Origin of the sequence: Pseudoalteromonas luteoviolacea NCIMB 1944 (assembly GCF_001625565.1) — a bacterium.
Taxonomy (GTDB): Bacteria; Pseudomonadota; Gammaproteobacteria; order Enterobacterales; family Alteromonadaceae; genus Pseudoalteromonas; species Pseudoalteromonas luteoviolacea_F.
This window is the reverse complement of the sequence record NZ_AUXS01000018.1, coordinates 1-115,343: the sequence shown is the minus strand read 5'-3', so window position 1 is coordinate 115,343 and position 115,343 is coordinate 1. Positions and strand designations below refer to the sequence as shown.

Below are 115,343 nucleotides of genomic sequence, written 5' to 3'. Positions count from 1 at the left end.
GAGCTGATTTTTAATTGGTAGCTATTAGGATGAAAGTTGAAGTTAAACGTGGAAAGTAAAAAAATAGAGTTAATGGCATTAATGTATGCCACAGTCAATGATATGCGTGAAGCGGACTGGCTAAGTGATCCTCAATATGGTAGCCCAACTACTTTGGCAGAAGAAGGTGCTTTATATGATAAGTATCAGGAGCTACTTAGCGAGTTAATAAAGTTAAACCCTGACTATATTAACGAGGATATCCATATAGTTAATCAATATGGTGAAAGTTTGTCTTTTGCGCAGGCTCAAGAGGTGATAAATATTAAAATTAACGCTTTTGATAGCGGTAATAAAAAGCGTCGGCAGATACAGGCGAAGATGCATGAACAGCAGCGATTGGAACAAGATGCCATTAAAGCCAAGCGATTGGAAGAAGATGAAATTAAACATCAACAGCAGCAACTAGCAGAATTAAAGCAATCGCTTGCGCCATGGCGATGTGTTACACCAAAGAGCGCTGTAAATGAATCACCATCTCAAAAGCATCAGCGTTTGCAATCGCTGGCTGAGCGATATGGCTTTAAGTCTTACCTAGATAGCTTTCGTGAAGTGTATCAAGCGTTGCAACTTGGTACGCCACTGGTTGAGTTGAAGCGATATACAGTGATCCCTGAAGAAGACGGCGAACTGTATTCCCTACTTTGTATTGTTGAAGATTTTGCGATTTATCAAGGGACGGAGCGAAATATTGCTGCTGGTTCGAAATTCACCCGGCTGATTGCATTAGAGTGTGAAGCAGCACAGGTGTACGAACGCTATAGCACACTGCCCAGAGGGTTCTTTTCATTGCAAGGAAAAAAACGCTTTGCAGTTAAATTGGCGACGGACTTGGCATTTCAATTAGTTGAGGCTGAGCAGGAGGTATTAATATATAAACATCTTGGAGTCGCGAAGTAAATTCTCAACCATATCTTGTTGCAAAGAGAATATTTTTCTCTCGTTTGTACGTTACCATATTTTGTCCTTGTTAACATTGTAGGGACGTGGTAGCGTGCCCCCTCCTTTGAACTGCTACAGGTAGTTCTAGTCTATTGAAATATATAAATAAAAATATTTATTTTTATCGCGTTAAAATTTAATTGAGGTGTATATGAAGTTATCAGAGAGAAGGGATTCTTTGCGCATTGTCGTAAGTAGTGTGGTGTTTTCTACTGTATTGTCGGCATGTGGCAACAATGACACTGTTGATGTGGTGCATGTCCAGGCTAAGCCGGAACAAGAACCTGTGGTCAATCAAGCTGTGGTCGTTGGAGCTGGTTTGTCTGGTTTAACCGCAGCATATGAATTAGAAAGCATAGGCTACTCTGTCACAATACTCGAAGCTAAGGACAGGATAGGTGGTCGTATAGGTACATACGATATGGGACAGCAGCACGGCGAAATGGGAGGTGAGTTTATAGATGGTCCAACCGTTCACCAAGAGGTCCATCGTTATGCCAGCTTATTTAATGTTGAGCTTGCCGACACCGGTTATTGGGGGGAAATCGAAAGTGGTGCTTATTATGTTGACGGAAAGTTAGTCAGTTACACCGACTTTGAAAATAACTTTGATACTCAAATTGTTAATGATTACAACCGTTTTTATGAAGAACTGAGTTTGCTTGCCGATGCTGTGCCTGATGCAGATGATCCTGCACTGCTCGAAAAAGCTAAGGTATATGATTTAACCACGGTACAGAGCTGGATTGATGGTTTGCAACTTCACCCAGAAGCAAAACTGCTCGCGGAGCAATATGTCAGGGGGGATTTTGATGAACCTAGTGACCTTTCTTTGTTGCACTTAGCCCAGTACGTCAAAGTGTATGAGCAGGTATCTGATGACGATGTTGAAAGTCATCGTTTTTTAAAAGGTGGCAGAGCTATGGCGCAAGCATTTGCGGATAATATCGAAGGGGATATTCACCTTAATCAGGCGGTTGTGAAAATTCAAGAACAAGGTGAGCGAGTTACAATTGATACGGTATCAGGCGCCAGCTATGAAGCCGACGTTGTGGTGGTAACCGTGCCTTTGCCAGTGTTAAACAAAATTGACTTTTCACCACGATTGCCTCAAGCAATGAGTGACGCAGCAAAAAACATTAATTATGGTTCACATTCAAAAGTATTGCTGCAGTACAGTAAACGATTTTGGTTAGAGCAAAATCTCGGTGGAGATACCGCTGTTGCTGGTGGTTTGCCAACAGGCTGGACGTGGGAAACGACCGAACGTCAAGGAGGTGAAGGGGGGATTTTAATCACTTATACATCTGGAGACTATAGTCAGATACAAAAAGATTGGACAGATCAACAAATCATAGCAGCAAGACTCGATGAGTTATCCATTATGTACCCGGGTTCTGGGCAATATTTGGTTGATTCAAAGGTACAAAATTGGGTTGCTGAAGAGTGGACTCAAGGTGGTTTTATCGCTTATGGACCAGGGCAAATAACTAAATACTGGAAGTTATTTCAACAACCTGTAGGTCGTATCTATTTTGCGGGTGAGCACACTGACACGCTTTATTTAGGGTTTATGGAAGGTGCGGTTCGTAGCGGTATTCGTGTATCTCAGCAAATTGAAGCACACATGCTTAAATAGTATCGATTGACCAATATGAAACATCAAAACAAGGTCATATAGACCTTGTTTTGATGTAAGCAATTTAAGCGGCGGTCGCTTTCTCGCAAATAGCTGGTAGATTATTCAGCAATTTGGTGACCATTTGTGCTGTTGCACGCTCTGCTGATTCAACAAATTCGCTGTCGCCGTTAGCCCAATTTGTTTTCGAGTGAAACCCTCGAACATAGAATTTATTCGGTGCTTGGCCATTAACTGTGTAGTCAACTGTCGATACAGCCATCCCATTAATGTTCATCGATTCGTTGTAAGTGTAAAGCTTGTTTAGCTTTGGTGTAAGTTCAATTGTGATATCTCGACGATGAGTCGGCAACAGTGGTGATAGCACATCTTTATGTACATTATCTAACCAGGCTTGAACGCCTGTTGCATTCACTGACCAACTTATCGCTTCTTTGTTATCACGAGCATCCGAGATTGGGTTAATGACATACTGACAATTTGATTCGGCTAGGCGTTGAGCAATTGTTTGGTGCTGCTGTTTAGTTTTTTTAGATAGCTTACCCACTTTCATCTCGACATCAGTAACAGCCATGGAATTAAAGGAGAGTATTGCAGCTGAAATTAAAATAGTTGAACGTTTTTTCATCATTATGCTTTACACCCTTTACTTAGTTTTTTGCCGAGCAGTTCATTGTGTAAGTTGATTAATGAACCATCGTTATCTCTTATTTGAACTCGGTTGCCTTCTTGAGCGGTAATAACACCTCTACTTTTATAATCACCAAGTACGTTGTATCTGGTGTATCTAGTTCCTGTAATACATGCTTCTTGATTGGCGACTTTGATATCTGCCTCAAGCATTTTTCTGATTTCAGAAAGCGCATTGTTAACAGTTGCTCTGTATAACTGTGAGTTGTTGTCTTTCCATAATCGGATTGAGTCAAGGTTACCTGTACCAATAGGATCTGAGATGAAAGTGAAAGAGTTTCGATAAGCTGGTTTAGAAACTTTTGCTTTTCCCGCTGTGTATAATGTGGCTGTTGTTTCAAATAAAACAACTTTGAAGTTGTCGAAAAATTGATAATGAGTGAACAAGTAAAGTGCAGCCTCACCTTCTTTTAAGGATGCTATTTGTGCTTTAATCTCTTTGTCGTTGAGATATTTTGACTCAGCAGTTTCTTTGGTGTCTGAGGCGTTAAATTCAGAGATTAAAACTGGGTTGAATTCTTCGACGATCAGTTTACGGAAATTTAGATCAAGCGTATCATTTAATAATGGTGCGGCAACACTGAATGCACCCATGGCTCTATCATCGTTAATTGATGAGTCAATAGCTGCTGCGATCAAGCCCCCACCTAACGCTCCAGAAGCATTTGAAAGATTAACCGCAGGTCTAACTTCGTCCTGAAGTACAAGGTTATATGTACTAGTTTGTTGTGCTGCATTTCGTGTTTCTTGTGTCATAGGAACGTACTTCATTCCTGAACACCCCTGTAATATTGCTATGACAGAGCTTATAAGTAGTGCTTTTTTCATAAGTGTTGCGTTTTTTGGTATTAAACCGCGCATCATAAAGTTTAAAAAATGTGTAGTAAAGCTGATTTGTTACAGTTTGTAAATGAACAATTCGCGCACTAGTTTATAAATAAAACCCATCACAGAAATCTATCGGTTTACTTGTGGCTTCATGAACTTTTTTTAACCTGTTTGTGTAGCGGGTTTATGGATACTTGTAAAATGGATGATTATTTTAATAATTTAAAAATATTATTTTACACTGTTTTTTGAAATATTAAATTTATCAAGTTGGCTTTTATTAGTGATGGTGAATGTTAATTGCTTTGTTTTGGCCTTTTAATCTCTGCCTTATATTGAAGGTGGTAGCTATTCAATACTTGGCCTCAAATCAAAAAATATGCTTATTAATATTGTTTTTCACAAAAGGTAATATGTTTCTTTAAGTTTCTTTTTCAGGTAATCTTCGGCTCGATTTTTAATATGGATTATATGCATGAATAAAATAACCCCGTTAGCTTTGTTACCATTGATTTTTACTTCTGCACACTCAATCGCTAATTCTCCACTTGATCCTATCACGAGTATTGATGGTTACTCGGTACAGTCAATTCAGTATGAATATGAGTCTATGTTTGATGGTGGTCATGCGGTCACAACTAGACCAATCATTTATGAACCTAGTGAGCACGTCAGTATCTTTGATATGAAGGTTTATGACGTTCCGGTTTCGTCAACATTGCAGCTCAGCTACCCAGTTTCTGAAAGAAAGATCTGTCAGCCAATTAGTGGCTTTGGAACGCTTACATGTAAAACTGGACCTATTGCCCATGCAAATATTATAAAATCAAAAGATGGTATATTTGATAAACCGGTATACTTTGTCTCTGGCCTGAGTGTAACTGCTAGCGGGATCAATAGCAGCGTTTATGAACTGGAGAAGTATTGGTCGACTTTCAAACTTAAGGATGTCTTCAAGCCTCTACTTGATGCAGGAAAAGACATCGTTTTTATCGGTTATGATACTGACACTGTGTATATAGAACTCTCAGTTGGACAGCTAATCCACTATGTTGAAACTCAGCATAAACAAGGTGATTATCACAGCACGATGATAGGTTACAGTTACGGTGGTGTTTTGGGCCGTAAAACGCTTAATCGTTTTGATGATTCAACATATCAGCACGGATTTGAAAACTATATTTCTATCGATGCTCCACATAAAGGTGCAATAATTCCGCCTTCTTTCATAGATACAGTTGCACGCATCAAAGGCCGTCTAGACGACGTAAATGAGTTGTGTAGTACTACTTTAAATATGGCTTGTAACGTGGACCAAGAAAGAGACGAAATGGGGGCTTTGCTGACCGACATGACGGATGGGGTTGCTAAAAACCTCTTGGTTACTGGTGACAACGCCAATGCTTACTTTAATGAACTCGATAGACAAGGTTTGCCGTCAACTTATAACGTGGCGTTCTCAAATGGTAGTTACACCGGAACCAGTCAAGGGCTACCACTAGGCACTGAAATGGCGAAGTTTGAAAATGACTACATAGCATATGGAACAACAGAATATACACTGAAGATACAAGATTTAAAGTCGTCTTCAACTTCACCAAATTATAAGGCGCCTTTCTACTATCGTAACTATGTATTAGAAAATGCACCAGGCTCCTATGCCATTGATGGAAATATGGTAAATTCGTTCCTAAGAAAGCCTGACGGTACAGTAAAAGACAATGTCACTATCTTGCATACTAATTTACTGAGTTCGAATAAAGCACCGACTTTCATTACTACTGACAGTGCATTGGCGTTAGATGTAAGCGATGCCGATGTGGCATTTGATCTACATAGCGTAGCAACGCCTTTTGATAGAATTTATGCAGTCGATGGAAAAAACCTGTCACATACTGACTTTACCTATCACAAAAGCTCTTTGCTTTATCAGATAAATAAGAAAGAGATTGATACGGCTATTACAGTCATAGCTTCTTCTGTCCTTTTAAAGTAATTGTATAACGACTCTATGCGTATTGTAACATGAGGTTGTAATACGCATTTTAAGGAATGACTAGATAAATATTTTATTTATCCGTTTTTATAGTTATTGATGATTTTTGGCTCTCACCCTATTGGCGACCTATTCCATCTCATTTTGCTATCCTGAATTAGGCCTAATGATGTTCAAAACAAGTATTGAGATTATCGCTATTTCGCAAGTAAGGGTAGAATTGAGCAGGTTACCTATTCGTACTATATCTTGCCTATAAACTCAAGGCTTGATATCTGCACTACACTGTATTTAGTTAGCTTTCCGGTGGAATATAATTATATAAACTCAATAATTTAAAGGTGTTAATTTTTCTATTGATATTATGTTTATAACGAGATTACGCCTGATGAGATGTGATTAAAATCTGACAGGTTAATCAATTCCTGATTTTTAAAAGAAGCTTTAAATTTAACCATTCCTGGTTGTTATAATGTATCAAAACCTGTGTTTTTCAACTATTTTTAAATAGTAAGTTAAGAGTTTTTTTAAATCCTTGTTATTTTCATGACTTTTATTCGTTTTTCATATTCAAGAGTTTGAAATGCCGTTTTTCGGTAAATACTCTGGCTGACAATCAAGTAAATAAATATGGAAAGAATAATGAAAAAATATACAATGAACTCGCTAGCAGCGGCAGTTATTTGTGCATTGAGTGGCTATGCTCAAGCACATTCGCATGCTGCAAACACGCCTACAGATAACGTAACCATCGATCCTGTACAAGTACAGAAGCTTAAAAAAGATGCTGAATTACATAGAAATTTAACAGCTGATTTTAGTGCTCCATTGGTTGTTGATAATACCGCTGACGCATCACAGACCCGAGAGTGGCACGGTCCAGTAACAACACGTAAAGTGCTTACCATTTTGATGGAATTTGCCGACGTTCCTCATAATACGATAAAGCCAGAAAATATACCTAGTAGACATTACTATGAAAACTATACGCCTGAGCATTATTATGAGATGACCTTTTCGAAAAATGGTTACGAAGGTCCAAGAGGCGAAACACTACCAAGTATGCGTGAATACTTCCTAGATCAAAGTGGCGGTTCTTTTGACGTGGAAGGTGGTGTATTTGGTTGGTATAAAGCAAAATTTGATCATCCTTATTATAAACAGGACACTCATGCACTGATAAAAGAAGCTGTTTATAATGTATTAGCAGACGAAAACTTTAATTTGAGCGATTATGACCTTGATAATGATGGTCAAATTGACCATTTAAGCATTATTCACTCAACATTAGGTGAAGAATCTGAGCCACGTGCACTGCGTCCAGATCCAAACAGCCCGTTTAATAACTATATTTGGTCTCACCGTCACTCAATTAATCAAGATGTGTTTAATGAATCAGTGGGTAAAACAGCGCGTATTGGCAGCTATGTTATCCAGCCAATTGATGCAACGATTGGTCTTCTAGCACACGAATTAGGTCATGATCTAGGCTTACCTGACGAGTATGACACTGTGTATTCAGAAGATAAACATGGTGGCGTTGGTGAAACTGTTTCTGCGTACTCTTCTATGGCTTCAGGTAGCTGGGGTGGTGTGATCAGAGGCACAAAACCGACGGGTTATAGTCCATATGCAAAATTGTTCTTACAAAATAAGTACGGCGGTAACTGGATCCAGTCTCAGGAAATCAATGCTGCTGAGCTAACAGAAAAAGGTGTGACGGTTAAGTTTTCTCAAGCTGGTACGAAAGGTTTGAATAACGACTTGGTTAAAATTGACCTGCCAGAGCAAACGAAAAAGATCTATGAGCCACTACATGCCAATGCATTTGACCTAACAAGTTATAGTGCTATCTCTTTTGCACAATCAGTGAAAGGCACCGAAGCTGCGACTTTAAGCTTTAGCTTAAACTCAACGCAATCTATTAATAGTGCTTTTGGTTTGAGACTACTGGTGGATATTCCGAGCGCAGGTATTTCAGGTGCTTTAGCACCGGCAAATGCAGCTGATTTAAAAATGGCATCTGATGGTAGAAAGATTCTTACTACAGGCTCTACTTGGACAACGGTTAATTACGATATTGCATTTTTGGCGCAGTTTGATGACGTAACTTTTACCGTTGAAAACTATGCAATTGGTGGTGAATCAACCTATGTCGCGGTTGATAACATTGTCGTGTCAGATGGAGACAATGTACTCAATGAAATCACTTCAAATACGCCTGAAAAAGTTAGCTTTGTAAACAGCGCATCGCTGTCTGATGGTACAATTCAATATACACCGTACTATCTGTTAGAGTGGCGTCAGCATGTTGGGTTCGATGCGAGCTTGAAAGAGGCAGGAATGGAAGAAGGCCTGTTAGTTTGGTATGTTGACCCATCTTATGTAATTGAATTCTTTGATGTACCAAGTGCTGATAACCTAGTGGGTGCACACCCAGGTGAAGGTTGGATTGGTATTGTCGATGCAGACAGAAATCCAATTCTAGAGTATGTGACTGAATACAGCAGCACAGGTCAGTGGGTAACGGATCGCAGCGTAACACCACTAAATAGCCGCAGGCAGATCAAAGATGCAGCATTTAACACTGTGCCGCAATTAGGTGATGCAGGGCGAACAACTCGCACCGATTTGGCCAATGGTGGCTATCTTGAAACGGTATGGAGAGACCAATTCACAAATGCAAATCCTCGCTTTGCAGATTGGGATGACTATACAAACTACATTCGCCCAGCAACAGGTAAAAAGCTGCCGAAGTTAGGTCTTATGTTTGAAGTCGTTGATCAATCAGCTGACGGTGCGACTGCAGACGTAAAAATTTCTAAAATGTGGTAAGTCTTTTTAAACAATTACGTTGTGCTTGAGCCTGGCAATTGCTGGGCTTTTTTCATTCTACAGTTTTAAAATTTAACTGACTTTGCAACGGAGTAACTCCGAGCTATCGCCCTATTCTTTGCACTTACCTCTCTTAAAATTTCCATAATATACGCTAAAAATACTCTATGCTTAGTCTAACGTATTCATTTAGTTGCGACATCGCGTTGGTATGGCGCAAAGCGGGGAGAGGATGTTTCAAACAAGGTCTGCAAGATTCGTTGGTCTTATACTAATCAGTGCGCCTTTTTATTGGTTACCTGCGGTGTGCCAAGGAGCACAAGAGGTTGAAAAAATCTCCGTGACCGGCACTAGAATAAAGCGCTCAATACAAGCCGATAGCCCATCACCAATATCCAGCATTGATGCAAAAGCACTCTCCTATATTGGTGCTAATGATGTGAGAGACTTGATTGAAACCCTGTCATTTAACGCGGGGGCGCAGAACAACTCTGATAATTTGACACAAAACTTTACGGTCGGCACCTCAAATGTAAACCTCAGAGGGCTGGGCGTATCTTCTACTTTGGTGTTGTTGAATGGCCGGCGTCAAGTGACATCTGCTGTGGTTACGGATCAAGGAGCCAGCTTTGTCGACACCGCATCTCTGATCCCCACTTTGGCAATAAAGAGAGTTGAAATATTAAAAGATGGCGCATCGGCTATTTACGGCTCAGATGCGGTTGCGGGGGTTGTAAACTTTATTAGTAGAGATGATTTAATAGGCAGTGAGCTTCAATATGAGTATCGACAACGCTTAAGTGAAGGCAGTCAAGATGAAACTAAAATAGACTTTGCTTATGGTGTCGAGATTGGCAACACTGGGCATCTGCTGGTCGCAGCAAGCTATTTAGAAAGGACCAGCTTAGTGCTTGGAGAAGTTGATTGGGTCCAACCGGCATTTAGCAGTTTTGGCAATCCTGGTAGTTTTGTACTCCCTTCTCTTGCCAATGGACTAAATCCAACGGGTCTCACAGTTGCTGACCCGAATTGTGAGCAAAATGGAGGTGTTGAGTCCGAAGGAAGTAATGGCAATACATTTTGTTTGTTTGATTTTGCACCGCAAATCACAGCAGTGCCGAATGAAGACAGGTTACAGCTGTACATGCATGCAAAATGGGAGTTAAACGATGGTGTTGAGCCATGGTTTGAAGCGGGTTTTGCAGATAATGATATTTCTCGAGAAGTTTCACCTAGTTTTCCGGTGCTAAATGCGCCGTCTGTGCTTTCGTCACATCCAAATAACCCCTACAACGAAGATATATTTTTTAGAGGGCGACCATTTGGCGTTGGCAAACCAACCGAACGGAATTTTTATGAGCACCGTACTTCACGGGTCGCATTTGGTGTAGACGGATCTATAGGGTCGAACAAATACTGGCAAGTTTCCTATGTGAGTGCGCAAAATGATGCATTTTTAAATCCCAGAGATGTCATAGCTGACAACTTTCAATCTGCTTTATTGGGGTTTGGTGGGGTGAATTGTGACAGCCGAGGTGCTTCAATTGCAGGCACCGGTTCTTGTCTATATTTTAATCCTTTTTCCCCTCAAGATAGCGTGAATGAACAATTACGCAGTTACATCATTGGCGACTATATTGGTAACGTGAAATCGACGTTACGTGTTTTTGAAGGCGTCTTTGCGTTTGATGAACTGTTTGCAATCGGTGATGACTACAGCGCATTGGCGATTGGTATTCAATATAGAAAAGAATCAATGACCTCAGTCTATGACTCTTTGACGCAACAAGACAGATTTGCGTTTTTAATCGGCAATCAAAACGTATCTGGAGAGCGCAATGTTAAAGCGCTGTTTTCTGAATTGCGACTCCCGCTTTTGGCTCAGTTTGAGCTTGGAGTGGCCATTCGATATGAAGATTATGGAGATTTAGGAGGTGACACCACAGATCCGAAACTGTCTGTGCTTTGGCATTTATCTCCAGATTTGTCGTTGAGATGTTCATACAGCACATCCTTTAGAGCGCCCTCAGTTCATCAATTAAAAGGCATTCAAACCAATTTTGCCAATATTACCGATCCCAGAGATGGTTCGACGACGTTTGGCGGTAATCGAACTGTAGGTGATACGAACTTGGTGCCAGAAACTTCAGAAGCGTTTAATTTTGGCATTTCATATGCATTCGATACATTAGATATAGATGTAGATTACTGGCGTTTTTCGTTTGAAGAAGTGTTAACTCGAGAAAGCCATCAAGCGGTTGTCAATGCGTTTCCAGATGACCCTAATCGGGTAGTGCGCACCTCCGCAGGCACAATTTCAATTGTGAATACGCGGTTTATCAATGCTGAAGCGATTGATACGTCAGGTGTGGATCTGACAGCCATGTATCATTTTGATATGCACTTTGGACGGGTAACCCCACAGCTTTCAGCGTCTTATTTGTTGGAGTATGACTTAATGGATGAAAGCGGCACTGTTACGGATGGTCTGGGTAAGTTGAATCGCAACACAGTCGGAAATCCGGCTCCAAGACTCAAAGGTAGCATGGGCATCAATTGGACCATGAACGGCCATAATGCAAATGTGTTTTTTCGCCATGTGGCCAGTTACGAAAATGACGTAAGTCTAGAGAAAATAAACTCTTTTAATACGATAGATTTACAGTATGAAATGGAACTCAATGAGTCTTCTATTTTGGCAGTTAGTGGGGCGATCACCGCTGGTGTAGTAAATATAACGGATAAAGCCCCGCCTTTTGTAAATATTGCAGGTAGTTATGACCCCAGAACAGGTGATCCGAGAGGACGCAGAGCGTATTTAAAGTTTAAGGTGCGCTTTTGAATTGTATGGTTGGTTGGTGGTATATGGCAGGTCATCTTTCCAATAAACGTAAATATGGGCATATTCGACTTATTGTCATGGTCGTCATGTCTGTGATCTTGCTAGTTCATAGTAGGGAGGGGAATACGCGGACTTTGCGTTTTGTCACACTTGAGTACCCGCCATACCAGTATTTAGAAGAGAACAATGCTAAAGGCATTGGAGTTAATATGGTTAACGAAGTATTTAACCGAATGGACAAGCCCTTTGTGATTGAATTTTTACCTTGGGGACGAGCGCTCAGAGAAGTTCAGGCTGCACGTGCCGATGGCATTTTTACTATTTATTTTTCCGAGGAACGTCAGAAAACCATGCTGTTTTCACAACAGGTATTGATAAACCAATCGGTATCAATATTCAGTAATCGTGATAGTGATCTAAATCTGACTGGCGATATCAATGAATTGAGGCAGCTAAGAGTAGGGCTGGTTAGAAATGTAAGCTACGGTAAAGAAATAGACTCGGCTATAGCGCAAGGCGTGATCAACAAAGTGGTGGAAACCACTTCTGGCACTCAGAGCTTTAAACTCTTGCTGGCTGACAGAGTAGACGTTGTAATTAGTAACCAGCTCGGAGGATTTGACATACTTCGCCGACTAAACATTCAGCAATTGGTTCAATTGCACAGTGAGTATGAGTTTGTGATCCCCAGTTATTTCGCGTTTCCTAAAACATGGCGTGGTGAAAAGCTTAAACAGCAGTTCGACGCCACGCTGCAAAAAATGAAAAGTGATGGGACGTATAAAGCGGTATTAGCGCAATCTTTACTATGTAGTGGTAATGACTGTAAAGACTAGTCAGGGAAAAGTGGCCCTAAAATAGGCCACTCAGTTTTATGCTATATCAAGCACCTAGGCTAGTTAGCGCTTAAACCTCGACGTTTAAGCAAGGCGTCTGTCGTCGGCTCTTGACCTCTAAATGCTTTGTAAGACTCCATGAGTGGTCTTGAATTACCAACCTCAAGAATATTTTGACGATAGCGTTTGCCTATTTCTCTGTCCAGCCCGCCCTGAGATTGAACATATGCAAATGCGTCTGCCGCTAAAATCTCGCTCCACATATATGCATAATATCCCGCAGAATAGCCGCCGCCCATTGAGTGGGAAAAGTACGCAGATTTATAACGAGGCTGAATATGAGGTAAGTATAGGCCATGTTTCTTAAGCACTTTCTGTTCAAATGCTTCTAAATCTGTGATTTTATCCTCCGGCTTCAGGGCGTGCCATTCCATATCAACGACCGCTGCAGCGACGTACTCCAAAGTGTCAAATCCTTGGTTAAAGCTTCTTGAGTTCACTAACTTGTCTAATAACTCTTGTGGTATCGCGGCATTTGTTTGGTAGTGTTTTGCATAGTTGGCGATAACTTTTGGATGAATTGCCCAATCCTCCTCAAAAGTAGATGGAAACTCCACGAAATCTCTAGATACGGCAGTGCCTGCCAGCGAAGGGTAATTGACGTCAGACAACATACCATGAATACCGTGGCCTAATTCATGGAAAATGGTGGTCACCTCGCCATAACTCAGTAGCGTAGGCTGGCCATTCGGTGCTTTAGCAATGTTCATAACATTGACCACAACTGGTGTTTGACCAAGCAAGTGAGACTGGTCGACAAATGAATTCATCCAAGCGCCACCGCGCTTGCCTTGGCGTGCAAAGTAATCGGCATAAAAGATAGCCAAGCTAGTTCCGTCATGGTCGAACACTTCATACGCTGTGACATCAGGATGATATACAGGTAAGTCTGGGCGAGGTTTAAACTCAATACCATATAGCGCTTTCATGGTGAAAAACACACCGTCTTCGAGCACGCGGTTAAATTCAAAGTATGGCCTGACAGTGCTTTCATCCAGCGCATATTTGTCTTGGCGGACTAACTCCGCGTAAAAAGCCCAGTCCCACGGCTGCACGGTAAAGTCGCCGCCTCTTTGGACTACTTTTTCCTCAATAGCTTGTGTTTCTTGCGCTGCATTTTCCATCAGTTGTTCAGTCATACCTGAGAACATTTTGAATACAGCTTCAGGTGTTTTTGCCATTTGTGCCGACAGGCCATATTCAGCCCAGCTATCAAAGCCAAGGATATTTGCGCGCTCAGCGCGGTTTTGTGCGAGACGACTTACAATCTCTGTATTACTGGTCTCACCAGAGCGAGCTCTATTTGCAGAGGCTAGCCAAATTCGCTCTCGTAAAGCGCGATTTTCAAGCTGTGCAAGAATGGGCTGGCGTGTGGTATTGGTAATACTGATTAGGTACTTACCTGTGTGTCCTGCGTTTTCAGCTGCTGCCGACATCGCGTCTATTTGTTTGTCATTTAGGCCCTTAAGTTGTGCTTTATCTTCAACCAAAACAGCAATATTTTGAGTTTCTTTTAGCAGGTTTTGACTAAATTGGGTGGTTAGTTGAGAGTGCTCTTTGTTGAGTATTCTGATCTGTGACTTTTGATCTGCATTAAGCTTGGCACCTGCGCGGACAAATCGTTTGTAATATACCTCAGTGAGCCTGAGCGATTCCGCATCAAGTTTGAGCGTATCACGTTGCTGATAGATGTCTTGTACTCGACTGAAAAGTTTCTCATTTAGGTAAATGTTGTCGTAGTGCTGCGCCATCAGAGGGGCAAATTTTTGCTGTAGAGTTCTACGTGTAGGCGTTGAATCGGTCGCACTGATATTTGAAAAGTAGGCACTAACACGGGTTAGCTGCGCGCCACTTTTTTCTAGAGCGACAATTGTATTTTCAAATGTGACCGTTTTTTTGGCTGTTATTTCGTCAACTTCCGCGAGCTGTTGTGCAAAGCCAAGTTCAAATGCTGGAGCAATATGTTTGTCCTTGATGGCTGAGAAGTCAGGTGCTTGATATTGCAATGAACTGGGGCTGAGCAGTGGGTTTGTCAAGTCGACCTGCGCTGTTGTTTGTAGCTTTGATATTGCTGATTGTGGTGCGACATTTTGGCTATTGCAAGCCCCGAGCAACAGCACTGAGCTGATTGCAGCAGCGATTGATTTTCTTATCATGGTGTGTTTCCGAGATAGTAAGACTTTGGATATTTAATGCAAAAATTACGGTTTAATTGGTAAAGCATTTTGATAAAAACAGGTTGGGATTGGCTTCTATCAAGGTGCTTTGCGCGTACTTTTATACAAGCTACCCGCAAGATTGAATTTGTTTGATATGTTATATTGTAACAAAATAAATGCAATTATTATTCTTGTTTATTTACTAATAAATTTTTAAGTTTTTGATTTTTAATTGATAAAATGGTTTTTCTTTCAAGGTTGATGATTTTATTGCAATAGCGAGCTAAAAGATTTTTTTAAGACATGATTGAAAAAACACATGGAAAAAGCTTGCAAATTACCTGTTTGTGATATGTTATATTATAACAAAATTTAGATGGGACAATTATGTTTAAACTTTCACCACTGATGCTTGGCTTGATAGCGCCTTTATCAGTACAAGCGTATGCTCAAAATATTAGCGGCCAAGTTCAAGACGAGCAGGGTAAAGCAATTGCAAATGCGACGATTTCAGTTATGGGTTCGCAAAGAACAACTCAAACTGATAGTCAGGGTAAGTTTGTTTTACAAACAAATATAAGCGGTGATGTGGAGCTTCATATCACCGCGGCTGGATTTGCGCACCAAAACAAGCTTATTGCAGCATCAGATACAGGTTTAAACGCCATTGTCGTGACATTAAATTCTTCAGCTATTGAAGTGTTAGACGTTAAAGCATCACCATTTCATGCGTCGATGATGGAGTCATCTATGCCGGTAAGTGTGTTATCCGGAGATAAATTGCGCGAGCAGCAGGCTGCGACTTTGGGTGATACCTTATCTAAACAAGTGGGAGTCCACACCAGTTTCCATGCAAAAGTGGCAAGCACACCTGTTATTCGGGGGTTAAGTGGTCCTCGTGTTTTGATCACACAAAATAGTTTAGATGTCAGTGATGCTTCTCGTGTTGGCCCAGATCATTCAGTTGCTTCAGAGACTTCAACCGCTCAACAGGTGGAAGTACTTAGAGGTCCTGCAACACTTTTTTACGGCAGTGGTGCGATTGGCGGGGTTGTCAACGTGGTGGACGAGCGTGTCCCAACGCGCAGCGATACATTTGGTGAGGTACTGATTGAGCATGCGACAGGTGATGAGCAGAAGCTAGCGAGTTTAAATCTAAACACTGGTACAGAACAATTTGCGTTTCATGTTGACGGTTACCTGAGAGACTCAGAAGACTATGACATTCCAGTACCTGCTGAAAAAGGGGCTGATGAAACGCATTCTGGTGATTATAAAGTTGAAAATAGTGCAGAAGAGTCTTCGGGCGGGACGATTGGTACTTCTTATTTATTTGAACAAGGTTATATTGGCATCTCTTACGGAAAAATGACCAGAGAATACGGGATACCAGGCCATAGTCACGGCGACGAAGCGCCGACAGTTTATGCTGATTTAGACCAAGACAGATGGCAGATGATTGGTAAATACAGCTTCGATCATCAATGGCTAAGCGAAGCAAATTTTCGAGCTGCGTATACTGACTACGAGCATGCAGAGATAGAGCATGGTGAAGTAGGTACTATTTTTGCGAATGAAAGCCAAGAAGTACGTTTGGATTTGATGCATCAGCCGATTGCGCAATGGCGTGGTGGTGTCAGCGTACATTACAAACGCAGCGACTTCTCTGCACAAGGTGCTGAAGCATTTACACCGCCTTCAGTGAGCGAAACATTTGCGGTTGCGCTGATGGAAGAACGTCATTTTTCAGACGTGTTAGTGCAACTCGGTGCACGGGTAGAGCGTGTCACAATTGATGCTCCAAGGGTTGTATTGTCGAGTGGTGATTTGCAAGGTGACGACCACGACCACGACCACGACCACGACCACGACCATGACCATGACCACGACCACGACCACGACCATGACCATGAAGGCGAGCAGGCAATCGCTCAGCGTATTTTTGCAGTAGATCACGAGTTTACACCAATAAGTTTGTCGGCCGGTGCTGTTTGGGATTATCAACCGGGTTACAACATAGGTATTTCCGTGTCTCGTTCAGAGCGCGCACCAGCAGCGTCTGAGCTTTTTTCATTCGGTCCGCACATTGGAACAGGTACTTATGAAGTTGGCGCATTGTTTAGACAAAAGGCGGATAGTCTATCGTTTGAATTAAACCCCGCAGACATAGAGTTGGAACGCGCGCACAATATAGATTTAACTTGGCGAAAGCTAGATGGCGACTTTGGTTTTGTACTGAACGCTTTTTATAACCAGATTGACAACTATTACTATCAAGTTAACACCGGCCTAATGGCGGATGATGGACATGACCACCACCATGATCATGGTGAACACGACGAGCATGGAGATGAACATGATCACACAGATCATGAAGAGCATGGTTTACCTGTTTATGTGTTTAAAACTGATGACGTGATCACACATGGATTTGAAGCGGAGTTTGCTTGGCAGGCAACTGAGTCATTACATGCTACTTTGTTTGCTGATTTGGTACGTGCGCGTTTAAACGATGGTGGTAATTTGCCTATGGTTTCACCAGTTCGCTTTGGTACAAAGCTGACGTATAACTTAGAGCAATTCACGTTAAATCTTGATGTTGTGCGTTATCAAAAGCAATCCCATATCGCGGCTCATGAGACCGAAACGCCAGGTTACACCCTAGTTGATGCCAGCATCAACTATGATTTCGCAGCCCTAGGGCAGGACTGGGTATTGTATCTAAAAGGTCATAATCTGACGGATACAGAAGCACGCGTACATACGTCATTCTTAAAAGATAAGGCACCTATGCCGGGCAGAAGCTTTGCGCTTGGGTTTAGAGGGTATTTCTAACTTTTTGTCACTGTAGTCAAAGGGGCTTAGGCCCCTTTTTTTGTCCAGCTATTCAAAACGCTTAAAGCAACCGCAATGCAGAAATGAACAAGCGCGAAAGGCGTTTGTATATTCAGTGACTTTCATTGGAAATAAACTGAATCTCGGGACTTTCAATTGTAAACATTTGCCCATCATCCAATTCGATCTCAATATAAAATGTCATAGGAAACTGCGCCTTTGGTGGCGTATTTAATATGAGGTCAGTTCGAAGACCAAGGGGTGTTAAAGGCGCGTTATTTGCTGTTTCAATATAGGTATTTAATGTGGTGTAAATACGCTTTTCCTCTTTATAGGAAAAGTATTTATTCGGAAAAGTTGCGAAAGTCACAGAGAAGAGCTGATTTAAATTACTGCCGGCCAAAAAGTCTTCGTTGAAGTCATATGCAGAGGTTATTTTGATAGACTTTATACTTTCCTTGGTGGTTTTTATCTCAGGGGAACGGGCATAGGCTTTACTGATAATCGCAGGCCACATGGAGCTGGAAAAAGAGGATGCAATAACAACAGTTTCAGTTACCGTATCCAATCCGAAAATTAAGTTTTGGTGTGCAATTGGCGTGTTTGCTTGATAAGGGGAAGCTCGCTTTATTATATGCGTATCGATTTTCTGGTCGACCTCGCGATTGAAGAGGTACAAATCAATGCCCTTAGTGATCTGTTGAGTTTTCTGCTTTTCAGGTGGTTCAGGAAGGGGAGTAACACTCGACTCAGAGCCACAGCCTAAAAGCGTTACTACTAATATCAATAAACCTATGGCGCGTAAATACAGCATGCTAAATCCTTTTTCGACTGGTTTTAAAACATGGAGTATTCCATAAAGGGGAAGAAAGTATTGTTACTTATTGTTACTGGGGAGTTTGAAAAGTTTCGAGCTTGCGATAAGTGGGTTGTTCAGCTTTGTGCTGGCTGAACAACCCTGAGGTGTTAAATTTGAGTAGCAAATTGCGTTTCACTGAGTGCTTGCTCAGACTCTACTTCGCCTCTGTGATCTGTCGCGAGCTTTTCGTAAAGTAACGGCAGGACAATCAATGTAAAGAAAGTACCAATCAGCATGCCTGCAACCAAAATAATACCTATGCTGTTTCTAGCTTCGGCACCTGCTCCCGTCACCAGTACTAGAGGGAAATGACCCAGTACAGTAGCGCCAGTAGTCATCAAGATTGGACGAAGGCGGGTTGCAGCAGCACCTTTTACGGCGTCAAACTTGTTCTTTCCTTCAAGCTGCAAATGATTGGCAAATTCAACGATTAAAATACCATTTTTTGCGATTAACCCTATCAAGGTGATAAGGCCAATTTGGCTGTAAATATTTACGGTGGTGAGCGATAAAAATGGCAGCATAAGCGCACCTGATAATGCAAGCGGTGCGCAGCCTAAAAGCACCACAAGCGGATCTCTGAAGCTGTTAAATTGGATAGCAAGTAAGAAGTAAACCACAATCATGGCTACCAATAACACACCCACCATGGTGTTACCCTCTTTGCGAAGTTGCCTAGATTCTCCCGCATAATCAATTGAATAATGAGCAGGCAATATCTCTTTGGCAAATTCTTCAATGCTGCTGAGCCCTTGTTCCTTTGTGATGTGAGGCAATACTCCCGCCAAAATTCTAAATGAACCTTGTTGGTTAAAGGACCCGAGTACTCTTGGGCTTGTGAAAGTTCTCAATGTCGCAAAAGCTGATACAGGGATCAATGTGCCTTGATCTGTCCTGACCTGCATATTGAGTATATTTTCAGGGTTATAGCGCTCATCATCGCCAACAATTGGGATCACGCGATAGGCTTTACCATCTTTATTAAAGTAGTTGGCGAAGTTGTTCGACATCAATACGCTGAGTTGGTTATTGACATCCGCAAGATTTAACCCTAAATCAGCCACAAGTAAACGATCTATTTCCAACTCAGCTTGCGGTAAATCAATTTTCAGATCTGTATTCACAAACATAAACTGGCCACTGGCATTGGCTTTGGCAATGATCTGGTCGGCGTACTGTTTCATCGTTTGTGCATCGTCACCAGAGCGCAATACAACTTCGACATCAAACTGACCTGCTGTAGGTAAAGATGCTGGCAAAATAGGGAACAAACTCAAGCCTGTCACACTGCCAAGGCGCCCATATAGGTCAAATAGTAAGTCGTGAACAGAGTTCTCGCGTTCTTCAAATGGCGCAAGTTCTACACCACCGAAACCAGCGGCAGCTGTGACTATTTGCCAAGTAAATTGGCCGCCTTCAGTCGCATTCATGACCCGTGCTGTGTCATTCATTTTTTCTGCTGTATAGACCTGAGAAGATTCTGGTGGTGCCTCAATAACGACCTGAACACTGCTTTGATCCTCAATCGGGGCAAGCTCTTTTTGCGACAATAAATAAAATGGCACTGACAATAATGAAAACACAATAGCAACAAAAAATATCTGAGGTCGCCACTTAAACAAGGTATCTAGGCTACGAAAATAAAATGCTTGCAGCCTGTCAAAATAGCTATTTACAGCTCGTGTAAGTTTGCCTTCTTTTCCGCCTTCAGGGTTTACATACGCACTCATGATTGGCGAGAGTGTAATCGCAACCAGTCCTGAAATCAGTACGGCAATCGCCAAGGTAAAAGCAAACTCTCGGAATAAAAATCCAGTTAAACCAGTTAGGAACCCTATTGGAGCATATACTGCGGCGAGGGTCAGTGTCATTGCAATGACAGGCACAAGCAATTGTCTTGAGCTGATCAGTGCTGCCTGCAATCTCGGTTTGCCTTCTCGCATGTGACGGGCAACGTTTTCAACCACCACAATGGCATCATCTACAACTAGACCGACTGACAGCACAATGGCCAAAATCGTTAGTAGATTCAATGAAAAGCCCATCATGTAGATCACCGCGACGGCACCTAAAATAGAAATTGGAATAGTGATCAAAGGCACCATGGCGGTTCTAAAAGAGCCCATCATTGCTACAACAACGATACCTACGAGAAGAACAGTTTCGGCAAGTGTGGTGAAAATTTCTTTGATGGAATCACGCATGTACAGCGTACCGTCATAACCAATCGATATTTTCATATCATTTGGTAGGATCTGGTTGATTTCGTTGAGTTTTTTATAAAGCGCATCACCGATGTTAATTTCGTTGGCACCGGGCAGCGCCCAAACAGCGAGAAATACAGTGTCGTGATAATCAAGTCGCGCTGTGACCATACCTTGCGCTTCGCCGATTTCAATGTCTGCGATATCCCTAAGCTTTAACTGCGCACTGGCAGTTTCTTTCACGACAAGGTTTTCAAAATCAGCTGCGCTCTTCAGGCTGGTGTTTGCCATTAAATCGATACGTTGACGGTTATTTTCCGTGTATCCAATGGTCGCAATGGTATTGTTTGCTTGCAGCGCTGCAAAAACGTCGCTGGCACTTAGGTCGTAAATGGCCAATTTATCGCTGTCTAACCAAATACGCATAGCCGGGTTTCGTCCACCTTCTAGGGTGACTTTTTGCACACCAGGAATATCCGACATAGATGGCACAACATTGCGAACTAAGTAATCACTTACTTCATTTCTGGGCAGGCCTTGTGACTCTACATCAAGGTAAAAAACGGCATAAGGGCTATCTGCGCGAACAATTTGAATAGCGGGATCTTCTGCGCCGGTTGGTAGTTCAAATTTAATTTGGTTGAGCCGGGTTGTAAGTTCAGCCAGTGCGTCGGTTGTACTGTGGTTAAGATCTAGCCAAGCCGTCACTTTACTCATACCTGAGGTTGTGACAGAGTCAACATAATCGACACCTGGTACAGTCGATGCCACACGTTCGATAGGTTCTGTGACATAGCCTTTTACAACATCTGCAGCAGCACCTGTATAAACGGTATTGATCACCAAGGAGGCACTCTCAATTTTTGGGTATTGCTGTACAGAGATCTGCTTAGCGGCGTTAACACCAGCCAATATGATCAGCAATGAGAGCACAATTGCCAATACAGGTCGATTGACAAAAATGTCCATTACCGATGGTTTATTTTCGTGTAATGAACTCATTGCTGTGCTCCACTCTGATTATCTAATGATGCCGTTTGCTCCGTATAGACCAACAGATTTTCACTGAGTTTAAATGCTCCTTCGCTGGCAATAAACTCACCACCAGAAAGCCCAGTCAGAACGATCTGGTTGTCTTGTACCTTGTCACCTAACGTCACTTTAACTGGTTTCGCTCGCCAATTCTGCTGTTCGTCTTTTTCGAGTTGATAGACAAATTCGCCAAAATGACTACGCGTAATGGCGTTAGTTGGAACTAATACAGCTTTGATGGTGTTGGCAGGGACTGTGACCATCGTCATTTGATTGTGATTAAATCGATTATCAGAATTCGGTAGCAGCGCGCGGTAACTTTGCTGGCGAGAGTCAGAATCAATGCTGGGTTTTTTGGCAATGATTTTCGCATGGAAATCTCTGAACTCAGCGCTGTTTGAATCTGTCAGCGAAATGCTTACTTGGCTGCCAATGTGTGGTTGTGCCAATGTTTGAGGAACATGGAAGTCCACCCATATTGCATTGTCGCTACCAATCATTGTAGTAATCTGGCTATTTACATCTAAAAACTGACCGACCTGATATTGGTCAAGGCCTGTTTGACCAGTAAATGGGGCACGGATGGTTTTTTTCGCGATCAAGGCTTGCAGGTTTTGCACCTCAGCTTCGCCAATACTGACATCGGCTTCTGCTTTATCAACTTCGTCCGGGCTGATCCGTTTTTGTTTCAACAATTTTACAACACGTGCATAGGTCGATTTGGCTAATTTGACGCGTGCCTTAGCGGCTTTTAAATTTGCTTCGTCAATACTGGTGTCAAGTTTCAACAGTACTTGCTCAAACTCTACAGTGTCACCCGGGTTAAAGCCAACATAGGTAATTTGTCCCGAATATTCATTACTGATAGTCATGTTTTTTCGCGCTTGTAGCTGACCAACCACTTTGATATTACTGGTATGCTCAATCGCTTTTGCATAGGTGCTTTTTACCGATGCTGATGGTTCAGGAAATGATTCACCAAAGGCAATTTGAGCTTGTATTTGACTAAACTTGATAAAGCCCAAACTGGCAATCACAACGAGGACAATAAAGGTAGCTGCGAGCCAACGTTTAATATTCATAATTACTCCTATCTGTGATTAACGCAGGTCTAGCGCAATCAGTTGTTGTTCAATATGTTTAAGTGAGGCGTCATTTATAGGCTGTCGCCACGGGTAGCTATTGATTAGACGTACCGAGCTTCTGATAATTGGGTGGTTAAGAGGTAATGGTGCTAGCAATGAATCCGTTCCTTCTATAATCTGTTTTGTCTGTTGCACACGTTGTACTTGTTCATACCCGACCGTCATCGCCCATCCGCTGATGATGATTTCTTCGATCGCTTCAGATAAGTTCGGTACATCTTCAAGTTCGCCAGCATTAATCGCTTCCACCAATGCTAATTTAAACGAAGACTCACAACGAGACTGTGCTTCAATAATTTTACCGGTCCAATAAGTAGAACCTTTTTTGATGACAGCTTCATTGGTTGCGTAGGTTTGAAGTGCATAATCAAATTCGAACAGTTGTAACTTTAGCGGTGAAATAAGGCTGATCGCGATAATCTTTTCGGGCGCACTGAGTTCAAGAGCAAGAACCTGGTCAAATATATTGGAGAGATGTGTAAAAGATTCATTGGCAAGGGCAAGCACGATATCTTCCTTACTTTGTACAAACTTGTATACCGAGCCCATTGAAAGCCCCGCAATGCGCGCTATCTTGGCCATGGTAAAGTCTGTGATCGAAGCTTCATTGATGCATTGCTCTGCAGCGGCAAGGATCATTTTTCGCTGAGTTTGTTGATCATATTTAGGTGCTGGTGCCATCTTATTACTCCATAGGTGACCAGTTTTGATTTTCATTCGAATGATGTTCGAATGTCGTTATTTTAACTCTCAAAAACCTGATGTCAATCGAACTAGACTATTTAATATTTAAGCTTATCTCCCCCTGAGAATATTTAAATGGGGTTCACTAGAGCACCTAGAAGGTCGACTATGAAAGATTTAGCCTGAGGTGGGCTGTTAAAGTTTGAACAGTTTTTATTAGTAGTTCATTGAAAATGTATAAGCTAATTTCTTTTTATGTTGTTGCGCACCAAGCCGTGTTGCCAGGCTTGATAGCATTGAATTTGGCGGTTGTTGGTGTGTTAACTTGAAGGCGCCATTTTGCTCTTTTTAAGTTGTCGTTTTTATTCAATCTCGAATATAAAAACTTCATTAAAATTGTTTTCATTGAGTTGTAGTTGAGGACGGTTTTTTTGGTTCAAGACTACGAAATTTAAGCAATAGAAGTAGGATTGAAGCGATGTTAAACATCAGAGAAATTACTCAGCCAAGCGAACTCCGCGTTTTAAAAACGGCATACTTTAACGCATCTACAAGCCCCCTAGATGGTATGTGGCACTTTGGATTTGTTCCAATGGCGCAGCACTTCGGCTTTTATGAAGGTGAAAACTTGGTTGGCTATTGTTGTATCAATAGTGAAAAGTACCTTTTACAGTTTTATTTGTCAGAATTAGCCAATACATTGCCTAGCGATCTATTTACGTCAATTATTAACGGTGAAAGTGCTGCTATAGGCGAAGTTAAAGGTGCTTTTGCCAGTACCGCGGAGCCGCAATATTTATCGTTATGCATGGATGGCTCAGCAGCACATTCGGTCAATGCACTTATGTACCAGTTTTGTGAAGATAAAGCTGTGAGAGAAGTAAATGAGATAGATCTCAATTTAGCAGACGATGGCCAGTTAAGCTTGCTAGTCGATTTTGCTTTTGAAGCGATAGATGCGCCGAAAGAGTGGCTCACAAGTTACTATACGCGTTTAATCAGCCGTAACGAGTTGTGGTATTGGGTCAGAAATGGAAGCGTGGTCGCGACAGGCGAGTGCCGATTATTTGATGAGTACCAAACACAATTTGCAGACGTTGGAATGATTGTATCGACAGAACATAGACGACAAGGTTTAGCAACTCGGGTACTAAAACAATTGGTAATGATTGCCAAGAAAAAAGGGCTGAAAGCTGTTTGTTCTACAGAAAGTAGTAATATAGGGGCACAAAAAGCAATTTATAAAGCGGGCTTTACTGCATTGAATAGAATTGTGCAGTTTGATTTTTCCAATCGTTAATTATTTGCTTCCAACCGCCTTGTGTATTTTAGGATAAAAGGCTTTGGGGCAGTGTCATCAACTGCTATAAATGAGTATTCCATTTTAGCGTCAGAGAGCATTATGATCCAGTGGTTACAATTCCCTCAGTGTTCTGTTGTGTCTACTTTTGTTGAGTGTTATTGGCTGATTGAGAAGGGGGAACAAGCGCAAGGTGTTCAATTTCCTAAGCTAAACCCCGACCCTAGTGGTCACTTAATTATGTCTCCCGCGGACCAACCTTATTCTTACAATTTTGGCGGCAATATAGAATGTGGTGTCGGGAGCCATATTCTATTTCCCCATTTACAATCCTTACAGTTAGATCACTCTTGCTCTTTTATTCATCTCGGTATTAAGTTTAAAGTCGGCGCGTTCTATGCCATAAAAATACCTGGTTTCGGCCACCCAACACTGGACCAAGTTGCTGCAATTGATTTACAGGCTCTGCTGGTAATGAGTGAATTAGAAGTGATTGATTTGCTATCACTCGCTCGAGCGAGCAATACTTTGTGTCGTGATAAACTTGATAGCGTGTTAGCGCGTTGGCTTACTCAATTTCATCAAGACAGGTACAGTGAATTAACATCCAAAGCTTTGAAAGTAATCAACATAGAGCCCATTGCTCGGCTAGGTGAGCAATTACATTGCAGTCAAAGAACATTAGAGAGAGCATTCAGCAAAACGACCGGATTTACACTGAAGCAATGCCAGTCAATGAATAGGCTTGAAGCAATGCTCGAATACTTATATTCACGCAACAAAGAGGAGATTGATTGGGCTGAGGTTGCATGTCGATTCGGCTTTAGTGATCAACCTCATTTGATTCGTTATCTTAAATCCCAGCTCGGTTTTACGCCTGCCAAATATGCCACTGACAGAGGCCTAACAATTGATGCATATGGTGGCATATCAAATTATTTGCATGAGTCCAATTGATGTATGGTAATGCACTTATTCCCTCCTAAGACGAAGCAACAAAAAACGATATCACGTTTATAGATATCGCTTTTAAATTTCCATTATTCAAATCTAAGTCTCAGCCCTTTCAAGGACGAGTTTATTAAATATTTCACACTGCCATTCGTATTATTAACAAAGAACAAAAGGTATCAATGATGGCTGTTGGCAATTATCGCAAAACAAAAGTGTTAGAGAGTGAATATTTATCACCGAATATGAAACGGGTTGTATTAACGGGACCTGATTTAGCAAGTTTTCCTAGTGGCTTTGAAGGAGGCTATGTGAAGCTGCTTTTTACCAAGCAGGGTAGAGCACTGCGTGAAGAAGAGGCATTTGAGCAGTTAAGCCGTCAAAATATCATGATGCGTACATACACAGTGCGTGGATTTGATAAGGCAACACAGCAACTCACCCTCGATTTTGCACTGCATTCTAATGAAGGCAGCATGGCACCTGCTTCAGATTGGGCTAGGGAAGCGCAAGCAGGAGATGAGATGATCGTTGGCGGTCCTGGGAGCACGATGGGAGTCGATAGCAGTGCAGATTGGTTTTTATTTATTGGCGATATGACGGCGATACCCGCCATAAGTTGTTATTTAGAGCGATTACCAAAAACTGCCAAGGGAACTGTGGTGCTAGAAGTGACGCAACAAGAAGATATTTTGGATCTCACCAAACCCGGTGGTGTTGATGTGATCTGGAAGGTCAATGGTACGCCAGGTAGAAACAGCCAATTGTTGGACACCGTTCAAGCTCTGGATTGGCATCAAGGCCGCGTTTTTGTTTGGTGTGCCTGTGAGTTTGATACTATGAAGACACTGCGTCGTTGGTTTAAGCGAACAAAAGGCATTGAGAAAGAGCAGATGTATGTGAGCAGCTATTGGAAATATGATTGTACAGAAGACGAACATAAAGTTGAAAAAAGAGTGGATTCACAGCTCTCAGACTGATCCCAATGGAATAGGAAAGTTGAGCGCAAAGCAATCAAGGCTGTACTTTCTTTTTGTCTCTTTAAACCTAATTGGTACATTGTGTGATTAAGTCTTAATTTGATCTGTCAGATTCGATTAACAGGGCTCAATCAAACCTGATAGTCGTGTATGTGCCAAAAGCGGACCTTAATGCGTAACTTGTTTCTGCCCCAAAACATGTTTAGTCGAATGCCTCAAAGAATAGCGGCCATTAGAAAATATTTTTAAAGCATTGAGCTTATGCCCAGTTGTTTTGTGATTTTTCTATAGTCAAGAAAACGACCCATTGGGTCGTTTTTATCCTTTCCATAATTTCTACAATGATATAAAAAATATCTTTAGCAACAAGTTAGTTATTGTGATAGAACCAGTACAATGATAAAAATGGCCCATGGTTTGGTAGAAAAACGGTCCAATGGGTCGATATTAAATTGTTAGGTGTAAATGGAAGTTCAATTGTGAATTCAAATTTCGATAAATATATTTCTAATCTTGTTACCAACAAAGCGAAATTTCCTGAACAGCTCTTTGAATTCGCAACGGATCTTGAACGTTACAAGTTAAATCACCCCAAGTCGCTTCATGATAGTTGGGTTTCATCTTTAACTATTGCCGAGAATCGCAATAAACAGCGTCCTTTTGATGCTTCGTTATCAATCATTTTAAGCCTAATCGGGCAACAACATGATCGCGACATTGTTTTAATCTATAACAATGTTAAATCCTACAAACTAATCGGTCATGAAAATGAATTTAATTACAATGATACTTTTCATGGTGATGTTGTAACTCACGAAGTATCGTTGGAAAATGGGCTATACAAACATATTATTGAATTACGCTCTGGCTCTATATTCAAAGTGTATTTTACAGATTTCAAAGTTACAGAGTGCGTTTACACATAACAAACGCATCAACGCATGGGCTAATAAAGCTTGGCTTAGTTCGTGCCTCACTAATTATAGCCAAGCTTTATTAGCCCATTATGTGGGCGTTATAAGCCACAGGTAGAACATGCGTAACCTTCTAGTTTTGTTGTTATTATTCAGCAGCGCTTCTTTTAGTAGCGAGGGTGTTTTTGAGCGATGGACTGCAAAAGGAAAAGAGTGTTTTTTTAAGTTTCAAATACCACCTAGCGTAAATTGGGATGGGGAATCTGAATTACCTATTTCTATTAAGGGCATTAATACCGCTTTCAAAAATTGGACTAATGCTAACTTAAGCAGTGGCGAAGAAGCGCATGTTACAAATTACAATTTAGCATCTGTTTTTTCAGAAGAAGCTACAACCAATTACTGGGTTTATAAAGTTGGCTATGTTGTTTTTAATAATGGTTCGCCTACACAAAACTTTAATCGTAAGGTAGTAATTGACCTTTCTGGTAAAGTAATCACCCCAGTATGTGGCTTATAACAAATTAATTAAACAATGGACGCAAAACAGCAGGCTTGCGCTCATTCTTCGCTAAGTTTAGCCTGCTATTTTCTGCCGTTTATTAAGGCGTTATATTTTTAAGGGATTACACATGAAGTATACTATACTGGCATTGTTGGGGCTTTCTAATATTGCTTATTCATCTCCTGATTTTCCTATCGGCAATTGGGAGGCTGTAAGCCGATCTGATCAAGCTATTTATGGGAGCTTTACTTTTACGAAAGAAAAGGTCTATTGGGGCTTGTCGCCTGATGCTCCGCCCTGTAGTGCCAATTATTCAGTTAAAGTAACGAGTCCTGAAAACTGGGATATAAAGTTCTCAAATAAAAAATGTGATTATGATGAGATGAATAATAGCAGTCATAGTAGAAGGCTTGTCGGAATAAATTTACGTATCGACGCTAGCCTTAACAGTAAATATGATAAGAACAGTATAAGGGCGTGGGTGTCTACAAAGTCTGAGGGGTGGAAATCTACTGGGGAGGGTATGTATCAACTTTATAAGTGGAGTTTCTACGAAAAAATAAAAATATAACAAGTGCCTAAAAGCAGGCTTGCGCTCACTCTTCGCTTAGTTTAGCCTGCAATTCTTCGCCGTTTATTAAGGTGTTATAAGCCGTAATCCAGTATGGAGTATACCTGTGATTCTTGTAAAGAGTTATGGTGGAGTTGGCTAACCACTATTGGTCGTATACTGCCTTGTACTTTAACCAAGGCGTGTTGGTTGGAGCGCAATATAACCGACAGTTGCTCCCTATGATATGGAGTAATCTCATCGAACTTGCAGCCACAAAACCTACCATGGAAGTAGGTAGTGCTGAAGTTAGTTTACTTCACCAAGCAATTTCGGATTCATATTTTGCTGAACTCGAACATAAGTATGACTTGCTGGACTACGATACATTCCGAGTTTCAGAAGATGAAGTTGAGCTAAGGCTATCAGGGTTTGCGATAGGTGATACGCTGTCGTTAAAGGAGATTGTACCTATCATGGCCTGTTATGATGAGCGCACAGATGTGCAACGCTTTATTGATGAACAAGCAGAGCAGTTACCTGTCTTTTACGACCACTTGGGTAATACGGGCCTAATCACCGGGTGCAGTCAAATTATTAATCTATGGGATGACCGAAATTTTAAGTCGTTGTTTTTAATTGAGCAGGCTAACTTTAAAAGCGCCAAGTTACATTTTTCTAAGGCCAATTCAAGTGCTCTGTCTGGCTGGTCTTTTTATAATGTGAAGTACCTCAATGGTATATCGGCACATTCGGAATTGGTAATTAAAGACAGTAAAGATGGTATATACGAAGTCCAAATTGGCGGTTGGTTTGGACACTTTAGCACGGATCAAGAGTTCGCGTATGAAGGCGTTTTTTACCTTCAGTAGCTAAGTAAAGGACCTTCCACTGTCCGACGATAATATGCCGCTCACTTTCAAATGCTGTGGTGAGCGACAACAGCCTTTGCCTGAAGGTTGTAAATTTGTATCGCAGACCATTTTTAGACAAACCAAATTGGTTTGTAAAGCGTAATTTTAACGCTGCGCCACTTGAGAACATGAGAAGTGATAGATGAATTTGCTAACTGCATTGTTTCAATTGGGATAGATTAAATTCTAAAAAGCGAGCTTAGCTTGAGGGCGCTTCAAATATTGTATAAACGCAGAGGTGTTAAGTTTTGTTAACCTCCAATTCTCTCATATAGTTTGGCTAAGAAAACGACTGCCCCACCATCAGTTTTTAGCCTTAATGTATTGATATATATACTTACTTTCTTAGTCATAGAAAAGTTGGTGACAAATCAAGTAAACGTCAAGTCAATTGTTCCACAGTAGATATGCTGCAATCAAAACGTTGATTAATAAAACTGAGGAGTTACCTATGGGAAGCGTTAAACCACTGTGGGCAGGTGCTATGTTCATGGCATTTACTATGACCGACTTTGCTGCGGCAATGGAACGTGATGGGCCAATGGTTGGGCCCTATCTAGGCCAGAAACAACCTGGTTCGGAGCCAAAAGTATTTGCTCCGGGAAGTGTGTCCGCGAAACAGCGTGATACAAATCCATTTTTTTCTCCAGACATGTCGGAATTTTACTTTACGAGGAAAGACCCCGATGTAAACAAGTGGTCGCTTATTGTATTCAAACAAATAGATGGTCATTGGCATGAGTCGACAGTGGGGCCGCGTATTTGGCGGCCATTACTTGCACCTGATGGCAAAACGATGCACATGGGTAAATATGTGATGACGAGAGCAGGAGCGGGATGGTCCCAACATCGAGTATTGGATCCTATGTTTGATAGAGAAGATTGGGGTATTATGAGGCTAACAGCTGCTGCTGATGGCACTTACGTGTTAGACGATTATAAAAGCGGTGACGTTCTGAGAATATCATCTTTGGTGAATGGAAAACGAACTAAACCAGAGAGATTGGGCCCACAAATTAATACAGGCAAATACAATGCACACCCTTTTATTGCTCCGGATGGATCTTATTTAATTTGGGATGGTGTTCGTGAAACGGGCTACGGTAACTCTGATTTGTATATAAGCTTCCGTGATAAACAAGGTCGTTGGGGCAAAGCCATCAACCTAGGTGATAAGGTAAACACCAGCGCAAGAGAGGCTTCTGCCAGCGTGACTCCTGATGGGAAGTTCTTATTTTTCAATCGTGCTACCAAAGATAATGACAGCGACATTTTTTGGGTTGACGCCAAAGTGATAGAAGATTTAAGGCCAAGTAATAGTTAGATTATTAGGTAATATGCACAAGCAGGGCATGCTACTGAGTACTTATTGCAATAGATAAGAAAAAGCTGGTACGCTCAATGGCTAGTACAAAGTATATTTAGTTACGCTCATACTTCGTTTATAGAGATTTAAATCATATTCCATCATAAACGATGCCAAAATAAAAACAGGGGTTATATGAAATATATTTTACTAGCCTTGAGCTTTATAGCGCTCAATGCACATGCCATTATTATTCGTCATGATGTAAAAGATACTAATTATTTAGCAAAACCTGATGACTTTCCAGCACTTGCAACGTTTTACATAGATGGTGCTCATGGCATCCTGTTTTCATCAAAATGGATTATAACCGCGGCACACACAACATTTTGTTTAACCTCTGGCACCAAGATAAAAATGAGCAAAGGCAGTGCCACAGTCAAAAGGTTGCATATTCACCCTAATCACACCCCAGGCATTAGTCATGATATCGCTTTGGTAGAGCTTTTGGAGGACGCCGCGCATGTGCCTCCTGCCACCTTGTATACCAGAAATGACGAATCAGGGCTGCCAATCTGGTTTATTGGCATAGGTGGTACAGGTAATGGTAATACAGGGATCACCACTGATAACTATGAAAATAAAGGCGTGCTCAGAAAAGCTCAAAATCGTGTAGAGGAAGCGAAAGGCCCGATTTTAACGTTTAAATTTGATAAAGATGAAGATGCTTTACCACTTGAAGGAATATCGGGCGGTGGTGATAGTGGCGGGCCTGCCTTTATTAAAACTGAGCGCGGATATCAGTTATTAGGTATAAGCTCTCGGTATGGTGGCGGACCATCTGAGAAGTATGGCAGCTTTGAGGTGTACTCACGTGTTTCATATTTTGTCCCTTGGATTAGGGAGGTGATGAACAAGCCAGACAAAGCAGTTAGCTCTGGTGTGAGTCTCGATAAATTGAAGTACCTGCCGGGAGGCCTTAAGCCGTCAGATCTCCCTGCTTTGTGTCCAGATATATTGTTTAGCCATAACGAGCTGAGCAAATAACAGATGTCAAAGTAGGCAGCTAACCGTTGCCTACTTGTCTATCTTGTTCAAGTGTTACAAGGTGCTCTACTACTGCAATTTTTGAATATGCATCTGCGGGTGTTTTTGCATCACTTTGTTTAGTGTATCGTGCTGGTTGTCGTCAATTTCAACATGCAAAACTAGCGGGTGCCTTTCTCCTTGTGTGAAATCCCGACACATCATGTAATATCGCATTAAGTCTGAACCCACCATGCCACACACCCATATGCTAAAAAGCGCGAGTACAACAGTCCCTACGACGGCAGCAGTTGGTGGTATAAGGATCCAAGTTACTGCGAAATACGCGCTTACTATGATTGCAATTAACACAACTAGCTCTGATTTTAAAATCCCAACAATATGGTTGGTTAGGCAATCATGTAATGGGTGCGCTTTGTTATCACACAGTGCGCTGACGTCTTCGGTATCTAGGTGTAAGGCTTCCAGCTCATCTTGTGTCTCACGAAACGCAGTGTAATCGTGGCCTTTGATAATGTAGTGATTCATACAACCTCCCAACATTCAGTGTGTACAACTATACGTTAAGGAAAGCCTCTTGGTTTACTTGCCCTAAAACTCCAATAAAATCTTCGCTAATAGGCTGATAACTATAATTTTATTGATTGGTTGTCACGGAGAGGGCATATGACCATATTTACAGGGTGTAATATTAAACAATTGGCAATATTATTTAGTTTGATTTCTTTTATTATTAGGCGGGCTTTGTGTATTCTAATATTTTAAATGTTGATTAATTTTGGTTGTTTTTAATTGTGTGAGAGTTTAATAGATTGCATTGATTTGCAAAAGTGTTTTATCGTAATGCTTTGTAATGTTTAAGTCTGGTTTTTATCTCTAAGCTAATTTACCGAAACGTTAAATTAATTAAGTTAAAAGGAGATGAAAATGAAGTTACGTAAATTAGCTGGTAGTAGTTTAATCGGAGCAGCTGCGCTCATTATGCAATTTTCAAGTGTTGCAGGAGAATCTAACGTTAATACGAACGAAGTTCAAAGTAACGTAGATTATTACCAAAATGTCGGAAAATATGTGACGAAAGTTGGTGAGTTGTCGCCACATGACAGACAAGAAATACAAGCTTCGTACTGGGAGCGAATGAATGGCAATGGATCAGGATGGTACGCAACAAATGGTGGGATCCGTGCTGTATATGGTGCGGGAGGCAGTGATAGAAGCGTGGAGCAGTTTCTTGCAGATACTTATGGTTCAGTACCGTGGTACTGGGCTACTACTGCAACGGTAAAAGTACAAATGGATGGTAATGGTTCAAAAGCATACCGTTGCCCGAGTAATCACTTGGTGACTGAGCTTTATTATGCTGATAGCGGCGATGACAGTGTTGAGGCATTAAGGTGTAAAGCGATGAGGTCGCATTCAACGGGATCAGAAACCACTGTCCGAGTACCTTATACAGGTGTTGCGTATTGCCCGAGTGGTTATTACTTAACAGGTATGCGCTATAAAGATTATGGTGATGATTATGTCGAAGAAATCATTTGCTCAAAAGTTTATTAATTAAAAATTTAATCTTATGGTTTTAAACTGCAAGTGTGATTAATTTCACACTTGCAAATTTAAATTGATTTTTATTTTTTTACGTGTTTTTTAACTGTATTATTTTTGATATTTCATATAGCTCTTTTATTAAGTTTTCCTGAGTTACTTTCGTATATTCTCTTTCCAAATAAATAAGGTCTCCAACCACATAAGCCAATTTTGCAGCCTCTAACATGGCAATATCGTTTTGGTCATTACCCATGCATAGGGTATTTTTCATATCCAGGCCAGCGCGCAATAGCGCATTTAACTTATTACTGTATTTGGGGACGACATCAAAACTATTGCATCCATTGTGGTGATAAAAATCATAATCACTGAGCGTGGTATTGAGATACGCTTTAACTTCTAAGTGCCGATTTTCTTCTAGTACCAACAGTTTGACGATGGGTTCTAACCTGAGTGATTGGTTACAATATGGGTTTCTACCCAACTTTTTAACTTCTTGATGAAAGCGATGTGGAGTGTCTGAGATAGCATATTCCTCGATGCCATCGTATAGGTATGGAATTTCGTTTTGATCAAGCCAGTTCAAAACTTCGATAACTTCTCGTTTATTGAAGTTTAAAGTGTCGTAAACGACTTTGTTTTTGCTAATCATCGCGCCATTGCAACCAATGATATGATGGTGCCAAAAGTGTTTTGGCAGTACTGGCAAGGTATCTCTTAGCGGACGCGCCGTGGCAAAGTGTATCGTCGCACCTTGTCGCTCAATTGCCTGTAACGCTTCGGCTACTGCATCCTGCATAGGCTGACCTTTAAAAATTAGAGTCCCATCTAGATCAAATACGACATTCATTATTTTACGTCTCATAATTTAAGTTGCGTTTACTTTGCCAAAAATTCGCGATATAAATTTAGCTATTGGCTCAAAATTATTAGGTATTAGCTCATTAGTAAAAGCAAACCCGCGCCCGTTCGATTTACCATCAATGAATCTGTTCGTGTTAAGCATATTCAAAACAGTCCATTGCTGTTTGAATGGCATCAACATGATTGTTTTGAATTAATCTTAACATTGGGAGCAAAAGGCAAGCGTTTTTTGGCCGGTGATGTTCATTATTTTGAGGCGGTTGATCTCGCCTTAATTTTACCAGGTGAACCGCATACTTGGGACAATGCAGATCAATTAGCTCCTGTTGGTGATGTGGTTGTCGTACTTTGGCCAAAGGATTTATTTTCAGTTGAGATCAGTGAATTTGAGGTGATCCAAGCTTGGCTGACTGGATTGGAAGCTGGCATCGTGTTTTCAAAGGCAGTAACAGCCAAAGTGATGCCTTTAATGCTGAGCATGAACAGTGCTCAAGCACTAAAAAAGCTCACGATACTTGCCGATGTACTGTCAGAACTCATGCAAGTGCACATATCTCAAAGTCCTATTTCAAGTGCACCACGTCGCAATATAGCAAGGATAGAACCAGTGCTGGACGTCATAAAAAGTAACTTGGCTTGTATACCAAGTCTTACCGAGTGTGCTGTATTGGCTAATCTCAGTGTAGCCACACTCAAACGCTTGTTTACAGACAGCCTTGGTATGAGCTATTCACAGTATTGTGACCAACTGAGAATAAAGCGAGCGAGGCATTTACTTGCGACAACACACCAGCCGATAGGAGTTATTGCGCAGCAATGTGGTTTTAATAGCGCTGCATATTTTAATCAGGTTTTTAAAAAACATGAACGTCTTACCCCGAGTGAATTTCGAAAGCAGTTTACATGGCGAAAGCGCCGATAGCATGATTATGCTCGTGTGCATACCCTTATGGGTATGCACACAATCTCAAATTACAGTGTTTTTAAGTACTCTATCAGCGCCATTTTCTCTTCGTGGCTGAATTCCCTGCCTATTTTTCCCGGTACACTAGTATCGTTTGTAAAGGCATGGCCAGTATTGTGATTACCAGCTTGACGTGTATCGAGAACGAAATACCCACCTTGGTAATCATCGACTTGATTGGCTGGCGGTAGATCATTTCGATGATTTAAAGCTTCGATATGCTTGCCTTGAGTTATGCCAACGTTGACAGGGTCAAATTCGAGGCGGCCAAGTTCAACAAAAGTCGGCCTTTGTGAGGGATTCGACAGTAAGCTATACAAGTTTGGGACTGAACCATTATGAAGATAGGGCGCTGTCGCCCAAATACCATTAAGTGGCCGTGCCTTGTAACCGCCACTATGCCTTAAACAATTGGGCCTGCCGCCCTCAAGCTGCTTTTGAGTATCGTATGGAGTGTAGTTTTGCTTAAACCACTGTTGGTTGGTCTCTTCTACAACCGCGCCGAGTGCGAGTGCAAAATTACTGGTTGCGCTGTCTTGCACATTGATAAACTGTAAATCAGAACGCATGTCTGGGGTTTTTTGATATTTACCAACCGCAACACACAAATCTGTATTGAGTCCCAGCTCTTTGGTATTGACAGTACGATTTTTGAGAACTAGCGCTTGAGCAGGATCGGTTCCAATCTTTTCGAGTGAGTAGAGGTGAAGACTTAGGTATTTTTGAGCTGTAGACTTAACTTTACCGTTTTCTTCGTAGCTGATCTCGTGCCAATTTTTCTTCCAAAAATCGGGGCTATCCATTGGTTGTAAATGACATTGCTGGCAATTCTGCTTGTACAATTCCTTCCCTGCTATTACTAAAGCGGGCTTAAGTTTAGGCAAGCTGTTTGGCCATTTTGGAGCGCGAAGACCATTTATCTCTCCTAGTTGGTCTGATCCACCGTTATAGTTACGTAAAGGGTACTCACCTGCCAGCCACTCTTCGATATCGTAAAGGGTATCTATAGGAATTGAGCTAGAAAAAGTGGCAGGTTGTTGCATGATATTCTCGGGTACCTGCATGTCGACATATGCTGCGACTCCAAGCGCTTCGCCTGCATTTCTGATTAAAGGCTGCATAATTGACCCATCGTATTGTACCCAATTAAACCAAGAGGTAGTCCAAATATGCGGGTAGTTTACTGGTGCTTCTATTGGATTATAGTTGTCAGGCCTATCCATGTTGTCTGCAAACACTTTATTTCCAATGCGATTTAACGCATCAAGTCGAGTGAAGCCCTCGGTAACATTGATAGTATCCTGACTCTTGGCAAGCTTGCTGACTGTATCGGTTAGCGCACTTTTAAGCTTTGCTTTGCTAACAACATTGTAGTTACTGCCTAATACTTTCTTTGCAAAACGCTCAAAGCGGCTGTCGAATGGTGCTAACTTACTCGACAAGACGGTTTGGCCTATGGCAGCTCCCAGAGATTTAGTTAGCAAGCCCAGATCGGTCATTGCTGGCCCACCATCAACAACGTAGCGAATATCGTTATAGGTAAATTGTCCGGTGTGGCAAGCTGTGCAAGTAAAGCCAACCGCAGTAGCTGAGCGATCTAAACCAGGCATAGGAATACTGGCTGTTTTTGCCAGTCCTAAGGGCAATTGTAATTTGGTGCTGTCCAACTCTGTTGAAGGATTTAGATTTATAAAACCAAGCCGGTAAATGTATTCAGATAAAAAGGCCTTTTCTTGGCCAAAAAGAATAAACCAAGGAGTATTTTTCGGCGCTTCAAGGGCTACCAACCACTCATAAGGAATGGGCAGCGTCGCTGTTCCCTGGGATGCATGGTAAGGCCACTCATCATTGTAGTTTTCGATACTAGGCCAACCTGATTGATTAATGAACTTAGTTTCTAAGTGCTCATATTTAGGGAGTTTTGGTGGTGTTAAACCATAGTTGAGTTCGCTTAGAGCCGTTACGGTGCGAAACATGACAACTAAAATAGCGATAGCAATTAACGTGGATACAATCCAAGGCCATTTCTTTCGAAGCCAGCCAAGTATTAACGGGTAATCTCTGGACATAATATTCTCTGACGGTATTTGAATGTTGTTAATATTTTTGCATAACTTGTTAATTGCAAAAATTACATGGGATTACACTAGGACTGTGAAAGCGAAAAGCTGTGATAAAAAGGTGATTGATAAACAGTGATTTAGGTGAGCAGTTGATTTAAAAGACGTACTTGGGTGTTAAATCAAGTCTGCGAGGTTGTTGGGGTGAGGAGTCATTTATCAAACTTTGTGCGTGAATGTTGGCTCACAAACCTAACAGGGTAAACCTTGCAAAGGACTATTTGTACAGATTTTGTTGCCCATTGGTGTTTTTAAGTTTCAAAGCCTCTTAACAAGAACGCAGCTAACCTAAAAGGCGCAGGGCATATCTGCTGTACAATGATGTTGGGACCGATATTGGCTGTATTTCTTTTACTTTGAACATTTGTTCTATAAAAATTCATTTTTAATTTCATTTTTTTAACTAAGCTTAATCCTTAAGGTTTAATTTAAGGGGGTTCTTATGGACACATCTTCGTTTGATCCGCAAAAAGTAATGGACTTAGTCACTGAGCATGTCGTTAATTTCGCACCGAAACTGGCGCTTGCAATTATTACCTTGATAGTGGGTCTTTGGCTTATTTCGCTTGTTGGTAACGCAATAGACTACTTACTAGAAAAGAAAGACTTCAATATCTCATTGAGAAAATGGCTCAGTAGTGTCGCTACTGTGTTACTCAAAGCGTGTTTGTTTATATCAGTGATCTCTATGTTAGGTGTTAAAACGACTTCATTTATTGCCATTTTGGGCGCGGCGGGGCTTGCTGTGGGCTTAGCACTACAAGGAAGCCTTTCCAATTTTGCCGGTGGTGTATTGATACTCATTTTTAAACCCTTTCAGGTTGGTGACTATATTGTTGCGCAGGGTGAAGAGGGGGTGGTTGAGGCTATTGATGTATTTTGCACTTTTTTAGTCACTTTAGACAATCGCCGTATTATTCTACCTAACGGGCCTTTAGCAAGTGAGCAAGTTAACAATGTGACACATGAACCCATTCGACGAGTCGATTTGTCTGTTGGGATCAGTTACAACAACAGTGTTGATGAAGCTGAGCGCGCTATATTGGAGATGGCGAAGTGTGACGAGAGAATACTTAATGAGCCAGCCCCCTTTGTTGGTGTGGTGGGGTATGGCGACAATTCAATTGATTTGACGATATGGGTTTGGTGCAAAACTGACGATTACTGGGATGTGTATTTTGCTACCAATAGAGCCATCAAACCAGCGCTAGACAAAGCCAATATTTCCATTCCTTTCCCTCAAAGAGATGTACATATTATTGATAAAAGTGCCTAGAACAAAAAGATAACATAGTGGGAACGCACTGTTCCCACTACACTGTGCATTTAAAAGTTATATCTAACAGTTACAAAATGATTCTCGTATACATCTACGTTTCGGTAAGTTGCGCTGATAGTAAAGTCATTAGTAATGTCATAAGCTAATTCAAATTGATAGACAAGTTCATTCTTATCGTCGGCTTCTTTAATGCGTTGATAACCAAGACCTGCGCTGGCTCTAAGGTTATCTAAAAGAGCAATGTGGTAATTTGCTTCGATACCGTAAGTGCTTGAATGGTATTGCGAGCCGTAGCTCCATTGATCATGCAAAGGTGAGCGTTCTTCTCCATGAGTTTCTGAAAAATCAATCGTTTGCTCTATAAAAGTATCATTATCCATATTAATGCGGCCAATTGAGCCAACAAATTCTAACAATGCATTGTTTTCTAAGGGAATAATATAGGCTGTGTTTATATTCCACTGTGCAATGTCATTGTTAAATTCCAGATGTGTTGAATAAGTTCCATTGCTATATTTTTCGACACTAGATTTAGCCATATCTTTTGAAGTATCTAAATATTGCGCAGAGATAACCCAGTTTTCGCTAAGCTGTTTGCTCGCTTCTACTGTAAATCCATTTAAGCTGACATCGCCATCTTCTTCTTTAAGCTTAAATTTGGCGTAGCCTGCGCCAACGTAATCAAAATTAAATGTGTCGCTAGCAAATGTTGCTGTTGAAATTAGAGCACTTGATAATGCTAAGGCAAGTAATTTCATTTCCTTCCTTATAGGTGTTGTTTGAATCGGAACGAATCATACTGTTTATTACGCCTATGTAAAGCGCTAACGATAAAGTTAAAAAGTTTATTATTATTTTTATTATTCAATGGCCTATCGTTAATTTTATATTCATAAAACTGCTTATTTATTTGCCAGCTAAGTAACCCCTATAAACTGACTTATTTATGAAAAGTCTCGCTTTTATACTGTAGTTAGACCAAAAAACATATGTCGAAGGACTAAATTGAGACTCGGATGGCCGATTTTGCAGCGAAAGCGATTAGCACTAGAGGTCAACAAGGTACGGTTTGTGCACTTGGCAAAATGCATGGTCAAGTTGGTGACCGGGTTATAGGTACAATGGGAAATAAATAAGCCAGTATCGGAAAATATTCTTTAAATCATGATTATATTATGCGCTTCAACATCTCTGGTGCATGTCTCAAGGACTGAGTCAATTGAGGCAATAATAGTCATAGCGTCAGAGAGCTATATTGATAATTGCGTCTAGATGACAGGGTAAAAAATGAAACTAGAGAATGTTGTTTTTGAAGACATTGAAATAGGCCAGAGTGCAATGCGTATTCGGCAGGTGCAATTGAGTGATATCCAAGACTTAAGCATACTGTCTGAAGAGGAAAGTCTTGATAATTTGGCAAAAGAATATGCTAGCAATATGGCTTTCCAGGGGGCTGTCGTACAGGGAGCTTGGACTGCTGCGCAGATCACCGCGGTAATAAGCGCTCAACTTCCGGGGCCTGGAGCGGTTTACCTCTCACAAGATCTAAAATTTGCTTTACCTGTTGTAGTAGGAGATGTAATCACCACAAAAGTAACTGTAATTGACAAAGATTTTCAACATGGTTCATTGATCATCGATTGCCAATGTAGCAATCAAAGAAAAGAAGAGGTTGTGTTTGGCATTGCAACGGTTCTCGCTCCTACTGAAAAGGTCTGTATTGAAATAAGCTCCACCAAGCAAAAAGAACTAAATAGCGCGTGTTAACTCATTTTTGAGGGTATTTTTAAATTTAAAAGTAAGTAGATTAATGAGGTTTTTACAATAAAAGTCAGCAATGTGAAGCCGTTGTATTATATTTTTAGAACTGTATACCAAAGGTATGGATATACCAGTAGGTTGATATGTTTGCACAGCTTAAAATATCGAGTCGGCTTGGTTTAGGTTTTTGTGTGTTATTGCTTTTGTTTAGTTGTGCAGTTTTAGTGTCTGTTCAGGCACTTAATACTGCAGCTGATGGGTTTAAAGAGTACCGTTCATTAGCAAGAAACACCAATAACGCAGGGCGCGTTCAAGCAAATTTACTTACGATTAGAATCGCTGCGCTTCATTATATCAATACAGGCAGCCAGACAGCTCTGCAAGAAGAGCGCACACGAATGGCAACGCTGAATGAACTATTGGCGAATGCTCACCATGATGCAACTAGCAATGAACAAATACAAACTTTCATAGATGTGGAAAATCTCGCAACACAATACGCCAATACGTTTTCGAAAGTTGAAGAAAAAATTGCACAGCGCAATGAAATTGTACACAACAGCTTGAACAAAATGGGGCCTTTGATGGAGCAAGATTTGTCTCGGGTATTACTTAGCGCGCGCCAAGACAATGACATGGAGGCCGCATTTTACGCGTCTTTGGCACTTCGAAGTTTATTGTTAGTGAGGCTACACGTGATCAAATTTTTGGATAGCAATGACAGTGAGGATGTTGAGCAAGTTAACAGAGAGTACAGCGTATTTTTAGGAAACCTCAAAGAATTAGATGAACAGTTGCAAAATGAGATACGGCGGCGACATTTTGTCAACGTGCGCAGTCTTGCACCTAGGTATATGAACCGCTTTACAGAACTCGTTGATGTTATTAATAAACGTAATGCCCTCAAAAGAGAGCGATTAGATGTTATAGGCCAACAAGCAGCACGTAAAATTGAATCTTTAAAATTGAATATTAAAGATAAGCAGGATGAATTAGGACCGATACTACAAAAAGACAACAGGGTATCTCAAAACTTTGTGATCTGGGTAAGTGTGTTTAGTCTTTTAGCTGCAATTTTATTGGCTGTTATTATTTCTCGTTCTATCACGGGGCCGATAAATGAGGCTGTTTCCATTGCAAATGCGTTGGCACAAGGCCATTTGCACTTCAAGAGAAAAGTAACCGGTAATAGCGAGACTGCCAGGTTAATACGTGCGTTAAAAGGCATGGCTAAGCAGTTTAAAACAGTCGTATTCGAGGTGAAGCAAAGTGCAACGGCACTCGAGCAATTCTCCTCGTTAGTTATTCGCACAGCAAAAGAAATGGAGTCCACTGCGATGTCTCAAGAGCAAAGTGTCGCGGACACAAAGCAAGCCGTGACCTCTATTAGCGAATCAATCAAAGCGAATAGTGAATATGCGCTTGCCACGGAGCAGGTCGCAATTAATACGACACAGGAAGCAAACGATGGGGGACAAAAGGTGAAAACAACGATAAACGCAATGAAGACCATTGCCGAGCAAGTGAAGATCATCGATGAGATTGCCTATCAAACAAATTTACTCGCTTTGAACGCGACTATTGAAGCGTCTCGCGCAGGAGTGCACGGTAAAGGGTTTGCTGTTGTAGCAAGTGAAGTCCGTAAACTGGCTGAGCGCTGTCAAAATGCATCGGAGCGAATTGGCAAAACCGCTGTCAATAGCGTTAGCTTAGCTGAAAATGCAGGTAAACAGTTGGAGACCATCATCCCCGCAGCCAATAAAACATCTCATTTTGTGCAAAACATTATGTCTATTTCGAAGCAGCAAGAAACGGGGCTCAATCAAATTAATCAAACTGTTGAAGCTGTTGATGCAACAACAAAGCGTTCGACGCAGGCCAGTAACGACTTGTCTAATTCAGTCAAAGAGGTTGTTGAATTGTCTATGAGGCTGCGTACATCCGCGTCATTTTTTAAATTATCATAATAAATCAAAGCGGCTAAAGGCAGCGTGCTTTGCAGCAACGCTACCAACTTCAGTTATTTCTGTGCACTCAATGCAACTATTTTGCTCGTGTTGCTATTACGGTCATTCACAGTAATAAACAGTTCGCCTGATGGTGCGGTGATAACGTCCCTAATTCGACCAAGTCCTTTCAGAATTATCTCATCTTCAATAACTTGGTTGTCCTTGATTCTTATTCGATGCAGTTGTTTTTTTGCAAGGCTGCCAACAAAAAGGTCTCCCTGCCAGTGTTTAAACTGACTCCCTGTATAAAAGTTCATGCCTGCAACAGCAATGGAAGGCGTCCATTGGTGAACGGGCAATTGCATACCCGGTAGTTCCGTATGAGGTGTAATAGGCGAGCCGTCATAGTTCATACCAAATGTAGTCTTTGGCCATCCGTAGTTTACGCCCTTGCTGATCAAGTTGAGTTCATCACCTCCTCTAGGACCATGCTCAGTTGACCAAATTTGGTTGGTTTTAGGGTGTTTAACTAAACCTTGTGGGTTGCGGTTACCATAGGTCCAGATTGTTTTGAGACTATCTTTTTTGTTGTAAAAAGGATTGTCTTTTGGAATTCGACCATCTTTATAAATACGGTGAACTTTACCATTTTGGGTTGTCAGATCTTGCGCATCATCCTGATGACCTTCGTCTCCGTTGGTAAAATAGAGGTATTCTCTATCAATGGCAAAACGCGAACCAAAGTGCCAGCCACGGTTTTTATGTGTGTGTTTTGGCGCTTCAAATAAGGTTTGTTGTTCTGCCCATTGGCCGTTTTTTATTTTTCCGCGAACAATGGCTGTGATCCCGATGTCACGCCCCGCCTTGTTTTGGCCGGTTTTTTTACTGTAGGACAGATATATCCAGCCGTTTTTTTCATAATCAGGGTCAGGAAGCACATCGAGCATGCCACCTTGTCCGCGATGCCAGACTGTGGGCGTATTTTTGATTTGTGTGCGATTGCCTTTGGCGTCAACACGCCATAATTCGCCTTGGCGAAGTGTATATATCAAGCTTCCATCAGGTAAAAAGTCCATAGCCCAAATAATACCTTTGCTTGAAAGTACTTCTCGAGTATAAACATTGTGACGGTTTGTTTTGAATTGTTTGCTTAAAGTGGGCGCTTTTAGTTTTGCGGTGTCGGCATTATAACTTGTTTCACGAATATACACGACTAAGGTTCGAATAGCTTGCTCAGACAAGGTATGCCCAAAAGCAGGCATTCCGCGATCGAGTAGACCATTTTTTATGGCGTTTGCTAAAGCTTTATCCGAGCCATCAGTAAGCCACTGCGTATCGAGCAGCGAGCCTGCCATAGCCCCTTGTAACTGAGCACCGTGGCAAGATGCACAGTTATTTTTAAATATGTCCTCGACATTTTCCTTAGCCGAGGCTTGATGAGTTACGACGCTTAGCGCCGTCAAGATACTTGCTACAGAGTTGATAGTTTTCATTTTTATACGCGCGTTTTTTACTCACAACCAAAAGAGTATAAAGGGAAAGTGAAAATATAGTACGTTTTATTCGATGAGTCGGCGGTAAATTTGTAACGTTAAATAACAGTAGAGAATACGTTTATTACCTATATTGAGACTAAGAGGATTGTCTGGTAGTGTAACGTGAAGGTTAAAAAGTAAACAAAAGGAAATTAAAAATGAAACTTAAATTGAAAAAAAGAAACTTCAAACAACTTACACAGCTTAATAACGAGCTCGAAAAACAAAACACACCAAATGTGGCAGGTGGCCGTGCTCACTCAGATTTTGGTTGTGATATTACTGGCAAAAAATGTCCTGCGACTTTGACTTGCCGCGCTTGTGGCTCACGTCGTTGCTAGTATTGCGAAAGACGCCATATTGGCGTCTTCATCTGATCAGTTTCTAAAAATCTGATACACGCATTAACGTATCTCGGGCTGCCGAAAACTTCTCTGGGTGCGCATCTCGTAGCCTTGTTAATGAATCCAGTGTCATAACTTGTGCACTGCCATCGTATGCATTCTCGGTTCCAAACAGCAATGTACTTTCAAATGGTGGCAAGTTGAAATTGAGACCATGCAATTTTGCAATGCAATCAGTATTTGGTTGTTGCCATATATTGTTCAGAAAGCTTTGCATTACATCAACTCCGCAGTTATTGCCTGTATTTGTATCAGCAGGGGATTCAAAGATCACGGCATGTGGGATTTGTGGGAATTCAACGTAACGCTGGTTTATGTTGGTAAAAGTCCGCATAAAGTCGTGAGCGTAACTATGCGGCGTTTGTGGATCTAAATCACCATTGAGCATGAGTGTCGGGATGTAATGGTGAACGTCAGTATAGGTAAACTGACTACGATATTTGTTTCCCCATACCGCCTTTTGAATATAGCGGCTGTACAGCAGTGCTTTAGGAATACAAGATACCGCATCTTTGCAGTAGTTGAGGCGCGCCTCAAGGGATCTATGTTCTTGGCTTATCTCGTTGTGAACAATGAGGCTGGACAATACCTGAGAGAAGTCGTTTTTTGGTTTGGGCTGCAACTCGAGTAGTTTACGACCAGTACCTTCAAAAATAAATTGATGTAGGTTATCAAGGGCAATAACATCGTCACTATTACACCTCGCTAGTCGATAATAAGTCGGCATCAGCGCGCCTTCTACAGAGCGCATCATGAGTAATGTGGATAGCGCTTGCAATGAATCTTGATTGAACTTGGTTTGCGGACAGTGGGAATTTGAATAAACCTTATTTAACAATGTTTTGACCGTATGCTCTGAATCATTGCCAAGTTTGCTTTGACACAAGGGATCAGCGTTACAGTATTCAGCCAATCCGCTAAATATATAATTAAAGTTCTCATCCCAGAGATCCAAGCTAAACCCTTTCGATGGTACGATGGAATCTAAAATAATCGCTTGGGCACCCTGCGGTGCTACTTGAGTAAAGCGTTGCGCCCAAAGCGTTCCATATGATGCGCCATAAACGTAGCTAGGCAACCAGTTTGTTGCTCGGCTTTTGTCGATAGAGTAGGCTAAGTCTTGTGCAGCACCTGTGGTATTAAAGTGAAATAAATCGTCACCCCATTTCTGATGGAGTGCGTCATAACACGACTGTTGATATTGTTGGTAGTCGCCACCAGGCTTGTTTGGACACTCTAAATGTGTTGACCAGCCCACACCGCGGTGTTCAAGGATGTATAAATCATAATCTTGTGTGTATTGGGCAAGTGTTGTGTCGTAGTGCTGGGCGTAAAAGCTTGCGGAATAACCAGGCCCACCTTGTAAAAACCAAATTTGGCCTTTGGGTTGGTTACTTTTTGCTGGATATTTTGAGACCAAAATATCTATTTGTTTGTCATTTGGTTTGTCCCAGTTAACTGGGACTTTCGCGAAGGAACAGAGATTGCGCTTATCTGGGGTGGTAAAAGAGCTGGGGCATTCGCCCCAATTAAAATTCACATAACGATTATACTCGGAGGCGTTTGAGTGTGCAGCAGCCTGTGAGTATCCAAATACCGATAAGCACAAAAGTGCCAATTTTACCTTATACATGTGTCATCCTTTTATTTTCTATAAAGAGAGTTTCGATTGACGTTGAAATAAACTCGATGCATATATAAATGTATATTTTTTGTGAAAATAACACTGGAGCTTAATTAACTTGCACTAGCATGACCGAAGTGGTGTAACGAGTTCTTTGAAGCAGGAGCTAGGCCCTTAACGTTTGATGATTTTAAAAGTTATATTGTTCAGATACTTGGTTTAACAGCCATAGGAAGAAAACGGCGCTCGATTAGAGCTCGATAATGGTTGCGAATAACTCTAATAGGCTAACTGAGTATCAAATTTAAAATTTTAGTTATTTGAGCTGGGCTGGCGATGAGCTCATAAAAATGTACTTAGTCTTAAATATTACTTTTTCTTTACCCTATTACTTACACACTCTTCTATGCTCGCGGTATAAGACATAGCATGTCAAATATTAGTCATCTGACATGGATAAATGCTCAAGAATAAATAAATTAATAATATTAGCGATTTCAAACATTAAAGTTATTTTTTCGTTGACTTTAGGTGATTGGGATACCTAATATGGGTCCTTGTTGAGGCTTAGTGCCACAGCAAAATCTGGGCAATAAAAATAATAACAAGCCCTTAATATCAAGTAGCCTTCAGTATGAGGATGCTTGGCGTCCCAACTAAGAAGAAGAATAAGGGACAAACCAACTTGACCAGTATGGCAACTCCAAGGCGGGGTTGCCATAGTTTTTCTTGTTGGCTGTTCATTTTACTAGTGATCTTTCCCAAAGTTTCTCCATCCACGTCTATTTTTACCTAGCAAAACTGACATATTTACATGCTTGAATAACTACACTGTTTGTTTTTTCGGGCAATGATCGTGGACGCACTCAACCTTAAGCCAGTGATCTTGACACATTCAAATAAATTAGAGAATGCTTATGAACTTGTAGATGACTTTCCTTATGAGCATAACGGTAAAGTTCGTTGGGTACCCAAGTTTTTCCAATATGATGGCGCAAGTATTCCTACTCTGGCCTATCACATGGTAGGGACCCCGTTTAATCCTAGATATATGAAAGCGGCGTTAGTCCACGATTGGCTTTATCATACCCATGAGATAGAGAGAGCAGCAGCAGATGAGCTATTTTATTCCATGTTGTGTGAATCTGGTGTCGGTGACGCTAAAGCTAAAATAATGCGCTTGGCGGTAGAATTATTTGGCAGGTGGTATTGGCATAACGACGATGCAGACCAAGCTTATAAAAAAGAGCTAGAAGAGTTGATACGACAAGACGGCAGGAACCCGAGCGTATATGGATTGTAGTGATTCAGTCAGATCAGCACTCAATTTAGTGTGCTGACCAAGAGATTGCAATAAATTGAGAGGCTTAGCTAGTCATTTACTTTGTTTGGGTTTACTTGTTTTAAATGTAAAAACACTAAACCAATAATACCCGTCATGGCCATACCTGATAAAATAAATGGATCCATGGCAATGTGCTCATGAAATTTAAAAGTACCTGCTGAGATTTTCTTCCAGCCCATAAAGTGCTGATTTGCAGCAACCACCGCACCAAAAAAACCAATAACAAGCGCTGCGTATTTGGAGATCCAGTGAGATGCACTGGGAAGGATCAACAGTAACCCTAAAAGACCAATGGCAGTCCGTTGTGTTCTACAATAAGGGCAAACATAGACGACGCCAGTTAGTTCAACAGTCCAAGCGACAATGCTGATCAAAATCGCTGCCAAAGCGACAAATTTGCTGTATTTGATATATGTTTCTAGTTGCAAAGGTGCCATTTAAATACCTATAAATAAAAATGAAAGTCGTAAATAGCGTTACATTGTAACATTAGTATGGGGGGCGTGGTAATTTTTCTATCTTATGCTTGTTACTTTGCAATATAAAATTCCGATCAATCTTAAACTTTTCTTAAAATCAGAGCTTCGAAGTATTTGATGCGAATCTTTTGTGAGGATTAAGTCATCTGGCTAAGATGCTGCTTGTATTCAATATGCGCTTGATAAGTAGGACGTTGACCTCGCTATGAGGTCGGTTTCTTTGTATAAGGTCAGAGATATATCTGACCTTAACAGCCATCGAATTAGTTATTATTTATATAGCAAATCACTAATTCGTCTTTAGGGTTATCTCTTGTGTCTTCTACTAAATATTTTGCTTCAATGCTATTTTGGCATCTACACATATCATAGTGGCTAGTTAGGTAGGGGCGGCCATATTCATCTTTGTCTGTTTTTGTAATGCTACAAGTTGGTTCTCTCCAACGGTCATCCCAGCCACTTTTACCAAAAGCAACAATTTTAATCTTATTTGATAATAGTTTAGCGTTTAACTCTTCACTATTTGCTGAAGCGTTGAATGCACACAATGCCATAAGACAGGTAATTAGTTTTTTCATTATTCATCCTTAATAGTTTGTTATATAGAGCTTGTGCTCTATTGGTGGGGTATTCTATTCTCAAAGAATGTATTGGCAAGCTTTTTTTTATTTTTCTGGGCGAGCTTTACTCGTCCCATATTGTTATGTTTATAACTCAGACTCTCTGAATGTTATTGATGTGAATTATAATTAAGGAGGGGGCTAACAATAGAAAAACACTGCGTGACCTACAAGGAGCCTTTAAGTCTAGTGATATTGTGTCTTGTAGGTTTGCGGAGATCGTGATTGCGCAGAATGGGTTTGTTGTGATCTTGTTTAGAGATCCCAGGTATGCTCAAGGAAAAACGGTTGCTCATGGGTGAGGCAACTCTTTGTTGTGGTTATTAGGGCATGCAGATGATACACCGAGCGACGAAGGTACATATTGTTAATTGTACTAGGGTAAAGTTTTTAATTACATAAAAACAATGGCTTAAGGGTAGTTTTTGTGAATGAAGAAGAAGGTGACAAAGACCAGAAAATGTTTACTATAAATCAGCGTTCGCCCATGATGAATCAGTTAGGTGATTTGTCCGGGCTTGATGTGTAGACTAAATTGTTCGCACGTGTAATACTTTGTAATAGTTGAGCTACAAGGACTTTTATATAGTTATTAGCGTTAAATAACTTGCAATAAAGATGTGCTATGGACCATAAATTGATCGAACAAATTGAATACGAAGAACGCGATACTGAAGCGCGTAAGTATACCGAATCAAAAAAGCACTATATCAATGCGACTTTGCTTTTGGATGAAGATGTATCATCTGTAGAAGATCGGACGAGGCTTTTAACCCAGTTAAATTTATATCGCCATTCCGCTTCTATCGAGATAGAAGAGGTCGCTGAGGGCGTATTTAATATGCGCTTTGCCTTACTAAACTGAATGAGACATTCAGCTGTTTGAGTGTATAGAGTTTGTTGCCAATAAAAGGTAATGACTGAGGTTATATTGCTTGGAATAGGGTATAACGACGTACATTACTAGCTACCTTTCCTCGACCTAAGTCTAGAAGCTGGTTAAGTATACTAAAGTGTAAATTGATTATTTACATTTTAGGTATTTGGCTTTAGATTAATACTTAAACAATAACAATTAAAAATACATCCAGCAGCTATCATATTCAAAATTGTTAAACAACTGTGATATCGGTGTGAAGCCTCTTTAATGCCAATATCAGCGCTCTGATGTGGAAAATTTTGTCGATCATTATCGAGCTGAATATTGAGGACGGCGGCTGCATGAGTAGGGAATTACGATGCAAGATGGTCAATACAGTATTTACTATAAAGATAAACTAGACGCGTCATGCGGCAAGCTTCGAGCTGACGTTGAGGCGAACTATATTTTACGTATCAAACAAGTAGAACCTGGTTATTTGCAAATAGCATTTATGAAGGGCTTCGAGCAATTCCTCATTGCCAGTTGTCACCCTACTATTGAAATTCCCTCACTGCCGATTCAAGGTGATGAAAAAGTTGAATTTACGGTTATAAATGATGCCCAATATGGCATGTGTATATCGCAAAATAGCCTACCGGACAAAGATCTTCTGCATATCTTGGATATCGCATCTAAAGCTGGTGGGTGTTCAACAGAGAGCGTGTTTCAGCTAATACAGACACACATTATCAGAGATCTCTCTATCATTCTTTTACAAGAACTAGAAAATAAGCACGAACTTAAGGAAGGCGAGCGGATACTGGAGAAAAACTCAAACCGAGTAAAACTTCGTAAGGTAGAGTTGAGCGACACCGGTGTTAGCGTATCAACATTAGACATGAAACGGATATTAGACGATGCTTTAGGTGATCACTTCGATTCATTGTTAGAAGATCAATGGTCAGCAATTCGAAGCGAAAAAAGCTATCAAAATACTGGGATTCATTTTACTTGCCATGAATTGGATAAACAGGGTGAATTAAGCTGCTATGAGCAGGTTTTTCACACTAGTACGCCATCACAAGATAAGCAAATTGCCAGAAAAATCATAAAAATTGACTGAATAAACATCTTCACTTTTTATTTTTTGTGATTCATTTACAATTCTCCTTAACTTATTGAGTCAAGGAGATAAAACATGTGGCTAACAAGTGGAACAATAGAAGGTGAAGTTGTATTACTAGAGCCTATTGCGCGTTCACACTGTGAAGATCTCATTGCCGCCGTAAATGATGGACAAAATTGGCGACTTTGGTATGCGTCAGTACCTTCCCCTGAAGATATGCATGCTTATGTTGATAAAGCACTAGCTGGTATGGAACTTGGCGAAATAGCCTACGTAGTCAAAACCAAACATGACAATAAAATAGTGGGCACTACTCGATTCTATGATGTCAAAGAAAACCATCGAAGGGCGTCGATTGGCTATACTTGGTACTCGAATTCGGTCAGAAGAACTGCTGTTAATACAGAATGTAAATACTTACTGATGTCTCATCTTTTTGACACATGCAATGCGATGTCATTAGAGTTTAAAACCCACTTTTTTAATCAGGCTTCTCGAGCCGCCATAGAAAGACTGGGTGCTAAATTAGACGGCGTACTAAGGAGTCATCAGATTATGTCAGATGGTTCAATTCGAGACACCGCTGTTTATTCAATACTCGCCCACGAATGGCCAGCCGTTAAAAATAACCTACTGGCAAAATTAGGAAAATATTAAGCCGATATGAGCAGTTAGTTGTTTATATCGACTAACTGCAACCTTAGATTTTTGCTTAGTCCCTAGCTGTACGTTTTACCCGCCTCAACCCTTACCAACCAACTCTAAATTCTGGATTACTGCCAGTCAATGTAAACACGAGCCAAGTTAACATTGTCAAAGTGGCTGACATAAAAAATAACCTCACCGATTAAAGGTGGTTATCAAGCAGTGGGCTTGTCTCTTTTTGAAGATTAAGAGGATTTTTGGGGTACACTTGAGTGCCAAATAAACAAATAAACTTGCGTTTTTATCAAAAATGCTATTGACATAATATGTCACAGCGTGCAAACCTAAGTACGTAACTCATACAAACAAACAGGCTTTATTAGCTAAATAAATGCCAATTTGACATAAGGAATCTGTTACATGGAATTAAATGAGCTTTCTATTAAACTCTCGCAATATGAAACTGAAGGTGCCAGTTTTGAGTCGTTTTTTATCAACAATGTTGGACAAGAAGTCCTACAGGTAATCGTTGATGGAAACGATGAGCTTCCTATTTTTGTAACACGTACAGAAGAGCAAGTATTGTGTATTTGTTACTTGTTTACAGAGCAAGAAATAAGTGCTGACAAACACGCAGAGCTAAACGATACGTTATTACGCTTGAACGTGCCCATGCCCCTTAGTGCATTCGCTAAAATTGACAACAAATACGCAATTTTTGGCGCGCTTTCTACCAACTCTACCTTAGAACAATTAGGCCATGAAATTGTCACCTTGTCTGCCAATTCAATTGATGCTTTGGACGCGATAAGTGATTATTTGACTGAATAACAAGGAGTATTGAATATGAGTATTTTAAAGAAGTTGTTTACTGCGGTAAAAGGCGGTGTGAATGAAGTGGGTGAAGGTATTGTAGATGCGAATGCTATTCGAATTTTTGAACAAGAGATCAGAGATGCACAGGATGCTTTGAGTGAGGCCAAGCGTAGTCTAACAGAAGTGATGGCCAAAGAAATACAAACCTCACGTGCTATTAAAGCGTTAGAAGATGATATCGCCAAGCATGAAACCTATGCAACACAGGCACTGGATAAGGATGAAGAGTCACTCGCTCTTGAAATCGCGGGAAAAATTGCCGAGCTTGAACAAGAAAAATCAGAGCAGCAACAAATACTCAATACATTTTCTGCTAATGTCGCAAAGTTAAAAGAGCAAATTAAACAAGCAGAAAAAACCATCGTTGAAAACCAGCGTCAATTAAGCATGGTTAAAACAACAGAAAGTGTGCAAAAAGCTACGATGGCCGTCAACGATACAATGACTTCTGGTGACTCAGCAATGGCATCAGCAAAACAGTCATTGGAGCGCATAAAACAGCGCCAAATGGACAGGCAAGATCAGTTAGACGCTGCGCAGCAACTCGCTGATGAAAGTAACGATAAATCTCTACATGACAAGATGCGTGAAGCGGGTATCGGGGAAGATGCTAGCAAAGGTGCCGACGTCCTAGCCCGAATTCGCGCAAAACAAAATAAGTAACACGGATGAGTGATAATAAACATACTTGGCAAAAGCAAGAGAAGGCGGTTCGAGCAACGCAACTTGCTTTTGACCTCAGCTCTGAAGTGCAAAAATTTATTAAAAAAAGTGCAATTGACGAAGAGTTGACACCGTCTGACATGATAAGGCGCATTTTAGGATTGGAAGTTAAATCAAAAAAGACCCGTCAGAGGTTAAGTTTCAATCTAAGTGATGAAGAGATTGCACTTTTAGCACATCGTTTTGAGATCCCTGATGCTGACAAGCGTGTAGTAAAGCAAAAAGTCGCCGATTTACTGATTCAACACGTAAAAGATGCTAATGGTTAAACCTTAAAGCGCACTTGCGGTTGAATGGCCCTTAATGCATAGGAATATTTAATATTATGGACTTTCTCAATACTATTTTTACTTTCCCAACAGTGGTTTTCACCACCTTGTTACTCATCGTCATCGGCTTTTGGTTAATCGCACTGCTTGGATTTGCAGACATTGATATGCTTGAAGGAGATGTTGAGATAGAGGCTGATGGTGGTGGTGACTCCATTATGCAAATGGGCTTTGGTGGTGTACCTCTGACTATATCAATTAGCTTAGTTGTACTGCTCAGTTGGATAGCAAGTTTTTATGCGCATCAACTGTTTGCATACGCACTTGGCGATGGAGTTATGTTCTACCTTTTAGGTGGCGCGATGATGCTGGGATGTTTTGTTGTATCGATCCCGTTAACAGCCATGTTAGTTAGGCCTTTAAGACGCTTTTTTGACAGCAAAGAAACCGCCTCTAAGAATGATTTTATCGGTTTGGAGTGCGTGATTGCGACAAGTAAAGTGAATACACAATTTGGTCAAGCAAAAGTGCAATTTCAAGGAACAGAGCAGCTAATAGAAGTGCGTTCAGAGGACGAGGGCATGTTTTCCTTAGGTGATACAGGCTTATTGATTGAGCATGATGTGGCTAAAAATAGCTATCTCATTGTCGAGAAGCCTTGGTAGTACCTCATCAAGAACACAATACATCATTAACAATTAACACATAAACAACGGCCAAGATAACTTAGTTTTATATGGCACAAAATCGCTGTGGCAGCTCTACTTGAAAACAACATTAAGCCATGGCTTGGAATAATCATATTAGTTAGGAACACACATGGAATTTTTAGATAATCTCGGACCTATTTTAACAATCGTTGGCGTATCTATCGGTGTTATATTTGCGATTATTTTAATCATCGGTAAGTTTTATCGAAAAGTGGATCAAGGGCATGCGCTCATAATTAACAAAATGAAGAATGAGCCGGACGTAACCACAACAGGTGGGATAGTTTACCCCGTCATTCATAAAATGGAAGTTATGGATATCTCAACCAAGCGCATGGTTTTAGAGCGCAGAGAAAACAGTGGCCTTATCTGTAAGGATAATATTCGTGCCGATATCGCCATTACTTTTTATATCCGTGTAAATGAAAATAAGCAGGACATCTTGCGCGTTGCTAAACAAGTTGGCTGTGCCCGCGCGTCACAACCTGAAACACTACAAGAGTTATTTGAAGCTAAGTTCTCAGAAGCCCTTAAAACTGTGGGTAAACAAATGAATTTTGAAGAACTGTTTACTCATCGCAACCAGTTTAGAGATGCAATTAAAGAAGTGATTGGTCAAGATTTATCAGGTTACACGCTCGAAGACGTGGCGATTGACTACCTTGAGCAAACATCAATTCACAAGCTAGATGAAAACAACATATTAGATGCTGAAGGTATTCGACGTATCACGGAGAAAACCGCAGAGCAGAATGTGCAAACGAACCAGCTAAAGTGTGATGAACAAGCGCAGATTGAGATCCAAAATCAAGCAGCACTTGAAAAATCTTTAGAGATTGAACGCCAAAAAGAAGATGCAAAAGCGAAGCAACAACGCGAAATCGAAACTGTGCGAGCTAGAGAAACCGCAGAAGCTGAACGGGTAAAACAAGAAGAGCGTATGAAGGCGGAAGATGCTCGCTTAAAAGCGGATGAAGCCATTGAAATTGCAGAACAAAACAAACAGCGTGAAATAGATATTGCCGAGCAAAACCGTCTGCGCGTGCTTGCCATTGAAGAAGAAAAAGTATCGCGCTCTCGTGAAATTGAAGTGATTGAACGGGAGAAAGAAACTGAAATCATGCGCATCAATAAAGAAAAAGCATTGGAAGTGGAGCGCAAAGAAATCGCAGAAGTACAGCGAGATCGCGTTGCGGTAGAAAAAACCGTTGCCGAAGAGCAGGAACGCATTAAAGATGTTCAAACGCTAGCAGCCGCGGAACGTGAAAAAGAAGCGATTGTGATCAAGGCCAAAGCGGAAGCAGAAGAAGCGCTGGTGAAGGATATTGAAGCAGCTAAAGCACAGGAGCAAGCGTCAGAATTTAAAGCACGCGAGCTAGAAAAAATGGCGGAAGCCGAGCTGCGTATAGCGAATCAAACTGCGGAGTCGAAAAAGGTATTAGCAGAAGCTGAGCGCGCTGAAAAAGCAGCAGCTGGCCTTGCTGAAGCGGAAGTGATCAAAGCCAAAGCGCAAGCGAATGCGCAACAGGGTGAAACAGAAGCGCAAGTACTACAGCAAAAACTGGCAGCTGAAGCGCAAGGTAAACGTGATATCGGATTTGCTGAGGCAGAAGTGCAATCTGCGATGGCTGAGGCAATTGAAAAGCAAGGGGAAGCAGAAGCATCGACACTTGAGCGTCGTATGTCAGCTGAAGCAAAAGGTCTTGAAGAAAAGCTTGAAGCACTCAATGCGATGGACCAGTCAGCAAGAGATTACGAAAGCTTTACGCTTCAACTTAATCAGCAAAAAGAGCTTACGTTGGCCAAGCTGGATACAGAAAAAGACATTGCCGCGCATCAATCTGAAATTCTGGCTAAGACGCTGGGCAATGCAGACATTAACATCATGGGGGGCGACGGCCAGTTCTTCAACCAATTTATGAAAGCGATCACGCTCGGAAAATCTATTGATGGATTAGTGGGAGAAAGCGATACGGTTCAAACTTTGTTTAAAGATCATCTAAACGGCGACAGAAATATCATGGATGATCTTAAAGGAGTGCTAAGTGGTGCAAACGCATCGTCAGAGACCATGAAAAACGTAGCTATGAGCAAGTTTTTCAGCCAGTTAGGCAATAGTAGTGATGCTGAGAAGCAACAGCTTTTAAACTTGTTAGGCAGTACGCTTAACGGCAATGCAAAACAAGTAGAGTCAAACGAGCAAAGCTAACAGCGTTATTACAAGACTATGAATGCACGCAGGTCGGGCGTGCATTCAGCGTACCTTTCTATTTACCCTCCATGAACCACAGGACAGTAGACTATGGCGGACTCTGAAAATAATGTCGCACTAGAGCAGGGATCATATGATCTGATCAAGCGTCGTTTGAGTAACTCTGGTGCTCAGTTACGCAAAGACATCGATTTACTAAATCAAAACCGAATAGAGACCTTTGGCAGTACTGAAATTAAAGTCAAAGGGCGTGCTAGGGTAAGAACTGAACATAATTGCATACCACGAGATATTGTACTGATCGGCGACAAGCTGATATTTGCCTACAATGTGTTTTTAGGACTCAAAAAAAACACACAGGTAGGTGATGTATTTACCGTACAAAAGCTCGTAAACCAAGATGATCATTACGAAGTAGAACCTTACCCAAACGAAACAAAGTTCTTAACCAATGAGCGGTTCTTAAGAGATTTTGACGAACTCTATACCTATTACAAAGAATCAAAACTGCAACACTTATTTCAACAAAACGGCAAGCTTTATGCGTTGTTTCAAATAGGCGATAAACTGTCCGATGTTCGCGTGTTTCGCTGGGAAATCGCGGCAGACAATACCTTAGATTATATTGATAATCGTGGTGAACGCGATTTAAATCGTGACCAAGATTATGACTTTGAATGGATTAAAACTGATCGTAGTGACCATGTAGAGGGGCGCCATCCCCATGTTAATATTCTCGACAAGGTATTTGTAGAGGCGGTCGGTGGCGACCTTACTATTAAGGTTGAAAATAACACCGAAAGTGGCGAAGGGATATACGCAGAACCTGTCGATGACAAAAACCAGTCGTTGGCGGATTGCAGCGTTGAATATGCCCAGCTAGGCGAAATTATTCTACTTAAGGTGCTGCCTTATAGAGAAAAGGTATGGCGCTACTTTATTTTCAACTGTGTAACTGAAAACGTGGTCCGCCAAGATGCAATTGCGGATGCATGTGTTCAACTACCCGATGATCACGGTATCATATTCCCAGGCGGTTATTATTTGCAATCAGGGCAAACTCGCTCTTTTGAAGACCACATTGACAACCTCGAATTCCACAAACAAATTAAATCCCCCAATGGTGAAGATGTTTTATACGTCTTTTATGAACCAAGTGAAGGGCGCTATGCGCTATTTGCTTATAACCTGATCGAAAAGAACCTCCAAAACCCAATATATTGTCATGGATATGGGGTATACAACGATGGACTCACCATCACCTTTAAAGCTGAAAAAGAAGAAGCTCAGCGAGTCCACCCAATTCAAGTGTGGGACAGTCCGTTTTGTTCGGCAGAATTTGCAGCGAATGCACCAACACCAACCAGCATGTTGGGTAAAATTGGCAATCCAGATCTGGTACGTGGTATTTCAGATTTATACAGTGTTTGCAAAGCGATCAGTGAGCAAAACCCAAATATCTCTCACTATGAAAGTCTTATATCGCTAACGCGCAGCATTTTAGATCGCTACCATTGGCTAAATGAGCCGGACTTTTCCCCTCTTAATGCTCAACTGCACGAAATATTTGAAACCTCTGAGCAAGTGTTGGACGAATTTGAAAAAGTCAGTCAAATTCAGGAAACTGCGAAAAAAGCTTTAGTGGATATTAACGCTGAATTTAAGTCGGCAACCAAAGATATTCGACCGGACGCTTTTAAACTCACAACCGAGTTTGTCACAGGCTTAGAGTCACTTAAGCTTTTAAAAGGTAAAATCATCAGCCTTGAAGAAGTAAAGTATATTGACGTCGAAGGGCTTACCGCATTACAAGCCCAGCTAGATGAATTGTTCTTAAACTTGAGTCAAGCAACAGCACAATTTTTGCAAAAAGATACAGCGCTAGCACCTTATCAAAGCAAGTTAAATGAGTTGACAGCGCTGAGTGAAAAAAGCGAGAGCGTTAGTGAACTCAACGGTTTTTTGAAAGAGCTGGATACACTCGGAAGTGAACTGGACTTGCTCAATCATACGATGCTTGATCTGGAAATTGACGATAGTCGGATCAGAACGCAAATTCTTGAAGATGTCAGTGGCGTGTATGGTTTGGTTAATCGCGCTAAAGCCAGCATTGAAATTCGCCGTAAAAGTTTGGGCAGTGTTGAAGCGAAAGCGGAATTTGCGGCGCGTTTTAAACTCTTTAGCCAAAGTATCACCAGCAGTTTAAATAATGCTCGTACACCAGAGCAATGCGATGAGCAGCTATCAAGATTACTTATTCAGCTTGAAGAGCTTGAATCTCAGTTTAGCGAGTATGACGAATATCTTGCGGAGATCATGGCCAAACGCGATGATGTATACGAAAGTTTTGAGGCGCATAAGCAGCAGCTGATAGAAGAGAGGCAGCGCAGAGCACTCAATCTAGCCAATGCCGCAGAGCGCATTTTACAAGGAGTGACTAGGCGTTCGCAAAACTTCTCCGAAATAGATGAAATCAACAGCTATTTTGCGTCAGATCCGATGATAAGTAAGCTGCGGGGGCTGACCCAAGAACTCAAAGAGCTTGGTGATGGGATCAAGGCGGATGATATTCAAGCTAAGCTCAAAGCATGCAAAGACCAAGGTGTCCGTTCACTGCGAGACAAGCAGGATATCTATAGCGATGGTGGCAATTCGGTCAAAATCGGCAAACACAGTTTTGGTGTCAACAAGCAGCTGTTAGATCTCACCTTGCTACCTCGTGATGAGGATCTGATGTTTCATCTCACTGGCACTGAGTACTTTGAGCCAGTACAAGAGCAAAGTATTCGTGACACGCTTTTGTCATATCGACCTTATTGGCAACAAAATGTAGTTTCTGAAAATACCGATATTTACCGTGGTGAATTCTTAGCTGCACAGGTGTTGAGTGCGGCAAATGACCCGTTAAATGCTCTGACGCATAGCCAGCTTGAACAAGCGATTGCCGACGAAACATTGCTCTTATTGGTGCAAAAGTTTGCAGAGCCGAGATACCAAGAGGGCTATGAAAAAGGCATTCATGATCATGATGCGACCTTAATACTGCAAAATTTACTGGCTCAAAAGCAGGCACTTGGTTTATTGATTTATCCAACGTCAGCGCGTGTTGTTGCGCAATTATTTGCAAGTCAATGCGATACTCGAATTTTGGTTCAGTGGTCTGAGCAAGCTAAGCAAGCACAATTAATGGAAACGGTATTGGGAGATACGCGCTTCAAGGCCCAATTAGCAGGGCAATTAAGTGATGAAATAACAGGGTTTGCGCAATCTAGTTTAAGTCGCTATTTACCATATGTATCAGCTTTATCGGGACAATTGAGCGCAGAGTATTTAATTAAAGAGCTCGCGCAAAGCAAAAAAGAGCTCAGCTTTGTGATGTCTAGCAAAGTCAAAAAAGTTGCTGAGCAGTTCAATAGTATGGCGAGAAGTAAAGGTTTTTCGGCGTCTTTGCAAGATACGCTAGGCGCCCTTGAACATCTACAAGACAAAGCCATCATGATGGTTAGTTGGTTGAATGCTTATGGGCAACAGCAAAATGATGAAGTAAGTGCTGATTTACTGATTGATTCGGCAAACGTTGTATTATTGCAGCAGCTGAATCAGACGCAATTTGAACCTCAAGATGTCACGGTTTCAAATCAGGTGACTGGATTGCTAGGTCAACATACCCGTATCAATGAGCAAACTTTAACGCTTGACTACGCTGAGTTCTTTGCTCGGACGCAGACGTATTTGTCTACACATGTAAGTGGATTTAGTCATTATCACGAGATCAAATCGGAGATCTTGGCAGAGCAAAAAGAGCGATTACAATTGGATGAGTTTAAGCCTAAACCCTTGAGTTCCTTTGTTCGAAACCAGTTGATTGATAAAGTCTACTTTCCAATTATTGGTGACAACCTTGCAAAGCAAATAGGCGCGTCAGGCAATAACAAACGCACAGACTTAATGGGGATGTTACTGCTAATTTCTCCCCCAGGTTATGGTAAAACGACTTTAATTGAATATGTCGCAAATCGCTTGGGTCTAACCTTTGTGAAAGTGAATTGTCCGTCAATTGGCCATGATCAGGTGTCTTTAGATCCCGGGCAAGCGATGAATGCAACCGCTGCAAAAGAGATCGAAAAAATCAACCAGAGCTTCGAAATGGGCAACAACGTGATGTTGTATTTGGATGATATTCAACATACCAATCCAGAGTTTTTGCAAAAGTTTATTTCCCTCTGTGACGGATCAAGGCGAATTGATGGGGTATGGAACGGCCGCAGTAAAACCTACGATTTAAGAGGCAAAAAATTTGCAGTTGTAATGGCCGGTAACCCATATACTGAATCGGGTGAGAGCTTTAAAATACCAGACATGTTGGCCAACCGTGCCGATATATACAATTTGGGTGATACCTTATCTGGGTGTGAGCAAGAGTTTGCGATGAGCTTCATTGAAAACGCCTTGACTTCCAATGCAGTGCTTGCGCCATTAGCCAATCGCAATATGCAAGACCTGTATAAATTGGTCCGCATTGCCGAGGGAGAAGATATCTCACTGAATGAACTTGAGCACAATTATTCTCAAGCTCAAGCAAATGAAATTGTTTCCGTGTTGCAAAAGCTGATCCAGATCCGAAACACTGTATTAAAAGTGAATGCTCAATATATTGCGTCGGCTGCACAAGATGATGACTATCGTGTTGAGCCGCCATTTAAGTTACAAGGTAGCTATCGCAATATGAACAAAATGGCAGAGAAAGTTGTTGCGGCGATGAATGATGAGGAATTAGAAAACCTTATTCAAGATCATTACCGAGGAGAGGCGCAAACCCTAAGTAAAGGCAGTGAGGAAAACTTACTTAAACTGGCGCAACTTCGCAACACGCTTTGTGAGCAAGAAGCCAAACGTTGGCAGCAAATTTTAGATGACTATGCGCTACTCAATAGAGCAAATGATGCAGGTAGTCCTGTTTTACTCGCGGTTGAGCAGCTAGGTGAGTTGAATGAGTCGTTAACCAGTATCGCGTCGAAACTAGACAAAGACCAGCTGAGCCACAATTACTCAGCGCTATTAGAGAAGTTAAACGGCGCAGTTGGTGAGCAAGATACAAATGGCAGTCTACAAGCGCTTGCAAAGGTGATTGAGCACAGTGCACAACAGTCTCCGCTCACTTCATCATTTGCACAACTCTCAGCGCAGTTAGCAGAGCAACATCAGCAGAAACTAACGCAAAGCGACATGCATAATGCACGTGATGCAGATACAAATGAAGCGCTGACAAGCAAAGTAAGCCAAGCCATAAACCAATTGACCGAGTCTTTAAATAATGAACATCTGCAAAGATCTGAACAGGTTCAGCTAGCTACTATAAATGCCGATAACTCGCTTAAATCTCAACAAGATTTGAAAACTGCGTTATCAGAAGAGTTGCAGCAAGTTACAGAAGCTCTGAACCGCCAGCGTGATAGCCATATGCGCTCCACAGAGCACAGCACGCAACTACAACTCGAAGCGATGTCAGATCAACGTACCGAGCTTACTAAACTGGCTTTAGAACTGGCCAACGTAAACAATGCGCTGACTCAGCAAAACTTAACTCAAGAAGAGTTTGTAGCGCAACAAGCAACTAGGCAGCAGGCTTTGGCTGAAGGGCTTACACAGAAATTGACAGATTTAGCAGAGTCAATTAAGGAGCAAAGATCAGCAGAGCACAATAGTAAACAGTCAGCGCTGCTTGCAGATATTAACAGCGCCTTGAAAGCGATTGCAGACAAGCCTGATACTGCTGGTGCACTTGCGGATCTGAATCTCAATATTCAACAAGGGCAAAGTAGCTTAGCTCATCAGTTGAGCACAGCGATTGAAGCAGGGCAGAGCCAAGTTATCGCGCAATTCAGTGCTAAAAATAATACTGAGCAATGCACGACACCCAGTGAAGAGGTCGCACTCGCTTTGAGTGAGTTAGTAAGCAGCACTTTACCTGAATTGATGAAGCATGCTGAAAAATCGAGTGATATTGATCCAAACTTGGGTCGAAAAGTTGATGTTATTTTAGAGCGTCTGGCACGCATTGAAAGCCTGCCAGCAAAAGCTCAGGGGTCATCACAAAATAGCGATAATCCATATATGCTATAAACTTGCTTAATTACCACACCTTTTAAAAGCGATGCTATTAAGCATCGCTTTTAATTTCTTGATAAACACGGTTAGAGAAACAAAGTTTCACTACTTTATTGCTGAGTGCTTGAGTAGTTAACAAAGCAACAAGCGCCGCATTGGAATGGAGTGGATTTCTACATGGATATCCATCAGTTAGACATATCACTCATGATGAGAAAATGAAATGACGCGGATATAGATAATATGAGCTTGATAGGTAAGATTATTTAATTGCTTTTTACTTTATTTAATTTTTATATTTAGGTTTTACCTAAATGGAATCTTAAAATTAAGAAAGGGTTTATGGGTGGTTGAATTAGTCCGCGTTAAATTCTTATCTAAAATATAAAAAATTCAACTTATATTTTCTACACTTTGAAAGTGGGTGCAATCCCGTTTTGGAATACTGTGAGGTAAATATCCAGATCAAAGTCGCTACTTAAATACGACTTCGCGTTATTGATGGTGTTTTTTGAACAAATATATCATATAGGGCGTTTACAATTAACGCCCTTTACTTTTCATATAAGCTTACTAGATTTCTCCAACCGCTTCGCAGGTCACGACACCTTTTCTGTATGCTGGTGGGTAAGTAACTCTAAAACATTGAGTGACGCGTACATTACGTACATTGGGGTAGCGACGTTTCAAATTGAGTATTGCTCCCCCTCTGGCGGTGTCATAATTTAAATGTTCTGCTCCACCCCAAGCACTTACTGTAGTAGCTGAATGTGCGGAATAACTAGTGATTGCAACGACCACACTTACAATCGTAGAAAGCATCATTTTTTTCATTTTCACTGTCCTTGTTTGTCTATTATTTGTTCAGCTGTAACTATACTGCAACTATGTTTAAGGTCAATATAGACCTTAGTATTTAACGAATGTCATTTACCTATACAGTATTGAGTATGTTTTTTTGAGATAAAGCCATACATTATTATTTTATTTTTTGAAATTACTATATTTTTTCTTGGCTAGATTCTTGTCTTTCCTTTTGCATTTTTTATTATATAAAATAATGCTAAAGCAATTTCTATATAGCCTGTTAGAGTCCTATGAATATTTTTTTATTTAATAAATTGCATCAGACTTACATAGACATTAACAATGTCTAAAAGGCGTGTAAATCGTGGTCTGTATGATAATTATAATTGACGTCTATATACGAATGTGAAGGTTGTAGGTATTGTAATTCGTTTATGTGCGAGCCTAAAACACTTTTAAAATTTAATGCTTACCCTACATTGAAGCACTTGTAATTCCTAACTATACTCGTAATTTGCCAATAGAATATTGATTGTTCTGATCATAAAGGGAATGATATATGCGTATTTTTAACAATCTTAAACTCCGCTGGAAGTTGCTTTCAATTGCTTTAATCCCCTTGGTGTTTATGGTTGCATTGGCAATAGATAAAGTATTTGAAAGTCAGCAGCTTGAGCGAGAAAATGCCAAGCTATTACTGCTGACCCAGTTATCTGTACTGGCCAATGAATTTGTCCATGAAATGCAAAAAGAGCGCGGAGCAACTGCCGGGTTTTTGGGTAGTAAAGGCGCTAAGTTCTCTGACGTGTTACCCAAGCAAAGAGAAGACACGGACAAAGCTGCCAGCCGTTTAAGCAATTTTTTAAAAGAGTTTAATGTAAATCAGTTTGATAGTGAATTCGCCACTCAACTAAACAGTGCACTTGCAATGAAAAAGCAACTGGGAGGTGTGCGTGAACAGATCAGCAGTTTCTCTATATCGACAAGCGAGGCTATTGGCTATTACACGCGATCTAATGGTGCTTTTTTGTCAACGATAACTTTTTTGGCAAAATTGAGTACACAAAGCGATATTGTGAATGCGGCGACCGCTTACCGTAACTTTTTAAACAGTAAAGAGCGAGCTGGTGTTGAGCGTGCGGTGTTTACCGCCGTTTTTGCAGAAAACAGGTTTAAGCCAGGGCAGTATGAGAAGCTTAGAAACTTGATCACGGTTCAGGATACTTACATGGAAGTGTTTTTAAGTCTGGCTTCGCAAGACAATAAAGGATTTTACCTCGCTACTATGGAGAATGAAGCAGTGACTGAAACGCAAAAGATGCGTGATGCTGCATTTGCCAAAGTGAATGAGGGTAATTTTGGCATAGATGCGGCTTACTGGTTTAAGATGCAAACAGCGAAGATAAATTTGTTGAAAACGGTTTCAGATAAGTTGTCTGGCAACCTTGCCACGCTGTCAAACAAGTCATTGGATCAAGCTAGCCAAGATGTTTATTTTGCTGTTGTACTTATGGTTGTGTCTCTATCGCTGACACTGGGTTTTGTATTTTTTGTACTGCAACGGATCACATCCCCCATCAATAACGCTGTGAATATTGCTCAAGAGATTTCGAAAGGAAATTTAGAAAATAAAATCAATGCGGACACCAAAGATGAATCTGGTCAATTACTTGAAGCGTTGGGTGGTATGCAGTCTAGCTTGCTTAAGTCGCGACGAGAGCTGCAAGAAAGAATGGAGTTAGAGCGTACTCAAGCTGCTGAAAATAACCGACTGAAGCAGGCATTAGATAATGTTTCAGCGAATGTGATGGTTGCCGATGAGCGAAATACCATTATTTACCAAAACAATGCCTCAAAGGCCCTATTTACAGAAAGCCAAACTGCAATTGAAGAATCACTCTCTGGCTTTAATGCGGAACATATTATCGGATCGGATGCGAGCAAATTGCATCCCTCTCCGACGGCGTTGTCACAACAGTTGAGTAACTTGAGTCAAACGTTCAGCGAAGAGCTTAAATTGGGTCGAAAGTCCCTGATGTTGACTCTCAATCCCGTGATAAGCGAAGAGCAAAAAAAACTCGGGGTTGTATTAGAGTGGCAAGATCTTACTCAACAACGAGATGCTGAATCCCAGATCCAAAAAGTAATTAAAGCGGCAGCCAGAGGCGAGCTAAATACGCGTATTGATAGCGCTCATTTTGATGGGTTTATGAAAGTGCTTGCCGAGGGGATTAATGAGCTGTTAGAGGCTATAGTTGGCCCTTTGAAAAAAACCGCAGAAGCTGTACACCTCATCTCTAAAGGCGATGTGCCCGCATTGATAAAAGAGCAATATCAGGGAGATTTTGCGTTACTTAAAAACAATTTGAATACCTGTATTGAAGTTGTTGGCTTGTTGATAAAAGATGTAAACGGCTTGGCAAATGCAGCTGTGGCTGGTGACTTGAAAAAACGAGTAGACCTGACTCAGCACAATGGAGACTTCCGGAAAATTGTTACTGGTGTCAATGACATGATGGATGCGATGGTCGGGCCATTGACGAAAGCGGCCAACGTCGTAGAAGCCATATCACGCGGGGATATTCCCGGGCACATTACCGAGCAATATAATGGTGACTTTGAATTGCTCAAGAAAAACCTCAACACCTGTATTGATGCGGTGGGTCAATTGATTGATGATGCAAATTCGCTTGCAGACGCGGCGAGCAATGGCGATTTGGCAGCCAGAGCAGACACCTCAAAACATCAGGGCGATTTTCAAGAGATCATTACTGGCGTGAATACCTTGTTAGAGGCTGTTGTTGCACCGATGGATGAGTGTAAGTCGGTCATGACGCAGGTAGCAAAGGGGGATTTATCGCAGCAAATGGGCGATGTCTACGCTGGTGACTTTGCTTTACTGAGTCAGTCAATCAATACAAGCCTAAACAGGCTCTCTTCAGTAGTCGAACAAGTAATGGCAAGTGCAAATCAAACGGATAACTCTTCGAATGATTTGTCCAGTGCGGTGGTAAACTTGAGTCAAAGAACTGAGCAACAGGCAACGGCGCTAGAAAAAACTCGTTCTCTGATGGGAGAGCTTACTGAGTCTGTAGTCAGTAGCGCTGACAAAGCACAAAATGCAAATCAACTCTCAGCTGATACCCAAATGCAGGCTGAAAGCGGCTTCAAAGTTGTTGGTGATGCCGTAGATAGTATGAATGAAATTAACCAAGCCAGTGAACGGATCACTGACATCATAGGTGTGATTGATGAAATTGCTTTCCAAACCAATTTATTAGCACTTAATGCAGCGGTTGAAGCCGCGAGAGCGGGCAAACAAGGTAAGGGGTTTGCTGTGGTTGCAGGGGAAGTAAGAGCCCTAGCGCAGCGCTCTGCAACAGCAGCTAAAGAAATAAAAGAGTTGATCCGTGCTAACGTAGATAAGATTTCTGTAGGGACGCAGTTAGTTAATCAATCAGGAGATACACTGAGCCAAATTGTTAATGCGGCACAGAGCGCCAGCGAAATGATAGCTGAAATTGCAACTATTTCCGACCAGCAAAACAGCGCGATCAAGCAAGTTAATCAGGCGATTTTACAAATGGAAGAAATGACGCAGCAAAATGCCGCGATGGCTGAGGAAGCGTCTGCGACCGCCGTATCAATGTCTGAACAAGCTGGAGAAATGAAGCGAAAACTAAGTGGTTTTACAACCAAAGTAAATGAAGTGACTGCACAAAACCTAATTAGTCACACGCACTGATTTGGGGCCGTAATTTCGATGGACAAGGAATTCAATCACAGCAGGCTAGGTTAGTGCCCGCAAACAGCTGGCACAATTGTCAGCGGTTGTTTTTTGAGGTTTAAACCTGCCGACAGTTGCGGTGTTAATTGAAGGTATATTTAAATGCATTTTCAATAGGTTTGGCTTGCCAAGTGTTCGGCTCAAAGTGAGGCTTGCGGTTTAGCAGCTGGCCTCACAGTAAAGTTTACACAAGCCCTTCAGACAATGCTTTATGCACTGAACCACCTGATGAGATTGCTCAGTGTTTTTTGAAAGAGGCTCATAGGCTTAATGATGAATCTATCAAAAACTAGCTCCTCAGGAGATTTTTGAGCTTTGAGCACGCTGTTAAGAGCATAGAGGTGGTTGGCATGTAATTCTAATGGGGCCTCATCAGGTTGGAAAGTAGAGCCAATTGGGTAATAGAGTTTTGGTTTGTTTTTCATTTCAATATGGGCACCCAATATTGCTTTGACTTCATGGCTTTTTGCAAATTTAGCGAGTTTATCAATACTGTTCTTATAGGATGCCCAATCTTTAATATAGATATAGCCAGGGTATAAGGTGTCACCCGTGAGAAGCCATTTGTTCTTTTCATCATATAAACTGATGCTTTCTTCTTGGTGGCCAGGTGTTGGTAGCACGGTTATCTGCCTATCACCTAAATCTATGGTTTTTTCACCATTTGGCCATTCGTCAAATTCAAAAAATGTGTGTAATGCTTGCTTTTCAGGATTGACTACAGTCACATTTTTCTGTCCCGAAAATGACCAGTCTCCTTGGAAATGATCGCTATGCCCATGAGAGTGGAGCACTAAAAGCTGTTTGCTTGAAAGATGTTTTTTACCTAACAGCTTTTCTAATTCTTGATACAAGTTGTAGGAAGAGTCTTGATCAAGCGCACCCGTATCTAGTACCAATACGGATTTCGTTCCAGCCAAAACGTAAATAAATGGGGCTTCGAAAGTTAAGCATTTATTTTGTCTGATTATAAAAGTACTTTCATCATGTTGATAAATATCGTGAGGTGCTTGCTGTGAGAGTGAGCAGTTTTTTGCGCCATGGTGCCAGTTAGGTTTACTTAGCACTGAACTTGTGAGCAGATCATTGCTCATTGGTTTGGCATCAACAAAGTGTGCTCCATGTGTGGAACACCCGGTTATCAAGAAAAGTATAACAAATGCGTAAGCTTTCATATTTGCTCCCTATGACAGAGAATTGCGATTTTTATAAATCTTCGCTTTCATCGGTTGTGTAATTCATTTAGTCGCTGTAAAAGAGGTTTGTCTATCAATGCTTGCTCAGCTAAACGTACTTTTGCCACAATGTCGCATTCTATCTGTTGATTTAACTCATTGAATACTTGAGACATGTTTTTTGTAAGAGGCTTTAATTTGACTGCTTCTTGTTTCCCCAGATCTGTTAAGTGAATCATTTTTGCTCGTTTGTCCATAGGGTTGGGTTTACGGCAAACCAAACCGAGACTTTCAAGTGTGTTGATTCTTTGCGTAGCCATTTGATGTGTTACCTCTAATGCTGACGCAAGTTCAGCTACTGTAACACCATGGTTTTGTTCAAGAAAATAGATGCTGGAAATAGCGGTACTAGGGGTGGTAACACCATAGCTTTCAGTAATTTTAGTCCCTTGCTCGCTGATTAAGTCTGACAATCGCCGGCAAAAGTGAGCCAAAAACGCATTGTCCAAGTTGTCAAAATAAGAACTCATTAAAGTACACTCAATTTATACAAGTGCTTGTACAATAACACGAGCATGAAATTATACAAGTACTTGTATAGATTGTTCGGATTTAAAGCAAGGTTTGTAATTGGCTGGGTGTCGGTTGGCTGGAGTACTTTGGTTGAAGTTCGCTGTTTGTCAGTTCAATGATTGATGTAAGTAGCCAAGGGGAATGACTTGAATCGTTATTTAATTCTCTCTCTAAATTTTTAAATAAGTCAGTGGCTTTTAGCTAGGAAAATTAAGTTATTAATAAACTTACACCATTATTGTTTTTTGGTGGCTTTATTTTACTTGTTATGTATAGTTTTTATAAAAATAACAACTGGCTCTAGCAGATGAAAGTCTATTTTATTTTCGCATTTCTTTTCTTTAATATTATAAACTTTGAGGCTCGAAGCCATGAGTTAAAATTAAAAAGTGACATTTTTTACGATGGTAAACCGCAAAAGGCAGCTATGGAGGCGCTTGCAGAGAGGTTGTTAAAAGTCAATAAGATCCAAAAGTTAGATGCAACGTCTTACTTTATTTTAAAACTAGCATCTAAAAGTGGGCTAGAGAGCAAAGCTGATATACAGAGTTTAGTCGAGAAAGCATCAACCGATACCAATGACAACAAAACCAAACTAGTCCCTTATTTATTGGCCATAAAAGCGCTAAAGAAGAATGCGGATACCAATCTTTCCCTCGCTAAAGCGCTAAAAATGGAGTTTCGGACTTCGTTTAAAACCCTCGATGATTTAAGTGCGAGTAAGGTAATTAATAGCTTTGTTCGTGACTTAAATAAGTCAGAAACAGCATATACCCGTGAGCTGAATAAACATAAAGGCAAAGACTTTATTTCTGTAGATGATGCTTCGGAGTTGGTGCTGGTTTACCAAGAATATCAGAATACATTACTTTGGGAGCCGGTAATTGACACACTGATAGCCGAAGACGACAACGCACGATATGTGATAGACAAGAAACTGCTTGTCAAAACACCAGAAGGCGCTCAAATTGCTGCCATGTATTATCGTCCGAAAGATAAAAAAAAGCCGATCCCAGCATTACTTCGTCACACGATTTACGTTAAGCCTAAGTGGGACATCTCTATTATAAGAGAGTCGGCCGCAAGAGGTTATATTGGGGCAGTTTCCTATACTCGTGGTAAAGCACATAGCCCAGAGGAAATTGTGCCATATTTGTATGAAGGTAGAGACGTTACTGCGGTGATTAATTGGCTCAGTGCCCAGTCTTGGAATGATGGCCAAGTAGGTATGTTTGGTGGTAGCTACGACGGATTTACACAGTGGGCAGCAGCCAAGTATATGCCTAAGGCATTGAAGACCATAGTGCCCTATGTAGCTGGTAGTCCAGGCAATAGTTTACCAATGGAAAATAACATATTTTTGCTAGTCAATTACGCTTGGCCATTCTACACCACCAATAATAAAACGCTTGATCATGTGGTTTATCGCGACAATGACAGGTGGCGATCGTTAAATGACAAATGGTATCAAAGTGGTCGCTCTTTCCGTGAGGTTGATAAGGTAGATGGCCAGCCTAACCCTTGGTTTCAGAGTTGGTTAGAACATCCTAGTTTTGATCAATATTGGCAAAGCCAGATCCCGTATAAACAAGATTTCGCCAAAGTAAATATCCCTGTATTTAGTATTGCTGGTTATTTTGATGATGGGCAGCGTGCTTCAATAAATTATATGAATGATCATTACAAATATAATCCACAAGCGCAGCACTACCTTTTGATTGGGCCTTATGACCATTTTGGTGCACAACGAGCAACGAAGAAAGCAATTTTGCGAGATTATACGATTGACCCAATTGCGCATTTCGATACGTTAGAGATTACTTATCAGTGGATGGATCACATATTTCGTGGCGCAAACAAACCAGCATTACTCAAAGATAGAGTTAACTACCAAGTAATGGGCAGCAATAAGTGGAAACATGCACCGTCTTTAAAAAAGGTTAGCAATGAAGAGCTTACACTCTACTTAAGTGAGGTAAAAGAAGGTAACAAATATGTTTTATCGCAGAAAAAACCCTCAAAGCCTGCGTATTTAACGCAACGAGTAGACTATGCGGATCGTACCACGATAAATAATGACTATTATCCGTATCCAATCGTAGACAAAAAGCCTGAAATGACCACGGGCTATGTATTTATGAGTGAACCTTTTGAGCAACCTATTGAAGTATCAGGAACTTTTTTTGGCAAAATAGATGCCACCATTAATAAGCGAGACATGGACTTTGGGGTTACTTTATATGAGGTTATGCCCGATGGGCGGCTGTTTCACTTGTCTTACTACTTGGGCCGCGCAAGTTACGCAAAAGACATGACGAAAAGAATATTACTAGAATCAGGTAAAGTTGAAACTCTGCCATTTACACGCACAGGGATGACAAGTCGAATGCTTAGTAGAGGAAGTCGATTATTGGTGACTCTTGATATCAATAAAAACGCCTATGCTCAAATAAACTATGGAACAGGAAAAAACGTTAGTGACGAAAATATTAGTGATGCAAAAGAACCTTTAAAAGTTTATTGGCATAATTCTAGTTATATTAAAGTGCCAATAGTTAGGTGAATAGTAAATTATATTTAAAGTGAGGTTGCAGATTTTTTCACTACTCCTCAATGGAATAAAAGGAAAGCTTTTAATTTTACTTCAATTTAACGCGGTTTATGTTCTAGGTTTTTCTATTGTTGGAATAAAATAATTGGCTGTTTCTTTCTTATTTTAAGTGTTTTATGATTTTGTTATAATCTTCTTAGTGTCATGATCTAAGCTAGGAAGTATGTAATGAAGCCAAAACTTTTTGTATTAAAGATGCCATTTGAAGATGGGCCGAACAAATCATGGATATGTTCTCACTGCGCCATGATAGAAGGGGCCTTACTGGTGAATAAACATTGGGAGTCGAAAGTAGACTTGCATCGCCTTGATTTCCCAAAGCCTCGAAAGATGCTCGTTGAGTTATTAGGTGAAGATAAACAGTGGCTACCAGTATTGGTGCTCCCAGATGGTGAGGCCATAACAGATCCCATAGAGATAATTAACTATCTTGCAAAAAAGTATGGCGGCGCAGCAGCACACCCATAACAATCGCATAAGCCGGCTACAACTTTGAGCTCAAAACTGAGCTTATATCTCAATCACGGATAGACTCGATTGAACCAAAGGTACAGTATTTAATTTGCGCATGGCTGTTATATTTAGTTTGTATTTATAAAAGGATTTTTTGATGGAGTATAATAGCCCACTTGGAAGTACCAAAGAAAATAAATTAATATCGTTATTGCAATTACCAAAAGGCTCAAGAGTTTTGGAGATAGGATGTGGCAATGGTCGATTTTTACATAAGATCCTCGAAACATATGAAAGCTGTGTTGTCGGTGTAGATATAGATGCTGCGTTGATCCAACAGGCGAATGACTTTGCAACAGGTCGCTTCAATACTCAAAGGTTTCAGTTTGTGTGTGAAGACATTACAAACTTGGAGAGTTCAGATTGTAATTATGATTTACTTGTATGTAACGGAGCCTCCCACGCCTTTGGTAATGATTCCGATGCACTCAGTACAATGGCTCGGTTTATAAAACCAAGTGGAAGATTGCTGTTGGGTGAGTGTTTTTGGATGCAGCGACCAGATGAAGCCTATCTAAACTTTTTGGGCGTGCCTGAAAATTTCTATCAATCGCATCTTGATACCATAAAAACGGCACAAGCGCATGGTTTACAAGCTTTGTATGCGACGACTTGCAGTATGGAGGAGTGGGACAATTTTGAGTGGGGCCGAGTAATGCAAGCGCAAGCAGCTCTTAAGTCTTGTCCAAATGATGTAAGTATCAAAGCAAAGATTGAACAGTTAAATACTTGGATGGATGCGTATCTTAGGTGGGGAAGAGAAACCTTGGGGTATGGCTTTTATTTATTTGAGAAGGCGTCATAACTTTAACTCTGTCATTTGATGCCTTATAAAATAGCCACCTTTCGATAAATATAATAGCTTATTTTGCTACCTCACTTAGTATATTGCTACTAACGAGTAGAGAACGTGGCAATTTTCCGAGCTCGAACATGCGACTTCTTTATTTTCCAATTGACTACTTTGCTGGTGAATTGGTAGTCAGATTGTATATGTATACTAGTTTAGAAGACTGTGAGAGCGCAGTAGCGGAATGCTTCTCAACTAAAAAATGGTGAGAGTGTATTGTTAAAGTCGAGATATGCTAAATTACCATTAATCAGCTAGAAGAGCATTGGCTGATAACTCGATTTTGCAAGCTGAGTTTAGCTGAGCAGATATAATTTCACTTCGGTATTATTGTAATATAATGGATTTTTCATCTCATCTGCGTTATTTTTGATTGCATATACTCTATATTAAAGACATAGATGTGATTTCTTCGGTTTTTTTACCTAAGGGATGAAGTTGAAAGCTTATTTTGTGTCAATCAAATTTACTGCTAGGTATGTTGCATTACTTACGTACATTGTCGGTTTGTTCTTTAGTGTGGGTGTTTATGCCGCAAATAGCATCGAAGGTGTACGACTGTGGTCCGCACCAGAAAGTACTAGAGTCGTTTTTGACTTAAAAGAAAAGCCTGATTACAAGTACTTTAGTTTAAAATCACCAAACAGATTAGTGATCGACTTTAGTGATAGTGACTCGCAAGTTAACTTTAAAAAGCTGCTAAAGAATGATCAACGAATAAAAAAAATCCGTACAAGCAGCCCTAAAAACAAGCACACCAAGCGTATTGTATTGGAGTTAGAAAGCACCTTTAAATTGGTGGTTTTCCCCCTCGCTCCTACAGGACAATATGGTCACCGTCTTGTTGTTGAATTACATGACCCTAAAAAACCAAAAAGAGTTATAAAACCAAAACAACCAGAAGAAAATAGAGATGTTGTTATTGCCATAGTGGCGGGGCATGGCGGAGATGATCCAGGATCAATTGGATACAGCGGAAGCTATGAAAAGCACGTCACATTGGCAATTGCCAAAAAACTCGCAGCTTTGCTTAATAAAAAGCAAGGTATTAAAGCCGTGTTAATAAGGACTGGAGATTATTTTGTACGCCACGATAAAAAGCCTCGGATGGCGCGTCAAAACCGGGCTGATCTGCTGATATCAATTCATGCTGATGCATTCACCTCCGCACAGCCAAATGGCGCTTCTGTTTTGGTGCAATCAGCCCGAAGAGCCAACTCTGAGTTTACTAAAGTGATTGCAAATCGAGAAAAAGAGTCTCAATTGCTTGGGGGGGCCGGTGAAACGATTAAAAATACTCAAGATGATAACTTAGCCGTTATTTTGGCTGATATGACGAAAGAGTTTACGACAAAAAGTAGCTATGAGTTCGCAACGTTTGTGCTCAAAGAAATGAAAAAGGTTACTAAGTTGCATAAACGCAAACCTGTAGGGTTAAGTCTGGCAGTATTGACCGCCCCCGATATTCCGTCAGTTTTAATCGAAACAGGGTTTATTTCTAACCCTAAAGACGAAAAAAACTTAAATGACCCTGCTCATCAGCAAAAACTGGCCAAGTCGATTACTCGCGCGATTGAAAACTATTTTAATCGTTACCCGCCAAAGGGCACTTTGATTGCAGCTAATAGTGCGCGCTCTCACAAAGTGAGTCGTGGCGAGTCTCTGTCGTTAATCGCACAGCGGTATCAGGTCTCTTTATCAAACTTAAAGAGGGCAAATGGATTGAGCTCTAACGTAATTAGAGTTGGCCAAATTTTGACGATCCCAAAATCAGCGCATTGATACACAGTGATATATTTTGTAGTATTTTCTTTAATATGATGGATTAAACACGTGATAGGTGAGGATATATGAAATTAGCATACCGACTACTGATCGCTTTTATATTATTGGTTGCTGCACTGAGTGCTTATAGCTATGGCAACGCAAATGGGGTGTTCGCATTTGTCATTTTAGGGGTTGTTTTTGAGGCGGCATTTTGGCTTCGATTATTCCCTAAAAAGGCCAAGAAGTCCGTTCCTTAAAATCCGCTTTGGGAATTAGCTTTATCTGCCTAACTGCCCAGAGGGTCTAGCAAGCTTTTTTGCCGCATTTGGATGTCGATATGTTTTTGGCATCAAAATCTGCTTTGGGGTGATACTCAATTAAGTTGCCATTTTTGTCGAGTTCATATTCACAACAGGCGTGAAAGACACTGTGCAATTCGGTACGCGCTTTTTGAACCTGTGACTTGAGTGTTGAGTAACTGAGTTCTAACTCTTGCGCAAGCTGCTTTTGCGATTTACCTTCCAACTCCACTTCATCTAGCAAGTGAGCGCTTTTTTCAGGCAAGGCTTGAATAAAAGGTTTGATGCATTTGGCCAGTTCAATTTTTACATTGCGCTGCTCAGATTCATACCACAGAGGCTGTGACTCAATTTGTTTCGCCAAGCCATTTTTTCGGTAGTAATCGATGACGGTATGATGCGCTATTTGAAATAACCAAGCTTTGATACTGCTTGGCTTGTTTAAGCTGTTCATCGCCAAGTGTGTTTTTAGAAGCACGTCTTGAAGTAAGTCGTCTACGTCCGCTGGGTTAGCGACTTTGCTGTGAAGAAAAGCTTTCAAGCTACTTCTATATTCATTCCAAATTTGCTCTGTGGTCATAGTTATCCTCATATTAACTGCAGTCAATGACTGCAGTTATACTAGCTTAGCAGCACGATGCCTTTTGTGTTCGAGGCGAAGACGGTTCAGATTCAACTATGTCAGCCAACGCAGTGGTCAGTGCAGCTTGTTGCTGTTGTTGATCCTTTCGTTCACTGTAGCGATCGACGAAAAACGGTTTGTTGTCTCTAGTGAGAAAAGTAAAGCGCATAAGCTCTTCCATAACATCGACCACTCTATCTCGAAAACCACTCGCTTTCATAGAGCCGTCTTCATTGAATTCATTGTAAGCTTTGGCAATGGACGATTGGTTCGGAATTGTGAGCATACGCATCCAACGTCCTAAAATACGCATATTATTGACCGCGTTAAAGCTTTGTGAACCGCCACTCACTTGCATGACCGCGAGTACTTTACCCTGTGTAGGTCTCACCGCCCCCATGGACAGTGGGATCCAGTCAATTTGGTTTTTTAGCACAGCGGACATATTTCCATGCAGCTCGGGAGATGTCCATACTTGTGCCTCAGACCAGTTCACTAAGTCTCTGAGTTCTTTTACTTTAGGGTGTTGTGCGCTGTCACCATTGTCAAATAAAGGCAAACCCTCGGGGTTAAAAAATTTCACATCTGCACCCATGTAGGTAAGTATATTGCCCGCTTCAATCGCTGCTTTCTTACTGATTGAATTAGCCCTTAGTGAGCCGTACAACATCAATACCCTTGGACTATGAAGACTGGGTTGTGTTTCAGGTGTTTGCAAGTTAAATGTTTGGGTCTCTAGGTATTTCATCTACGCCTCCTAAAATTAATTACACACGTAAGACGGGCAAAGAGAAAAAAAGACGACGATGGGTCAAAACTTTTTGATATTTTTTAATTTGGCTGTGCATCCTTAATAAAATGTGAGCAAAGAACTTCAATAAATTTAAAAGAGTGATATTGTGTTTTGTGATCTAGCAAGTCTTAAGTGGCGTAACAATTTAAAAAATATCAGAGTATAAAAGATGCAAGAACTGACAATCTTCTACGATGGAACCTGCCCTCTGTGTGTTAAGGAAATGGCGGCTTTGACTAAACGAGATAAATCGAATCGTATTTTAATTGTGGATATTTATAGCGAAGAATTTGAGCGTTATCCGGACATCGATCCAAACAAAGCGAATTCAATTTTGCACGCCTTGGATATGAACGGCAATTTGTTGCTTGGGTTAGATGTGACATACCATGCATGGCGCCTAGTTGGTATGGGGTGGATGTACGCCCCTTTACGCTGGCCTGTGGTTAAGCCCCTTGCTGATAAATTGTATTTGGCTTTTGCCAGTAATCGCTATCGAATTTCCTACTTATTGACGGGTAAATCGAGGTGCGATAGTGGTGTATGTCGGCGATAAAGCAACGGCTGTTGGAATAGTCAAATAATAAACCGTGTTATTGTCGTTTAAGCGTTTGATGATCGATAGGCTGACTGGGATGGTTCCAATTACCTTTTGCGCAGGGGCATAGGCGGCATAATAATCTACTTTGTGTACTATATTGTTTTATATCTATATGATTATTATTTATATATTTTGATTTAAGAAAAAAGTCACAGCTAACCCAAAGCCACCATGCTTTAATTTCATGACCTGTTTTTACTCAAAATGTGCCCATGAAAAATAAAGTACATTCTACACTCATAGCGTTGGTCGTCACCTTCATACTGCAAGGGTGTGCCACCGACTTATCAGATGGCAGCCCTCAAGCGCAAGCGATGCTTAAATGGCAGTTAGGGAAAATGTTGCCAACACCATTACAGGAAGTTTACCCAGCAGTGTTTAAAGGAAAAATTTATGTTGCAGGGGCTTTTGAACAGACTTCCTCTAACATGGCTACTTTGGCACACCTAGCCGCTTCGAATAATACCTATGTGTTTGACGATGCGCGTCAAGCGTGGCTGAGCGGCCCGTTGTTGCCTCAATCACGACATCATCTAGGGTTGATATCCAGCGGCGATGAGCTATATGCCATTGGCGGGTTTGATGCCACCAAAGCTAATGCATGGCAAGTGAAGTCATCTGTTTATGTTATGCGGGACGAAGGCGAAGCTTGGCAAGTCGGCCCCGAACTACCAATCCCCATGGGTGAATCCGTGTATGGGGCGCTTAACGGCCAGATCCATGTTGCTGGAGGGCGCACTATGGTGGACGGTAAATTGACTGATACCGATGCGCATTGGGTGTTAAAAAAGGGGCACTGGTCTCGTGCTGCGCCGTTACCAATTGCCAGTAATTCGGCTACGTCTGTAGTCATAAATGAGCAGTGGTATGTGATGGGGGGAAGAATAAACTCTCTCGATTTTAAAAATCTCGACAATCTTTGGCGATACGATCCTAAGGAAGACCGCTGGCAGAGTTTAGCGCCCATGCCACAGCCAAGTGCAGGATTGGCGAGCGCTGTAATTAATGGTCAGATTTATGTTTTTGGTGGTGAAGAGTACACCTATGTCAAAAACGGCCAGGGAAAGCGAGAAATGAAAACCCGCACATTTGACCAGATCTTCCGATATGATCCGGCCACACAGCGCTGGGCTACAGAGTCGCTAACTATGACATCGACACGTCATGGTTTGGGAGCGGTGAGCCTAGGTAATCAAATATACTTGCTTGGCGGCGCTATCAAAGCAGGTGCGACGGGGACGTCCGCTATTGTGGAGCGCCTCACTTTTTAGTTTTCAACACTTGCAGCCTATGGCTGCTGGTGGATCTGTTCAGTTAACTCTTGAATTAGGCCTGCTCTGTCAGTGTGAACTCGTGACACCAACTGGTTGGGGATATTTGTTTCAGGTGCATGTTTGGCACTCCACATAATCATTTCTAGCATGATAGGCAGCATATCAACCCCAGCTTCGGTTAGCCGATATACTTTTTTTCTTTTGTCTTGTTCATCTTTCTGCTTATGTATCAGCCCCTCTTTTTCTAATTTTTCTAGCCGACTTGAGAGAATATTTGTCGCCATTTTTTCATCAGAATTTTGTAGCTCTGAGTAGCTGTGTTTGCCGAAAAACATAAGGTCTCTAATGATCAACAAACTCCACTTGTCTCCCACATGGTCAAGAACATTAGAAATAGGGCAATCAGAACGTTTGGTCATGATAGGTCTCTTTGATAAATTTTGGTCCATGATAATTTACTTGCATTTTGCAATCAAATAATTTAACTTGCATTTTAAAAGTTAAATGTGAGTGGCGCTTTTATATGTGCCACACGTAAATTGAGAGCAAATGATGAACAGCCCAAAAATAAACACAGACGCGCTAATTAGCCTACATTGGAATGAGCAAGAGACAAAAAACGCCAAAATTGTCGCAGAATTTGTACAATTACTGATGAACGATCACAGTTTTGAAAAGGTGATGACGCGTTTTGGTCAAGGTCCTTATAAGCAGCATAATCGCAACATGGCTGATGGCATTTCCGGAGTAATCGAAACACTGCGCGACTTTGTTAAACAGGCTCCTGAATTTAGCTATGAAATTAAACGTATGTTTGTTGACGGTGAGCAAGTAATTATTCACTCACATGCGACCTTGAAAGCGAAACATCGTGGCGATGATACAAAAGGCATGAATATTATAGACACTTGGACTGTGAGAGACGGTAAGCTCATTGAACATTGGGATGCAATTCAAGCTCTGGATGTTTCGATGCGTTTATATAACTTATTTATGGGTGGTAAAATAAAAAACAGCAATGGGGTGTTTTAATACCAAGCGGGCATTGTTGGGGAGCGCAGCAGATTAAGGGAAGCAACTGGTGCGCAACAACAGGTGGTTAGTTAATGTGGTTTGGTAAAATAGCCGAGTCACTTATCTTGAGTTGTTGGCAAGCCTGCCCGTAACCAAGCGCGTATTTTAATGTTGGGAATACCCGATATGCACTAATGCTGAATCCAAGCGTGATCAAGCCTGACTGGCCCCAGAGTTTAACGATACGTTCTCTAAGCAAATCAGCACCAGAGTCATGGGTTAAAACCAAATCTGTAAAGCGCATGGCAAGTGCCACTTCTTCAGAAACTTTGTCTTTTTGATTGCTGACGATGTATGTAATGGTTGTTTCATCTACGCCAGCTTCAAGTGCCATGTCAATAGCCAGCTGAATACAGGGGCCACAATCTTCACTGATCAGTGTGCGAATGCGTGCGGCAAACAGTGGAGCCACAGGGACATGGGCCCGATGTGAAGACATGGTTGTAAAGCCCCAGTATTTTAAAAAGGCAGGCAGATCCGCCGCAATGATGTCCTCCATGTAGCGCACATCGTATTGGTATTGGCTCTTCATGGCGAGTATTTGTTTATTAAGTAAATATTTAATCATGACTATCCCTTAACTTATTTCGGAGTGAGAATGGTTCGGTTGCAGCTGATTTGTGCTGTTGCGAGATTTCAGTGGGATCAGAAAAACGACTGTGCTCAGTGCAAATAAGGCAATACAGGTATAGAGCATTGAAGCGTAATTACCGGGTTCAATTAAAAGGGCGGCGAGCATTGGTCCAGACGCCATACCAACAGAAGCTGTGAGTGAGGCAATAGTTGAAAGGCGACCGCTTGGATCTATATCGGCAGCGGTAGCGAATAAATACGATTGCACAGCGGGCCAAGTAAAAAACACCAAAGCTAAGGCCACTATGTACATGGCGTGCGATAGAGCAGGTTGCAATAGCATGATGCAAGCAGTTGCACATAGTAATGTTCCTGAAATTATGAGTGATTGCCTTTTAAGGAATCGCGATTTGAACATAGGCAACATAGCACCAATTAAACCTAATAAGCCGGTAATTGCGATATCGGTGTTGACTTGTTGTTGTCCAAAGTTGGCATGAATTCCTATTACGCCTACATAGGTATATAGCGCACTTGCAGCGTTAATATAAAGCAAGATTGTGAGCATCAAACGAACGGAGTGAGCAATTGATTTTATAGTTACTTGCAAGTGCGTGACCGCAACTATTGGGAACATATTGGATGAGATAAACAAGGTCATTAGTAATCCCACCAATACGATAGCTGCCATAATATGGAATACCGCAAAGTGATTGGTGATAGATTCAAGTAATGGCAAGCAATACATCACCAAGGCACCTACTATAAATTGGGTGAACAGTAAAAAGCCAAATGCGCGATCGCTGTTACCTAATTTTGCCAGCATAGAAAACGACACGCCCACGGCGAGACCGCCGGCCAATCCTGAGAAAAACCGGGTTACCAACATGGCATTCAAACCGTGGATGTTTGGGGTTGTAAGTTCTAATATCAACAGAGGTATAAAAGAAGCTAGGAGTAACGGCTTCCAAGGTAAACGGCGAACAACAAAAATAGCTGTGGCTGTACCAAATAAAGCGCCGTACCCATTGAGTGAGACAATTTGTCCCGCTTCAGACTCCGAATAGCCGATGTTGCCAGCAAGGGCATTGACCAAGCCAGGCAAAAAATTAATGTATGACAGCCCAGACATGGTAATAAAAGCGAACACAATATATATCCAAATACTGTGTTGGCAAGGTTGTTGTGGGGTTGTGTTTTTCAAAGTTAAGTCTCCAAACTCGTCTGAAAGTGTGCTTCAAACAGTCTATGGTGGGAGAGAACCGTGAAAAATAACCATGTAACCCATACACCTGTGAATATAATTCACGAATCTTTGCTGTTATAGTAAAAAGTAGGAACCTGTTAAATGCGAAGAACATGGATAAACTTAGAGCATTGGAGTTGTTTATAGCCACGTGTGATAGTGGCAGCTTTGCCGCAGCCGCAACGATGTGTAATACCGACCCATCGACAGTGAGCAAAGCCATCAGCCGCTTGGAATCGCAGTTACACGTGACGCTTTTGCAGCGCTCTACTAGGCAACTCAGTATTACACAGGCTGGAAATCAGTATTTATCAACGGCTCGCAAATTACTGCAAGACTTATCGGCATGTGAAGGTGAGCTTAGACATCTGAACGACTCACCGAGCGGGGTGTTGAAAATCAATTCTGCTGTTTGTTATGGGCACTTGTATTTGCGTCCAATCTTAGCTGCATTTTGCGAAAAGTATCCGGCCATTCAACTAGAGCTCCAAATCAACGATTTACACACGGATGTGATTGAAAGTGGGGTCGATATTGCGATCCGCACTGGGTATATTAAAGACAGCCGTTTGGTTGCCAAACGGCTCAGCCCAATGGACTTTTTTGTCTGCGCTTCGCCAAAATACCTGCAGCAACATGGGACCCCATGTTGCCAGCATGACTTTAACGCACACCAGTGGATTGGTTTTCGAATCAAAGAGACTCAACAACTTCAGCCAATATATTTGCCTGATGAGCAAGGTGAGTATCAATTATGTGATCTCGAATCTAGTCACATTACTGACGATGGTGAAATGATGGTATCAATGTGTGAAGATGGCTTAGGGTTTGCTCAATTACCTCACTTTCTTGCTAAAAGTGGACTTGAGAGCGGTAAACTGATCTCAATTTACCCTTACTTTAGGCCACCACAAGTTGATAATGGGGTTTTTGCCATTTACCCCAAACGCACCTATTTACCCACTAAAGTGCGCGTATTTATAGAGTTTTTAACCGAGGCCTTAGCGCAAAAAGGTGAAAGCGCATATCAAACATGGGCGGAGCATACTGTTGACCATCAAGTGAACGCTTAACCTCGTTTAATTGGGAGCGATATTGCGGCCCTTGCGCTATTTAGGTTTATATCTCATTCAGTAAGTAGTGAGCGGTATAAAGCGGTGACCAATTTTTGTAAGCGAATACCGCTCACGCTTTTATCAGTCTTGCTTGGGGAGTGGAAAAACTCGGTGACATATGCGAAAGAAAGCTGTGCATCCGGATCTGCAAAACCGATAGCCCCGCCCATCCCCATATGCCCAAAGGCATTTTCATTAGGCCCCATTGGACAAAATTCAGGTGAATTGAGCATCACACCTGCCCCCATGCGCCAGTGTTTCTTTGTCACTAATTCTGTACCCGCGAAGCTCAGCTGAGTTAAGCGCTGAACTTGTGATTTAGGGAGCAAAGTTTGACCGTTTAACGTCCCATTGCCAGCTAGAAAAGCAAACAGTTTAGCGAGGCCAAACGCCGATGCATGTCCAGTAACAGCTGGTATTTCGCTGTTGTGCCACTGTGATGAATTGGGGTGATAATGCTCTCCACAGGGTTTAAAGTACTGACATTTCCAATGTGGAATACGTGGCAACCAGTGAGACATAAACTTTAAGTTATTACTTGAAAATGCGCTGGATTTTACAATATCTCGGTGTCGATATGATGAGTTCCTAGTTAAGGAGCAGTCAATATCAAAGGGCTGTGCAATTTCTTGTTCAAAAAAAACACTCGGCATACGGCCATCAACGCGGTGTATGATTTCTCCTAAAATATGCCCAAAAGTCAGCGCATGGTAAACAAGCTGTCTGCCGACGGAGAATATGGGTTTAGTATTCTCAATGTTGTGGATAGACGCTTGCCAATTAAAAATGTCGCCAGGCTTTCCTGTTTTGTGGCAAGGAATACCAGCACTGTGATCTAACACTGACGAAATCGTGATATGAGCTTTACTATTTGTTGCAAATTCAGGCCAGTAACGACAAACAGGTGCGTTTAAAACAATTTTATTATCGGCTGCCAGTTTGTGGATACAAATGGCCAACATTGCCTTTGAACACGACATGACACTGACCCTGTGGTCGGCTAGCCATGGCGGAGATTGTGATTCATTACTGGCAAATAAGTTAACAACTGCTTGTCCCTTATGAAATACACAAATGGCTGCGCCTGTTTCATTGTATTGAGAAAAATTACTCAAAAATGCTTGGTATAGAGGCGCATACTGGGCGTTATATGTGCCTTTAATTTGTCGTTCTTGAATTTCGTCTTGGTCATGTGGCGATTTTAAACAGTCCATAATAGTCAGTTTATATCTTGAGATAGATACCTAATATTGAATACAAGTAGACTTTAAATTGATACGGCAGGACTAGCGCTACAGGGAGTTTAATGGTCACTCAAAGGAGTATTGAAATTGAAAACTGATGACAATGACATTGTGGAGGTGTCTCTTGAGCAATTTGCCTCAAATCTTGATACAGCTAATTGTGGAGCGGGCAAGTGGTCTCAGGCATGTGACTATCGTTTTGCCCTATCAGAGCAATTAGGGCACGGTGAGAGTTTTGGTTTTTCATTCTCTGATGGAAGTGCGTTTCAAATTAATGAACTCAACTTCGAAAAGAGTACCAAGCTAAATGCACACAGTGGGGTTGTATGTGGGGCGTTTTTTGTTTTAGAGGGACATATAACGATCTCATTGGCGGGTGGTCGTGAAGCGAGGGTCCCAAAGGGACACGTCGGGTTATTTTTTATCGAGAAGGCTTATTGTACTTTTCTGTATAAGGCTGGGTTTAACAAAATCGTCAATTATACTCTAAGCCCAGCCCTGATGAGCTCGCTGATGGCACAATATGATTGTGAGACACATGAAGCACCCAACTTATTGTATGAGAAGCTGATCTGTTTACCTATGACGCAGCAAATTAAATGCGCGGTGGAGCAAATATATGCCTGTCAGTTTCCAAGTCAGAGTTTGAAATTGTTGATCCACGCAAAAATGATGGAATTGATAGCGTTGCTGCTGGAGCACAATCACACCTATCACAATTGTCTAAATACGATAAAAAAGGTTGATTTGATTGCACTTGAGCATGCGGCTGCGTATTTAAAGTCGCATATGCAATCACCGCCAAGTATTGGTGCGCTAGCAAAAATTGTAGGGATCAATGATCATAAGCTCAAAAGCCAATTTAAGTTGGTATTTGGGCAAACCTTGTATGGCTATCTTGCTGAAGCGAGACTTTTTCAGGCGATGGAACTGTTAGAGAATAGCGATATGCCGATAGTACAAATCGCTAGGCAGGTTGGTTATAAACATGCTGGGCACTTTGCGAAAAACTTTAAAGCGTGTTTTGGGACGTCACCTAGCGAATACAGAAAGCGATTGAAATTGGGGCTTTAGACTTGGGAAAGTATAGGCCTTCTTAATTTTATGTTTGAAACAATGTGATCTGAATTGTGTTGTTCTACGTTTATTTAAGCGAAGGGTTTTTAGCGCTTTACACGCATTTGGAGTAGACCCCTTCGCCACGTCTTTGGAGCGCACATTTTTGTGCGCTTTCATTCATTTTGGCCCCTCGACACCTAAATTGTCATGCAAGTTAATGACGAAAATAATTAGAAATGAGAAACTCTATAGTCAAAGGGTTTGATTTAAGCAATGGTATCTTTGCGTTCTGCATTGTAGTAGAAGTTTGATTGCATAAAAAAAGAACAAAGGTTAAGACGTGGAAAATATTAAAGTAATTGCAATGTCAGAAAGTACCGAAGCCATAGAGCAAGTCGCTCGCTGGTACTTTTCACAATGGGATAGTAAAGATCCCAAGGCAACACTGACAGACGTTGTCGATAAAATATCTTGTACCAAGCGAAGAGCTGGTTTTGTTGTCTATTGCCATGACAAACTTGTTGGGGCAGCGGAAATAACATTTAGCGGCGATACTTGTTGGCTAGACGGCGTGTATGTCGATGAAAGTGCTCGGGGCAAAGGGATCGCTGAAGTATTGGTCTCCCATGCAAAATTAAAAGCATCCGAGCTTGGCTGGAAAAATTTATACTTAAAATGCGAGCCGCATCTCGTAGCACTTTACAACAAATATGGTTTTGAGGTTGTGGCAAACAAAGACGGCAAGCTCGTCATGGTAACTCAAATTGCAAGCTGACCATGGTCAGCTTGCGTGGTATTAATCTCTTGTCGGTTGGGTAGCAGTCTGCGCATAGTCGATTTGCGTTATTTCTGATTGGACTGCCTGTTCTCTGTCTCTGATATTTTTCTGAACAGCTACTGCGGCGTATAAGCTCATTAGGTAAGCAATGCCATAAAACCCTTTTTCACTGAGCAACAAATTTGCGTTATACAGTCCGACCATTAATAGCAAAATTGCTGCGCCAGTCGAGATTAAGCTGAGTAATTGATAGATACTTGATGTTGAAATATTTTCTTGCTTATCTCGAATACTTTTTTGCAGTGAAATGGCACTAAACAGGCCATACAATAGGATAACCAAATAGTACCCTTTTTCATTTAGCTGCATTTGGGCATTAAACAGGCCAATGCAGTAGGTGACGATGCCAATGGCCAATACAATGATAGAAGCAATATTAAATGCTTTGCTCGAGCTTTGTTGTGATTGATGATTGTCCATAATTAAATCTCCTCAGATGACTGTTTTGGAGTAATAACGGTGGAATGCGCCAGCAAATCGTATTGCTCCAAATAGTCACGAATACTTGTAAACGTGGCGATACGGACACGTCCGCTGTGATCTTTTCTGTAGATCTCGTCTTTAAATACGGAACCAAAAAACAGCTTGAAGCGGCTCACAGACAGAGGTTGCGCGTTAAAATAAGCTTTGGTGTTTGCTTTGAGCTGCGCCATATCTGAAGTCTTATATAGCGCGGCGTTTATCACATTGAGCGTGTACTCAGTACAATTTTGTCTTTGGTTGTTGTATGGGTTTGCTATGAGCGAATACTTTGGATTGTGAAGCTGCTCAGCAACACCACTGCTAATTGCTTCAAGTATTCGCTTTTGCACACTCAATTTCGGTATGGCAATACCCGCTTTAAGCTCTTTAACTGACCAAAAAAAGTCGGTTGGATAGTCAGTCACCAATTCGCTTTTGGCAGGATCATTTGCCTGTTGATATAGGTTGTGGATAGCGTATCCGTACCTCTTTTCTCCATTGTTTGTGGTGATTTGAGAGTAGACGGCAAGGGCCACATGGGTAAATTCGACGCCTTCAGGTAGTGTACTACTCGGCTGACCGACCCGACCAATAATAAATACATGGGCACGATGTGCAGCGCTATATTTCTCAACTTGCTTCGCGAATTGCGCAATTTCACTTGGTTCAAAATAATGTTCACTGGAGCGCTCACTGCCAGCTATAGCACTTATGCTTTGCAAAGCGATGGTTAAGTAGATTGCATATCGTTTGATGCCCATGTTTACTCTCCTTCTAATTTTGCTGAAGGTGGCGGTCCTGCAATGATAACGTCATCACTAATTGGTAGTGGTTTTGAACTTTTTGAGTCAAGTGCTGCGCTTGCAATACCGGCACTGGCCATGCCTCCACTTAGCATCACAGTGCCAGTAATTATCATAGGTACAGCAACTACAGCGGTTGAAACGGCTGCGCCTGTTACCAAGCTATCGCCCACAGTTAATACGCTGTATTTACTAGCTTGGCTTGTATGATGGCTGGCGTTTGACGCATTGTCTGACGCGACACTTACTGGTGTAAAAATGAAAGAAGCCAGTGTGGCGGCGGTAATTGAAACTGTTTTAAATTTTTGTCCTAGCATCTGAAAACACTCCGTATTGCTTTGTTGCTATCTAAATTAGCAAACTGGACGGACTTGTATACTTTCTTATACTTTGTATTAATAGAATATACTTTAAGTATTAAAATCTAACACTATGAGCCAGATCCCACTTGTTTCTAACACCGTAAAGCAGCTTCTTAAACAGCAAAAATTGACTTATAAAGATGTCGCCAATCACCTTGGACAAAGCGAAGCCACCATCAAAAGAATGTTCGCAAACGAGCTATTCTCATTACAAAAGTTGGAAAGTGTCTGCGAACTTTTAGATGTAACACTCTGTGATTTATTTGTTTTATCTCAATCACAACAGTCACAGATCAGCCAATTGACCGTCCAACAAGAACAGGAGTTGATAGACAATCCAAAATTGTTTTTGGTTGCCGTATGTGTTCGGGATGGCTGGGAATTTGAAGATATCATCATCAAGTATCAAATAGAGGCGCTCGAATGTGTCCGTTTATTGGCGCATCTTGACCGCTTAAAGATGATCCAATTATTGCCAAACAATCGATACAAGTTACTCATTGCCCAAGACTTTAGCTGGATACCTGGCGGTCCTTTAGAGTCTTATATTGAACAACACGTATTGGGAAAGTTTCTACAAGGGGAGTTTAATCAAGAAGACAGCTACCGATTTTATCTGAGAGGTAGTTATAGTGACGCGACGATAGCGACCATAAAACGTAGGTTGCAGCAGTTGACTAAGGAGATTGCACAGTTAAATGAGCAAGATATAAAACTACCCCTGAGCAAACGCAGAGGTGTTGGGTTATTACTAGCGATGCGGCCATGGCAGTTAGGTCAATTCAAGAGTATGTTGCGAGACTCAGACGACTAAAGAGCAAAAATTGGTGGGTTTAAGTTGATTAAAATGCAATTACGAAATACCTTATAAAGGTACTTTGTGATAGTTTGGCTACATAAATTATTCCTGCGACATTATTTATACTTAATTCGTATGCATTTTTTACATTGCTAGTCGTTGTTATTAGGGTGTTAAAATCAAGATTGATTAATTTTTTCTAATTATTTAGTATTGTATTTCTTGGCTCTCAAAGCAGAACAAAAATTAATAATGATGCCACCGAAATTGGTGGTTTGACGGGTCTTACATGGAACAAAATAGCTCTTTCGCTCAATCCGCAAGTTGTTTAAAACAAGCTGTACCTTTTATGGTTAAGTACCAAATACCGTTATCGCCTATGAACTATGCGATTTGGTATTGCTATGTTTTGGGAAAAGAGCCTGATCTCAATCGAAAATTAGAGGAGATCCTTGCGCAGCATGGTACTTGTCCGTCGGATCAGGCTAAGGCGCTGTTTGATGAGTTCTTAAGTGAACAAGACCTTGCTCTGTTCCACGAGATGTCAGACCTAGTAAAGGGCACACTTAACAATGTTGAACAAGAGATCAATAACACATTGAATTGCTCGGAAGAGTTTTCAGCTGTTTTGTCTGAGTGTCATGTCGGCTTACATCAACTGAAAAAGCAAAATACTACTGCTGGGCCGGAAATCTATAATGATGTACTGAATTATGTTTCTAAACTGACCCAAGAATCTATTGTTATGCAGCACAATGCCCTGTGTTTTCAGAAAAAACTTGAAGTTGCATATAGTGAGATAAAGCAACTGCAAGATACCTTAACGGATGCGCAGGAAAAAGCGAGCACTGACAAGTTAACTGGCTTACTCAATCGAGGAAAGTTTGACGACGATATTATCAAGTTTTGTGATGAAAGTAGCCAGTTACAAAAGGTGCTGATCTTTATTGATATTGATCACTTCAAACAATTCAACGATGAATTTGGTCATCAACGCGGCGATGATGTTTTGAGAAAAGTAGCGCAAAAACTTCAATTGCACAGTGAAGCCGAAGGTGAAGCATATCGTTACGGTGGTGAAGAGTTTTGTATTTTAATTTCCTTTTCTAGTATTAGTGAAGCTGTCGGGTTTTCTAACCGAATTCGTGAGGACATCGCCAAACTGTCACTGAAAGACAAAGAAACAGGCGAGGTTTTAAAACATATTACCGCCAGTTTTGGTATTGCATTATTCGGCAAGACAATGACTTGGCACAGCTTGGTCGAATGCGCGGACAAAGCGTTGTATCTTGCTAAATCCCATGGTCGCAATCGTGTAGAGGTAGCTGGTTAAGCTACTTCTAAAATTATCTTTTTGAAACGCCAGACTCCAACCCGCCAATTTTTCTAGGCGTCATACATATTATCACCACCTGTTTTAGACTTTATCATTATTCTATTCTTTGCTATTAAAATAGTAGACATAAAATTCGTAACCTGACTTTCCTATATTATGCCTTCATGTGCTTCCCGAGAGTGTGAACGAGTTGAAATATTGGGTGATATTGCTTCTCAACCTAGGTATTTTTGATGGTCTGCAGTGTAATAACTAACAAGTTATTTTTTCATCTTTTTTTAACCTTATCATCACGTTTGTTTCAATTTTAACCACTAATATATTTGGCTTAAAGATTAATGAATTGCCCTTTTTTTGATCTTTAAAGTTAAAAATTTGAAAATAAATTGCATTTTAAATTTGATTTTTGAGTTTTTACTTGGTAATCCTTGTATAACGAAACACGAAGTCGTTGGGGTGTGTTTGCGTTATTAATATAATAAAAGTGGAGCGTACGTCAGTGAATTTAATCAAGCGAATTTTGCTTAGCAGTTTTGTGTTAACGTTGGTGGGTACAAGTGTCGGTGCCAACGCGAAAGCCTATAAAACTGTGCTAGTACATGGTTTTCAATCTCAACAGTTGACAGCCATGGATCCGAGAAAAATCGACAGTGATGGTGAAGCATACTGGGCTGAATATTGGGGAGGCCTAGCCGACGAACGCATCGATTGGCCGTCTTATGAGCGTGTAGAAGGCAAAATTGCAAGTGATTACTTGTGGCCAAAATTACGCACTATGTCGGAACAAGGTGTTTGTCAGCCAGGCTGTATCTTCTTGACACATTCAACAGGTGACTTGATCACTCGATACATCATAGATAACCAAGCGAACTGGCTAGAAAATGCAGGGCTTGAGCCACTAAATATTGTTGCTACTTTCGATGTTGCGGGTGCGGGCGGCGGCAGTGAATTAGCGGACCTAGCTGTGAATGTTGCCAATGGTTTAGCAAACCCAGTTGTAGAAGCCGCTGTTAGAGCTTGGCTTGGACGTTCTGTAGGTCAAACGCTAGGCGTCTTAAACGATTTAAAAGTGAACAATGCGCGTCAAATTGCGAGTTTTCCGGGAGATCGCACACCTAGACTCAGATTTGTTGCAGACGGAGACTTGTACTTCAATGCTACGAAGCTATTTTTACCGGGTATTGATGACAGTGTTGTAGCGGCTCATTCTGCATGTGGTGCTAACCAAGTTGCGGCATTTGACAGTTGTAGTGTACATGTTGGAATGGACGGAAAGCTAACCAGTCAAGATGACGGCGTCAGACACTTTTTACCTTATCACTATCCGATGTTAATGAGTGACAATTATGATCATTACTCAGTGATATTGAATCAGGCAAAAGGTAAAGTCACAACTGCCAATACTTCAATTAATGTAGCGCCAAACAAAAGCGTGGCATTTTCTACTTATGAAGAAGAAAAAGGCTTTTGGCTATGGAAGAAGAAGTACAGGTATGTAAGACAATCTGACAACACCAGTATGTCAGCGCTACTCTTTGCTGCAATTCCAGAGTAGGCATTATGAAGAAAATTGTTGCCGTTGTAACAAGTGCCCTGTTGGCACTTGTTATTTGGCGAATACTGGCGCCAAATAACAGCACTCAGCCGATGCAATCAGTCAGTGAGCCAAAAGCAGTAATAGATGTTCAAATACAACAACCTGATGTAGCCTCGATAAACAAAGAGCCAGCCACAAGTGCAGTCGAAATGTCTCCATTTCAACTTACCAGCACACAAAAAGCAGCAAAAGTCATCGCTTCTAATTACCGAGAAACGTTACGTTATGCACCTTATTCTCAACCCTTAAGCATTCACGATATTGATCGTTTGGAACCCAATCGTTTTGTTCCTGTCACGGTTCCGAATTCTGATCTGAGCGGGACGATTGCATTGGCGCTCAACAAATACAGATTTACATATCCAGAGCCTATTGAATTGCAGCTGACCGGAGAGGGTATTTCTCGGGCGAAGGTGATTGTAAGTTTGGTTGATGAAAAAAACAAAATACTGTTTGAGAAGGGATTGAGTGTCTCGCAGGGACAAGCCAATACCAAATTGCCAGCCAAAGAAGCTTTTAATGGTGATATACAATTGAAAGTGATCGCAGATGTGGGGGGAGATCCCATTACTATTGTGGCACAGGCAAAGTATGTACAGCCGAGTGCAAAACTTGTCGGGTTAAAATACATGGATGTGCAAGGTAGTGACTTAATCATTGCTTTAGAGCTAGAAGTGGAGGATGCGGGTATCTATCGAGTGCGAGCCAACTTATTTGATGGTGGAACGCCTTTGGCGCATTTGGTGACAAAGTCAAAGCTGGCTAATGGAAAACAGGAAATCGCGCTAAAAGCCCATCAATCTGTATTGCCTGATCTAAGCAATGACCTCAAACTGATGACTTTTATTGTTGAACGCATGTCGTCAGTACCAGGGGAGCGAACCCGTTATGGTGAAAGTTTAATCACAGAAATTTCATTGCACGCAGCTGATTTGTCAGATTTAAAAAGAGAGCCATACAAACCCAGCGACAAGGAGCGCGCTAGTTTGCAATTTTTAGAGGGGATGGCGCAGCAAACCCCTCTATAACTTAGTTTGACACTGTCTTAATCAGTATTAAACCTGCCTACAAGTTCATTGAGGTTGTTAGCGAATATAACCAGCTGTTTTGCGCCATCGTACAAGGTGTCAGCGGATTGACTCACTTGCTTGATTGACTGGTTAACGCCTTCAATTTGAGTACGACTGTCGCTTGAGTAAGCACCTTGTTGCTCCGCTTGTTGCGATATATTGGCGATAATGGGTTTGACCCTCGATATCGAATCTGCAATTTCTTCAAAAGCCTGATGAGCTTGCTCAGACTGTTCGATGGCTGATTTGGACTCCTCAACGCTTAAAGTCATATGTTTAGACACCGCTCTGGTTTTTTCAGTGAGCTTTGTGAGTACTTTTTCAATGTCTTTCGTCGCGTCATGAGAGCGCTGGGCCAAAGTACGTACTTCATCAGCAACTACTGCAAAGCCTCGCCCTTGCTCACCGGCACGAGCAGCCTCAATGGCGGCATTGAGCGCCAGTAAGTTGGTCTGTTCGGCAATCGTTCTAATGACTTCGAGAATATTGGTAATATTGTTGCTCTGATCTTCAAGCTCGCTCATTGCTTGAGCTGAGCTACCCAGTGAATCGTTTAACGTGGCAACTTGTTTAACCGTGCTTTGAATGAGCTCATTGCCCTGCTGAGCATGTGAATCGGTATTGGATATTTCACTCAGTGCCTGGGTACAATTGTCATTGACCGTCATGGCCATATTTTCCATGGCATGGGTGTGCTCAGCTGTCTGTTGAGAGGTGCTGGCTTGGTGATGGCACTGTCCCCGAATTTCATCAATACTGCCGTGAGATTGCTGAGCCTGCTCATTCAAATTACTGGCATTGTTCTTAATATCAATAACCAGCGCATTGATCGAATTTAAAAATTGGTTGAACCATGAAGCAAGCTCGCTGATCTCATCATTGCCAATTATTTGCAGTCGTTTTGACAAGTTACCTTCACCTTGTGCTATTTCCTTGAGCCCCTCTGAAACCATTTCAATGGGGTAGACGATTTTATTGGCAAGTACAATCGCAATGACGATGAACAGCACCAACATAATTAGTGCGATAACACTGATATTGTAAGACATTGCGTAGGCTGAAGAGAGAATTTCGTCTTCATCCATCAAAGCAACGAAGGTCCAATTTAATGTTTTAGAATAATATGATTTAGCCATCATCTGTGTTTCGGCGTCTTCGATGGCGACAAGTGCATCCTTATGTGAACTGCTCATATTTTTGATGGCTTGGTATTTAGGTGATGACAGGTCAGCGACATTTTTGAAGTTGCTATCTGGGTTCTTCGGATCGGCCAGTATCGTGCCATTACCGTCCAACAACATTAGATATCCGGTATCTCCTAGCTGAATACTACTTACAATATCGGTTAATGTTGCCAGCGTGACGTCCAGTGATTGTACGCCGACAAGTGCACCGTCGCGTTTAATCGCCGTGGCAACCGATACCATAGCTTGTCCTGTGACGCCCTGATAAGGCTCAGTAATGACGACCTTGTCTGACGCTTGGCTTACTTCTTGATACCAAGGGCGTTTGCGGGGATCGTAGCCGCCAAGTGGTTCAGCTGGGTATTGAATAAAGCCACCTTGAGCGGTGCCAAGATATACAAATAAGAGTTCTGGGTGGGTCACGCCAAAACTTTCAAATAATTGAAAAATCTCGGCTTCGTTGTCTCCAGACGTCTCAGGGGTCATCATTTTTTCAGCGCCAAAGTATGTGCTGGTGTCGTCACTGACATTCACGACAGCTTGGCTTTGTGCTAAAAATCGCGCGTTGTTTTTCATTTGTTCGAAAAATAATACGAAGGTATTTTCAACCTGACGTATTTCACTATCGGATGAAGCGGTGAATCGCGTGAGAGATTCTTGCTTAGTGCGCGTAATGCTCATGATAGATATTGCTAATATTGGAACTATCACCGTCAGGACAAAACTACTGATGAGCTTTTTGCGCATTCTCATAACTAACTCCTACATCAATGCTTTTAAACAGTATAGATGTTGATTGATATCTGCGTTAGCCAATAAAGAGATAAAATTTCAGAATCCAATGTTGAGGATTTAACAAGTAAAAACGCCTTTTATTGCGTTTATTAAGCCATTCACCATTCATTTCGAAGAAGGTCAATAATTAACCGACGTGCTCCCTTTTCAATATGGAGTATAAGTAGCTATCGACACACCTGTCTTGGAGTAACATATATTCGCGCAAGCAGCCTTCTTTTTTCATTCCGAGTTTTTCCATCAGTTGCCATGAAGCGGTATTTTCAGTGGCGCAAATAGCCGTGATTTTATTTAGGTCGAACTCTGCGAATAGCCTCGAAATAAGTGCACTCGCGGCTTCAAAAGCATAGCCTTTTTTCTGTTTCTTTGGGCTCAATCGATAGCCTATTTCGCCAATGCGGCTAGCCAATTGGGTATGCTTGAATAACATTTCGCCAATAAAGTCACCCGATGATTTGCACTCCAATGTGAGCAGCAATCTTTGCCCTTCCAGATTTTCAAAAGGTTGTCTTGCTTCTTCAATGCGTTTTTTAACATCATCGAGGGTTTCCGGTTTGCCGATATATTTTGATGTTTCTAGGTTCCGTCGAGAGTCATAAACAGCGTGCAAATCGGAGGACTGTAGAGGTCTTATAATGAGTCGTTCGGTTTCGAATTGCATGGTGCTTCTCCTTGAATACAATGATTTGGTTTTGCTGCAAAAGAGAGATGTTTTGCAGCCAATAGTACGATGATAGAAATTGTTGCGACAATAATCGCTATCGAGTCAGGACCGCTAATTAAATATTGATTAGCAAGCCAAGCAATTACTGAAAATATCAGCAATTCGGTGGCGCCCACAAGTGCATTGGCGGTACTGGAACGTGATGTATGGAAGTGTCCGACATAATACATATAGCTGGGGAAGTACCCACCAAAAATAAACAATATGGCGCAATAAGCGAAGATCACGGCGTATACAGAACCGTGAAAAAATAGGAAAGTCAGCGCACTTATTGGCAAAGCAGGCCATAAATAAACAACAACTTTTAAATGGGAGACCCGTTTTTGCATGACTTTGGCAAGGGAAGAACCGATAAGTAGACCACCCATACATACCGTCATCGCTTGACCAATTTGCTCGGTAGTAAAGTTAAATTGATTCCTTAAAAGAAAGGGGAAATAAAGCTGAATAGTCAAATATAAAAATGTCGGCGCCCATTTTAATACAGCCATAGATACAAAAAAACGACTGAGGGAGATATCGAGATACTGTTTTACAAGTGCAGCGGGGCGCAATGATATATTTGTAGATTGCTGCGCCGGAAAGACAACCAGACCAAATGCCATCACAAAGCCATAATAGGCAATGAGAGCAAAGGACATTCCCTGCCATGAAAACATGTCTGCGAGCGTGCCTGAAATCAGAGGTGTGATCAATGCAACTAGGCTGGCGGAAATGGCTAAATTGCCCATAGAGCTGTTTAGCTTATTGCCTTTAAACGTAGCGTATAAAATGGCTCTGCTGACTAGTACGGGGGCTGCGCTGCCGATGCCCTGTAACACTCTACCGGCTAAAAAAGTGTCGGCATTAGACGCCAGAGCACACAGCAATGTACCCAGTATTAAAATGATTTGTCCGCAGATAAAAATTGGTCGACTGCCATATTTATCACATAACGGGCCGGCAATTAATTGTGCTGCTCCCAATGAAACAAAGAAGCTAATTATAATTGCCTGACTTGCTCCCTCAGTAAGTGCAAGGTTTTGCGTGATATCTGGCAATACGGGCATAAATATTTGACTGGCCAATTGAGAGCATGACAGTAAAAAAGCGGCCAAAGCAATATATCTATTCAAGGCAGTTACTCATGGTGGGGCACAATAGGCGCTACTATAACCTGCTTTTAATGTCCTAAAAATAAGGTAATAATTAAAAGACTTTTTCTTGATAGGAAATAATATGGATTGGCTAAGTGCTGTGCGCAGCTTTGTTGTATTATCGGATATGGGCAGTTTTACCAAGGCCGCAGATGTCATAGGTGTGTCTGCGTCGGCAATGAGCAAGCGAATTGACTGGCTTGAGAAACAGTTGGGTCAAACACTTTTTGTGCGTACGACTAGGCAGGTAAGCTTAAACGAAAATGGCATTCGTTTTTTGTCCTATGCAAGAAACTGGGTCGGGCAGTTTGACGATATGCTCGAGCAGGCACAAGGGAGTGAGCTTGAGCCGCAAGGTACCCTAAAAATAGCAGCGACCCAAGCCATAGGCAGTAGTTTATTAATGCCTGTCATTAAGCAGTTTTTAGATAAGTATGAAAACCTCACAATTCATTTGAATATATTGACGCCGGGTTCTCCGCCAGATCTCGAACATGATCTGGTGATCACCAGTTATTATGAAGAGTTTGATTCTGCGGCTCACAAAGGAATTCGATTGGCTGACTATCAAATGACGGTATTCGGAGCTCCTAGCTATTTATCACAATGTGAAAAAATAACGGCCATTGAAGATTTGGCAGCCCATAAGATGTTATTGAGTAATTACTACCAGAAGAAAGGCGGGATAATTTTAGAAGACGGCAGCTTATTTGATTTTAGTCACTACAATTTTGTCTCTGACCATCTTGATGCATTGATGAAGGCAGCCATTCAGGGGATGGGGTTAATTTTTATCTCCCCGCAATATGTCGCCCGAGAGCTAAAGCAAGGGGTTTTAATTCCGGTCCTGCCAGATTTGAAATCAGAGGTGAAGCAGCTGTGGGCTTATTACCCAAACACCCGCTTCACCCCATATAAAACTAGGCTTTTTATTGATGAACTAAAGCAAAGTTTAACGCGACTAAAAACGGTAATTTAGACCAGCACTAAATTGGAACTGACTTAGTACGTCACCATCAAAGTGCCAAATACAATTGTCTTGTGTATTTGGGTCATCGTCGCAGACAACTTGAGAAGTATTTTTTACAATGGTTGCCATCCATCTAAGCTCGGTAAAGGCGTGGAAACCAGCACCAATATGATAATCAATGCCAGTGAATAAACCTGATGCAAAAAACTCATCCGCTTCGGCAAAGTTTGGCGTGATACGGTTTACACCAATCTGTGCACCGACATAGCTTGATAAACTGTCATTGATAGGAAGTTCGATAGCGCTTTGGAACAATAAGTACTCCATGTCAACTTTTGCGATGGCGTTATCAGCAAATTCAGTTTCATTGAAACTGTAATACATGCCATAACGTGTTCGGTTGACGAGTCTATCGACAGATATACCAAAGTGACTGTTGTCTTCAAGGTCGATTGTGAGGTCTTTACTGGTTGTTAAGTCGTGATTGATAGAGTGCCCTCCGAAGATAGATACTCCAAAGCCTGTATCCGCAGCTTGTGCGAATTGAGCTGAACTTAATAAACCGATAGAGGTAATGAGGCAGAATATATTTTTCATACATAATCCTTTTATGCGTATTGGGGCATATTTTGGCATATATCTTTGAATAAAAGGAGAGAAAACTGAAATTAAGTACACAAGTTTTATTGCTAGGCGAAATTAGTTTACATTGTGCTTCTAGTCCTTTGGCACGCTTTGGCAGATTCCGTGTTGAGTGGTTTGAAATTGGTTGCAAAACATTGAAATAAAGGTGTGCTTATAGGTGTTTTAGTGGGGAGCTGGGTAATGAGTAGCCTTGCAAAAGACAATTTTTTGTCCTGAGTTAAAGCGATCCAACATTCACTAGAATTAGCCTAAACCATCTGTGATGCATGGCTGGATCGCTGAGCAATCAAGTCACCTTGTTCTCAGAGCGCAAAAGCTGTAGTTTGCACTCAGAAAAAAGGGGGGATTACCAAGTTGCTTTATACATGTTTTTACCAATGTAGCTTGCAACAAACTTAATATCTTTTTTAACGACCAATCCGTTTGAAATTGTTTCAGCTGTGCTTTGAGCAACAAAACCATAGTCATTTTCAAGTTTAATTGATACTAGCTTGTCTGTAAGTGCCGCTTCGTTTCCTTCAGCAATCAGGTTGATTACTTCAGTGCGCAGTGCACTGTTCATAGCAATTTGCCATACCAAAATACCAATACGTGCTTGTTCTTCAACATCAGCAAGAACCGGCGCGTCAGCATCTAAAGAATCAAAGTTTTCGTTCGCCTCTAAATCTGTAAGGTCCGAAAATGCACAACGGTAGCCAACGTTTGCAAGTACCAGTGAAATTACATCGTTCGAATCTTGTTGTGCACTGCCTTCAACAATATAGTTTGCAAAGTCTTCACTCATTACAACGCTTGTTTCGCTGTCGATCGGAACACCGTTTGATTCGAAGAAGTTGGTCACTGTGTTCTCATCAGTTAAAGCCACATTACTACTCGGAATATAGTAAATATTCGCTAGCAATAGTTTTAGAGCTGGCTTCGCGCTTAACTGTGGGTATAAGTTTGAAGTCGCAATACGTAGATCGGTTCTTACGATCATGTTCTTTTGCATTTCTAGACAACTAAAACGGTCTTTAATAGCCAGTAGTGCAGACATTTTTTCTTCAGTTAAAGCTTCTTGAGTCATTTTTGTATCCTAATTAAATAGTTTGGCGTCACCAGACAATTGGATCCAGTCGGGCAACGATTTCAGTTTACTATCATTTAAAAACATAAAGTCTTGTTCAGCAGCATCACTGTGACAAGCAGAGCAATTCTCTTCTTGGAAGAAAGATTCCATAGTGGTGTTAGATAAGTTAGTTGGTGACATAACTTTATCTTTTAGCCATTGGCTTGCGACCAGCTCGTAATTGATAAAATTAGAGTTATACTTTTTCAATCGCTTATGCGCTTGATCATTGTAAACTTGCTTTTGGCTGGCTATTTCTCTTGGCAACTCTAGTGTGTTTACGATTTGAGAAGTTGTGCTGTCCGGTGATGGGCTGTTTATTTCACAGTTGGTTTGAGAAAAATCCCACTCGCTGTTGTTTTTACATGTTTTCTCAAGCGCGTTAAATGTTTCTTTGTTGGTTAAATCGATATTGAATAAGTTCCAAGATTGCTTAGTCTCAGAAAGCTTCAAATCACTGGTTTTAGGGGCGTTATTTGTATGTTCATAGGTAGACCATGACCAGTTATTTACACGGTTTCCATCGATCTCAGTATATTGGCTTGGGATCGATTTATTGACAATGTGCAAGCCAGCTAAACCTACCACTTCTATAGAGCACGCCTTAGACGTCGGATCGACAACTAATGCGACACTGCTATGAAAATCTGCAACTTGTGTTTTATCAAGTAGCATCCAAGATGCTTTAAGGAACATTGCCCCTCTTTGCGTATTATCGTAATTTCCTATCGCGAAATCATAAGGCTTGGCAGGGTTTGGTTGAGATAGGAATTGCCAAGATTGCTCGTTTAAGTAAATTTGATAGAACACGGGTTTGTTATTGATATCGTATAATACGTCACCGTGTGCGTCGGTGATATCAAATAGTGCCTCTACTTTAGAATTGACCGGAATATTTGGGTTATTTTTGACGAATTTTGAAAGTGCAGAGTCACCATTTTTGTCTTTTTCAACCAAACTCTGGCACTGTTTTGGAATAAAGTAGTTTAGGCTGTTCCAGCTGAGCTGCTCGTTTTGCTTTTGGCTCAATTGTAAATCTTGCAAGCGTGGCCAAGTTTGCCATACCGGCAGGTGGTCTGAACTAGTGGTATAGTCTGCATCTAAATCAGGCAAGCCAACTTTGCCTTTTTGGGAAGGCCAGTTCACGGCATAAAATTGCTTGTATGCAAAACGGGATGCCGATGTATCTGTGGGTGTATTTTCAATTGTGGCTGGATAGCATGGTTTTAATGCATATTCACTGAGTGATCTAGAATCACACTCGGTAGTTGGCAGCATATCCGATGATGCCACTGCTGTGCTGTTTGCTGTATCAAACGCAAGCAGGTTTGTCGCACACAAACCCAGCAGTGTGACGGTCATTAATTGAATTGTTTTCATCTGTATTAAGCCCCTTGATGTTTGCTTATTGGCTTTGACGGCCAAATACCTGTTGTAGCTGTCTCAATTTTTTCGCTTTGTTGGCATAATTTGACGGTTTACCAAGTGCGGCGAGAATTTTGTCTTTGATTAAAAAGCTTTCAGGCAGGTAAAAGTAATCTTTCTGTTTAAAGGCCAAGGCAATGGCTTCATTGATGTTGTCGAGTGCTAAATCAATATCTGAATTGTGAAGGAGTGCTTCAGCGTACAGAGATTTTAGCCAAGATAAGTGACCGACTGAGCCTGTTTCCACATATGTTTGGAGGTTTTGAGCCATATTCTCGAGCGAAAAGGGTAGCTCAGATTTCATATCAACCCAGCTTAATAGCAGTTCGGCATAGGCTTGCCACAACGTAAAGTTGCAATCTTTCGAAATATCTAGGCACTGTTGTGCATAATGCTTAATTTTGCTCAGGTCATTAACAATCGTGTAGTGATAAGCTGACCTTGCTAATACATGAACGGTACATGATGGTACGTCATGTTTTATTGCCAATGTATTCGCTTTTTCAACCAGTTGTTCACTCGATTCGTAATCATCGAGCAGTAAGCAATTTGAAGCCTGAAGCATATGTGAGGAAATACCAACTTCAAAAGGGTAGTCAGTAAATAGCTGATGATGCTGCTCGTAATCATATAGCGCTAAAGATTGACGGTAAACAGCAAGGGACTGGTTGAAACGACCCATAGCCCAAAGGATGGTGCCTTTGATAAACAAAGATGAAACCATATATTTGACGTTGTTCGTTTTAAGGGCTCCTTGGTACAACGTATCAGCCGTCTTTATGCCCTCTCGATGATCGGCACATACAACTTGGGTAATACCTATGCCCCACAATACGTCGAGTGTAGGTTGTGGATCATTGAGGTTATTACAAAGGGCTAGTGCTCTTTCAATGTGTGGTCTGACGGAGGTATGTGCATAGCCAACAGTTGCAGCGAGTGACATTGAAAGCGTAAATTGTAAGTCAATTTCGTCTAAAGAGGTTTGCTCACTTGAGGTGAGATGTTGAATTTGCTCAATAGCACGCTTAAATAAAGGGATCGACAGTAAGTTCAGTCCGACTTTGTTTTTTTGTTTACCAGCCTGTGTATTTAATTTATAGGCTTGTTGATAGTCTTGTGCTTTTTCATAGTGAAAGGCAATATCTTCTAAGGCATTGTCAGGCAGTATGCGCATTCTACTGGCAATATTCAAATGCATGCTTTTTCTAGTTGACGCCGATGCACTATCATAGGCTGCATCTCTGACTAGGGCGTGCTTAAATACATAGCTGTCACTGTTTACTCGCCTTTGTTGAACGATTAATTCTCGCTCAAGTAGCTCGTTTAAGTCATTTTGAATTTGATCTTCGCTCAATGAAGACGTTGCAACTAACAGTTCGTATTCAAACTCTCGACCTATGGTTGCGGCAAGCTGAGCGGTTTCTTTGGCATGCACTAGGTTATCAAGCTTTTGTTGCAATGACTCACGTAAGCTGCTCGGTACTTGCTCTAGCCTATCTGGGCTGATAAATGTGATGGCACCACCAGATTCGTGAACGAGCTGTTTTTCTTTGAGCATATCTACCAGCTCTTCGATAAACAGTGGTATGCCATCAGTGCGTTTTACCAGCACAGAACGTACATTGTCGGATACATTTTTGCTGTCGAATAGCTGTTCAATAAAGTCTGTTGTTGCTTGTGCAGTCAGTTTATTAAGCTCGATCTCTAACAGTGTCAGGTCTTGCAAGCTGCTTGGGCAGGCTTGCCTCGAAGTGCTGATCATAACGCTGCCGTCTAGAAGTTGTGCGGCAAAATAACGCAAAAACTCCAAGGTAATAGAGTCTGACCAATGAATGTCTTCTATGATATAGAGCTTAAATTCACTGATACTGGATTGACGAGATAATAACAGCGCACTTAAGCCTGCAAAAAGCAGCTGCTTTTGCTCGTCAGGTGATTGAGAAGAAGGTTGCATATCTTCAGGCAATTCAATAGCGAGCCATACCATTAAGATGGGTATAGTGGCATTAATCTCTGAATCTGACAGGCCACAGTCAGCCAAGACATCAGTGAAAAACTGCGTGATTTTGTCTGTCGTCTGATTGTCCGTATTGAATAGATATTTAACTAAATTGAGAATTGGGTACAGAGCACTGTTTTGGTGCTCAGGCAAACACTGAGCTACCAAATGTTGATATTTGCTCGCATTGTCTCTAACTTCTTGCAGTAGTCGAGACTTCCCAATACCAGCTTCACCATAAATATGGGCGATACGGGTATTGTTTTCGCCATTGATCACTGACAGTGTTTTGTCTAATTCCAGTTGTCGACCAATTAACTTATGATGACTCTTGGTACCGCGCATAAAGCCAAACGCTTCGATACGCTTTTCGCCTTTTAAGTTGTATATGGACAATTGCTCAAAAGACAAACCAAGTTGGATATTGTCAAAATAGTCGAAGTCACTATAGGGCTCTAAAATAGCCCGAGACTCTGTGGAACAGAGGATTTGTCTTTCCCCTGCCAGCCTAGCTAGGTCCATAGCTGTGTTGGCTATGTTGCCTTCAGGTACCGAGTTGGCATAGGTTACGAAAATACCCGAATGTATACCTATATGAGCATTGAGTTGCACTCCGTGCGCTTCTTGCATCAGTGCATTACGTTTGCCTAGTTCACTGATCACATCTAACGCTGTTCTAGCACTTAGTCGAGTATCATTGTCACTTGCTACTGGGTAACCAAAATAAAACAACATCGTATCGGCGAGATTACCGACATGATATGCCCCAAATCGTGTTGCAATATCGATACAGTGGTTGCGTTGAGACTTAAATAAGGTATCAATGACGTCAAAATCTTTAGCGCTTTCGTTCAGCTTTTTGGCGCTCAAACGCAATGCCAGTACTGTGATCTGCTTACGTTCCGTGAGTGTTGTATAGTCTTGCGATACTGGGCTATTAGGATCGTCATTACGCAGCACAACTGTGTGGTCATCGTATCCATGTTGCGCTTGAACATCGGCCAAGATACCAACCAAGTTTGAGACGTTCATGGTGTGAAGTTCAGAAAATATCTCTTTTCCGGAAATTACACGTTCAGTGGCGTTTTTCTGTAAAACTCTGCGTAGTAACCCTGACAAAGGGTGGCCGAGCAAGGCACTTGGGATGGGAATATGCACATCACTGAGCTGTTTGTGATAGATTGAGGCCACACTAGAACCTGTCACCGCTGGCATGCCAGTTAGGCATTCTAGTAAGACCAGACCCCAAACATATAAGTCTGTTTTTTCTGAAGCAGGTTCTCCCCTTAACTGCTCTGGCGCGCTGTAAGAAGGAGTGCCTATCGTCTCTTGAGTTAAAGTAATTGTCGAGAAATCTTGATGCCTGTTTTCTTGCGTCAAGGTACCGATACCAAAGTCTAGAATTTTGGCATGGGTTTTTGCACCTGCTTGTGTAAGCATGATATTGGCGGGTTTGATATCTCGGTGAATAATGCCTTTTTTGTGTGCATGAATAAGCGCGTCGAGCACTTGCAGCATAATGTCTGTGGCATCAACCGCATCTAGCGCACCTTCTTGCATTAGGTGTTCACGTAAAGACAGGCCTTCGATATACTCAAAAACACCATATAGAAGGTGTTCATTGACTTGCCCTTTGTCTAGAAGTCGCACAATATGTGGGTGTTCTAGCTGTCCACTCAGCGCAGTTTCTCGCTTGAATCGTTCAACATAGCGTTTCTTTTTTGATTCTTCTAAATGAGGTTCAAGGGCAAGAAATTTAATAGCAACAGTTTGCTCAGTGTTTTTGTTTCTTGCTTTATATACTTTACCAAAACCACCTTCACCAATCTTATGAAGCAGCTCATAGTGGGAGGATTCAAAGTTATTCTCTATATACGGATCAGAAAAATGAGTTAATGACATTATGCTTATTCTTCGAGTTAATTATTTTTGCCAAGAAACGTTTGGTACAGCAATTGAGTTGTAGATATTACATCGTTTTTTAGTCGTTTACGATTACAAGTTATAATTAATTTCACATCCATAATACATACGATTTTTTACCTAGTAAGAAAAGCTTGCCTTGATTTTTTATTCAGTTTTTTGGGATTAAAGCTCTTTTTTCCCACCTCCCAATCGCATCAGCTGTATGTTTTTATTTTTATTGTTGTGTTAATGGGGATTGTGTAACTGGGGGAAGTATAAAAATTCGCAATAAAAGATTTGTTAATGTTCTAGCTATCTAGTTTTTGGTGGTAATTATTTATGACTCTAATTGAAAGGGGTAGCCTGTTTCTAGACATAAGTATGAGCTTATCAACTCGAATATTTACAATAATGTAATTTCGTGTAATTTATTATTATTCGTTATCCTGTAATAATCTCATCTACCGTTCAAACAAAGGACAGAAAATGGAACGCCGGGAATTTATCAAATCATCTGTGCTGCTGGGCACTACTAGTATGTTGATGGCTTCAAAGTCATTTGTGGCTCATTCGAAGGCTTCTGAGTATAAATATACTGAACGATTGAGCGAGCAGGAATTAACACTAAGTAAGCTAGATTACCCCTCCAGTTTAGTTGAAAACCCGCAAAAAAAAATCGTCAAAGTGAGGCTTAAGCCACAGATAGCAAGGCGTTACTCAAACAAAACCTATATTTTATTTGAATCATCGAACAGCATTGATATATACGACGAGCACGGAAGAAAAATAAGTGAAATTCCATTAATGGTACACGTTAAGGATTTTACGATTGATGAAAAGCGACAGCGAGTATTTGTCATAGGTGAAACCGCTTTTACCGTATATACGCTCGACTTTAATGGAGAAATACTCGGAAGTTTTGGGGAGTTTGGCGTTGAACTTAAACATCAGCTTAGTGGCATTAAATCGATAACTTGTGACAAAGCTGGCCATGTCCATATTCTCAACACCTACTCCAACGATATTAAGAAGTTTGACAGCCAGGGCGTATATTTGATGAGTTACGCGCCAACAAGTTTGACTAAGCAGCCTAAATTACTCTCTGTTGACGGTTATGATTTTATCGAAGTGGTTGGTGGAAAATTTGCAGACACAGTCTATAAGTTCGATATTTCAGGTCGATCTATAGGCTAATTTTAATGAGCACCAATATAGGTAAGCATATTGATAACCCTATTGCTTTTGCCAAACTCGCTTTAAACTGTGATTTTACTGCGTTGAAAGACGAAGTATTAACATTAAATGAGCTAACTTGGTACTCACATGTTAACGCATCTGGATTTTCAGGTCATTGGAACGTATTGCCACTCTACGCCAATCAAGCTCACGCTAATGCACACCCGATCCTCCAGTGCTTTTCAATTGAAGAACAAAACGCCCAATTTGGTCCCTTACCAATCATGGATCGGCTGCCCACATTAAAAAGCTTCCTTGCACAATTTAAATGCCCGCTTAAGTCAGTAAGGTTAATGCGTCTAGAGGCAGACAGCCATATTCTGCCACACAGAGATCACCGTCTGTCGATGGAATATGGAGAGGCGCGGATACATGTGCCAATCGTCGGCGCAGAACAGGTTGAGTTTGTCGTAAACAATCGGATCGTGCCTATGAAATGTAGTGAAGTTTGGTACCTCAATGCCGATTTAGAGCACAGTGTTTCTAACCTGGGAGCTGAAGCGAGAATCAATCTAGTTATTGATTGTAAAGTAGGTGTTTGGCTGAAAAATTTAATAGAAAGTTCCGAGCAAAAGTTTTGAAGCTGCATATACTCAATAGGTGCACAAAAGAGGATAAGGAAAATGGTGCAATTTACCATACCAGAAGGGCTACACATACGCCCATCAAAGGCAACTGATAGACCATTTATCGAAAAGCTGCATAGAGAAGTAAGAGAGGATTTGCAGTGTATTGATGGCGAGCGTGACTTTATTGAATCAATCGTCGAGATGCAGTTAAAAGCGCAGACTCAAGGCTATGGTGCTCAGTATCCCAATGCAATGTATTTCATAATAGAAAAACATGGAGAGCCGATAGGTAAAGCCACGCTTGACTTTGGTCATGATGAAATTCGACTTGTAGATATCGGTTTTTTAATGGCGGCGCGAGGTCATGGTTTCGGACGCGCTATTATTCAGTCTTTTCAACATTGTGCGGCGCAATCCGCAGTGCCATTAACGCTGTCAGTGTTGAGCCACAATCTAGACGTGAAGGGTCTGTATTTAGATCTCGGTTTTCAAGTTATACAAGTTCAACCACCCCATGAATTGATGATTTGGTATCCCCCGGCGATGAAGAGCATTGTTGGTGTTTAATGTGGGTCTAGGGCTGTTTTCGCGTACAACTCTCAACCAATAGAGAAAGGTAGAAATAAATGGAAATAGTGACACAAGATTTGATGCATGCATTGATTGGCCAAAAGGTTGAAGTGCATTCGGAAGATGGTGAGCGACTTTTAAGTCAATTAGAGGTGAGTGATGTGGCTCAGGGTAAAATTGATACCGAAGAGTACCACTCTTTTAGCATTTCTTTAAAGGGCGATACAAACAACCAGTTACCTCAGGATAGTTACCTTTTTAAACACAGCGCGTTTGGTGAGTACAAGATGTTCATGAGCATTTATGACCATGATAAGTATCAAATCGTTATTTCACGAAGACGTGATCAAGCAGTGGGCTAATGGCCCATCCAAAGTAGAAGGAGTGGTATTTATGGTTAATCCATTTTTGGGCATGATACAAATGATTGCCTTTAACTTTCCACCAGTGCATTGGGCTGACTGTAATGGCGCAACAATGCAGATTAACAACAACCCCGCTTTATTTTCTTTAATTGGGGCAACCTTTGGCGGCGATGCCAGAACTAGCTTTGCTTTACCAGACATGCGAGGGCGCGCACCTGTGCATTTTGGTCAGTACGATATTCTGCAACAAGGTCAGCAAGGTGGCGTTGAACAGGTCACATTAACCAATGAACAGACCGGGCACAATCATGATTTGCAGGTAGAGGGGATTGAAGGTGACAGCTTTTTGCCCTTTAGTCCTTCAGATCCAAATGCAGAATACACCATTGCCTTAACAAATACGCAGTTTCCTACTGGGGTTAAAGAGTTTTATGCACAAAACTCTGGCAGTTTGGACAATCTGTCGTCTCAGAGTGTTGGTGCTGCTGGCGGTGGGCAGTCACATACAAATATTCAACCAACCACGGTCATTGGTTTTGTGATAGCGCTCAATGGCGCTTTTCCGCCGCGAAATTAACAAAAGGAGTAAATTATGAGTGATGCATTTATAGCTGAAATTCGTATGTTTGCGGGTGTTTACTCCCCATATAACTGGTCATATTGTGCAGGACAATTGCAAGCGGTAACGGATAATGCCTCCTTGTTTAGCTTGTTGGGATCAAACTTTGGCGGTGATGGTAGAACGACTTATGCTTTGCCTGATATGCGAGGTCGTATACCTGTAGGCAGTGGGCAAGGTCCTGGGTTACCAAATCGTATAATTGGGCAAAAGTATGGCCTTGAAAAAGTCACGTTGACAGTCAATGAAATCCCAGCACACAACCATTTGGTTCAAGTAACCACGGCGGTTTCTGAATTGGATGCCCCTATTTCAGGCCAGTCGTATATTGGCAGCGATTTACATTATTTACCAGATTCTACATCAGGCCTAAAAACCAACCCATTTGCTGAAGGAACCATTGGCACAACTGGGGGAGATGAACCTCATGAAAATAGAATGCCGATGCTCTATATCGGTTTTATTATTTGTATGAATGGCATTTATCCGTCACGCAACTAACCAAAGGAGTAATAAAATGGATCCATTTATTGGTCAAATTGACATGCTACCGTACACGTTTGCTCCTCGAAGTTACACTGTATGTGATGGGCAATTTGTTGATATTTCTCAAAACCAAGCGCTCTATGCAATTATCGGTACGACTTACGGCGGTAATGGGACTACAAATATGCAAATCCCAAATCTGCAAGGCAGAACGCCAACTATGTTCGGTACTGGCCCAGGTTTATCTCCTGGAGATATGGGTAGTGAAGTTGGTATCCCTGAAGTTGTTTTATTGGAAAGCCAATTACCATCACACAGCCATGATATGTATTGCGGAGAGACCATTAAAGATGGTTTAGTCGAACAGTCAAACAATGTTGGATTAATTTCAGCGGCACGAGGCAGTTCTGGCGGTGTAGCAAGGGTGTACTCATCTCAACCTCGCACTGGATCAAACGTACCGCTTAATTACAACGCTGTACTGAGTAACGGACAAAATCAATCGCATGCAAACCGACAACCATATTTAGCGCTGCAGTTTTGTTTGTGTATAGATGGCGTTTTCCCACCTCGCAGTTAGTTGAGTAAGAGTCTGGTGAAAGTGATTTCGATATTTTTCCTGCTACTTCACTTCGGCATTATCGCAGCTGATAATGCCGAGGGTGCTTACGTGTCATTTAAAAATTACGGCCGAGATGTCGCACTTTTCACCTCAGAAACAGCTAATATTTACACGAGTAATATTGGTCAGGAGTTTTATCTCAACCACAAAATAATTATTCAAGTTGAAAAGGGTTACAAAGACAAGTTTACGCATTTAACAGGTGTATTTCAGACACAGCTTTTGTCTGAACTAAGCAATAGTGACATTGTTTTAATCTCTCCCAAGAAGGGGCAGTTCCTTACGGTTTATAAACGCCTTGAAAATATATCGAGCGTAGAAGCTGTGCAACCAGACTATGCAATAGTAAAAAAACATCATCGCACAAGTAAAGCACGTAAAGGTGTAAATATTCATTTTAAGCCACCAAACCGTTTGCAAAATTCACAATGTGAAGTGTCAATTTCACCGACACGGATCGCCATCATTGATGATGGCTTTGACTTTTCTAGCACAGCGTTGTCACCGTTTAATGTCTTGCTGGAATACGATGCTGATCGACAAGAAGTCATGATAGCTGACACCACGAGAGTTGCTGGGCATGGCACTATGGTGGCAAGTGTAATTGCATCACAGCTCAATTCCAAACCAATCAGTAAAATGAGTCACGTTGCGGAAGTTGTCGCTATTCAACAGGCTAGTACACTCAATTCGGCCATGATATTAGCCTTCAGCGTCGCTCAAAAAATGAATGCCGATATTGTTAACAGTAGTTGGACACTGCCCTTTGTTTCGCAGTTACTGGCAAGTGTCATTGACGATGGTTTATTACATGGTGATGTTTCATTTGTGATTGTGTCGGCAGGCAATCATGCTCAAGACGCATGTATTAGCAATAAACTCTCTGTAATAGAGGGAGTCACTACAATCGGCGCATTGTCTAAAGATGGGAGTATTGCGCCCTTTTCAAATTACGGTAATTGCGTGGATTATTACGCACCATCAACCGCGTTACTTCAAAAACAAAACAAACGTATCGCGGTCAGCGGTACTTCCTCGGCCGCCGCGATGGCAACAGGGGAATTCTCTTATTTGTTAAGTTGTGGCTTATCAAATAATGACATTGAAATCAAAAATAATAAATTAAAGTAAAACTCGTTTAGTCGCTAATTACGTGGCTTGAATATGCTGTTCACTAAGGAGTAAAGGCATGCAAGGGTATCGGGAACGTGGGTATGGAAGTTCAGAGCATGAAACTGAACTTGTTAATATTGATTTTGCGAGTCAGTACAGTGAGAATTTTCCGAAAATCTTGCAAGCATTAGGTGTTTCTCTCGCGGTTTCTAGCTACCAGTCACATGCCGTCATGTTGCTTCGAAGCCGAGCAGATGCGCTTAGCTGTAGCGTTAAGCAGTTTGTTCGGCCAATGGGCGTATGTGTGAGCGAAGATCGTTTCTTAGTAAGCACGGTCAATCGCATTGTGAACTTTAAATCAAGCGATATGTCTCGCAGCAGCGTTTGTCGTGGAGAGTTAGACGATTTAGATTTGCTGGCCAGTAAACTGCGTGACGAAGAGCGTGATACTTCCTCGTTTAAGCAGCTAAGAGCGGAACAGATCAGTGCAATCAAACAGTGCGACAAGCTATTTACTGAGCGCTCTTCTCTAACAACGGGGACCTTGAATACCCATGATATCGCCTGGGGAGACGAAGGCCTGTGGGTAGTCAATTCGAGTTTTTCTTGCCTTGCCACAGTGTCATCTGAGTCCGGATTTACAGCACGATGGAAACCGCACTTTATCAGTGAATTAAAACCAGAGGATCGCTGCCATTTAAATGGTATGGCGATGCAAGATGGGCGCCCAAAATATGTGACCACTTTTAATACTCAGGATAATCAGGACTCTTGGCGAACAGAGCTAAATGGTACGCTGATAGATGTAGACAGTAATGAAATACTGCTTTGTGGATTATCTATGCCGCACTCACCTAGGTGCCACGATGGCCTTGTTTACTTGTGTAATTCGGGTTTAGGCGAAGTGATATGTTACAACCCAGACACCCGCAAACAGTCAACGGTTTGTACCTTACCAGGTTTTACCCGTGGGCTGTCATTTTTGGGCGACTTAATGCTGGTTGCTACCAGCCAAGTTCGTGCCTCGAAGGTTGTCAGCAATATCCCGTTGACAGCGTCGCACACCCAGACGGATACGGTGTGTGGTATATGGATAGTAAACAAACATAACGGCGAGATCCTATCAAAATTGCAATTTAAAGGTGATGTGAGTCAGCTTTATGACCTGTGCATTATTCCTAACTCTACGTTTCCTGAAATGATCAGTGGCGATGATGCTCTCGCTGCGCACTTGTATGAATTTACGAAGGAAGTATTGAAATGAAAAAGCTTGATATGACCACCTCAATACTGGGAATGATGATCCCTTCCCTTGTCGCTGCGAATCCGTCTTCAAATATTTCAGAGAGCTATTTTACATCTAGTCATGAGGTGCCGACGCTAGATACAATTAAGGTGAGTGACGATACACACTTTCTGCAAGCTGAGGATGAAAAGCCAGTACAAGTGTTTAACATTGCTAAGCAGGCAAAGGTAAAATCGCATGATGGCGAAAATGCCAAAGCTGCGACACTCGCATTTTTAGCCAAGCAAGGGTTACTCAGTAGTAACGGCATGAATTCCACCCAAGTCAGTGGTGAAGTCAGTATTGCCAAAGAGCTTGCAGCTTCTTGCCAAGTAAATTTTGGTTGTACCACTGCATATGGTAGTAAAGCTAGTTGTGAAGCAGCTATTGGAGGAGGTGTTTGGTTTCCTGATACTGATGACTGTACCGCGGCGGCTGCGCCAGATCCCGATATTAATCTTAAAGGAAACAACCAATCGATTACTTCTGGAGATACCACTCCGAGTGCCAGTGACCATACAGATTTTGGTTCACATCAGACTGGTGCGAGTAACTTTACCCGAACGTTTACCATAGAAAATGTGATTGCAAGCTCTACGTTAACTTTAAGTGGTTCGCCGCTGGTCAGTATTTCTGCTTCGAATGATTTTTCTATTTCAAGCCAACCAGGGTCAAGTTCACTAAACGGTGTAACGAGCACGACCTTTGTCGTTCAACTTGATCCGACTACAGTGGGCTCACCTGAAGCAACTGTGACCATAACCAGCAATGATCCCAATGAAGGCACATACACGTTTAAAGTGGGCGCTACGGTAACAGCGGCAAATACTGCACCCGTTGTCGATCTAGATACTGCTGCTGGGGGCAATGATAGATCTTCAGCGTTTTCTGAAGGTAGTGGCGGGGTTGGCATTACCAATAGTGCCAGCGTGAGTGATGCTGAGTCAGATACCATTAAGACAATTACGGTCTCACTAACCAATGATCAAGATGGTGCGTCTGAGGGACTCAACGTAACTGGAGCGGCTCAAAATGCCTTAAATGGTGTTTCAGGAAAATCAGATGTCACATTGCAAGATACCATTTCAATTACGGGGGCGACTGCAACGCTTGCTCAAGTGCAAACGTTTTTAGATGCGATCACCTATAACAATTCATCGTCAACGCCCAATACGACAGCAAGAGCAGTGACTGTGGTTGTAAATGACGGTACTGATAACAGTGTGTCACGTACTTCAACCGTCAGTGTCACGAATGTGACGTCGACGACATCGTCTGGCGCGTCATTTAATACGACAACAGGTGCTAATTTAAATCCAGCTATTTTGTTTACCAGCGAAAATGAAACGCTGACAATTGCGCAAACGTCCCATGCATCGGGCTCTACCGCAGATGGCGGTGGCGGGACTGATACCCTTGCTGTTTCAGATAGCGTCGATATCAGTGGCCTGACGTCATTAACCAATTTTGAGACTTTAACAGCTGAAAACAACGGCAATCTGACCTTAAGCGAATCCCAGCATGAGTCTTTCACCACGATCAATGGTGATGGCACAAACCAGTTCACGCTTTCCAGTGCCAATGGCAATGGCGAATTAACGGGTGATCCAGATATTGAAACATATGTGTTAAATGCTGCTATGACATTTAGTTTGGGCAGCGCGTCGCACAATGTCACGGGCAGCAGTTCCAATGACGTGATAAATGTCGCAGCGTTAACCCCAACAGGCACACTTAACGCCGGTGGAGGCACAGGAGATACTTTGCGTCTTTCCAATGGGGCAAATATTGGCGGGGCTACGATATCAAACACTGAAGTACTAGAGCTTATCTCTGGTGCTTCTGTCACTATGACTGAAGCTCAGCATGACAGTTTTGGCTCTGTTACAGCATCGGGCACTGACACGATCACTATCTCCGCGGCCACTGACGGGTTAACAGGTAACGCGGCAATCGAATCTTACACTCTGTCCGTCGCGAACTCGTTTACACTAGGTGCTGCGAGCCAAAATGTCACAGGTAGCACAAATAATGACACGGTTACTGTGGGGACCTTAGTTGCGACAGGAACGCTTGCTGGTGGTTCAGGCACCGACACTTTGTCAGTAGGAAATGGCGGTAGTATTGCCGCAGCCACCGTATCTGGTTTTGAAAACCTTACTTTATCTAGTGGGGCGTCGGCGAGTTTCAGCGCTGCCCAATTATCGCAATTCTCTGGGACAATAACAGCGGCAGGCACAGAAACCATGTCGATAAGTGGGGACGGAAATATCACGACAGTTTCAGGGGTTGAAAATTACACTGTCAATGATGATACCACCAACTCAAGAACCGTGACGCTTAGCGCTGCCGGGCACTCGGTAACCGCAACAAGTAGCAGTGATGCCGTCACATTTGATGTTGGTACGCTCACTTTTACAGGCACCCTCACTGGCGATAACACAGTTGCAGATACGCTCAGTATGTCTAATGGCGCCAACATCAGTGGAGCAACGATAACAAATATTACCAACTTGTCTTTAGTGACAGGTGCTACGGTAACCATGACTGCGTCTCAAAACGAGAGCTTTAGCGGTTCAATCACGGCAGCTGGCACTGAAACGTTTAACATCACGGGTGATGGAGACATAACGGTGCTTTCGGGCATTGAAAACTATGTGGTAGGTGATGACAGCTCTAATACAAGAACAGTCAATGTAGGCGCGACAACCAGTGCCACTGCTACGTCATCCAGTGACGCGGTTACATTTAATATCGCTGGAAATACGTTTACGGGTAGTCTGACCGGTGAAGCGACGGTCGCTGATACTGTTTTGGCAAGTGATGGTGCCGATACGACTGGGGCGAGCTTTAGCAGCGTGGGTACCTTGTCGCTTGCAAGTGGCGCTACCGTAACTCTCGATGCGCAGAACATCAGCGACTTTTCAACAGCGATCAATGGTGCTGCAGGGAGCGAAAGCATACAACTGGTAAGTGGTGGCACATTTAATTTTTCCTCAACTAGTGTGTCGAGCATTGAAACGATTGCGCTTGGTTCAAACAGTGTATTCACTGTGACTATACCCGATAATTTCTCTACCAATGGTGGTAGTGTCACAGTCAGCAATACGTCTGGGGCAGCCATTAATGCTGGCGTGACAATCAACGCTTCAGCGCTTGCTGGTGATAGCCTTGTGATTGCTGCCACTGACTTAACAGGTAATGATACATTAACGGGCGGCGATAGTGCTGACACCATAAGGCCAGGTACGGGTACCGATACGATGACAGGTAATGGTGGCAACGATAATTTTATTGGTGCTGCTGCGGATCTTAATGGCGACACAATCGCTGATTTAGCGGTCGGTGACACACTAACGATCACAGGTGTGACGGGCCTTACAACCAATAATGTACGTTTCAACGGCAATGGCACTTTACAGGTGGATACAGATGCAACCGATTTTGCCGCGGTGGAAGTTGCACTGACATTGTCAAACGCACCTGGCGCGGGTTTAGACTTTACAATTGCCGATAGTGGAGCCAATACACTTATTACGCTCATTGCAGCGAATGATACACCTGTATTCAGCTCATTGAACGGGTTGTCTACGTTTACTGAAAATGGTTCGGCAGTTGCGATTGATAGTGATGCAAACGTTGCTGATACAGAGCTCGATGCGTTAAATGGCGGAAATGGGAACTACAACGGGGCGTCTTTGACCATAGCCAGAAATGGCGGGGCAAGTTCACAAGATGTTTTCGCGAACTTGAATTTACTTGGAGCACTAACACAAGGAAATACCTTTACATACAACGGCACAAATGTTGGTACTGTGACAACCAACTCTGCTGGTACTTTGGTGCTTACGTTTAATGCAAGTGCAACATCAACTATTGTTGATGGTGTCATTCAATCTATTTCTTATGGGAATACGTCGGAAGATCCACCGTCAAGTGTAACGCTTGATTATACATTTAATGACGGCACTGCCAATAGCACAGGCTCCAATCAAGCAGTCGTAAATATCACAGCTCAAAATGATGCGCCAACAGATATCGCGTTGTCAGCCAATAGCATCAATCAATCAGCCACGAGTTCAGGGGCTAATGTGGGTACGTTATCTACTACTGACGTTGATAGCGCTAACACACATAGCTACACCTTGGTAAACAGCGGAAGTAGTGCAAATGGCACCTGTTCTGCACACTCAGGCAATGGCAGCTTCCAAATCAACAGTTCTAGTTTACAAACTCAGGCAGCCCTGAATGCTGGTGATTACATCGTTTGTGTTCAGTCAAATGATGCAACGACAACATTCCAAAAATCGTTCACAGTTACTGTGGTCGACAATGTTGCGCCTAGTGCACCATCAACGCCAGATCTTGATTCAGCTTCAGATACCGGTGGTTCTGACACTGATAATGTTACGTCAGATACAACGCCAACATTTAGTGGCACAGCCGAGTCTGGCAGTACTGTGAGACTTTATAGTGATCAGTCTGGCAATACTGTGATCGGAAGTGGCACGGCTACAGGCGGTAACTGGCAAATTACGACCAGTACGCTCTCCGCTACTACACACGCCATTACGGCAAAAGCGACGGATGCAAGCAGTAATGAGAGTAGTGCCTCAAGTGCTTTAAATGTAACCATAGATACCAGTGCGCCAAATGCACCAGGTACGCCGGATCTGTCCGCGAGTAGTGATTCTGGCACGTCAAATACAGATAATATTACCAATGATACGACGCCAACTATCACAGGTACTGGCACAACTGGCGACACAATTAACTTGTCGTCTAGTCTCGACGGCAATATTGGGAGCACTACTGTGTCTGGTGGTGCCTGGAGTATTACAACCTCTACTTTACAGGTTGGTAGTCACGCTATCTCGGCGCAATCTGTCGACAATGCGGGCAATACTGCGAATTCGGCAAGTAATTTATCTTTAACTATAGATACTCAAGCACCGAGTGGCCACGGTGTTTCGTTTGGCGACAGCTTATATTCCAACACAGAAAAAACAGCGGCATCCTTTACCTTTAGCAGCGCGGAAGTGGGGGCAACATACAGCTACACCATTTCGAGCAGCAATGGCGGCACAGCGGTGACTGGCAATGGCACGGTGACGTCAGCCAGTCAGCAGCTATCCAACTTGGATTTAAGTGCCCTCAATGATGGTACATTGACTTTATCTGTGACCTTAACGGATACCGCGGGCAATGCAGCAACAGCAGTG

93 protein-coding genes are annotated in these 115,343 nt (G+C 41.6%); 59 read left to right on the top strand and 34 right to left on the bottom strand.

What is annotated here, in order from left to right:
- The first annotated feature begins 36 nt into the window (after window positions 1–36).
- Together N483_RS07555 and N483_RS07550 are read left to right on the top strand one after the other, a co-directional pair.
- Entirely contained in the window at window positions 37–939 is a 903-nt protein-coding gene (locus N483_RS07555) for a hypothetical protein (RefSeq protein WP_023401359.1), read from the top strand.
- A 193-nt stretch (window positions 940–1,132) separates the two neighbouring features.
- Window positions 1,133–2,620, top strand: a complete 1,488-nt coding sequence (locus N483_RS07550) for a flavin monoamine oxidase family protein (RefSeq protein ID WP_023401360.1) — start codon at window positions 1,133–1,135, stop codon at window positions 2,618–2,620.
- Between the two features lie 64 nt (window positions 2,621–2,684).
- Here N483_RS07550 and N483_RS07545 read toward each other — a convergent pair whose 3' ends face one another.
- Complete coding sequence (locus N483_RS07545; protein WP_023401361.1) at window positions 2,685–3,251, bottom strand: hypothetical protein; 567 nt, start codon at window positions 3,249–3,251, stop codon at window positions 2,685–2,687.
- Window positions 3,251–4,081, bottom strand: a complete 831-nt coding sequence (locus N483_RS07540) for a hypothetical protein (protein WP_155250812.1) — start codon at window positions 4,079–4,081, stop codon at window positions 3,251–3,253. Before N483_RS07540 ends, N483_RS07545 begins: the two co-directional genes overlap by 1 nt.
- Window positions 4,082–4,613: 532 nt before the next feature.
- Here N483_RS07540 and N483_RS07535 point away from each other — a divergent pair.
- The 4 genes from N483_RS07535 to N483_RS07520 all read left to right on the top strand — a co-directional run bounded on the left by N483_RS07535 (window position 4,614) and on the right by N483_RS07520 (window position 12,647).
- Window positions 4,614–6,134, top strand: coding sequence for a hypothetical protein (locus tag N483_RS07535; protein ID WP_023401363.1), 1,521 nt, complete (start codon window positions 4,614–4,616; stop codon window positions 6,132–6,134).
- A gap of 642 nt (window positions 6,135–6,776) precedes the next feature.
- Complete coding sequence (locus N483_RS07530; RefSeq protein WP_023401364.1) at window positions 6,777–8,969, top strand: immune inhibitor A domain-containing protein; 2,193 nt, start codon at window positions 6,777–6,779, stop codon at window positions 8,967–8,969.
- Between the two features lie 232 nt (window positions 8,970–9,201).
- Complete coding sequence (locus N483_RS07525) at window positions 9,202–11,811, top strand: TonB-dependent receptor domain-containing protein (protein ID WP_052027436.1); 2,610 nt, start codon at window positions 9,202–9,204, stop codon at window positions 11,809–11,811.
- 23 nt (window positions 11,812–11,834) lie between these two features.
- Window positions 11,835–12,647 carry a substrate-binding periplasmic protein gene (locus tag N483_RS07520; protein WP_172642427.1) on the top strand — a complete coding sequence of 271 codons (813 nt, stop codon included), beginning with the start codon at window positions 11,835–11,837 and terminating at the stop codon, window positions 12,645–12,647.
- A gap of 59 nt (window positions 12,648–12,706) precedes the next feature.
- Here the strand turns inward: N483_RS07520 and N483_RS07515 are convergent, their stop codons facing one another.
- On the bottom strand, window positions 12,707–14,863 hold the full coding sequence (locus N483_RS07515) for a M3 family metallopeptidase (RefSeq protein WP_023401367.1): 2,157 nt from the start codon (window positions 14,861–14,863) through the stop codon (window positions 12,707–12,709).
- Between the two features lie 390 nt (window positions 14,864–15,253).
- Between N483_RS07515 and N483_RS07510 the strand changes: the two genes are divergently transcribed.
- Complete coding sequence (locus N483_RS07510) at window positions 15,254–17,701, top strand: TonB-dependent receptor (protein ID WP_023401368.1); 2,448 nt, start codon at window positions 15,254–15,256, stop codon at window positions 17,699–17,701.
- A gap of 112 nt (window positions 17,702–17,813) precedes the next feature.
- On the opposite strand, the gene N483_RS07505 is transcribed toward N483_RS07510, so the two are convergent.
- The 4 genes from N483_RS07505 to N483_RS07490 all read right to left on the bottom strand — a co-directional run bounded on the left by N483_RS07505 (window position 17,814) and on the right by N483_RS07490 (window position 23,622).
- Window positions 17,814–18,515, bottom strand: a complete 702-nt coding sequence (locus N483_RS07505) for a hypothetical protein (RefSeq protein WP_023401369.1) — start codon at window positions 18,513–18,515, stop codon at window positions 17,814–17,816.
- 152 nt (window positions 18,516–18,667) lie between these two features.
- Window positions 18,668–21,766, bottom strand: a complete 3,099-nt coding sequence (locus N483_RS07500) for an efflux RND transporter permease subunit (protein WP_063383325.1) — start codon at window positions 21,764–21,766, stop codon at window positions 18,668–18,670.
- Entirely contained in the window at window positions 21,763–22,878 is a 1,116-nt protein-coding gene (locus N483_RS07495; RefSeq protein WP_023401372.1) for an efflux RND transporter periplasmic adaptor subunit, read from the bottom strand. The genes N483_RS07500 and N483_RS07495 overlap by 4 nt, the downstream gene beginning before the upstream one ends.
- An 18-nt stretch (window positions 22,879–22,896) precedes the next feature.
- Window positions 22,897–23,622, bottom strand: a complete 726-nt coding sequence (locus N483_RS07490; RefSeq protein WP_023401373.1) for a TetR/AcrR family transcriptional regulator — start codon at window positions 23,620–23,622, stop codon at window positions 22,897–22,899.
- Between the two features lie 481 nt (window positions 23,623–24,103).
- Here N483_RS07490 and N483_RS07485 point away from each other — a divergent pair, with 481 nt between their 5' ends.
- The 9 genes from N483_RS07485 (at window position 24,104) to N483_RS07445 (ending at window position 32,092) form a co-directional block, all read left to right on the top strand.
- Window positions 24,104–24,925, top strand: a complete 822-nt coding sequence (locus N483_RS07485) for a GNAT family N-acetyltransferase (protein ID WP_023401374.1) — start codon at window positions 24,104–24,106, stop codon at window positions 24,923–24,925.
- 102 nt (window positions 24,926–25,027) lie between these two features.
- Window positions 25,028–25,882 carry a helix-turn-helix domain-containing protein gene (locus N483_RS07480; RefSeq protein ID WP_023401375.1) on the top strand — a complete coding sequence of 285 codons (855 nt, stop codon included), beginning with the start codon at window positions 25,028–25,030 and terminating at the stop codon, window positions 25,880–25,882.
- 179 nt (window positions 25,883–26,061) lie between these two features.
- Complete coding sequence (locus N483_RS07475) at window positions 26,062–26,856, top strand: siderophore-interacting protein (RefSeq protein WP_036977179.1); 795 nt, start codon at window positions 26,062–26,064, stop codon at window positions 26,854–26,856.
- 479 nt (window positions 26,857–27,335) lie between these two features.
- Window positions 27,336–27,782: a hypothetical protein gene (locus N483_RS07470; protein ID WP_023401377.1), complete on the top strand. Its 447-nt coding sequence runs from the start codon at window positions 27,336–27,338 to the stop codon at window positions 27,780–27,782.
- Between the two features lie 109 nt (window positions 27,783–27,891).
- Window positions 27,892–28,290, top strand: coding sequence for a hypothetical protein (locus N483_RS07465; protein ID WP_023401378.1), 399 nt, complete (start codon window positions 27,892–27,894; stop codon window positions 28,288–28,290).
- 112 nt (window positions 28,291–28,402) lie between these two features.
- Window positions 28,403–28,846, top strand: a complete 444-nt coding sequence (locus N483_RS07460) for a hypothetical protein (protein ID WP_023401379.1) — start codon at window positions 28,403–28,405, stop codon at window positions 28,844–28,846.
- 125 nt (window positions 28,847–28,971) lie between these two features.
- Entirely contained in the window at window positions 28,972–29,697 is a 726-nt protein-coding gene (locus N483_RS07455; protein WP_036977180.1) for a hypothetical protein, read from the top strand.
- 532 nt (window positions 29,698–30,229) lie between these two features.
- On the top strand, window positions 30,230–31,063 hold the full coding sequence (locus N483_RS07450; RefSeq protein ID WP_052027439.1) for a PD40 domain-containing protein: 834 nt from the start codon (window positions 30,230–30,232) through the stop codon (window positions 31,061–31,063).
- A gap of 177 nt (window positions 31,064–31,240) precedes the next feature.
- Window positions 31,241–32,092, top strand: coding sequence for a trypsin-like serine protease (locus N483_RS07445; RefSeq protein ID WP_023401382.1), 852 nt, complete (start codon window positions 31,241–31,243; stop codon window positions 32,090–32,092).
- Window positions 32,093–32,161: 69 nt separating this feature from the next.
- Here N483_RS07445 and N483_RS07440 read toward each other — a convergent pair whose 3' ends face one another.
- A complete protein-coding gene (locus N483_RS07440) occupies window positions 32,162–32,620 on the bottom strand; it encodes a hypothetical protein (protein WP_023401383.1) in 459 nt (152 codons plus the stop codon).
- A 399-nt stretch (window positions 32,621–33,019) separates the two neighbouring features.
- On the opposite strand from N483_RS07440, the gene N483_RS07435 reads away from it, so the two are divergent.
- Complete coding sequence (locus N483_RS07435) at window positions 33,020–33,649, top strand: hypothetical protein (protein WP_023401384.1); 630 nt, start codon at window positions 33,020–33,022, stop codon at window positions 33,647–33,649.
- Between the two features lie 79 nt (window positions 33,650–33,728).
- Here N483_RS07435 and N483_RS07430 read toward each other — a convergent pair whose 3' ends face one another.
- Window positions 33,729–34,505 (bottom strand): HAD family hydrolase, encoded by a 777-nt coding sequence (locus N483_RS07430; protein WP_231105429.1) that lies wholly within the window; start codon window positions 34,503–34,505, stop codon window positions 33,729–33,731.
- Window positions 34,506–34,733: 228 nt separating this feature from the next.
- On the opposite strand from N483_RS07430, the gene N483_RS07425 reads away from it, so the two are divergent.
- The gene (locus N483_RS07425) at window positions 34,734–35,426 is read left to right on the top strand and encodes a helix-turn-helix domain-containing protein (RefSeq protein ID WP_155250814.1); all 693 of its coding nucleotides are present in this window, start codon (window positions 34,734–34,736) and stop codon (window positions 35,424–35,426) included.
- 50 nt (window positions 35,427–35,476) lie between these two features.
- Here N483_RS07425 and N483_RS07420 read toward each other — a convergent pair whose 3' ends face one another.
- On the bottom strand, window positions 35,477–37,537 hold the full coding sequence (locus N483_RS07420) for a di-heme-cytochrome C peroxidase (RefSeq protein ID WP_023401387.1): 2,061 nt from the start codon (window positions 37,535–37,537) through the stop codon (window positions 35,477–35,479).
- A 493-nt stretch (window positions 37,538–38,030) separates the two neighbouring features.
- Here N483_RS07420 and N483_RS07415 point away from each other — a divergent pair, with 493 nt between their 5' ends.
- Complete coding sequence (locus N483_RS07415) at window positions 38,031–38,864, top strand: mechanosensitive ion channel family protein (protein WP_023401388.1); 834 nt, start codon at window positions 38,031–38,033, stop codon at window positions 38,862–38,864.
- Between the two features lie 50 nt (window positions 38,865–38,914).
- Here N483_RS07415 and N483_RS07410 read toward each other — a convergent pair whose 3' ends face one another.
- Window positions 38,915–39,625 carry a hypothetical protein gene (locus N483_RS07410; protein WP_023401389.1) on the bottom strand — a complete coding sequence of 237 codons (711 nt, stop codon included), beginning with the start codon at window positions 39,623–39,625 and terminating at the stop codon, window positions 38,915–38,917.
- A gap of 529 nt (window positions 39,626–40,154) precedes the next feature.
- Here N483_RS07410 and N483_RS07405 point away from each other — a divergent pair.
- Both N483_RS07405 and N483_RS07400 read left to right on the top strand, forming a co-directional pair.
- On the top strand, window positions 40,155–40,634 hold the full coding sequence (locus N483_RS07405; RefSeq protein WP_023401391.1) for a MaoC/PaaZ C-terminal domain-containing protein: 480 nt from the start codon (window positions 40,155–40,157) through the stop codon (window positions 40,632–40,634).
- A 137-nt stretch (window positions 40,635–40,771) separates the two neighbouring features.
- Complete coding sequence (locus N483_RS07400) at window positions 40,772–42,595, top strand: methyl-accepting chemotaxis protein (RefSeq protein WP_023401392.1); 1,824 nt, start codon at window positions 40,772–40,774, stop codon at window positions 42,593–42,595.
- 53 nt (window positions 42,596–42,648) lie between these two features.
- On the opposite strand, the gene N483_RS07395 is transcribed toward N483_RS07400, so the two are convergent.
- Entirely contained in the window at window positions 42,649–44,070 is a 1,422-nt protein-coding gene (locus N483_RS07395) for a PQQ-dependent sugar dehydrogenase (protein WP_023401393.1), read from the bottom strand.
- A 200-nt stretch (window positions 44,071–44,270) separates the two neighbouring features.
- On the opposite strand from N483_RS07395, the gene N483_RS07390 reads away from it, so the two are divergent.
- Window positions 44,271–44,453 carry a hypothetical protein gene (locus tag N483_RS07390; protein ID WP_023401394.1) on the top strand — a complete coding sequence of 61 codons (183 nt, stop codon included), beginning with the start codon at window positions 44,271–44,273 and terminating at the stop codon, window positions 44,451–44,453.
- A gap of 43 nt (window positions 44,454–44,496) precedes the next feature.
- Here N483_RS07390 and N483_RS07385 read toward each other — a convergent pair whose 3' ends face one another.
- A complete protein-coding gene (locus N483_RS07385) occupies window positions 44,497–46,149 on the bottom strand; it encodes an alpha/beta hydrolase (RefSeq protein WP_023401395.1) in 1,653 nt (550 codons plus the stop codon).
- An 847-nt stretch (window positions 46,150–46,996) separates the two neighbouring features.
- Between N483_RS07385 and N483_RS07380 the strand changes: the two genes are divergently transcribed.
- Window positions 46,997–47,443, top strand: a complete 447-nt coding sequence (locus N483_RS07380) for a DUF1353 domain-containing protein (RefSeq protein ID WP_172642428.1) — start codon at window positions 46,997–46,999, stop codon at window positions 47,441–47,443.
- Between the two features lie 68 nt (window positions 47,444–47,511).
- Here the strand turns inward: N483_RS07380 and N483_RS07375 are convergent, their stop codons facing one another.
- Complete coding sequence (locus N483_RS07375) at window positions 47,512–47,922, bottom strand: disulfide bond formation protein DsbB (protein WP_023401397.1); 411 nt, start codon at window positions 47,920–47,922, stop codon at window positions 47,512–47,514.
- Between the two features lie 305 nt (window positions 47,923–48,227).
- Entirely contained in the window at window positions 48,228–48,542 is a 315-nt protein-coding gene (locus tag N483_RS07370; protein WP_023401398.1) for a hypothetical protein, read from the bottom strand.
- 667 nt (window positions 48,543–49,209) lie between these two features.
- Between N483_RS07370 and N483_RS07365 the strand changes: the two genes are divergently transcribed.
- From N483_RS07365 to N483_RS07325, 9 genes are all read left to right on the top strand, one after another.
- The gene (locus N483_RS07365; RefSeq protein ID WP_023401399.1) at window positions 49,210–49,449 is read left to right on the top strand and encodes a hypothetical protein; all 240 of its coding nucleotides are present in this window, start codon (window positions 49,210–49,212) and stop codon (window positions 49,447–49,449) included.
- A gap of 373 nt (window positions 49,450–49,822) precedes the next feature.
- Window positions 49,823–50,569: a hypothetical protein gene (locus N483_RS07360; RefSeq protein WP_023401400.1), complete on the top strand. Its 747-nt coding sequence runs from the start codon at window positions 49,823–49,825 to the stop codon at window positions 50,567–50,569.
- A gap of 75 nt (window positions 50,570–50,644) precedes the next feature.
- Complete coding sequence (locus N483_RS07355) at window positions 50,645–51,229, top strand: GNAT family N-acetyltransferase (protein ID WP_023401401.1); 585 nt, start codon at window positions 50,645–50,647, stop codon at window positions 51,227–51,229.
- A 408-nt stretch (window positions 51,230–51,637) separates the two neighbouring features.
- A complete protein-coding gene (locus N483_RS07350; protein ID WP_023401402.1) occupies window positions 51,638–52,048 on the top strand; it encodes a YjfI family protein in 411 nt (136 codons plus the stop codon).
- Window positions 52,049–52,063: 15 nt separating this feature from the next.
- Window positions 52,064–52,756, top strand: a complete 693-nt coding sequence (locus N483_RS07345) for a PspA/IM30 family protein (RefSeq protein ID WP_023401403.1) — start codon at window positions 52,064–52,066, stop codon at window positions 52,754–52,756.
- Between the two features lie 5 nt (window positions 52,757–52,761).
- Window positions 52,762–53,085: a hypothetical protein gene (locus N483_RS07340; RefSeq protein WP_023401404.1), complete on the top strand. Its 324-nt coding sequence runs from the start codon at window positions 52,762–52,764 to the stop codon at window positions 53,083–53,085.
- Window positions 53,086–53,141: 56 nt separating this feature from the next.
- On the top strand, window positions 53,142–53,750 hold the full coding sequence (locus N483_RS07335; protein WP_023401405.1) for a hypothetical protein: 609 nt from the start codon (window positions 53,142–53,144) through the stop codon (window positions 53,748–53,750).
- A gap of 154 nt (window positions 53,751–53,904) precedes the next feature.
- Complete coding sequence (locus N483_RS07330; RefSeq protein ID WP_023401406.1) at window positions 53,905–56,004, top strand: SPFH domain-containing protein; 2,100 nt, start codon at window positions 53,905–53,907, stop codon at window positions 56,002–56,004.
- Between the two features lie 93 nt (window positions 56,005–56,097).
- Complete coding sequence (locus N483_RS07325; protein ID WP_023401407.1) at window positions 56,098–62,130, top strand: DNA repair ATPase; 6,033 nt, start codon at window positions 56,098–56,100, stop codon at window positions 62,128–62,130.
- Window positions 62,131–62,688: 558 nt separating this feature from the next.
- Here N483_RS07325 and N483_RS07320 read toward each other — a convergent pair.
- Window positions 62,689–62,940: a hypothetical protein gene (locus N483_RS07320; RefSeq protein ID WP_155735405.1), complete on the bottom strand. Its 252-nt coding sequence runs from the start codon at window positions 62,938–62,940 to the stop codon at window positions 62,689–62,691.
- A 541-nt stretch (window positions 62,941–63,481) separates the two neighbouring features.
- Between N483_RS07320 and N483_RS07315 the strand changes: the two genes are divergently transcribed.
- The gene (locus tag N483_RS07315) at window positions 63,482–66,667 is read left to right on the top strand and encodes a nitrate- and nitrite sensing domain-containing protein (RefSeq protein WP_023401409.1); all 3,186 of its coding nucleotides are present in this window, start codon (window positions 63,482–63,484) and stop codon (window positions 66,665–66,667) included.
- Between the two features lie 251 nt (window positions 66,668–66,918).
- Here the strand turns inward: N483_RS07315 and N483_RS07310 are convergent, their stop codons facing one another.
- The gene (locus tag N483_RS07310) at window positions 66,919–67,884 is read right to left on the bottom strand and encodes an MBL fold metallo-hydrolase (RefSeq protein ID WP_023401410.1); all 966 of its coding nucleotides are present in this window, start codon (window positions 67,882–67,884) and stop codon (window positions 66,919–66,921) included.
- Window positions 67,885–67,931: 47 nt separating this feature from the next.
- Window positions 67,932–68,414 carry a MarR family winged helix-turn-helix transcriptional regulator gene (locus tag N483_RS07305; RefSeq protein WP_023401411.1) on the bottom strand — a complete coding sequence of 161 codons (483 nt, stop codon included), beginning with the start codon at window positions 68,412–68,414 and terminating at the stop codon, window positions 67,932–67,934.
- A 350-nt stretch (window positions 68,415–68,764) separates the two neighbouring features.
- Here N483_RS07305 and N483_RS07300 point away from each other — a divergent pair, with 350 nt between their 5' ends.
- The 5 genes from N483_RS07300 to N483_RS27225 all read left to right on the top strand — a co-directional run bounded on the left by N483_RS07300 (window position 68,765) and on the right by N483_RS27225 (window position 74,455).
- Complete coding sequence (locus N483_RS07300; protein WP_023401412.1) at window positions 68,765–71,020, top strand: CocE/NonD family hydrolase; 2,256 nt, start codon at window positions 68,765–68,767, stop codon at window positions 71,018–71,020.
- Between the two features lie 216 nt (window positions 71,021–71,236).
- Window positions 71,237–71,536, top strand: coding sequence for a DUF3088 family protein (locus N483_RS07295; RefSeq protein WP_023401413.1), 300 nt, complete (start codon window positions 71,237–71,239; stop codon window positions 71,534–71,536).
- A gap of 142 nt (window positions 71,537–71,678) precedes the next feature.
- The gene (locus tag N483_RS07290; protein ID WP_023401414.1) at window positions 71,679–72,386 is read left to right on the top strand and encodes a class I SAM-dependent methyltransferase; all 708 of its coding nucleotides are present in this window, start codon (window positions 71,679–71,681) and stop codon (window positions 72,384–72,386) included.
- 483 nt (window positions 72,387–72,869) lie between these two features.
- The gene (locus N483_RS07285; protein WP_052027437.1) at window positions 72,870–74,213 is read left to right on the top strand and encodes an N-acetylmuramoyl-L-alanine amidase; all 1,344 of its coding nucleotides are present in this window, start codon (window positions 72,870–72,872) and stop codon (window positions 74,211–74,213) included.
- 68 nt (window positions 74,214–74,281) lie between these two features.
- Window positions 74,282–74,455 (top strand): hypothetical protein, encoded by a 174-nt coding sequence (locus N483_RS27225; RefSeq protein ID WP_023401417.1) that lies wholly within the window; start codon window positions 74,282–74,284, stop codon window positions 74,453–74,455.
- Window positions 74,456–74,501: 46 nt separating this feature from the next.
- Here N483_RS27225 and sigZ read toward each other — a convergent pair whose 3' ends face one another.
- Entirely contained in the window at window positions 74,502–75,077 is a 576-nt protein-coding gene (gene sigZ / locus N483_RS07280; RefSeq protein WP_023401418.1) for an RNA polymerase sigma factor SigZ, read from the bottom strand.
- A gap of 46 nt (window positions 75,078–75,123) precedes the next feature.
- Window positions 75,124–75,867 (bottom strand): arsenical resistance protein ArsH, encoded by a 744-nt coding sequence (gene arsH, locus N483_RS07275; RefSeq protein WP_023401419.1) that lies wholly within the window; start codon window positions 75,865–75,867, stop codon window positions 75,124–75,126.
- Between the two features lie 214 nt (window positions 75,868–76,081).
- On the opposite strand from arsH, the gene N483_RS07270 reads away from it, so the two are divergent.
- Window positions 76,082–76,468 (top strand): thiol-disulfide oxidoreductase DCC family protein, encoded by a 387-nt coding sequence (locus N483_RS07270; protein ID WP_023401420.1) that lies wholly within the window; start codon window positions 76,082–76,084, stop codon window positions 76,466–76,468.
- A 257-nt stretch (window positions 76,469–76,725) separates the two neighbouring features.
- Window positions 76,726–77,784, top strand: a complete 1,059-nt coding sequence (locus N483_RS07265; protein WP_023401421.1) for a Kelch repeat-containing protein — start codon at window positions 76,726–76,728, stop codon at window positions 77,782–77,784.
- 17 nt (window positions 77,785–77,801) lie between these two features.
- On the opposite strand, the gene N483_RS07260 is transcribed toward N483_RS07265, so the two are convergent.
- Window positions 77,802–78,206: a winged helix-turn-helix transcriptional regulator gene (locus tag N483_RS07260; RefSeq protein WP_023401422.1), complete on the bottom strand. Its 405-nt coding sequence runs from the start codon at window positions 78,204–78,206 to the stop codon at window positions 77,802–77,804.
- Window positions 78,207–78,336: 130 nt separating this feature from the next.
- On the opposite strand from N483_RS07260, the gene N483_RS07255 reads away from it, so the two are divergent.
- The gene (locus tag N483_RS07255; protein WP_023401423.1) at window positions 78,337–78,819 is read left to right on the top strand and encodes a nuclear transport factor 2 family protein; all 483 of its coding nucleotides are present in this window, start codon (window positions 78,337–78,339) and stop codon (window positions 78,817–78,819) included.
- A gap of 67 nt (window positions 78,820–78,886) precedes the next feature.
- Here the strand turns inward: N483_RS07255 and N483_RS07250 are convergent, their stop codons facing one another.
- Both N483_RS07250 and N483_RS07245 read right to left on the bottom strand, forming a co-directional pair.
- The gene (locus N483_RS07250; protein WP_023401424.1) at window positions 78,887–79,429 is read right to left on the bottom strand and encodes a hypothetical protein; all 543 of its coding nucleotides are present in this window, start codon (window positions 79,427–79,429) and stop codon (window positions 78,887–78,889) included.
- 9 nt (window positions 79,430–79,438) lie between these two features.
- Entirely contained in the window at window positions 79,439–80,638 is a 1,200-nt protein-coding gene (locus N483_RS07245) for an MFS transporter (protein WP_023401425.1), read from the bottom strand.
- 155 nt (window positions 80,639–80,793) lie between these two features.
- Between N483_RS07245 and N483_RS07240 the strand changes: the two genes are divergently transcribed.
- Window positions 80,794–81,753, top strand: a complete 960-nt coding sequence (locus tag N483_RS07240; protein WP_023401426.1) for a LysR family transcriptional regulator — start codon at window positions 80,794–80,796, stop codon at window positions 81,751–81,753.
- A gap of 53 nt (window positions 81,754–81,806) precedes the next feature.
- Here N483_RS07240 and N483_RS07235 read toward each other — a convergent pair whose 3' ends face one another.
- Window positions 81,807–83,009, bottom strand: a complete 1,203-nt coding sequence (locus N483_RS07235) for an EstA family serine hydrolase (RefSeq protein ID WP_023401427.1) — start codon at window positions 83,007–83,009, stop codon at window positions 81,807–81,809.
- 117 nt (window positions 83,010–83,126) lie between these two features.
- Between N483_RS07235 and N483_RS07230 the strand changes: the two genes are divergently transcribed.
- Window positions 83,127–84,113, top strand: a complete 987-nt coding sequence (locus tag N483_RS07230) for an AraC family transcriptional regulator (RefSeq protein ID WP_023401428.1) — start codon at window positions 83,127–83,129, stop codon at window positions 84,111–84,113.
- 325 nt (window positions 84,114–84,438) lie between these two features.
- Window positions 84,439–84,873, top strand: a complete 435-nt coding sequence (locus tag N483_RS07225; protein WP_023401429.1) for a GNAT family N-acetyltransferase — start codon at window positions 84,439–84,441, stop codon at window positions 84,871–84,873.
- Window positions 84,874–84,894: 21 nt separating this feature from the next.
- Here N483_RS07225 and yiaA read toward each other — a convergent pair whose 3' ends face one another.
- From yiaA to N483_RS07210, 3 genes are read right to left on the bottom strand one after another with little or no spacing between them, the layout of a single operon-like run.
- Entirely contained in the window at window positions 84,895–85,356 is a 462-nt protein-coding gene (gene yiaA / locus N483_RS07220; RefSeq protein WP_023401430.1) for an inner membrane protein YiaA, read from the bottom strand.
- Window positions 85,357–85,358: 2 nt separating this feature from the next.
- The gene (locus tag N483_RS07215) at window positions 85,359–86,159 is read right to left on the bottom strand and encodes a DUF2145 domain-containing protein (protein WP_023401431.1); all 801 of its coding nucleotides are present in this window, start codon (window positions 86,157–86,159) and stop codon (window positions 85,359–85,361) included.
- Window positions 86,160–86,161: 2 nt separating this feature from the next.
- Entirely contained in the window at window positions 86,162–86,518 is a 357-nt protein-coding gene (locus tag N483_RS07210; RefSeq protein ID WP_023401432.1) for a hypothetical protein, read from the bottom strand.
- Window positions 86,519–86,633: 115 nt separating this feature from the next.
- Between N483_RS07210 and N483_RS07205 the strand changes: the two genes are divergently transcribed.
- From N483_RS07205 to N483_RS07190, 4 genes are all read left to right on the top strand, one after another.
- Entirely contained in the window at window positions 86,634–87,377 is a 744-nt protein-coding gene (locus N483_RS07205; protein WP_023401433.1) for a helix-turn-helix domain-containing protein, read from the top strand.
- 274 nt (window positions 87,378–87,651) lie between these two features.
- On the top strand, window positions 87,652–88,695 hold the full coding sequence (locus N483_RS07200; RefSeq protein WP_023401434.1) for a GGDEF domain-containing protein: 1,044 nt from the start codon (window positions 87,652–87,654) through the stop codon (window positions 88,693–88,695).
- A gap of 502 nt (window positions 88,696–89,197) precedes the next feature.
- Window positions 89,198–90,253, top strand: a complete 1,056-nt coding sequence (locus tag N483_RS07195; RefSeq protein WP_023401435.1) for a hypothetical protein — start codon at window positions 89,198–89,200, stop codon at window positions 90,251–90,253.
- A 5-nt stretch (window positions 90,254–90,258) separates the two neighbouring features.
- Complete coding sequence (locus N483_RS07190) at window positions 90,259–91,323, top strand: hypothetical protein (RefSeq protein WP_023401436.1); 1,065 nt, start codon at window positions 90,259–90,261, stop codon at window positions 91,321–91,323.
- 17 nt (window positions 91,324–91,340) lie between these two features.
- On the opposite strand, the gene N483_RS07185 is transcribed toward N483_RS07190, so the two are convergent.
- From N483_RS07185 to N483_RS07175, 3 genes are all read right to left on the bottom strand, one after another.
- Complete coding sequence (locus N483_RS07185) at window positions 91,341–93,302, bottom strand: methyl-accepting chemotaxis protein (protein ID WP_023401437.1); 1,962 nt, start codon at window positions 93,300–93,302, stop codon at window positions 91,341–91,343.
- Between the two features lie 169 nt (window positions 93,303–93,471).
- Window positions 93,472–94,005 carry a GNAT family N-acetyltransferase gene (locus N483_RS07180; RefSeq protein WP_023401438.1) on the bottom strand — a complete coding sequence of 178 codons (534 nt, stop codon included), beginning with the start codon at window positions 94,003–94,005 and terminating at the stop codon, window positions 93,472–93,474.
- Entirely contained in the window at window positions 93,975–95,183 is a 1,209-nt protein-coding gene (locus N483_RS07175; protein WP_063383323.1) for an MFS transporter, read from the bottom strand. The genes N483_RS07180 and N483_RS07175 overlap by 31 nt, the downstream gene beginning before the upstream one ends.
- Window positions 95,184–95,286: 103 nt before the next feature.
- Here N483_RS07175 and N483_RS07170 point away from each other — a divergent pair, with 103 nt between their 5' ends.
- Window positions 95,287–96,183, top strand: coding sequence for a LysR family transcriptional regulator (locus tag N483_RS07170; RefSeq protein WP_023401440.1), 897 nt, complete (start codon window positions 95,287–95,289; stop codon window positions 96,181–96,183).
- Here the strand turns inward: N483_RS07170 and N483_RS07165 are convergent.
- The 4 genes from N483_RS07165 to N483_RS07150 form a co-directional block, all read right to left on the bottom strand.
- A complete protein-coding gene (locus N483_RS07165) occupies window positions 96,166–96,771 on the bottom strand; it encodes an outer membrane beta-barrel protein (RefSeq protein WP_023401441.1) in 606 nt (201 codons plus the stop codon). The genes N483_RS07170 and N483_RS07165 overlap by 18 nt on opposite strands.
- A 394-nt stretch (window positions 96,772–97,165) precedes the next feature.
- On the bottom strand, window positions 97,166–97,885 hold the full coding sequence (locus N483_RS07160) for a hypothetical protein (protein WP_023401442.1): 720 nt from the start codon (window positions 97,883–97,885) through the stop codon (window positions 97,166–97,168).
- A gap of 9 nt (window positions 97,886–97,894) precedes the next feature.
- Window positions 97,895–99,307, bottom strand: a complete 1,413-nt coding sequence (locus tag N483_RS07155) for a hypothetical protein (RefSeq protein ID WP_023401443.1) — start codon at window positions 99,305–99,307, stop codon at window positions 97,895–97,897.
- A 25-nt stretch (window positions 99,308–99,332) separates the two neighbouring features.
- Window positions 99,333–103,253, bottom strand: a complete 3,921-nt coding sequence (locus N483_RS07150; RefSeq protein WP_023401444.1) for a TOMM system kinase/cyclase fusion protein — start codon at window positions 103,251–103,253, stop codon at window positions 99,333–99,335.
- A 489-nt stretch (window positions 103,254–103,742) separates the two neighbouring features.
- Here N483_RS07150 and N483_RS07145 point away from each other — a divergent pair, with 489 nt between their 5' ends.
- The 10 genes from N483_RS07145 to N483_RS07100 all read left to right on the top strand — a co-directional run.
- Window positions 103,743–104,450: a hypothetical protein gene (locus tag N483_RS07145; RefSeq protein ID WP_023401445.1), complete on the top strand. Its 708-nt coding sequence runs from the start codon at window positions 103,743–103,745 to the stop codon at window positions 104,448–104,450.
- 5 nt (window positions 104,451–104,455) lie between these two features.
- Window positions 104,456–105,073, top strand: coding sequence for an aspartyl/asparaginyl beta-hydroxylase domain-containing protein (locus N483_RS07140; RefSeq protein WP_023401446.1), 618 nt, complete (start codon window positions 104,456–104,458; stop codon window positions 105,071–105,073).
- A gap of 42 nt (window positions 105,074–105,115) precedes the next feature.
- The gene (locus N483_RS07135; RefSeq protein WP_023401447.1) at window positions 105,116–105,628 is read left to right on the top strand and encodes a GNAT family N-acetyltransferase; all 513 of its coding nucleotides are present in this window, start codon (window positions 105,116–105,118) and stop codon (window positions 105,626–105,628) included.
- Between the two features lie 59 nt (window positions 105,629–105,687).
- Window positions 105,688–105,993 carry a DUF6916 family protein gene (locus N483_RS07130; RefSeq protein WP_023401448.1) on the top strand — a complete coding sequence of 102 codons (306 nt, stop codon included), beginning with the start codon at window positions 105,688–105,690 and terminating at the stop codon, window positions 105,991–105,993.
- Window positions 105,935–106,573: a phage tail protein gene (locus N483_RS07125; protein WP_023401449.1), complete on the top strand. Its 639-nt coding sequence runs from the start codon at window positions 105,935–105,937 to the stop codon at window positions 106,571–106,573. Before N483_RS07130 ends, N483_RS07125 begins: the two co-directional genes overlap by 59 nt.
- Window positions 106,574–106,588: 15 nt before the next feature.
- On the top strand, window positions 106,589–107,116 hold the full coding sequence (locus N483_RS07120) for a phage tail protein (RefSeq protein WP_023401450.1): 528 nt from the start codon (window positions 106,589–106,591) through the stop codon (window positions 107,114–107,116).
- Window positions 107,117–107,132: 16 nt separating this feature from the next.
- Complete coding sequence (locus N483_RS07115; RefSeq protein ID WP_023401451.1) at window positions 107,133–107,681, top strand: phage tail protein; 549 nt, start codon at window positions 107,133–107,135, stop codon at window positions 107,679–107,681.
- Between the two features lie 90 nt (window positions 107,682–107,771).
- Window positions 107,772–108,854, top strand: a complete 1,083-nt coding sequence (locus tag N483_RS07110; RefSeq protein ID WP_172642429.1) for a S8 family peptidase — start codon at window positions 107,772–107,774, stop codon at window positions 108,852–108,854.
- A 58-nt stretch (window positions 108,855–108,912) separates the two neighbouring features.
- Entirely contained in the window at window positions 108,913–110,100 is a 1,188-nt protein-coding gene (locus N483_RS07105) for a TIGR03032 family protein (protein WP_023401453.1), read from the top strand.
- Window positions 110,097–115,343 (top strand): beta strand repeat-containing protein (locus tag N483_RS07100; protein ID WP_231105428.1); only part of this gene is annotated, 5,247 nt, incomplete at its 3' end. The genes N483_RS07105 and N483_RS07100, both read left to right, overlap by 4 nt.

What these genes read in the sequence shown, in the direction of transcription:
- N483_RS07105 (WP_023401453.1), top strand. Translation starts at nt 108,913, where the DNA reads ATGCAAGGGTATCGGGAACGTGGGTATGGAAGTTCAGAGCATGAAACT.
- N483_RS07155 (WP_023401443.1), bottom strand. Translation starts at nt 99,307, where the DNA reads ATGAAAACAATTCAATTAATGACCGTCACACTGCTGGGTTTGTGTGCG.
- N483_RS07445 (WP_023401382.1), top strand. Translation starts at nt 31,241, where the DNA reads ATGAAATATATTTTACTAGCCTTGAGCTTTATAGCGCTCAATGCACAT.
- N483_RS27225 (WP_023401417.1), top strand. Translation starts at nt 74,282, where the DNA reads ATGAAATTAGCATACCGACTACTGATCGCTTTTATATTATTGGTTGCT.
- N483_RS07480 (WP_023401375.1), top strand. Translation starts at nt 25,028, where the DNA reads ATGATCCAGTGGTTACAATTCCCTCAGTGTTCTGTTGTGTCTACTTTT.
- N483_RS07130 (WP_023401448.1), top strand. Translation starts at nt 105,688, where the DNA reads ATGGAAATAGTGACACAAGATTTGATGCATGCATTGATTGGCCAAAAG.
- N483_RS07535 (WP_023401363.1), top strand. Translation starts at nt 4,614, where the DNA reads ATGAATAAAATAACCCCGTTAGCTTTGTTACCATTGATTTTTACTTCT.
- N483_RS07510 (WP_023401368.1), top strand. Translation starts at nt 15,254, where the DNA reads ATGTTTAAACTTTCACCACTGATGCTTGGCTTGATAGCGCCTTTATCA.
- N483_RS07420 (WP_023401387.1), bottom strand. Translation starts at nt 37,537, where the DNA reads ATGTCCAGAGATTACCCGTTAATACTTGGCTGGCTTCGAAAGAAATGG.
- N483_RS07400 (WP_023401392.1), top strand. Translation starts at nt 40,772, where the DNA reads ATGTTTGCACAGCTTAAAATATCGAGTCGGCTTGGTTTAGGTTTTTGT.
- N483_RS07250 (WP_023401424.1), bottom strand. Translation starts at nt 79,429, where the DNA reads ATGATTAAATATTTACTTAATAAACAAATACTCGCCATGAAGAGCCAA.
- N483_RS07290 (WP_023401414.1), top strand. Translation starts at nt 71,679, where the DNA reads ATGGAGTATAATAGCCCACTTGGAAGTACCAAAGAAAATAAATTAATA.
- N483_RS07145 (WP_023401445.1), top strand. Translation starts at nt 103,743, where the DNA reads ATGGAACGCCGGGAATTTATCAAATCATCTGTGCTGCTGGGCACTACT.
- N483_RS07310 (WP_023401410.1), bottom strand. Translation starts at nt 67,884, where the DNA reads ATGAAAGCTTACGCATTTGTTATACTTTTCTTGATAACCGGGTGTTCC.
- N483_RS07165 (WP_023401441.1), bottom strand. Translation starts at nt 96,771, where the DNA reads ATGAAAAATATATTCTGCCTCATTACCTCTATCGGTTTATTAAGTTCA.
- N483_RS07435 (WP_023401384.1), top strand. Translation starts at nt 33,020, where the DNA reads ATGAAGTTACGTAAATTAGCTGGTAGTAGTTTAATCGGAGCAGCTGCG.
- N483_RS07215 (WP_023401431.1), bottom strand. Translation starts at nt 86,159, where the DNA reads ATGGGCATCAAACGATATGCAATCTACTTAACCATCGCTTTGCAAAGC.
- N483_RS07340 (WP_023401404.1), top strand. Translation starts at nt 52,762, where the DNA reads ATGAGTGATAATAAACATACTTGGCAAAAGCAAGAGAAGGCGGTTCGA.
- N483_RS07170 (WP_023401440.1), top strand. Translation starts at nt 95,287, where the DNA reads ATGGATTGGCTAAGTGCTGTGCGCAGCTTTGTTGTATTATCGGATATG.
- N483_RS07120 (WP_023401450.1), top strand. Translation starts at nt 106,589, where the DNA reads ATGAGTGATGCATTTATAGCTGAAATTCGTATGTTTGCGGGTGTTTAC.
- N483_RS07185 (WP_023401437.1), bottom strand. Translation starts at nt 93,302, where the DNA reads ATGAGAATGCGCAAAAAGCTCATCAGTAGTTTTGTCCTGACGGTGATA.
- yiaA (WP_023401430.1), bottom strand. Translation starts at nt 85,356, where the DNA reads ATGGACAATCATCAATCACAACAAAGCTCGAGCAAAGCATTTAATATT.
- N483_RS07495 (WP_023401372.1), bottom strand. Translation starts at nt 22,878, where the DNA reads ATGAATATTAAACGTTGGCTCGCAGCTACCTTTATTGTCCTCGTTGTG.
- N483_RS07115 (WP_023401451.1), top strand. Translation starts at nt 107,133, where the DNA reads ATGGATCCATTTATTGGTCAAATTGACATGCTACCGTACACGTTTGCT.
- N483_RS07525 (WP_052027436.1), top strand. Translation starts at nt 9,202, where the DNA reads ATGTTTCAAACAAGGTCTGCAAGATTCGTTGGTCTTATACTAATCAGT.
- N483_RS07210 (WP_023401432.1), bottom strand. Translation starts at nt 86,518, where the DNA reads ATGCTAGGACAAAAATTTAAAACAGTTTCAATTACCGCCGCCACACTG.
- N483_RS07305 (WP_023401411.1), bottom strand. Translation starts at nt 68,414, where the DNA reads ATGAGTTCTTATTTTGACAACTTGGACAATGCGTTTTTGGCTCACTTT.
- N483_RS07150 (WP_023401444.1), bottom strand. Translation starts at nt 103,253, where the DNA reads ATGTCATTAACTCATTTTTCTGATCCGTATATAGAGAATAACTTTGAA.
- N483_RS07320 (WP_155735405.1), bottom strand. Translation starts at nt 62,940, where the DNA reads ATGATGCTTTCTACGATTGTAAGTGTGGTCGTTGCAATCACTAGTTAT.
- N483_RS07160 (WP_023401442.1), bottom strand. Translation starts at nt 97,885, where the DNA reads ATGACTCAAGAAGCTTTAACTGAAGAAAAAATGTCTGCACTACTGGCT.
- N483_RS07515 (WP_023401367.1), bottom strand. Translation starts at nt 14,863, where the DNA reads ATGATAAGAAAATCAATCGCTGCTGCAATCAGCTCAGTGCTGTTGCTC.
- N483_RS07415 (WP_023401388.1), top strand. Translation starts at nt 38,031, where the DNA reads ATGGACACATCTTCGTTTGATCCGCAAAAAGTAATGGACTTAGTCACT.
- N483_RS07325 (WP_023401407.1), top strand. Translation starts at nt 56,098, where the DNA reads ATGGCGGACTCTGAAAATAATGTCGCACTAGAGCAGGGATCATATGAT.
- N483_RS07335 (WP_023401405.1), top strand. Translation starts at nt 53,142, where the DNA reads ATGGACTTTCTCAATACTATTTTTACTTTCCCAACAGTGGTTTTCACC.
- N483_RS07460 (WP_023401379.1), top strand. Translation starts at nt 28,403, where the DNA reads ATGAAGTATACTATACTGGCATTGTTGGGGCTTTCTAATATTGCTTAT.
- N483_RS07355 (WP_023401401.1), top strand. Translation starts at nt 50,645, where the DNA reads ATGTGGCTAACAAGTGGAACAATAGAAGGTGAAGTTGTATTACTAGAG.
- N483_RS07405 (WP_023401391.1), top strand. Translation starts at nt 40,155, where the DNA reads ATGAAACTAGAGAATGTTGTTTTTGAAGACATTGAAATAGGCCAGAGT.
- N483_RS07180 (WP_023401438.1), bottom strand. Translation starts at nt 94,005, where the DNA reads ATGCAATTCGAAACCGAACGACTCATTATAAGACCTCTACAGTCCTCC.
- N483_RS07265 (WP_023401421.1), top strand. Translation starts at nt 76,726, where the DNA reads ATGAAAAATAAAGTACATTCTACACTCATAGCGTTGGTCGTCACCTTC.
- N483_RS07485 (WP_023401374.1), top strand. Translation starts at nt 24,104, where the DNA reads ATGTTAAACATCAGAGAAATTACTCAGCCAAGCGAACTCCGCGTTTTA.
- N483_RS07190 (WP_023401436.1), top strand. Translation starts at nt 90,259, where the DNA reads ATGAAGAAAATTGTTGCCGTTGTAACAAGTGCCCTGTTGGCACTTGTT.
- N483_RS07430 (WP_231105429.1), bottom strand. Translation starts at nt 34,505, where the DNA reads ATGAGACGTAAAATAATGAATGTCGTATTTGATCTAGATGGGACTCTA.
- N483_RS07235 (WP_023401427.1), bottom strand. Translation starts at nt 83,009, where the DNA reads ATGGACTGTTTAAAATCGCCACATGACCAAGACGAAATTCAAGAACGA.
- N483_RS07240 (WP_023401426.1), top strand. Translation starts at nt 80,794, where the DNA reads ATGGATAAACTTAGAGCATTGGAGTTGTTTATAGCCACGTGTGATAGT.
- N483_RS07465 (WP_023401378.1), top strand. Translation starts at nt 27,892, where the DNA reads ATGCGTAACCTTCTAGTTTTGTTGTTATTATTCAGCAGCGCTTCTTTT.
- N483_RS07140 (WP_023401446.1), top strand. Translation starts at nt 104,456, where the DNA reads ATGAGCACCAATATAGGTAAGCATATTGATAACCCTATTGCTTTTGCC.
- N483_RS07345 (WP_023401403.1), top strand. Translation starts at nt 52,064, where the DNA reads ATGAGTATTTTAAAGAAGTTGTTTACTGCGGTAAAAGGCGGTGTGAAT.
- N483_RS07315 (WP_023401409.1), top strand. Translation starts at nt 63,482, where the DNA reads ATGCGTATTTTTAACAATCTTAAACTCCGCTGGAAGTTGCTTTCAATT.
- N483_RS07300 (WP_023401412.1), top strand. Translation starts at nt 68,765, where the DNA reads ATGAAAGTCTATTTTATTTTCGCATTTCTTTTCTTTAATATTATAAAC.
- N483_RS07440 (WP_023401383.1), bottom strand. Translation starts at nt 32,620, where the DNA reads ATGAATCACTACATTATCAAAGGCCACGATTACACTGCGTTTCGTGAG.
- N483_RS07200 (WP_023401434.1), top strand. Translation starts at nt 87,652, where the DNA reads ATGGAACAAAATAGCTCTTTCGCTCAATCCGCAAGTTGTTTAAAACAA.
- N483_RS07295 (WP_023401413.1), top strand. Translation starts at nt 71,237, where the DNA reads ATGAAGCCAAAACTTTTTGTATTAAAGATGCCATTTGAAGATGGGCCG.
- N483_RS07135 (WP_023401447.1), top strand. Translation starts at nt 105,116, where the DNA reads ATGGTGCAATTTACCATACCAGAAGGGCTACACATACGCCCATCAAAG.
- N483_RS07455 (WP_036977180.1), top strand. Translation starts at nt 28,972, where the DNA reads ATGGTGGAGTTGGCTAACCACTATTGGTCGTATACTGCCTTGTACTTT.
- N483_RS07395 (WP_023401393.1), bottom strand. Translation starts at nt 44,070, where the DNA reads ATGAAAACTATCAACTCTGTAGCAAGTATCTTGACGGCGCTAAGCGTC.
- N483_RS07385 (WP_023401395.1), bottom strand. Translation starts at nt 46,149, where the DNA reads ATGTATAAGGTAAAATTGGCACTTTTGTGCTTATCGGTATTTGGATAC.
- N483_RS07270 (WP_023401420.1), top strand. Translation starts at nt 76,082, where the DNA reads ATGCAAGAACTGACAATCTTCTACGATGGAACCTGCCCTCTGTGTGTT.
- N483_RS07330 (WP_023401406.1), top strand. Translation starts at nt 53,905, where the DNA reads ATGGAATTTTTAGATAATCTCGGACCTATTTTAACAATCGTTGGCGTA.
- N483_RS07505 (WP_023401369.1), bottom strand. Translation starts at nt 18,515, where the DNA reads ATGCTGTATTTACGCGCCATAGGTTTATTGATATTAGTAGTAACGCTT.
- N483_RS07475 (WP_036977179.1), top strand. Translation starts at nt 26,062, where the DNA reads ATGGCTGTTGGCAATTATCGCAAAACAAAAGTGTTAGAGAGTGAATAT.
- N483_RS07520 (WP_172642427.1), top strand. Translation starts at nt 11,835, where the DNA reads ATGGCAGGTCATCTTTCCAATAAACGTAAATATGGGCATATTCGACTT.
- N483_RS07450 (WP_052027439.1), top strand. Translation starts at nt 30,230, where the DNA reads ATGGCATTTACTATGACCGACTTTGCTGCGGCAATGGAACGTGATGGG.
- N483_RS07550 (WP_023401360.1), top strand. Translation starts at nt 1,133, where the DNA reads ATGAAGTTATCAGAGAGAAGGGATTCTTTGCGCATTGTCGTAAGTAGT.
- N483_RS07255 (WP_023401423.1), top strand. Translation starts at nt 78,337, where the DNA reads ATGATGAACAGCCCAAAAATAAACACAGACGCGCTAATTAGCCTACAT.
- sigZ (WP_023401418.1), bottom strand. Translation starts at nt 75,077, where the DNA reads ATGACCACAGAGCAAATTTGGAATGAATATAGAAGTAGCTTGAAAGCT.
- arsH (WP_023401419.1), bottom strand. Translation starts at nt 75,867, where the DNA reads ATGAAATACCTAGAGACCCAAACATTTAACTTGCAAACACCTGAAACA.
- N483_RS07260 (WP_023401422.1), bottom strand. Translation starts at nt 78,206, where the DNA reads ATGACCAAACGTTCTGATTGCCCTATTTCTAATGTTCTTGACCATGTG.
- N483_RS07125 (WP_023401449.1), top strand. Translation starts at nt 105,935, where the DNA reads ATGACCATGATAAGTATCAAATCGTTATTTCACGAAGACGTGATCAAG.
- N483_RS07540 (WP_155250812.1), bottom strand. Translation starts at nt 4,081, where the DNA reads ATGAAGTACGTTCCTATGACACAAGAAACACGAAATGCAGCACAACAA.
- N483_RS07375 (WP_023401397.1), bottom strand. Translation starts at nt 47,922, where the DNA reads ATGGCACCTTTGCAACTAGAAACATATATCAAATACAGCAAATTTGTC.
- N483_RS07360 (WP_023401400.1), top strand. Translation starts at nt 49,823, where the DNA reads ATGCAAGATGGTCAATACAGTATTTACTATAAAGATAAACTAGACGCG.
- N483_RS07205 (WP_023401433.1), top strand. Translation starts at nt 86,634, where the DNA reads ATGAGCCAGATCCCACTTGTTTCTAACACCGTAAAGCAGCTTCTTAAA.
- N483_RS07390 (WP_023401394.1), top strand. Translation starts at nt 44,271, where the DNA reads ATGAAACTTAAATTGAAAAAAAGAAACTTCAAACAACTTACACAGCTT.
- N483_RS07500 (WP_063383325.1), bottom strand. Translation starts at nt 21,766, where the DNA reads ATGAGTTCATTACACGAAAATAAACCATCGGTAATGGACATTTTTGTC.
- N483_RS07410 (WP_023401389.1), bottom strand. Translation starts at nt 39,625, where the DNA reads ATGAAATTACTTGCCTTAGCATTATCAAGTGCTCTAATTTCAACAGCA.
- N483_RS07545 (WP_023401361.1), bottom strand. Translation starts at nt 3,251, where the DNA reads ATGATGAAAAAACGTTCAACTATTTTAATTTCAGCTGCAATACTCTCC.
- N483_RS07350 (WP_023401402.1), top strand. Translation starts at nt 51,638, where the DNA reads ATGGAATTAAATGAGCTTTCTATTAAACTCTCGCAATATGAAACTGAA.
- N483_RS07365 (WP_023401399.1), top strand. Translation starts at nt 49,210, where the DNA reads ATGGACCATAAATTGATCGAACAAATTGAATACGAAGAACGCGATACT.
- N483_RS07370 (WP_023401398.1), bottom strand. Translation starts at nt 48,542, where the DNA reads ATGAAAAAACTAATTACCTGTCTTATGGCATTGTGTGCATTCAACGCT.
- N483_RS07530 (WP_023401364.1), top strand. Translation starts at nt 6,777, where the DNA reads ATGAAAAAATATACAATGAACTCGCTAGCAGCGGCAGTTATTTGTGCA.
- N483_RS07490 (WP_023401373.1), bottom strand. Translation starts at nt 23,622, where the DNA reads ATGGCACCAGCACCTAAATATGATCAACAAACTCAGCGAAAAATGATC.